Source organism: Kitasatospora sp. NPDC059673 (assembly GCF_042734215.1).
Classification (GTDB): domain Bacteria; phylum Actinomycetota; class Actinomycetes; order Streptomycetales; family Streptomycetaceae; genus Kitasatospora.
Window position 1 is genome coordinate 112937 of record NZ_JBHWEN010000014.1, and the last position, 91866, is coordinate 204802.

The 91866-nt window shown below is 72.0% G+C and carries 94 protein-coding genes, 1 tRNA gene and 1 pseudogene (1 of these 96 running past the window's edge); 62 read left to right on the forward strand and 34 right to left on the reverse strand.

Annotated elements, in window-relative coordinates; genetic code table 11:
- The 6 genes from ACFV18_RS18305 to ACFV18_RS18330 form a co-directional block, all read left to right on the forward strand.
- On the forward strand, positions 1 to 919 hold the 3' portion of the coding sequence (locus ACFV18_RS18305) for an acetoin utilization protein AcuC (protein WP_380484325.1). Its footprint begins 266 nt before the window's first position; 919 of the gene's 1185 nt are visible here — the last part of the coding sequence; its start codon lies off the left edge, out of view; it ends in the stop codon at positions 917 to 919.
- Positions 916 to 1755: a phosphatase gene (locus ACFV18_RS18310; protein WP_380484327.1), complete on the forward strand. Its 840-nt coding sequence runs from the start codon at positions 916 to 918 to the stop codon at positions 1753 to 1755. The genes ACFV18_RS18305 and ACFV18_RS18310 overlap by 4 nt, the downstream gene beginning before the upstream one ends.
- Positions 1756 to 1872: 117 nt before the next feature.
- The gene (locus ACFV18_RS18315; protein WP_035863710.1) at positions 1873 to 2076 is read left to right on the forward strand and encodes a helix-turn-helix domain-containing protein; all 204 of its coding nucleotides are present in this window, start codon (positions 1873 to 1875) and stop codon (positions 2074 to 2076) included.
- A gap of 123 nt (positions 2077 to 2199) precedes the next feature.
- The gene (locus tag ACFV18_RS18320) at positions 2200 to 2298 is read left to right on the forward strand and encodes a 30S ribosomal protein bS22 (protein WP_003948845.1); all 99 of its coding nucleotides are present in this window, start codon (positions 2200 to 2202) and stop codon (positions 2296 to 2298) included.
- Between the two features lie 210 nt (positions 2299 to 2508).
- Positions 2509 to 3564 (forward strand): NAD-dependent epimerase/dehydratase family protein, encoded by a 1056-nt coding sequence (locus tag ACFV18_RS18325; RefSeq protein WP_380484329.1) that lies wholly within the window; start codon positions 2509 to 2511, stop codon positions 3562 to 3564.
- Entirely contained in the window at positions 3561 to 4565 is a 1005-nt protein-coding gene (locus ACFV18_RS18330; RefSeq protein ID WP_380484331.1) for a lysophospholipid acyltransferase family protein, read from the forward strand. The genes ACFV18_RS18325 and ACFV18_RS18330 overlap by 4 nt, the downstream gene beginning before the upstream one ends.
- Before the next feature lie 57 nt (positions 4566 to 4622).
- Here ACFV18_RS18330 and ACFV18_RS18335 read toward each other — a convergent pair whose 3' ends face one another.
- From ACFV18_RS18335 to ACFV18_RS18345, 3 genes are all read right to left on the reverse strand, one after another.
- Positions 4623 to 5780: a DUF5667 domain-containing protein gene (locus ACFV18_RS18335; protein ID WP_380484332.1), complete on the reverse strand. Its 1158-nt coding sequence runs from the start codon at positions 5778 to 5780 to the stop codon at positions 4623 to 4625.
- A 362-nt stretch (positions 5781 to 6142) separates the two neighbouring features.
- Positions 6143 to 6991, reverse strand: coding sequence for an ECF subfamily RNA polymerase sigma factor, BldN family (locus tag ACFV18_RS18340; RefSeq protein ID WP_380484334.1), 849 nt, complete (start codon positions 6989 to 6991; stop codon positions 6143 to 6145).
- A 465-nt stretch (positions 6992 to 7456) separates the two neighbouring features.
- Entirely contained in the window at positions 7457 to 8395 is a 939-nt protein-coding gene (locus tag ACFV18_RS18345) for an HAD family hydrolase (protein WP_380484336.1), read from the reverse strand.
- Between the two features lie 99 nt (positions 8396 to 8494).
- On the opposite strand from ACFV18_RS18345, the gene ACFV18_RS18350 reads away from it, so the two are divergent.
- From ACFV18_RS18350 to hemB, 7 genes are all read left to right on the forward strand, one after another.
- Complete coding sequence (locus ACFV18_RS18350) at positions 8495 to 8773, forward strand: glutaredoxin family protein (protein WP_380484338.1); 279 nt, start codon at positions 8495 to 8497, stop codon at positions 8771 to 8773.
- Positions 8774 to 8919: 146 nt separating this feature from the next.
- Complete coding sequence (locus ACFV18_RS18355) at positions 8920 to 9597, forward strand: exonuclease domain-containing protein (protein ID WP_380484340.1); 678 nt, start codon at positions 8920 to 8922, stop codon at positions 9595 to 9597.
- A 101-nt stretch (positions 9598 to 9698) separates the two neighbouring features.
- Positions 9699 to 10571 carry a redox-sensing transcriptional repressor Rex gene (locus ACFV18_RS18360; protein ID WP_380484341.1) on the forward strand — a complete coding sequence of 291 codons (873 nt, stop codon included), beginning with the start codon at positions 9699 to 9701 and terminating at the stop codon, positions 10569 to 10571.
- 31 nt (positions 10572 to 10602) lie between these two features.
- Positions 10603 to 11988, forward strand: coding sequence for a glutamyl-tRNA reductase (locus ACFV18_RS18365; protein ID WP_380484343.1), 1386 nt, complete (start codon positions 10603 to 10605; stop codon positions 11986 to 11988).
- Positions 11989 to 12029: 41 nt separating this feature from the next.
- Positions 12030 to 13004, forward strand: a complete 975-nt coding sequence (gene hemC, locus ACFV18_RS18370; RefSeq protein ID WP_380484345.1) for a hydroxymethylbilane synthase — start codon at positions 12030 to 12032, stop codon at positions 13002 to 13004.
- A complete protein-coding gene (locus ACFV18_RS18375) occupies positions 13001 to 14620 on the forward strand; it encodes a uroporphyrinogen-III synthase (protein ID WP_380484347.1) in 1620 nt (539 codons plus the stop codon). The genes hemC and ACFV18_RS18375 overlap by 4 nt, the downstream gene beginning before the upstream one ends.
- Positions 14621 to 14688: 68 nt before the next feature.
- Positions 14689 to 15669 (forward strand): porphobilinogen synthase, encoded by a 981-nt coding sequence (gene hemB / locus ACFV18_RS18380; RefSeq protein ID WP_380484348.1) that lies wholly within the window; start codon positions 14689 to 14691, stop codon positions 15667 to 15669.
- Positions 15670 to 15822: 153 nt separating this feature from the next.
- On the opposite strand, the gene ACFV18_RS18385 is transcribed toward hemB, so the two are convergent.
- From ACFV18_RS18385 to ACFV18_RS18395, 3 genes are all read right to left on the reverse strand, one after another.
- Positions 15823 to 16080 (reverse strand): hypothetical protein, encoded by a 258-nt coding sequence (locus ACFV18_RS18385; protein WP_380484349.1) that lies wholly within the window; start codon positions 16078 to 16080, stop codon positions 15823 to 15825.
- Positions 16081 to 16275: 195 nt separating this feature from the next.
- Positions 16276 to 16623 (reverse strand): rodlet layer protein, encoded by a 348-nt coding sequence (locus tag ACFV18_RS18390; RefSeq protein ID WP_380484351.1) that lies wholly within the window; start codon positions 16621 to 16623, stop codon positions 16276 to 16278.
- 148 nt (positions 16624 to 16771) lie between these two features.
- Positions 16772 to 17116 (reverse strand): rodlet layer protein, encoded by a 345-nt coding sequence (locus ACFV18_RS18395; protein ID WP_380484352.1) that lies wholly within the window; start codon positions 17114 to 17116, stop codon positions 16772 to 16774.
- A gap of 255 nt (positions 17117 to 17371) precedes the next feature.
- Here ACFV18_RS18395 and ACFV18_RS18400 point away from each other — a divergent pair, with 255 nt between their 5' ends.
- Positions 17372 to 18127, forward strand: a complete 756-nt coding sequence (locus ACFV18_RS18400; protein ID WP_380484354.1) for a hypothetical protein — start codon at positions 17372 to 17374, stop codon at positions 18125 to 18127.
- Positions 18128 to 18202: 75 nt separating this feature from the next.
- Here the strand turns inward: ACFV18_RS18400 and ACFV18_RS18405 are convergent, their stop codons facing one another.
- The 3 genes from ACFV18_RS18405 to ACFV18_RS18415 form a co-directional block, all read right to left on the reverse strand.
- A complete protein-coding gene (locus tag ACFV18_RS18405) occupies positions 18203 to 18586 on the reverse strand; it encodes a hypothetical protein (protein ID WP_380484356.1) in 384 nt (127 codons plus the stop codon).
- A 225-nt stretch (positions 18587 to 18811) separates the two neighbouring features.
- Positions 18812 to 19174, reverse strand: coding sequence for a chaplin (locus ACFV18_RS18410; protein WP_380484357.1), 363 nt, complete (start codon positions 19172 to 19174; stop codon positions 18812 to 18814).
- A 68-nt stretch (positions 19175 to 19242) separates the two neighbouring features.
- The gene (locus tag ACFV18_RS18415) at positions 19243 to 19488 is read right to left on the reverse strand and encodes a chaplin (RefSeq protein WP_380484359.1); all 246 of its coding nucleotides are present in this window, start codon (positions 19486 to 19488) and stop codon (positions 19243 to 19245) included.
- A gap of 409 nt (positions 19489 to 19897) precedes the next feature.
- Between ACFV18_RS18415 and ACFV18_RS18420 the strand changes: the two genes are divergently transcribed.
- Both ACFV18_RS18420 and ACFV18_RS18425 read left to right on the forward strand, forming a co-directional pair.
- Entirely contained in the window at positions 19898 to 20137 is a 240-nt protein-coding gene (locus tag ACFV18_RS18420; protein WP_380484361.1) for a chaplin, read from the forward strand.
- 261 nt (positions 20138 to 20398) lie between these two features.
- Positions 20399 to 22048, forward strand: coding sequence for an RICIN domain-containing protein (locus ACFV18_RS18425; protein WP_380484362.1), 1650 nt, complete (start codon positions 20399 to 20401; stop codon positions 22046 to 22048).
- 80 nt (positions 22049 to 22128) lie between these two features.
- Here ACFV18_RS18425 and ACFV18_RS18430 read toward each other — a convergent pair whose 3' ends face one another.
- Complete coding sequence (locus ACFV18_RS18430) at positions 22129 to 22707, reverse strand: DUF4291 domain-containing protein (protein ID WP_380484364.1); 579 nt, start codon at positions 22705 to 22707, stop codon at positions 22129 to 22131.
- 237 nt (positions 22708 to 22944) lie between these two features.
- On the opposite strand from ACFV18_RS18430, the gene ACFV18_RS18435 reads away from it, so the two are divergent.
- Both ACFV18_RS18435 and ACFV18_RS18440 read left to right on the forward strand, forming a co-directional pair.
- Positions 22945 to 23700, forward strand: a complete 756-nt coding sequence (locus tag ACFV18_RS18435) for a sugar isomerase domain-containing protein (RefSeq protein ID WP_380484366.1) — start codon at positions 22945 to 22947, stop codon at positions 23698 to 23700.
- Positions 23700 to 24668 (forward strand): N-acetylglucosamine kinase, encoded by a 969-nt coding sequence (locus ACFV18_RS18440; RefSeq protein WP_380484368.1) that lies wholly within the window; start codon positions 23700 to 23702, stop codon positions 24666 to 24668. Before ACFV18_RS18435 ends, ACFV18_RS18440 begins: the two co-directional genes overlap by 1 nt.
- A gap of 13 nt (positions 24669 to 24681) precedes the next feature.
- Here ACFV18_RS18440 and ACFV18_RS18445 read toward each other — a convergent pair whose 3' ends face one another.
- Positions 24682 to 25209, reverse strand: coding sequence for an ATP-binding protein (locus tag ACFV18_RS18445; RefSeq protein WP_380484370.1), 528 nt, complete (start codon positions 25207 to 25209; stop codon positions 24682 to 24684).
- A 189-nt stretch (positions 25210 to 25398) separates the two neighbouring features.
- Here ACFV18_RS18445 and ACFV18_RS18450 point away from each other — a divergent pair, with 189 nt between their 5' ends.
- Positions 25399 to 26157 carry a GntR family transcriptional regulator gene (locus ACFV18_RS18450; protein WP_380484372.1) on the forward strand — a complete coding sequence of 253 codons (759 nt, stop codon included), beginning with the start codon at positions 25399 to 25401 and terminating at the stop codon, positions 26155 to 26157.
- Between the two features lie 251 nt (positions 26158 to 26408).
- Here the strand turns inward: ACFV18_RS18450 and ACFV18_RS18455 are convergent, their stop codons facing one another.
- From ACFV18_RS18455 to ACFV18_RS18465, 3 genes and pseudogenes are all read right to left on the reverse strand, one after another.
- A complete protein-coding gene (locus ACFV18_RS18455) occupies positions 26409 to 26936 on the reverse strand; it encodes a YbhB/YbcL family Raf kinase inhibitor-like protein (protein ID WP_380484496.1) in 528 nt (175 codons plus the stop codon).
- Positions 26937 to 27163: 227 nt separating this feature from the next.
- On the reverse strand, positions 27164 to 27781 hold the full coding sequence (locus ACFV18_RS18460) for an NAD(P)-dependent oxidoreductase (RefSeq protein ID WP_380484374.1): 618 nt from the start codon (positions 27779 to 27781) through the stop codon (positions 27164 to 27166).
- Positions 27782 to 27881: 100 nt separating this feature from the next.
- Positions 27882 to 28025: pseudogene (locus tag ACFV18_RS18465) on the reverse strand (hypothetical protein); the annotation flags it as partial.
- 5 nt (positions 28026 to 28030) lie between these two features.
- Between ACFV18_RS18465 and ACFV18_RS18470 the strand changes: the two are divergent.
- On the forward strand, positions 28031 to 28930 hold the full coding sequence (locus tag ACFV18_RS18470) for a LysR family transcriptional regulator (protein WP_380484376.1): 900 nt from the start codon (positions 28031 to 28033) through the stop codon (positions 28928 to 28930).
- Between the two features lie 315 nt (positions 28931 to 29245).
- Here the strand turns inward: ACFV18_RS18470 and ACFV18_RS18475 are convergent, their stop codons facing one another.
- Positions 29246 to 29734: a hypothetical protein gene (locus ACFV18_RS18475; RefSeq protein WP_380484377.1), complete on the reverse strand. Its 489-nt coding sequence runs from the start codon at positions 29732 to 29734 to the stop codon at positions 29246 to 29248.
- A 367-nt stretch (positions 29735 to 30101) separates the two neighbouring features.
- On the opposite strand from ACFV18_RS18475, the gene hemL reads away from it, so the two are divergent.
- From hemL to ACFV18_RS18510, 7 genes are all read left to right on the forward strand, one after another.
- Positions 30102 to 31442 (forward strand): glutamate-1-semialdehyde 2,1-aminomutase, encoded by a 1341-nt coding sequence (gene hemL, locus ACFV18_RS18480; RefSeq protein ID WP_380484379.1) that lies wholly within the window; start codon positions 30102 to 30104, stop codon positions 31440 to 31442.
- Between the two features lie 29 nt (positions 31443 to 31471).
- Entirely contained in the window at positions 31472 to 32122 is a 651-nt protein-coding gene (locus ACFV18_RS18485) for a histidine phosphatase family protein (protein WP_380484498.1), read from the forward strand.
- A gap of 152 nt (positions 32123 to 32274) precedes the next feature.
- On the forward strand, positions 32275 to 32871 hold the full coding sequence (locus ACFV18_RS18490; protein WP_380484381.1) for a TlpA family protein disulfide reductase: 597 nt from the start codon (positions 32275 to 32277) through the stop codon (positions 32869 to 32871).
- On the forward strand, positions 32868 to 33647 hold the full coding sequence (locus ACFV18_RS18495) for a cytochrome c biogenesis CcdA family protein (protein WP_380484383.1): 780 nt from the start codon (positions 32868 to 32870) through the stop codon (positions 33645 to 33647). The genes ACFV18_RS18490 and ACFV18_RS18495 overlap by 4 nt, the downstream gene beginning before the upstream one ends.
- Positions 33648 to 33650: 3 nt before the next feature.
- Positions 33651 to 35429, forward strand: a complete 1779-nt coding sequence (locus tag ACFV18_RS18500; RefSeq protein WP_380484385.1) for a cytochrome c biogenesis protein ResB — start codon at positions 33651 to 33653, stop codon at positions 35427 to 35429.
- A gap of 3 nt (positions 35430 to 35432) precedes the next feature.
- On the forward strand, positions 35433 to 36554 hold the full coding sequence (ccsB, locus tag ACFV18_RS18505) for a c-type cytochrome biogenesis protein CcsB (protein WP_380484387.1): 1122 nt from the start codon (positions 35433 to 35435) through the stop codon (positions 36552 to 36554).
- Positions 36555 to 36628: 74 nt separating this feature from the next.
- The gene (locus ACFV18_RS18510) at positions 36629 to 37033 is read left to right on the forward strand and encodes a hypothetical protein (protein WP_380484389.1); all 405 of its coding nucleotides are present in this window, start codon (positions 36629 to 36631) and stop codon (positions 37031 to 37033) included.
- Positions 37034 to 37090: 57 nt separating this feature from the next.
- Here ACFV18_RS18510 and ACFV18_RS18515 read toward each other — a convergent pair whose 3' ends face one another.
- The 3 genes from ACFV18_RS18515 to ACFV18_RS18525 form a co-directional block, all read right to left on the reverse strand.
- The gene (locus ACFV18_RS18515; RefSeq protein ID WP_380484391.1) at positions 37091 to 37294 is read right to left on the reverse strand and encodes an acyl-CoA carboxylase epsilon subunit; all 204 of its coding nucleotides are present in this window, start codon (positions 37292 to 37294) and stop codon (positions 37091 to 37093) included.
- 59 nt (positions 37295 to 37353) lie between these two features.
- Positions 37354 to 38946 (reverse strand): acyl-CoA carboxylase subunit beta, encoded by a 1593-nt coding sequence (locus tag ACFV18_RS18520; protein WP_380484500.1) that lies wholly within the window; start codon positions 38944 to 38946, stop codon positions 37354 to 37356.
- Between the two features lie 350 nt (positions 38947 to 39296).
- Complete coding sequence (locus ACFV18_RS18525) at positions 39297 to 39704, reverse strand: PLD nuclease N-terminal domain-containing protein (protein ID WP_380484393.1); 408 nt, start codon at positions 39702 to 39704, stop codon at positions 39297 to 39299.
- A gap of 74 nt (positions 39705 to 39778) precedes the next feature.
- Between ACFV18_RS18525 and ACFV18_RS18530 the strand changes: the two genes are divergently transcribed.
- From ACFV18_RS18530 to ACFV18_RS18540, 3 genes are all read left to right on the forward strand, one after another.
- Positions 39779 to 41236 carry a menaquinone biosynthesis decarboxylase gene (locus ACFV18_RS18530; protein ID WP_380484395.1) on the forward strand — a complete coding sequence of 486 codons (1458 nt, stop codon included), beginning with the start codon at positions 39779 to 39781 and terminating at the stop codon, positions 41234 to 41236.
- Positions 41233 to 42132 (forward strand): menaquinone biosynthesis prenyltransferase MqnP, encoded by a 900-nt coding sequence (gene mqnP, locus ACFV18_RS18535; protein ID WP_380484397.1) that lies wholly within the window; start codon positions 41233 to 41235, stop codon positions 42130 to 42132. The genes ACFV18_RS18530 and mqnP overlap by 4 nt, the downstream gene beginning before the upstream one ends.
- A 91-nt stretch (positions 42133 to 42223) precedes the next feature.
- Positions 42224 to 42601: a VOC family protein gene (locus ACFV18_RS18540; RefSeq protein WP_380484399.1), complete on the forward strand. Its 378-nt coding sequence runs from the start codon at positions 42224 to 42226 to the stop codon at positions 42599 to 42601.
- A 205-nt stretch (positions 42602 to 42806) separates the two neighbouring features.
- On the opposite strand, the gene ACFV18_RS18545 is transcribed toward ACFV18_RS18540, so the two are convergent.
- On the reverse strand, positions 42807 to 43547 hold the full coding sequence (locus ACFV18_RS18545) for a cyclase family protein (RefSeq protein ID WP_380484400.1): 741 nt from the start codon (positions 43545 to 43547) through the stop codon (positions 42807 to 42809).
- 123 nt (positions 43548 to 43670) lie between these two features.
- Here ACFV18_RS18545 and ACFV18_RS18550 point away from each other — a divergent pair, with 123 nt between their 5' ends.
- The 6 genes from ACFV18_RS18550 to ACFV18_RS18575 all read left to right on the forward strand — a co-directional run bounded on the left by ACFV18_RS18550 (position 43671) and on the right by ACFV18_RS18575 (position 49298).
- Entirely contained in the window at positions 43671 to 44348 is a 678-nt protein-coding gene (locus ACFV18_RS18550; RefSeq protein WP_380484402.1) for a UbiX family flavin prenyltransferase, read from the forward strand.
- A gap of 118 nt (positions 44349 to 44466) precedes the next feature.
- On the forward strand, positions 44467 to 44928 hold the full coding sequence (locus ACFV18_RS18555; RefSeq protein ID WP_030462120.1) for an Lrp/AsnC family transcriptional regulator: 462 nt from the start codon (positions 44467 to 44469) through the stop codon (positions 44926 to 44928).
- A 43-nt stretch (positions 44929 to 44971) separates the two neighbouring features.
- The gene (locus ACFV18_RS18560; protein WP_380484404.1) at positions 44972 to 45937 is read left to right on the forward strand and encodes a threonine/serine dehydratase; all 966 of its coding nucleotides are present in this window, start codon (positions 44972 to 44974) and stop codon (positions 45935 to 45937) included.
- 51 nt (positions 45938 to 45988) lie between these two features.
- The gene (gene mqnE, locus ACFV18_RS18565) at positions 45989 to 47152 is read left to right on the forward strand and encodes an aminofutalosine synthase MqnE (RefSeq protein ID WP_380484405.1); all 1164 of its coding nucleotides are present in this window, start codon (positions 45989 to 45991) and stop codon (positions 47150 to 47152) included.
- A gap of 197 nt (positions 47153 to 47349) precedes the next feature.
- Positions 47350 to 48258 (forward strand): L,D-transpeptidase family protein, encoded by a 909-nt coding sequence (locus ACFV18_RS18570; protein WP_380484407.1) that lies wholly within the window; start codon positions 47350 to 47352, stop codon positions 48256 to 48258.
- 95 nt (positions 48259 to 48353) lie between these two features.
- Positions 48354 to 49298, forward strand: coding sequence for a beta-ketoacyl-ACP synthase III (locus ACFV18_RS18575; RefSeq protein WP_380484409.1), 945 nt, complete (start codon positions 48354 to 48356; stop codon positions 49296 to 49298).
- A gap of 192 nt (positions 49299 to 49490) precedes the next feature.
- On the opposite strand, the gene ACFV18_RS18580 is transcribed toward ACFV18_RS18575, so the two are convergent.
- Positions 49491 to 50132, reverse strand: coding sequence for a TetR family transcriptional regulator (locus ACFV18_RS18580; protein ID WP_100587127.1), 642 nt, complete (start codon positions 50130 to 50132; stop codon positions 49491 to 49493).
- 307 nt (positions 50133 to 50439) lie between these two features.
- Between ACFV18_RS18580 and ACFV18_RS18585 the strand changes: the two genes are divergently transcribed.
- Positions 50440 to 52734 carry a PQQ-binding-like beta-propeller repeat protein gene (locus ACFV18_RS18585; protein WP_380484411.1) on the forward strand — a complete coding sequence of 765 codons (2295 nt, stop codon included), beginning with the start codon at positions 50440 to 50442 and terminating at the stop codon, positions 52732 to 52734.
- 110 nt (positions 52735 to 52844) lie between these two features.
- Positions 52845 to 54440, forward strand: a complete 1596-nt coding sequence (locus tag ACFV18_RS18590) for a hypothetical protein (protein ID WP_380484413.1) — start codon at positions 52845 to 52847, stop codon at positions 54438 to 54440.
- A gap of 35 nt (positions 54441 to 54475) precedes the next feature.
- Here the strand turns inward: ACFV18_RS18590 and galE are convergent, their stop codons facing one another.
- Positions 54476 to 55450 carry a UDP-glucose 4-epimerase GalE gene (gene galE / locus ACFV18_RS18595; protein WP_380484415.1) on the reverse strand — a complete coding sequence of 325 codons (975 nt, stop codon included), beginning with the start codon at positions 55448 to 55450 and terminating at the stop codon, positions 54476 to 54478.
- 113 nt (positions 55451 to 55563) lie between these two features.
- Here galE and ACFV18_RS18600 point away from each other — a divergent pair, with 113 nt between their 5' ends.
- On the forward strand, positions 55564 to 56679 hold the full coding sequence (locus tag ACFV18_RS18600; RefSeq protein ID WP_380484417.1) for a S1C family serine protease: 1116 nt from the start codon (positions 55564 to 55566) through the stop codon (positions 56677 to 56679).
- A 95-nt stretch (positions 56680 to 56774) separates the two neighbouring features.
- Here the strand turns inward: ACFV18_RS18600 and ACFV18_RS18605 are convergent, their stop codons facing one another.
- Positions 56775 to 57926 carry a sensor histidine kinase gene (locus ACFV18_RS18605; protein WP_380484419.1) on the reverse strand — a complete coding sequence of 384 codons (1152 nt, stop codon included), beginning with the start codon at positions 57924 to 57926 and terminating at the stop codon, positions 56775 to 56777.
- A 275-nt stretch (positions 57927 to 58201) separates the two neighbouring features.
- On the opposite strand from ACFV18_RS18605, the gene ACFV18_RS18610 reads away from it, so the two are divergent.
- The 16 genes from ACFV18_RS18610 to ACFV18_RS18685 all read left to right on the forward strand — a co-directional run bounded on the left by ACFV18_RS18610 (position 58202) and on the right by ACFV18_RS18685 (position 73960).
- Positions 58202 to 58609, forward strand: coding sequence for an NADH-quinone oxidoreductase subunit A (locus ACFV18_RS18610; RefSeq protein WP_380484421.1), 408 nt, complete (start codon positions 58202 to 58204; stop codon positions 58607 to 58609).
- Positions 58600 to 59274, forward strand: a complete 675-nt coding sequence (locus tag ACFV18_RS18615; protein ID WP_380484423.1) for an NADH-quinone oxidoreductase subunit B — start codon at positions 58600 to 58602, stop codon at positions 59272 to 59274. Before ACFV18_RS18610 ends, ACFV18_RS18615 begins: the two co-directional genes overlap by 10 nt.
- Positions 59271 to 60884 carry an NADH-quinone oxidoreductase subunit C gene (locus ACFV18_RS18620; protein ID WP_380484425.1) on the forward strand — a complete coding sequence of 538 codons (1614 nt, stop codon included), beginning with the start codon at positions 59271 to 59273 and terminating at the stop codon, positions 60882 to 60884. The genes ACFV18_RS18615 and ACFV18_RS18620 overlap by 4 nt, the downstream gene beginning before the upstream one ends.
- Positions 60881 to 61840 (forward strand): NADH-quinone oxidoreductase subunit NuoH, encoded by a 960-nt coding sequence (gene nuoH / locus ACFV18_RS18625; RefSeq protein WP_380484427.1) that lies wholly within the window; start codon positions 60881 to 60883, stop codon positions 61838 to 61840. Before ACFV18_RS18620 ends, nuoH begins: the two co-directional genes overlap by 4 nt.
- Positions 61840 to 62391 (forward strand): NuoI/complex I 23 kDa subunit family protein, encoded by a 552-nt coding sequence (locus tag ACFV18_RS18630; protein WP_380484430.1) that lies wholly within the window; start codon positions 61840 to 61842, stop codon positions 62389 to 62391. The genes nuoH and ACFV18_RS18630 overlap by 1 nt, the downstream gene beginning before the upstream one ends.
- Positions 62388 to 63005, forward strand: a complete 618-nt coding sequence (locus ACFV18_RS18635) for an NADH-quinone oxidoreductase subunit J (RefSeq protein WP_380484432.1) — start codon at positions 62388 to 62390, stop codon at positions 63003 to 63005. The genes ACFV18_RS18630 and ACFV18_RS18635 overlap by 4 nt, the downstream gene beginning before the upstream one ends.
- Before the next feature lie 2 nt (positions 63006 to 63007).
- Positions 63008 to 63400 (forward strand): NADH-quinone oxidoreductase subunit NuoK, encoded by a 393-nt coding sequence (gene nuoK / locus ACFV18_RS18640; RefSeq protein ID WP_380484434.1) that lies wholly within the window; start codon positions 63008 to 63010, stop codon positions 63398 to 63400.
- The gene (locus tag ACFV18_RS18645; protein WP_380484436.1) at positions 63397 to 65361 is read left to right on the forward strand and encodes an NADH-quinone oxidoreductase subunit L; all 1965 of its coding nucleotides are present in this window, start codon (positions 63397 to 63399) and stop codon (positions 65359 to 65361) included. Before nuoK ends, ACFV18_RS18645 begins: the two co-directional genes overlap by 4 nt.
- Before the next feature lie 43 nt (positions 65362 to 65404).
- On the forward strand, positions 65405 to 66931 hold the full coding sequence (locus ACFV18_RS18650; RefSeq protein ID WP_380484438.1) for a NuoM family protein: 1527 nt from the start codon (positions 65405 to 65407) through the stop codon (positions 66929 to 66931).
- Positions 66932 to 66963: 32 nt separating this feature from the next.
- On the forward strand, positions 66964 to 68463 hold the full coding sequence (locus ACFV18_RS18655) for an NADH-quinone oxidoreductase subunit N (RefSeq protein WP_380484502.1): 1500 nt from the start codon (positions 66964 to 66966) through the stop codon (positions 68461 to 68463).
- Positions 68464 to 68568: 105 nt separating this feature from the next.
- Entirely contained in the window at positions 68569 to 69426 is an 858-nt protein-coding gene (gene htpX / locus ACFV18_RS18660) for a zinc metalloprotease HtpX (RefSeq protein ID WP_380484441.1), read from the forward strand.
- A 159-nt stretch (positions 69427 to 69585) separates the two neighbouring features.
- Positions 69586 to 71301, forward strand: coding sequence for a cytochrome c oxidase subunit I (gene ctaD, locus ACFV18_RS18665; RefSeq protein ID WP_380484504.1), 1716 nt, complete (start codon positions 69586 to 69588; stop codon positions 71299 to 71301).
- Between the two features lie 105 nt (positions 71302 to 71406).
- A complete protein-coding gene (locus ACFV18_RS18670; RefSeq protein WP_380484442.1) occupies positions 71407 to 71823 on the forward strand; it encodes an SHOCT domain-containing protein in 417 nt (138 codons plus the stop codon).
- A gap of 364 nt (positions 71824 to 72187) precedes the next feature.
- Entirely contained in the window at positions 72188 to 72376 is a 189-nt protein-coding gene (locus tag ACFV18_RS18675; RefSeq protein ID WP_380484444.1) for a hypothetical protein, read from the forward strand.
- Between the two features lie 136 nt (positions 72377 to 72512).
- Complete coding sequence (locus ACFV18_RS18680; RefSeq protein WP_380484446.1) at positions 72513 to 72971, forward strand: hypothetical protein; 459 nt, start codon at positions 72513 to 72515, stop codon at positions 72969 to 72971.
- Positions 72972 to 73135: 164 nt separating this feature from the next.
- The gene (locus ACFV18_RS18685; RefSeq protein ID WP_380484448.1) at positions 73136 to 73960 is read left to right on the forward strand and encodes an SAM-dependent methyltransferase; all 825 of its coding nucleotides are present in this window, start codon (positions 73136 to 73138) and stop codon (positions 73958 to 73960) included.
- 10 nt (positions 73961 to 73970) lie between these two features.
- Here ACFV18_RS18685 and ACFV18_RS18690 read toward each other — a convergent pair whose 3' ends face one another.
- Both ACFV18_RS18690 and ACFV18_RS18695 read right to left on the reverse strand, forming a co-directional pair.
- On the reverse strand, positions 73971 to 74939 hold the full coding sequence (locus tag ACFV18_RS18690) for a helix-turn-helix domain-containing protein (RefSeq protein ID WP_380484450.1): 969 nt from the start codon (positions 74937 to 74939) through the stop codon (positions 73971 to 73973).
- A 112-nt stretch (positions 74940 to 75051) separates the two neighbouring features.
- Positions 75052 to 75291, reverse strand: a complete 240-nt coding sequence (locus ACFV18_RS18695) for a DUF397 domain-containing protein (protein ID WP_380484452.1) — start codon at positions 75289 to 75291, stop codon at positions 75052 to 75054.
- A gap of 356 nt (positions 75292 to 75647) precedes the next feature.
- Between ACFV18_RS18695 and ACFV18_RS18700 the strand changes: the two genes are divergently transcribed.
- Positions 75648 to 76049 carry a YccF domain-containing protein gene (locus tag ACFV18_RS18700; RefSeq protein ID WP_380484453.1) on the forward strand — a complete coding sequence of 134 codons (402 nt, stop codon included), beginning with the start codon at positions 75648 to 75650 and terminating at the stop codon, positions 76047 to 76049.
- A gap of 110 nt (positions 76050 to 76159) precedes the next feature.
- The gene (locus ACFV18_RS18705; RefSeq protein WP_380484455.1) at positions 76160 to 76930 is read left to right on the forward strand and encodes a phosphotransferase enzyme family protein; all 771 of its coding nucleotides are present in this window, start codon (positions 76160 to 76162) and stop codon (positions 76928 to 76930) included.
- Here ACFV18_RS18705 and mug read toward each other — a convergent pair.
- On the reverse strand, positions 76916 to 77488 hold the full coding sequence (gene mug, locus ACFV18_RS18710) for a G/U mismatch-specific DNA glycosylase (protein WP_380484457.1): 573 nt from the start codon (positions 77486 to 77488) through the stop codon (positions 76916 to 76918). The two genes, ACFV18_RS18705 and mug, sit on opposite strands and share 15 nt — an antisense overlap.
- Positions 77489 to 77615: 127 nt before the next feature.
- Here mug and ACFV18_RS18715 point away from each other — a divergent pair, with 127 nt between their 5' ends.
- The 3 genes from ACFV18_RS18715 (at position 77616) to ACFV18_RS18725 (ending at position 81435) form a co-directional block, all read left to right on the forward strand.
- Complete coding sequence (locus ACFV18_RS18715; RefSeq protein ID WP_380484459.1) at positions 77616 to 78071, forward strand: hypothetical protein; 456 nt, start codon at positions 77616 to 77618, stop codon at positions 78069 to 78071.
- A gap of 167 nt (positions 78072 to 78238) precedes the next feature.
- Entirely contained in the window at positions 78239 to 78601 is a 363-nt protein-coding gene (locus tag ACFV18_RS18720; protein ID WP_380484460.1) for a winged helix-turn-helix domain-containing protein, read from the forward strand.
- Complete coding sequence (locus ACFV18_RS18725; RefSeq protein ID WP_380484505.1) at positions 78499 to 81435, forward strand: ATP-binding protein; 2937 nt, start codon at positions 78499 to 78501, stop codon at positions 81433 to 81435. Before ACFV18_RS18720 ends, ACFV18_RS18725 begins: the two co-directional genes overlap by 103 nt.
- 133 nt (positions 81436 to 81568) lie before the next feature.
- Here ACFV18_RS18725 and ACFV18_RS18730 read toward each other — a convergent pair whose 3' ends face one another.
- The 6 genes from ACFV18_RS18730 to ACFV18_RS18755 form a co-directional block, all read right to left on the reverse strand.
- The gene (locus tag ACFV18_RS18730) at positions 81569 to 83074 is read right to left on the reverse strand and encodes an alpha/beta hydrolase (RefSeq protein WP_380484462.1); all 1506 of its coding nucleotides are present in this window, start codon (positions 83072 to 83074) and stop codon (positions 81569 to 81571) included.
- Positions 83075 to 83254: 180 nt separating this feature from the next.
- Positions 83255 to 83629: a hypothetical protein gene (locus ACFV18_RS18735; RefSeq protein WP_380484463.1), complete on the reverse strand. Its 375-nt coding sequence runs from the start codon at positions 83627 to 83629 to the stop codon at positions 83255 to 83257.
- Between the two features lie 514 nt (positions 83630 to 84143).
- A complete protein-coding gene (locus ACFV18_RS18740; RefSeq protein ID WP_380484465.1) occupies positions 84144 to 85220 on the reverse strand; it encodes a hypothetical protein in 1077 nt (358 codons plus the stop codon).
- Positions 85221 to 85517: 297 nt separating this feature from the next.
- A complete protein-coding gene (locus tag ACFV18_RS18745; protein ID WP_380484467.1) occupies positions 85518 to 86492 on the reverse strand; it encodes a DUF4238 domain-containing protein in 975 nt (324 codons plus the stop codon).
- A 244-nt stretch (positions 86493 to 86736) separates the two neighbouring features.
- On the reverse strand, positions 86737 to 87360 hold the full coding sequence (locus ACFV18_RS18750) for an NUDIX domain-containing protein (protein ID WP_380484469.1): 624 nt from the start codon (positions 87358 to 87360) through the stop codon (positions 86737 to 86739).
- Positions 87361 to 87430: 70 nt separating this feature from the next.
- The gene (locus ACFV18_RS18755) at positions 87431 to 87613 is read right to left on the reverse strand and encodes a hypothetical protein (RefSeq protein ID WP_380484471.1); all 183 of its coding nucleotides are present in this window, start codon (positions 87611 to 87613) and stop codon (positions 87431 to 87433) included.
- 106 nt (positions 87614 to 87719) lie between these two features.
- On the opposite strand from ACFV18_RS18755, the gene ACFV18_RS18760 reads away from it, so the two are divergent.
- Complete coding sequence (locus ACFV18_RS18760; RefSeq protein WP_380484472.1) at positions 87720 to 88052, forward strand: tyrosine-type recombinase/integrase; 333 nt, start codon at positions 87720 to 87722, stop codon at positions 88050 to 88052.
- Between the two features lie 88 nt (positions 88053 to 88140).
- Here ACFV18_RS18760 and ACFV18_RS18765 read toward each other — a convergent pair whose 3' ends face one another.
- The 3 genes from ACFV18_RS18765 to ACFV18_RS18775 form a co-directional block, all read right to left on the reverse strand.
- Positions 88141 to 88842, reverse strand: coding sequence for a hypothetical protein (locus ACFV18_RS18765; RefSeq protein ID WP_380484474.1), 702 nt, complete (start codon positions 88840 to 88842; stop codon positions 88141 to 88143).
- Positions 88843 to 88957: 115 nt separating this feature from the next.
- Positions 88958 to 90541 carry a hypothetical protein gene (locus ACFV18_RS18770; protein WP_380484476.1) on the reverse strand — a complete coding sequence of 528 codons (1584 nt, stop codon included), beginning with the start codon at positions 90539 to 90541 and terminating at the stop codon, positions 88958 to 88960.
- 372 nt (positions 90542 to 90913) lie between these two features.
- On the reverse strand, positions 90914 to 91402 hold the full coding sequence (locus tag ACFV18_RS18775) for a YajQ family cyclic di-GMP-binding protein (protein WP_380484478.1): 489 nt from the start codon (positions 91400 to 91402) through the stop codon (positions 90914 to 90916).
- Positions 91403 to 91617: 215 nt separating this feature from the next.
- Here ACFV18_RS18775 and ACFV18_RS18780 point away from each other — a divergent pair.
- Positions 91618 to 91698 (forward strand) — tRNA-Tyr (locus tag ACFV18_RS18780).
- Positions 91699 to 91866 lie beyond the last annotated feature (168 nt).

A 91866-nucleotide genomic window follows, 5' to 3' on the forward strand; every position in this document is an offset into this window, starting at 1 on the left:
TCTCGGCACCGACGACAACTGGTCGTTCCCCGCGCTGCACACCGCCTCGGCGCTGATCGCCGGCCAGTCGGTGGCCGCCGCCGAGGCGGTGTGGCGCGGACAGACCCCGCACGCCGTCAACTTCGCGGGCGGACTGCACCACGCGATGCCCGGCCAGGCGTCCGGCTTCTGCATCTACAACGACCCCGCCCTGGCCATCGCCCGCCTGCTGGAGCTGGGCGCGGCGCGGGTCGCCTACGTCGACGTGGACGTCCACCACGGCGACGGCGTCCAGCAGGCGTTCTGGAACGACCCCCGGGTGCTCACCGTCTCCGTGCACGAGAGCCCCAGCACCCTGTTCCCGCAGACCGGCTGGGCCACCGAGACCGGCGGCCCGGACGCCGAGGGCACCGCCGCCAACCTGGCGCTGCCCGCCGGCACCGGCGACGCCGGGTGGCTGCGCGCCTTCCACGCCGTCGTCCCCGACCTGCTGGCGTCGTTCCGCCCGCAGGTGATCGTCAGCCAGCACGGCGCGGACACCCACATCGAGGACCCGCTCGCCCATCTGGCCGTCACCGTCGATGCCCAGCGCCTGATGGCCGAGTCGGTGCACCGCCTGGCCCACCAGTACGCCGACGGCCGCTGGGTGGCCACCGGCGGCGGCGGGTACGCGGTGGTCGACGTGGTGCCCCGCACCTGGACCCACCTGGTGGCCACCGCCGCCGGGCACCCCGTCGACCCGGCCACCGAAACCCCCGAGGAGTGGCGCGCCGAGGTCTACCGGCTGACCCGCCGCCCCGCCCCGCTGCGGATGACCGACGGCGCCACCCCGCACTGGTCGGACTTCCACGACGGCGGCTACGACCCCGCCGACCGCCTCGACCAGGCCGTCCTGGCCACCCGCCGTGCCGTCCTCCCGCACCACGGACTGATCCCGTGACCGCCCGCGACAAACTCCGCGCCCACCTGCTGAAGCACCGGCTGGCCGGCCCGGACGTGCCCACGTCCCGGCAGAACAACCTCCGCCACTACCGGCTCTTCGCCCAGGGCGACCCCAAGGCGCTGATGGGCCTCGCACCGGAGCCCCGCCGCGACCAGGACGCGGTGCTGCGGCTGATGGCCGAACGCGTCGGCGTGCACCCCGACCCCCGGTACACCGAGGGCCCCGACACCATCGACCCCGAACTCACCATCGCCGCCCTCGACCGCCTGGCCGCGCTGCTGCGCCGCACCGCCGACCGCCGCGGCAGCGTGCTGGCCGGCACCGGGCACCCGACCAAGCTGGCCGGGTTCCACGGGGCGCTCGTCACGGCGCTCGAAGCGGCGGGCTGCCCCGTGCACACCCCTGCGCGGGGCGCGCGCTTCCGTGAGCCCACCCCGGACGGTAACCGCCCCCGTTACCTCGACGTGGTCGACCGGGTGCTGGTGACGCGCGCCCTGGACGACCCCGAACGCCCGGGCCGCCCCGGCCCCGGCGAGCCGGCCCACACGCACTCCCCGCTGCCCGTCCGCCTCGCCCTGACCGCCCTCGCCGACGCCGGGCACCGCCCGCCCGGCCTGGTCCTGGGCGACCACGGCTGGCTCTGCGGCGCCGGCCGCCTCGGCATCCCGGCGGGCGGGGTCGCCGACTGCAACGACGTCGCCCCGTTCGCCGCCGAGGCGGACGGCCTGGTCGCCGTGGTCGTCCCGCTGGAGGACGGTTCGGACCCGTCCTGCTACAGAGCGCTGAGTGACTACGTACTGCAACGAGCGGATCTCGCACCGTACAACAGTTGACGGCCACCCTCTTCCCACCCGTACCACCCATAACTACTCTGGGGATACACGTGTGCCGGTGGAGTCACCGGAGGGGAAGCCGGTGCCTTGCACACGGGTAAGGGTCGGGTGAGGGTCATGAGCGAGCGTCCCCTGCAGGATGTGGTCTTCCTGACCGTCGCCGAGGTCGCCTCGGTGATGCGGGTCTCGAAGATGACGGTCTACCGCCTCGTGCACAGCGGCGAACTTCCGGCCATCAGGGTCGGACGCTCGTTCCGGGTGCCCGAGCAGAAGGTGCACGAGTACCTCCAGGAGTCCTACGTGCGGCTGCAGAGCGCGTAGTCCGCAATAGCCGACGGACTCCGATTACGGCAAACGCGAGGTGGACGGTAGGCTAGGCCCTCCGTCAGTCGTATGGACTCCCGTTCCTCACGGGCGCGGGTCCGAGTGAGCGAGGAATGTTCCGTGGGCTCTGTCATCAAGAAGCGTCGCAAGCGTATGGCCAAGAAGAAGCACCGCAAGCTTCTGAAGCGCACTCGCGTGCAGCGTCGCAACAAGAAGTAGCACCGTTCGGCGCCATCCCCGTTCACACGGGGGTCAGCCCAGGACTCGCGCTCAGCGACGCAGGAAGAACTGGCGCCTTCGGTGCGCCACTGCCCGTCCCCGGATGATTTCCGGCGGCGGGCAGTGGCGTTTCCGCTCCCGCCTCCGCGGCGCGGTACGGTGCAGCTCAGGGGGAAGGCAGCACTGGCAGCCATGGGAGGTCGCGGCAACGTGGGCAAGGTCGTGCTCGTCACCGGCGTGTCGCACCGGCTCGGTGCGCGTTTCGCCGGGCAGATCGTCGAACAGCCGGGTGTGGACCGGGTGGTGGGGGTGGACGCCGGCCCGCCGCCGGCCGCGCTGCCGTTCGGCGTGGAGTACGCGCAGGTCGATCTGCGCCGGCCGGCGATCGCCCGGGTGATCGCCGAGCACGAGGTCGACACCGTGGTGCACCTGCACGTCACCGCCCTCGGCCACGGCGGCCGGGCGCTGGTGAAGGAGACCAACGTCATCGGCACCATGCAGCTGCTCGGCGCCTGCCAGAAGGCCCCCGGCGTGCGCCGCCTGGTGGTGAAGTCCACCACCGCCGTCTACGGCTCCGCGCCGCGCGACCCGGCGGTGTTCGGCGAGCGGATGCAGCCCAAGGCGCTGCCGCCCGGCGGCTTCGCCCGGGACGCCGCCGAAGTGGAGGGCTACGTACGGGGGTTCGCCCGCCGCCGCCCCGACGTCGCGGTCACGGTGCTGCGGTTCGCCAACATCCTCGGCCCGCACGGCGACACCCCGCTGACCGCGTACTTCCGGCTGCCGGTGCTGCCGACCGCGCTCGGCCACGACCCGCGCCTGCAGTTCGTCCACGAGGACGACGCGCTGGAGGTGCTGCGGATGGCCGCGCTGGACGCGCCGACCGGCACCTACAACGTGGCGGGCGACGGCGTGCTGCTGCTCTCCCAGTGCGCCCGCCGGCTCGGCCGGCCCACGGTGCCGCTGCTGCGGCCCGCGCTCGGCCTGGTCGCCCAGCTGGCCCGGCAGCTGACCGCCCCCGCGGACCGCGCGTTCTCCCCGGAGCAGCTCCAACTGCTCACCCACGGACGGGTGGTGGACACCGCGCTGCTGCGCGACACGTTCGGGTACACGCCCCGCTGGACCACTCCCGAGGCGTTCGCCGACTTCGCCGCGCACGTGGTGCCCGGCCCGTTGCCGTCGGCCCGGCTGACCGCCGTCACCGACCGGCTCACCGATCTGCTCACCGACCACCGTTCCAGCCAGCCCGAGGAGTTGAGGCCGCGATGACAGCCGCCCGGGAGCCCGCCGACCCGGCGGCCAAGGTCATCCCGATCGAGTCCGCGCCGAGCTGGTCCGGCCCCGGGCCGCGCCCGGCGCTCGCCGACCGGCTGGCCGACAGCGTCGGCGCCGCGCTCTCCGGCCGGCTCGGCGCGACCGCGACCCAGCTGTTCGGCAAGGGCTGGGAGCAGCGTGCCGCCGGCGGGCTCGGCTTCCTGCGCCGCCGGCTGACGGGCGATTACGAGGTCGACGACTTCGGCTTCGACCGGGAGCTGACCGAGGAGGTGTTCCTGGCGCTGCTGCGGCCGCTGGCGGAGAAGTACTTCCGGATCGAGGTCCGCGGCACCGAGCACATCCCGGCCGAGGGCGGCGTGCTGATCGTCGCCAACCACTCCGGCACCATTCCGCTGGACGCGCTGATGACCCAGGTCGCGGTGCACGACCACGCCGACCGGCACTTGCGGATGCTGGCCGCCGACCTGGTGTTCGTGCTGCCCGTGGTCAACGAACTGGCCCGCAAGGCGGGGCACACGCTGGCCTGCAACGAGGACGCGCAGACCTTGCTGGAACGCGGCGAGGTGGTCGGGGTCTGGCCGGAGGGCTTCAAGGGCATCGGCAAGCCGTTCGCCGACCGGTACAAGCTCCAGCGGTTCGGCCGCGGCGGCTTCGTGGCGTCCGCGCTGCGGGCCGGGGTGCCGATCGTGCCGTGTTCGATCGTCGGGGCGGAGGAGACCTACCCGATGATCGGCAACTTCAAGACGCTGGCCCGGCTGCTCGGCCTGCCGTACCTGCCGATCACGCCGACCTTCCCGTGGCTGGGCCCGCTCGGGGCGATCCCGCTGCCGACCAAGTGGACCATCCAGTTCGGCGAGCCGATCCCGACGGACAGTTACCCGAAGGACGCCGCCGACGACCCGATGCTGGTGTTCAACCTGACCGACCAGGTACGGGAGACCATTCAGCACACGCTGTACAAGCTGCTGGTGCAGCGCCGCTCGGTCTTCGGCTGACGCTCGGCCGGGGCCGTTCGCCCCGCGCCCCCGGTGCGGGGCGCGGGGCGAACGGGCTCAGTTGAGGGTCAGCCCGGGCAGCAGCCCCGGGAGGAGCGGCGGGAGGTTGAGTCCCTGGTTGCCGCCCGCGGGCGCGGACGGGGAGGCCGACGGGGCCGGGGCGCCGCCGTGGGTCGGTGTGGCGGTCGGCGAGGGAGTGGAGCCGGTGAGGCCACCCAGCAGGCTGCCCAGACCGGGCGCGGCGGACGGGCTGGCCGACGGGGTGGTGGCCCGGGCGGACGACCCGGCGGCCGGGCCCTGCCCGGTACCGCCGCCGGTGCTCTCGGTGTTGCTGCCGGGCTGCTGCTGACCGGCCCCGCTGCCGGAACCCGCGCCGGTTCCGCTGCCGTCGCTGCCCTGGCCGGAAGGCTGTACCAGCCGCAGGGGCGCGACGTCCTCGCTTATGTCGCTGAACAGGCGGTCCACCTTGTCGGCCTGGCCGGCCAGGCCGGACGGCAGCCGGGACTGCAGCGCCGACCAGCGCTCGTCCTGCCCGGCGAAGCCGGCGAGTTGACGCATCGGGGCGAGCGAGCCGTTGGAGCGGTAGACCGCGCGCAGCAGGTCGCGGCCGCGCAGCGCCTCGGCGTGCATGTCGTCGAGGGCGCGGCGGACCTGGTCGACCGTGGCGGGGCTGAGCGTGCTGCCGGGGTCGGTGCGGCCGATCAGCGACTGCGCCTCGTCGAGCCGGGTGGAGGCCTGCTGGAGGAGCAGGGCGCCGCGCTCGGAGTCGTTGTCGGCCCAGTCGAGGCGCAGCCCTTCGAGGCCGCGCTTCATGCCGTACAGGGCGTCCCCGGGCAGGGCGTTGGTGGAGGCCGCGGCGACCCCGCCGAGGGAGCCGACGGCGACGCCCGCGACCAGTCCGCCGATGGCCAGGCGGCGGCCCCAACGGGTGCGGCGGGTGCGCCTGCCGCGCTGGACGGGGAGGACCGCCGTGGGGGCACCGTCGGCCCACTGCTGCTCGAACGCGGCCATCAGCCGGGCGCGTTGGACCGTCCGCGTCTCGGCGGCGAGCCCGGGGGCGGGGAGCGCGCCGAGCGCGTCGGCCATGGTGAGCAGCTCGGTCATGGCGGCGGAGCCGGCCCGGTGCGCGCCGCTGCTCCGGTGGTCACTCTGGTGGGCCTCCAGCGCCTCGGCGAAGGACTTCGCCCGCCGGTGCTCCAGCACGTTTGCCGTCACGGGCCACACCTCCCTTCGTCGTTTTCGACACCGTGGCCCGTCGGTTGGTTGTCCCGACAGGCCGAAACCACACCATCGGGTGACAGCTCGAAATCCCACTTGACTGCGGGCCCGGTGGCGGGATGCACGCTGGCCAACGAGCGGTGTCGGGAGTCGGTTACGCACGACCCCCTGGCGTATTAAGCAGAGCAGATGACCGTCCCATCACCCGGACGGGCAAGCGCCTGCGCGGGGTTGACGGCGCGTCATCGGCCGGGCGCGCTGCCAATGGGCGCGCCGGGCGCGCCTGTTCGCGCGGGGATCTGCCGGGCGAGGGTCTGCCGGGCGAGGGTCTGTCGGGTGTCGCGTCCACGGCCCGCGGATCACCGGGCGTCCGGCGGCAGCAGGCGGGCCAGCGTGCGCACCGCCCGGTACTGCAGCGTCTTGATGGCGCCCTCGTTCTTGCCCATGATCCGGGCCGTCTCGGCGACCGAGAGCCCTTGCAGGAAGCGCAGCGTGACGCACTCCTGCTGCTGCGGGTTGAGCCGCCGCACCGCGTCGAGCAGGGCGGCGTTGGAGAGTGACTCCAGCACCGACTCCTCGGGGCTGCGCTCGCACTCGTTGGAGTCGAGCATCTCGCCGGTGGTGACCTCCAGCCGGAACCGGCTGGACTTGAAGTGGTCGGCCACCAGGTTGCGGGCGATGGTGACCAGCCAGGCCCCGAAGTCGCGGCCCTGCCAGGTGAAGGTGCCGATCCGGCGCAGCGCGCGCAGGAAGGTCTCGCTGGTGAGGTCCTCGGCGGTGGCCCGGCTGCCGACCCGGTAGTAGATGTACCGGTAGACGGTGTCGGCGTAGTGGTCGTAGAGCTGCCCGAAGGCCTCGCTCTCGCCGTTCTGGGCGCGTTCGACCAGATCGACGACGGGGTTGTGCTCGGTGTCGTAGCCGGGGCCGGCGGGTGCGGTGCGGGCCCGGCCGCGGGTGCCGGGGGAGGGGACGGTCCGGCTGCGCGGGGCGGCGGCGGGGCTGCCGGCGGCGGTGGAGCGCAGGAGCGGCGCGGCGAACGCGGCGGGGGCGGGTGCGGTGAACGTGGGGCCGGCCACCGCGGGCTGGGGGACCAGCAGCTCGAACTCGCGGATCGCGGCCCACAGTCGCTCCAGGCGCACACCGCGGCGCAGGCCGACGGTCGACGGGCGGGAGGTGGCTGGCGCGTCGTTCCGGACGGGTGGGTACACGGGACTCCCAGAGGCAGAACTGTGGACGGATCACCTCCGCCTGTGCGGAGAGGCACGCCGCATTGACCACCCGTCACGGGGACGTTCGGGGTGGCGTGCATCCAGGAGAGAATAACGCTTTGTGCAATGACAGCTACACCCCGTGGTCGAAGTGGTCGAAGGAAGTCCACTTCTCACGCAAATTCGGCTGCTGATGACCGGAGTTGACGTCATTTCTCCGGCTCATTGCGACCGGTTGTGCGCACCTGGTGACCGACTGGTGATGGAAGGCCGGGGTTTCCCCGGTCGGGGCGGTCCCAACCCATGACTTTGGCCGACTGCCGAACGATCAGTTCCGGTCATGGCTCAAGGGCCTGCTCGGGGCCGTCGGGGCGGGGGCGCGGGGCAGGTCAGGACCACCCGCAAGGGGGCGTGTCAGCGGCGGCGGATTGACGCCCGGTCAATGGCGGGGCGGGTGATACCGGATCAGGTCCGCTGCCGGCGGCGCATCGCCACCGCGGCGGCGGCCGCCCCGGCCGCCACGCCGAGCGCGGCCGCCGCGGGGATGCCGATCCGGGCGGCCTTGCGCCCGGTGCGGAAGTCCCGCACCCGCCAGCCCATCGCCCGGGCGTGCCGGCGCAGCGCCGCGTCCGGGTTGATCACGTACGGGTGGCCGACCAGGCTGAGCATCGGGATGTCGTTGGCGGAGTCGCTGAACGCGGCGCAGCGGGCCAGGTCGAGGTGTTCGCGGCGGGCCAGGGCCTGGACCGCGGCGGCCTTGGCGGGGCCGTGCAGCATGCCGCCGACCAGCCGTCCGGTGTACTCGCCGTCGCGGGTCTCGGCGACGGTGCCGAGGGCGCCGGTCATGCCGAGCCGGCGGGCGATCAGCCGGGCGACCTCCTGCGGGGCGGCGGTGACCAGCCAGGCCCGCTGTCCGGCGTCCAGGTGCATCTGGACCAGGGCGCGGGTGCCGGGCCAGACCTTCTCGGCCAGGACGGGCTCGAAGATCTCCTCGCAGATCCGTTCCAGGTCGGCGGTGCGCTTGCCCGCGACCAGGCTGAGCGCGCTGTCCCGGGCGTCGGCGATGTGGTCGGCGTTCTCGGCGCCGCGCAGCCGGAACGAGGCCTGCTGCCAGGCGAACCGGGCCAGGTCGCGGCGGGTGAAGAAGCGCCGCCGGTACAGGCCGACGCCGAGGTAGAAGATCGCGGCGCCGCGCAGGATGGTGTTGTCGCAGTCGAAGAACGCGGCGGCCCGGACGTCGCCGGGCACCGGGGTGTGGTCGCCCTCGGGGGCCTTGGGGCGGCCGGGCTCCGTGCCGTCGGGAGCGAGCTGTTCCTGGGCGGCGTCGGCCGCGGCCTCGCCCGCCAGGACGGTCCGTTCGTCGGTGGAACGCCTCGACCGGGTGAGCCTTCGCAGCGCTGCCATGCGACGAGCATAGTCAGCCGGGGCGCCCGACCCCGTGACCGAGGAGTGCCGCACCGGTGAACGAGGGGCATCCGGGGCGCCGCCGTGAGCGCCTGCACAATGAGTGGCGTGAGCCTGCTGCGACGTGCGAAGAAGAACCCGGCCGACACCACGGTGACGCTGATCGGCAAGCCCGGCTGCCATCTGTGCGAGGACGCCCGGGCGGTGATCCTCAAGGTGGTCGGCGAGCTCGGCGTCGGTTTCGAGGAGAAGGACATCCTGCAGGACGCGGCGCTGTACGAGCAGTACGCCGAGCAGATCCCGGTGACGCTGATCGACGGCCGGCAGCACGACTTCTGGCGGGTGGACGAGACGCGGCTGCGCAAGGCGCTGGCCTGACCGCCGGGCCGGTGTGACCCTCCTCGCACCCGCCTGTCCCGCCTTGCCTTCGCAGGCGTTCGGCGGTCTCGGCCCTGGGATTTCCACCGGCTTCCGGCTTACCATCGAATGGTTGTCCGCCGGGGGCTGTGCAAGAGGAGGGCGCGATGAACGGCTATGCCGTCGTCGACGTCGAGGCCACCGGTCGTAGCCCCTGGCGCCACCGGGTGGTCGAGGTCGCCGTGGTGCAGCTGGACGCCGCCCTGCGCACCGAGCGCGTGTTCGCCACGCTGCTCGATCCGGCCGGGCCGGTGGGGCCGACGCACGTGCACCGGATAGCGCAGGAGGACGTGGTCGGCGCGCCCCGGTTCCGGCAGATCGCGCCGTGGCTGCTGGAGCTGCTGGCCGGCCGGGTGCTGGTCGGACACCACGTGACCTGCGACCGGGCGTTCCTGGAGCGGGAGTTCGCGCGGATCGGCGTGGTGCTGCCGGTGCTGCCGGCGGTGTGCACGATGCGCCTGGCCCGCCGGGTGCTGCCGCAGGCGGGTGGTTTCGGACTGTCCGCGTGCGTGGAGGCGGCCGGGCTCGGCTGGTTCCCGGCGCACACCGCGCTCGGCGACGCCCGGGCCACCGTCGAGCTGCTGCGGCACTGCCTGCGGATCGGCTGCCCGGCGGAGGAGCTCGTTCCGGCCGTCGCGACGGTGCCGTGGCCGCGGCTGGCGGCGGCCCGTTCGGCGCGTTCCCCGGGGTCGGTCCGACTGCTGCGCCGGTGGGCTCCGCTGGGCCCGTGGCCGGCCGGAGTGGAGGGGGCGCGTCCGTTGGTCGGCGCGGCGGGTTACGAGTGATGCGTGTCACTGTTCGGGGACAAATCGGACACCATCTTTGTGCACACGTTCACAAACGCATAGCCTGGCGGTCCAAGCCCAGCTTCACCCACAGGAGCAACGTGGCAATCGGCCGACCCTCACCCAGCAGTTCGCAGACGCCCGACCCGGGCGCCGCGCGCCGGACCTCGCGTGCGCGAGGCATTCCGGAGGCGACGGTGGCCCGTCTCCCGCTCTACCTGCGGGCGCTGACCGCGCTGTCCGAGCGTTCCGTGCCGACCGTCTCCTCCGAGGAGCTGGCCGCCGCGGCCGGCGTGAACTCCGCCAAGCTCCGCAAGGACTTCTCCTACCTCGGGTCCTACGGCACCCGTGGCGTCGGCTACGACGTCGAGTACCTCGTCTACCAGATCTCCCGCGAGCTCGGCCTCACCCAGGACTGGCCGGTCGTCATCGTCGGCATCGGCAACCTCGGCCACGCGCTCGCCAACTACGGCGGCTTCGCTTCCCGCGGCTTCCGGGTGGCCGCCCTGCTGGACGCCGACCCCAACGTGGTCGGCAGCACCGCCGCCGGCCTGCCGGTACGGCACATGGACGAACTGGAGGACATCGTCGTCTCCCAGCACGTCTCCATCGGTGTGATCACCACCCCGCCCGGCGCCGCCCAGCTGGTCTGCGACCGCCTGGTCGAGGCCGGCGTCACCAGCATCCTGAACTTCGCGCCCACCGTGCTGACCGTCCCGGACGGCGTGGACGTACGCAAGGTCGACCTGTCGATCGAGCTGCAGATCCTCGCCTTCCACGAGCAGCGCAAGGCCGGCGACGAGCCCGCCGCCGGCGACTCGGTGCTCGACCGCGCCCCCGGGCCGGTCCGCGCCGCCGCCGCCAAGCTGCGCCGCGCCGCCGGCGGCGGCAAGGGCGAGCAGGCGAAGAACACCCCGGCCGCCAAGGGCGCCAAGGGCCCCGAGGACGACCTGTCCGCGGTGATGCCGGCGTGAGCACCAACATCCGTCACGACGAGGTGGGGGCATGAGTCTTCTGGTAGTCGGTCTGAGTCACCGGACCGCACCGGTCGGCGTACTGGAGCGCGCCGCGCTCACCGGCGAGAGCCCGACCCGGCTGCTGCACGACGCCGCCGCCTCGGCGACCGTCGCCGAAGCGGCCCTGGTCAACACCTGCAACCGGATCGAGCTGTACGCCGACGTGGACAAGTTCCACGCCGGCGTCGCCGAGCTGTCCCAGCTGCTCGCCGGGCACAGCGGCGTCGACCTCGACGAGCTCACCCCGCACCTGTACGTGCACTACGAGGACCGCGCCGTCCACCACCTGTTCTCGGTGGCCTGCGGCCTGGACTCGATGGTCGTCGGCGAGGGCCAGATCCTCGGCCAGCTGCGCGACGCCCTCGCCAAGGCCCAGGACGAGCACACCGCCGGCCGCGGCCTGAACGAGCTGTTCCAGCAGGCCCTGCGGGTCGGCAAGCGGGCGCACAGCGAGACCGGCATCGACAAGGCCGGCCAGTCGCTGGTCACCTTCGGCCTGGAGCAGGTCGCGCTCGGCGCCGGCCCGATCACCGGCAAGCGCGCCCTGGTGGTCGGCGCCGGCTCGATGAGCTCCCTGGCCGCCGCCACCCTGGTCCGGGTCGGCATCACCGACCTGCAGATCGCCAACCGCACCCCGGCCCGCGCCGAACGACTGGTGGAGATCCTCGGCAGCGCCGCCCGCACCCTGGACTTCGACAAGGTCCCGCAGGCCCTCGCCGACGTGGACCTGGTGATCTCCTGCACCGGCGCGGCCGGCACCGTCATCGACGCCGCCGAGGTGACCGCCGCCCTCGCCGCCCGCAGCGCCGAGCAGCCGCTCGCCTTCCTCGACCTCGCCATGCCCCGCGACGTCGACCACACCGTGCACCAGCTCGACGGCGCCCTGCTGGTCGACCTGGAGAGCCTCTCCCACGCGCACGCCGCCACCCCCGGTGCGGGCGACGTGGACGCCGTCTCCACCATCGTCAGCGACGAGGTCACCGCCTTCGGCCAGGCGCAGCGCGCCGCCCGGATCGCCCCCACCGTGGTCGCCCTGCGCGCCATGGCCTCCGAGGTGGTCCGCAGCGAACTCGCCCGGCTCACCTCCCGGCTGCCCGACCTGGACGAGCGCTCCAGCGCGGAGATCTCGCAGGCCGTGCGCCGGGTGGTCGACAAACTGCTGCACGCCCCGACCGTCAAGGTCAAGCAGCTCGCCGCCGAACCCGGCGGGGCCTCCTACGCGGAAGCCCTGCGCGAACTGTTCGACTTGGACCCCGCCGCAGTGCACGCTGTCTCCGGCACCCCGACCGGCGACCGGGCCGGGTCCTCGATCCCGGCCGGCGGTGTCCCCGCCGCCCAGGCCGCCGTCGCCCCGCCCGCCGGAGCACCCAGATGAACACCCCGTCAGCCCCCCAGCACGACCAGGACGATCACCTCATGAATGGTCCAGAGACAGTGACGCCGCTGCGCCTCGGTACCCGCCGCAGCGCCCTCGCCATGGCCCAGTCGGGCATGGTCGCCGAGGAGGTGGCCAAGATCACCGGCCGCCGGGTGGAGCTGGTCGAGATCACCACCTACGGGGACGTCTCCCGGGAGTCGCTGGCGCAGATCGGCGGCACCGGTGTGTTCGTCTCCGCGCTGCGCGACGCCCTGCTGGAGGGCCGCATCGACCTGGCCGTCCACTCGCTCAAGGACCTGCCGACCGCCGCCCCCACCGGGCTGCTGCTGGCCGCCGTCCCCGAGCGCGAGGACGTCCGGGACGCCCTGGTCGCCCGCGACGGCCTCGGTCTGGCCGAGCTGGTCGGCAAGGCCGACGGCCGCACCGTCCGGATCGGCACCGGCTCCCCGCGCCGGATGGCCCAGCTCAACGCCTGGGCCCGGGCGCACGACGCGGACCTGGAGACCGTCGCGATCCGCGGCAACGTCGACACCCGCATCAACTACGTCACCTCCGGCGAACTCGACGCCGTGGTGCTGGCCACCGCCGGCCTGAACCGGCTCGGCCGCTCCGGTGAGATCACCGAGCACCTCGACACCGCGCTGATGCTGCCCGCCCCCGGGCAGGGCGCGCTCGCCGTCGAGTGCGTCGACCCGACCCTGGCCGCCGTGCTGTCCCGGCTCGACCACATCCCCACCCGGGCCGCCGTGGTCGCCGAGCGCGCCCTGCTGGCCACCCTGGAGGCCGGCTGCTCCGCGCCGGTCGCCGCGCTGGCCACCTGGGCCGGCACCGAACTGCGCCTGGACGGCGCGGTCGGCACCACCGATGGCGCCGAACTGCTCAAGATGTCCGCCAACGGCCCGCTCGTCCTCGACGAAGCCGCCGAGGAGCAGGCCGCGGCCCTGGGCCGCGCCCTGGCCACCCGGCTGCTCGACGCCGGAGCGGCCAACCTGATGGGGGAGCGCGCCCGATGACCGCCGCCGGATTCCACCCGCCCGCAGGGCGCTGCACCTTCCTCGGCGCCGGCCCCGGCGACCCCGGGCTGCTCACCCTGCGCGCCGTCGACGTGCTCAGCACCGCCGACGTGCTGATCGCCGACCCGCTGACCGCCGCCGCGGTGCGCACCCACTGCCCCAGCGGCGTCCAGGTGCTCGACCCGGCCGACGCCGGCAAGGAGCTGAGCGACCTGGCCGCCGACGCCGTCCGGGCCGGCCGCCACCTGGTCCGCACCGTCGACGGCGACCCCGGCCTGGACGGCTGCGCCGCCCAGGAGATGCTGCGCTGCGCCAAGGCCGGCGTCCCGTTCGAGGTCGTCCCCGGCGTCGCCCAGTCGGTGGGCGTGCCCGCCTACGCGGGTGTGCCGCTCCGCGGCTCCCAGGGCGCGGACGTCCGGTTCGTGGACGGCGAGGCGCTGCTCGGCGGCCAGCTGGTCGACCTCGGCGCGCCCGAGACCACCCTGGTGGTGCGCACCACCCTGGGCCAGCTGCCCGCGACCGCCAACGCCTTGGTGGCGCACGGCCGCAAGCCCGACGCGGCGCTGTCGGCCACGCTGTCCGGCACGACCACCCGGCAGCGCACCTTCACCTCCACGCTGGCCGCCATCGCCGCCGACCTGAAGGCCGCCCGGGTGCTGCCCTCGCCGGTCTCCGCCCCGGTGGACCCGGCGACCTCGGTGATAGCCGTGGTGGGCGAGCAGGTCGCCCACCGCGCCTCGCACTCCTGGTTCGAGACCAAGCCGCTGTTCGGCTGGAACGTGCTGGTGCCGCGCACCAAGGAGCAGGCCCACGGCCTGTCCGAGCAGCTGCGCTCGTACGGCGCGGTGCCGCAGGAGGTGCCGACCATCGCGGTCGAGCCGCCGCGCACCCCGCAGCAGATGGAACGCGCGATCAAGGGCCTGGTCACCGGCCGCTACGAGTGGATCGCCTTCACCTCGGTGAACGCCGTCAAGGCCGTCCGGGAGAAGTTCGAGGAGTACGGGCTCGACGCCCGCGCGTTCGCCGGCATCAAGGTCGCGGCGGTCGGCGAGACCACCGCGCAGGCGCTGGTCGACTTCGGCGTGAAGCCGGATCTGGTGCCGTCCGGCGAGCAGTCCGCCGCCGGTCTGCTGGAGGACTGGCCGCCGTACGACCCGGTGTTCGACCCGATCGACCGGGTGCTGCTGCCGCGCGCCGACATCGCCACCGAGACCCTGGTGGCGGGCCTGGTCGAGCTCGGCTGGGAGGTCGACGACGTGACGGCGTACCGCACGGTGCGCGCCTCGCCGCCGCCGGCCGAGACCCGCGAGGCGATCAAGGGCGGCGGCTTCGACGCGGTGCTGTTCACCTCGTCCTCGACCGTCCGCAACCTGGTCGGCATCGCCGGCAAGCCGCACAACGTGACCGTCATCGCCTGCATCGGCCCGGCCACCGCCAAGACGGCGGAGGAACACGGCCTGCGGGTCGACGTGATGGCCCCGGCCCCGTCCGCGTCCGCGCTCGCCCAGGCGCTGGCCGACTTCGGGGCCAACCGCCGGGACGCCGCCACCGCGGCGGGCGAGCCGGTCTACCGGCCGAGCGAACGCCGCCCCGGTTCGCGCCGCAAGGCGCGCTGACCCTCCGTCAGGGGGAGGCCACCGAGCCTCCCCCTGACGGCTTTTCCGTGACTCAGGGAGCCTTCGAAGTGTCCGCCGAATTCCCGTCCGTCCGCCCGCGCCGCCTGCGCTCCACCCCCGCGATGCGCCGCCTGGTCGCCGAGACCCGGCTCCACCCGGCCGAGCTGATCCTGCCCGCGTTCGTCCGCGAGGGCATCACCGAGCCGAAGCCGATCACCTCGATGCCCGGCGTCGTCCAGCACACCCGCGACACCCTGCGCCGGGCCGCCGTCGAGGCCGCCGAGGCCGGGCTGGGCGGCATCATGCTGTTCGGCGTCCCCGAGGTGCAGGACGCGGTCGGCTCCGAGGGCACCAACCCCGACGGCATCCTGCAGGTCGCCATCCGCGACGTGGTCTCCGAGGTCGGCGACGCCCTGGTGGTGATGTCCGACCTGTGCCTGGACGAGTACACCGACCACGGCCACTGCGGCGTGCTCGCCGAGGACGGCTCGGTCGACAACGACGCCACCCTGGAGCGCTACGCCGAGATGGCCGTGGTGCAGGCCGAGGCGGGCGTTCACCTGGTCGGCCCGTCCGGGATGATGGACGGTCAGGTCGGCTTCATCCGCCGCGCCCTGGACGACGCCGGCTACCAGGACACCGGCATCCTCGCCTACACCGCGAAGTACGCCTCTGCCTTCTTCGGCCCGTTCCGGGAGGCCGTCGGCTCCTCGCTCAACGGCGACCGCAAGACCTACCAGCAGGACCCGGCCAACGCCCGCGAGTCGCTGCGCGAGCTGGAACAGGACCTCGCCGAGGGCGCGGACATGGTGATGGTCAAGCCCGCGATGGCCTACCTGGACATCCTGCGCCAGATCGCCGACGCCTCCCCGGTGCCGGTCTCCGCCTACCAGGTCTCCGGCGAGTACTCGATGGTCGAGGCCGCCGCCGCCAACGGCTGGATCGACCGCGAGCGCACCATTCTGGAGACCCTCACCTCGATCCGCCGGGCCGGCGCCGAGCAGATCCTCACCTACTGGGCCACCGAGGCCGCCCGCCTGCTGCGCTAGGGGTGCACGAAGAGGGGCGCGGGGAACTGCGCGAAGCGGAAGGCACTCAACCGCAAGATCGCGACGCAGGCCAATGACTGGCACGTGATCGCGACCTTGCGGATGTGCGCTGGTTGCTCGCGCAGGTCACCGCGCCCGCAGGCTTTCGTGGGGTCAGCCGATGGCGGCGATGCCGCCACCGCCGCCGCCGACCGCCTCGTCGGTGGCCCAGCCGCCGCCACCGCCCATGGTGAAGATGTGGTCGGTCGCGGCGAAGCCGCCCTCGTGGCCCGCGATGAAGGGCTCGTGGGCGGTGATCACGCCCTCCTCACCGCCACCGGCGACGACGTGCGCACAGGCGGGGGAGGCGATGCCGGCCAGGGCGAGTGCGGCGACGGTGGTGATGACGGCCTTGCCCAGCTTGCTCTTCATGGAGAGTTCCTCTCTGCGTCGGGTGGTGTCCCTACGTCAACACGGGGGTGCGGCTGGCGGGCCGCTGCACGCGCCCGCCGGTGCTCCGATCACCCGATCGCGCCGCGAACGAACGGGTGGGGTAAGGCCGGAGACACGAAACCGCCGGGCCCGGGGCTGGCCCCGGACCCGGCGGTCGGCTGTGACCGGGGAAGATCAGCCGATCAGGTGGCTGACGCCACCGTCGCCGCTGCCCACGGTGTTCTGGCCCACGACGCAGGTCTGGGTCGGGTGGTTGTCCAGAACGTCGGCCTTGATCGGGACGGCGATGCCGATCAGGGCGGCGACGGCGACGTTGTCGATCTCGGGCAGGCAGATGTTCGGGTTGTCCAGCACGTGGTTGTTCGGGCTGTGGTTGCCTTCGGTGCCGGTGTGGTTGGTGCCGCCGTTGCCCTGGAGCGAGGTGGCGGAGCCGTCCGCGTCGCCGATGGCCATCGCGGGGGCGGCGGACATGGCGAGACCGGCGGCGACGACGCCGACGGCGGCGAGAGCCTTCTTGATCATGGGGTCATTCCTTTTCGGATCTGATGGAGTGGAGCAGCACCCCTGACGCGTGGCTCGCGCCGGGGCCACCGCCCGGCCGGGGGAACGGACCGGGCGGGTCGTGGGGCGCGGAGCTGGCGGCTCCGCGCCGGAGGGCGGTGACGGGGCGTCAGCCGACCAGGTGGGAGACGCCGCCGTCGCCGCTTCCGACGGTGCCCTGGCCGACCACACAGGTCTGCTTGGGCTGGTTGTTGAGCGCGTCGACCTCGACCGGGATGGCCACGCCCAGCACTGCCACGCCGATGTTGTGGATCTCCGGCAGGCAGATGTTCGGGTTGTCGGCGAAGTGGAAGTTCGGGCTGTGGTTGCCCCAGGTGCCGCTGGAGTTGGTGCCGCCATTGCCCTGGATGGTGGCGGCCGAACCGTCCGCGTCGCCGATCGCGACGGCAGGGGTGGACACCGCGGCCAGCGCGGCGGCGGCCAGGCCGACGGTGGCCAAAGACTTCTTGAGCATGGTCGAGATACCTCTCTGAAATACCGTTCGAGGGGTGCTGCCCCGTCGTCGTCGGGATCAAAGAATGGCGAACAGGAAAGTTACGGGGGCGGAGAAAATTCGTCGAGGATCACCGGTTTCTCCGCGCGCCAGTCGGATTATTAGGCCGTTCCGGTTAACTGCCGCTATCCGTGGGGGAGGTGGCTCGTTCGCCAGGGTGCGCGCGACGCACCCGAAGTACTTCACGGTTGCTGGCGGCATAAGAAGTCATACGGAATGACCGACGTACCGAATTACCGGATACCCGAACGGACGGCGAACACCATGAAGCTCTCGAAGCGGGCCACGGGCGCCCTGCTGCTGGCGGTCGGCGCCGGCGTGGCGGCGGCGCAGGGCGTGGCCCAGGCGGCGGCGAAGACCCCGACCGAGGTGGCCGCGCTGGAGGACGGACTGGCCACCAGGGAGGTGCCGTTCAGCATTCCGCTCAGCACGCCGAACTCGCCGCTGCCGCTGCTCGCGGACGGCGGCGAGATCCACGGCGGCATCCCGAGCTCGCCGCTGCTGCCGCCGAGCGGGACGGGCCAGAGCCCGACCGAGCCGATCCCGGACCAGGTGCTGCCGGCCCTCAACGGCACCAAGCTGGGCCCGTCGCTGGGCGCCCGGCTGCCGCTGCCCGAGGTGGACAAGGGCGCCACGCTCGGCACCCTGGACCTGGACGCGCCGCCCGCGCCGCTGAACCTGGGCGGCCCGGCGGTGGGCCTGGGCCGGCCGGTCACCTTCGTGCAGGGCGAGAGCGGCCGGCTGACCGATGCCGCATTGAGCCTGGACAAGGTGGACCCGCACGTGGTGACCGCCCCCGTGCAGGCTGTACCGGGCGCCAAGGCCTCGCTCGGCGGCGAGCAGGACCAGATCTCGGTCACCGACTCGGTGAAGACGCTGGCCGCCACCACCACCGCCATCAGCGGCGAGATGCTCGACCAGGCCAACCCGGTGCGGACCCTCACCGGCGCGCTGGACCGGACGCAGGCCTGACGCGGCGACACCACACAGTCGTACGGCCCGGTTGCTCCTTGCGGAGGCCGGGCCGTACGACTGTCCGGGTGGGCGTCAGAGCGGCAGTGCGTTGAGCAGCGGGCCGGCCAGCGGGAGGTCCTTGGCCCCGCCGCCGGCGGACAGCGGCTTGGTGAGCGTGCCGGTGCCGATCGGGCCGAGACCGTTGTCGGGGACCACGGCGACGCCGTTGTTGAACACGTCCGCGCCGGAGTTGGCCCACGGGTCGAGCCGCAGGTCCTTGGCCGGGGCGATTGCGTAGCCGAGCGCGGAGGTGGTGCCGCCGAGGGCCTGCTGGGCGTCGGTGGGCTGCAGATGGGTGGCGGGCAGCGGGAGCCCGGCCAGCTGTTCGGTCTCGGCGTGCGCGGTCTGGGCGGTGACGGCGCCGAGCAGCAGCGCGGTGCCGAGCGCGGCCAGCGCTCCGGTGGTCTTCCGGGACATCGGCCATTCCTTCGGGGGAGGGGACTTCGGGAGGACAGGTACGTCGGGTTAACGAGTCTTCGGGGTGCTGGGTACTTCGACGTGCCGGGTACTTCGGGGTGACGCGCACCTCGGTGCGACGCGTACTTCGGGGTGACGCGCACTTCGAGGCGATGGGGACGAGCACTGCCCCCCGGCCGGTGGCCGAGGGGCAGTCTGCACGGGTCAGCGATCGGCCGGGTCCGGTCAGTCGCAGTCCTCGTCCGCCTGCTCGTGGTGGTGGTGCTCGTGCTCGTGCTCGTGCTCGGCCGGCGGCTGCGCGTGCTCGTGCTCGACCGGCTCCGCGGCCTCCTCGCGCTCGACACCCCCGTCGGCGTTGATGCAGGTGTTGCCGAAGGCCGGGTTCAGCAGGCCGACGACGTTGATCGAGTTGCCGCACAGGTTGATCGGGACGTGGACCGGGACCTGGATCAGGTTGCCGGAGAGCACGCCGGGGGAGTTGGCGGCGACGCCCTCGGCCTCGGCGGAGGCGTTGGCCAGGCCGGCCGAGCCGAGGACCAGGCCGGCGGCGGCGACGGTCAGGACCGCGGCCTTCTTGATGTTGCGCATGAGGGTTGATCTCCTAGATCGCAGCAGGGAGTTGGTGTGCCGTGTGGCGCGGTACGGCGTCGGGCGGTTCAGCCGGCGTTGACGCAGGTGTTGCCGAAGGCCGGGTTCAGCACGCCGATGAGGACGTCGATGGTGTTGCCGCAGACGTTGACCGGGACGTGGACCGGGACCTGGATCAGGTTGCCGGAGAGCACGCCGGGGGAGTTGGCGGCGACGCCCTCGGCCTCGGCGGAGGCGTTGGCCAGGCCGGCCGAGCCGAGGACCAGGCCGGCGGCGGCGACGGTCAGGACCGCGGCCTTCTTGATGTTGCGCATGGTTCTTTTCTTCCTCACGTTCTGCCCGACTGTGGATGGTCGGGTGTCGGGCGATTCGCATCATCGCCCGCTGTTTTCCGGATGCGCCGTGAATGTCACTCACGCGGCTCAAGACCCGCGTGTCGCCCGTGGCTTGGGCGGTGCGCTCCACTTCGGGGGTGCGCCGGCGACTGCTCGCTCAGCAGCGTTTCGCCAGGAAGAACGAACCAGTGCGGCGGGGGAAACGGGCGAGTTCGCCGAACGTCCGGGCCGTTCACCCGAATGCTGCGGTTACGCCGGACGGGTGATTGTCCGAAGAGCATCGCAACTGATCCGGAGTGGCTTCGTTGGCTGAGTGCACGTCCCGTGTGCTTCCTTCCGGTAGCCCCGGCGCGGCAATTGGAAGATCTGATTTATCGAGGAGACTCAAATGAGCATCAAGAAGGCTGCCGCGGTCGGCGCCGCTGTCGTGGGCATCGTCGCCGCCGGTGCGGGCTCCGCCCTGGCGAGCAGCGAGGCCGAGGGTGTCGCCGCCGGTTCCCCCGGCGTGATCTCGGGCAACGAGATCCAGGTCCCGGTGCACGTGCCGATCAACCTGTGCGGCAACACGATCGACATCATCGCGCTGCTGAACCCGGCGTTCGGCAACACCTGCGTCAACGGCGGCTGACGGCTGCGGCTGGTCGGTCGAGCCGCCGCCCACACCCTCCTGCGGGGGTGTGGGCGGCGGCTCATCTGCGTTGGCGGGGGGTCGGCCTGACGGGCCGTCGCAGCCGCTGTGGCCGCATCGCTCCGCGAGTCTTGTTGTGTTACCTGTCAGTACCTAGCATGTGAGCCTGCCTCATGTTCGCCGGGCTCCGGCCCGGTTCCCCCATGCTCCGCGCCGCCCGGCGCCCGTCGGGCGTACCCCCACCCCCGCAAGGAGTCATGAGTGTCCAGGACACCTATGGTCCGCCGCAGGTCCCCCGCCCTGCTCGCCACCGCCGCGCTGCTGGCCGCCCTCGGCCTCGGCTCCGGCCTCGGCGGCGCGGCCACCGCCCAGGCCGCCTCGCCCAGCGCGGGCAAGCCCGCCGCGATCGTCGCCCTCGGCGACAGCGCGATCTCCGGCGAGGGCGCCGGCACCGACACCAACGACGACTACGTCCCCGGCACCGACAGCCCCACCAACTACTGCCACCGCTCCACCAAGTCCGAGATCTTCGTGACCCAGCTCCCCGGCGTCACCCCGATCGACCTGGCCTGCTCCGGTGCGCAGACCGGTGACCTGGTCAGCGACCCCGAGCTGGCGAAGATCACCGGACCGGGCAGCGGCGACTTCGGCGAGGCCAAGCAGGACGTCCAACTGGCCGCCACCGCGGCCAACTACGACGTGAAGATGGTCGTCGTCACGATCGGCGCGAACGACGACTTCGAGTTCGCCGGCATCATGATGTCCTGCCTGGCCCAGTACTTCCCGATCCCGCAGTCCCAGGGCTGCCGGGACACCATCGGCAGCGCCGAGATCACCCGGCGCGCCGCCGGGGTCAAGCCCAAGGTGACGGCCGCGCTGACCAACATCCGCAACACCATGCGCAAGGCCGGCTACTCCGACGACTCCTACCAGCTCGTCTACCAGTCGTACTTCAACCCGATCACCCCCGACATCCGGCGCAACGACTACGTCGGCAAGGTCGCGGACGGCTGCCCGGCCTTCCCCGAGGACCTGGCCTGGGGCCACAACTGGGTCGTCCCCACCCTGAGCGACGCACTGCGTGAGGCCGCCGCCGGCGTGCCGGGCGTGCGCTACCTCGACCAGCGGCGGGTGGCCTTCGGGCACGAGGTCTGCGCGGAGTGGACCAGCTCGCCGTACGAGTACACCAACGGCGACGTGATCGACCTGTCGGAGAGCACCCGCAACGGCTGCGACAGCCCGATCTCCATCCCGGGCCTGTGCATGAACAACGTCCGCCAGTCGTACCACCTGCGGGTGGCCGGCTACGCCGCCGAGGCGGCCTGCCTGCGGCAGTTCTACCAGCAGGCCGGGCTCGGGCAGGCGTTCTGCTCGCTCAACCAGCAGAACACCACCTCGATCACCGCGCTCACCCCCGGCAAGCCGTTCCCGGACACCGCCGAGGACGGCGCCTGGTACCAGCTCACCAACCAGGCCAACGGCAAGGTGCTCGACCTGTCCGGCGGCGGCACCTACGGTGACTCCACCAACGGCCGCGTCGCGATCACCTATCCGGCCACCGGCGGGCTGAACCAGTCCTTCGTGTTCGAGGCCAAGGCCGGCGGCTCCTTCGAACTCGACTTCAGCGGCAACCGCAACATGTGCCTGGACGCCTCCGGCGCCTCCACCGCCCCTGGCACCCAGCTCCAGCAGTGGGGCTGCAACGGCGGCGGCAACCAGCACTGGATCCTCCAGCCGGTCGGCGACGGCACTTACAAGCTGGCCGACTCCCAGGACCCGACCAAGCTGGCCACCGCCTCCGCCAAGACCGATGCCCAGGGCAACCCGCTGGTCCAGCTGGCCGCCGACAACGGCTCCGCCGCGCAGCACTGGCAGCTGACCAAGCTCGGCATCGTCTACCTGCACGGCTGAGACCTGCACGGCTGAGACCAGCACGGCTGAGACCAGCACGGCTGATCGACGCGGGCTGACGGGCGCGCAGTGGCTCTCCGTCAGCCCGCACCCAGCCGGGCGGCCGCACCCGGTGGCATCGGGTACGGCCGCTCCGGCGGCAGCAGCGCGGCGTCCCTGGTGGCGTGCAACTCGCGGGCCAGCGGCGTCAGATCCTCGATCCGCACCAGCCACTCCCCGGCGTAACGGCGCACCAGCTCCCCGCTCAGCCCCAGTTGCAGCGAGCGGTAGGGCAGCGGTCGCAGCCGCAGATCCCGCTCCGGGTCCCACTGCACGCGGGCCGGGCTGCGTCGCAACGCCCGCTGCCACTCCGCCTTCGAGGCGTGCAGGCCCGGCTTGTAGCCGCTCAGCACCGCCGCCTCCAGCGCGGCGTCGAACCCCTGACGGGTGATCACCACGCCGAGGATCCGTTCCTGCCCCGCGCTCCGCGCCCAGTCGCTGCGGTACATCAGCCAGCGGAACGACGGCTTGATCCACGTCATCCGCTCCCGCGAGAACGCCTCCGGCCACCGCCCGTCGGCCACCGCGGGGTCGGCGATCTCGGGCCGGAACGCCTGGTAGACCGTCACCGTTTTCGCGTCGTAACGGGCCCTGACCTGCCTCTTCGGCACCTCGTCCATCCGCCCATCCTGTCCCGGCCGGGGTGCCCCGCGCCCGCGATTTTCGCCTGTCCCGGGCCGGGGGGAGTGACGATCGGCGCCATGGACCTGCTCGCCCAGTCCGTTCGAGTGTGCTGGGTCCGAACCCCCTGGTGGTGGACGGCTGATTCCCCGACTGGTCTAGTCCTGTCGTTGACAGCGGTGGCGGACCGGCCCGACCATGTGAGCCGTCCCACAGTGCTCTGCCTGGAGGTTCCCGTGCCCAGCCCCTCTGCGGCCGATTTCGTTGCCGCCGCCCATGCCGCCATCGACAAGGTCAGCAGCTCGCAGACCGAGGAGGTCGCGAAGGCCGCCGAGCTGATCGCGGACGCGCTGGCCGCGGACGGCATCGTGCAGGCGTTCGGCACCGGGCACTCCGAGGCGTTCGCGATGGAGATCGCCGGGCGGGCCGGCGGGCTGGTGCCCAGCAACCGGATCGCGCTGCGCGACGTGGTGCTGTTCGGCGGGCGGCCGGTGGAGATCCTGTCCGGCTCGGAGCTGGAGCGCGGCACCGAATCCGCGGCGATGCTCTGGGAGTTGACCGACCCGCACCCGGCGGACCTGTTCATCCTCGCGTCCAACTCCGGCGTCAACGGCTGCGTGGTCGAACTCGCCCGGCTGGCCAAGGAGAACGGCCACCCGCTGATCGTCGTCACCTCCGCCGAGCACACCGCGGGTGTTCAGCCCAAGCACCCGTCCGGCCTGCGGCTGCGCGACTACGCGGACGTGGTGCTGGACAACGGTGCGCCGTTCGGTGACGCCGTCCTGCCGATGGCGGGTGGCGGCCGGGCCTGTGGCATCTCCTCGATCACCGCCGCGCTGCTCGGTCAGCAGATCATCGCCGAGGTGATCCGCCGGATCGAGGAGAGCGGCGGCGTCCCGCCCGTCTACCTGTCGGCGAACATCCCCGGCGGCGACGAGCACAACAACAAGCTGGAAGCGCTGTACGCCGGCCGCATCCGCCGCACCGCGTGATGAGCGCGCCGTTGGTGCTCGGCCTCGACGTGGGCGGCACCAGCACCCGGGCGCTGGTCGCCACCCTGGACGGGCGGATCCTCGGTACCGCGCACGGTGCCGGGGGCAACCCCGTCGCGCACGGTGCGGAGGCCGCCGTCCGGGAGATCGGCGGGGCCGTCCGGGCCGCGCTGGCCGGGCTCGACCCGGCCCGGGTGGCGGCGGGCGTGATCGGCCTCGCGGGCGGCTCGCTCGCCCCGCCGGAGCTGCTGGCACTGTGGCCCGCCACCGGACTGACCGTCACCCCGCGCCTGGTCGGCGACGCCGAGCTCGCCCACGCGGCCGGGACCGCCGCCGCCGACGGCACCCTGCTGCTCAGCGGCACGGGCGCGATCGCCGCCGAGATCCGCGACCACGCGCTGCGCCGCACCGCCGACGGCCACGGCTGGCTGCTCGGCGACCGGGGCTCCGGCTTCTGGCTGGGCCGCGAGGCCGTCTCCGCCGCGCTCACCGCCGTGGACCGGGCGCTGCCGTTCGACGGGCCGTCACTCCAACTGCCGGGCCTGGCCGGTGCGATCGCCGACGCCCTGGTCGGGCCGGGCGGCCTGGGCCGCGAGCCGCGCTCCGCGCTGATCGCCGCCGCCCATGCCGAGGCCCCGGCCCGGCTGGCCCGGTTCGCCCCGATCGTCCTCGACCGCGCGGCGGCCGGTGACCCGGTGGCCCTCGCCCTGGTCGAACGCGCCGCCGACCATCTGATCGACACCCTCGCCCTGGTGCGCGAACCCGACTCGCCACTGCCGCTGGTGCTGGCCGGCGGCCTGCTCGCCTCCGCGACGCCGCTGGCCGCGCAGCTGCGCCCCCGGCTGGCCGCGCGCTGGCCCGACGCGGAGGTCTTCACCGCCCGCAACGGTGCCGGTGCCGCCGCCTGGCTCGCCGCCCGGACCCTGGGGCACGGAACGGAGGAGCTCCACCGCCGTCTCACCGCGTGAGCCGGCGCCGAGGTCAGTGGCAGGTCATGGCGCCGGGGCCGACCCGGTCGGCCGGGGCCTTCCGGGGGACGCTCTCCTCGGGGCCCCGGTGTTCCTTCGCGCTCCGGTTCCGGGCCGGCCACCACGGGCGGTCGGCCCGTTCGGTCGGGAGGGCGATCTCGGCCCACACCCATTTCCCCGCGCGCTTGCGGATCACTCCGTGGGCGAGGGCGAGTTCGGCGATGAGCAGGATGCCGCGGCCGGACTCGGAGTCCCGGTCGGGGCGGCCGGCCACCGGGACGGTGGGGGAAGTGTCGTAGACCTCGATGACGGCCCGGTGGTGCAGCGGGTCGGCGTGCACGCCGACGGTGACGACCGGGCCGGTCGCGTGGCGGACGGCGTTGCCGAGCAGTTCGGAGGTGACCAGATCGACGGTCAGCCGGGTGTCCTCGTCCAGGGGCGTGCCGCCCCAGGCGGTGATGAGCGCGCGGACCCGGCGGCGTCCGGCGGCGACGGTGGCGGGCTCGCGGGGCAGTGAGAACCATCGACGGTGCACGGACATGGCGGGCTCCTCACGCGGTTTCGTTCGATGAACGCTGGTGGAACGCCCACGAACGGGAGACTCGGCAGCCGATATGAGGGTATGTCAGAATGCAGCATCTCTAGACAAGCTGAAATCTCTAGAGATGTCAATGCATCGGGGGGCGCACCGTGCGTAGGATGTCTAGAGAAGGGAAGGAAGCCCGCCGCCATGACCAGTCACCCCCGCGCCACCCAGCCCAAGTACCAGCGGATCGCCGAGGACCTCAAGCGCGACATCGACTCAGGCCGCTACCGACCGGGTGACCGGCTGCCGGGCGAGAACGATCTGATGGTGACGTACGGCGTGGCCCGGATGACGGCCCGCCAGGCGCTCGGCGTGCTGCAGACCGAGGGGATCGCGGAGGCCCGCAAGGGGGTGGGGGTCTTCGTCCGGGAGTTCCGGCCGATAAGGCGCCGTGGCATCCAGCGGCTCTCCGACCGGAACTGGGGCGACGGCTTCTCGGTCTGGTCCACCGACATAGCGGCCCGCGAACTGACGGTGGACCAGCTGACCGTCACCGAACGCGAGGTGCCGGAGCAGATCGCCGCCGTCCTCGGCCTGAAGCCGGGCGAGTCGGCCTGCGTGCGCAGCCGCCGCTTCGTTCTGGACGGCAAGCCGGTGCTGCTCTCCGAGTCCTACCTGCCGGCCGCGCTGGTGGCGGGCAGCCGGATCACCGACCCGGACACCGGCCCCGGCGGCACCTACGCCCGGCTCGCCGAACTCGGCCACAAGCCGGTGCACTTCCAGGAGCAGATCCGCTCCCGGATGCCGGCCGGCAGCGAGGCCGAGCGGCTCGCCCTCGCCCCCGGCACGCCGGTCTTCCTGGTGAACCGCACCGCCTTCGCCGAGGACGGCCAGGTGGTGGAGTTCAACGAGATGGTGCTCGACTCGGCCTCGTACATCCTCGAATACGACTTCGACGCCTGACCGTCCACAGCCGGCGGGCGCGCTTGTCCACAGGCCTGTGGACAAGGCCGCCATCCGCGACTCCGGCGGAAGTCGATCCCGGGCAAGCGCGACGAGGGGCTGTCGAGCAGCCGTGACGTCGGGCGCGCCAGTGTGTGGACGGGCGTACGGCGGTGCGGGTGCCGGGGTTCAGCGGCAGGCCCGCCCCGATCGCCGCCGCGACCCTCGGCGTGGTGCCCGGCGCTCGGGCGGGCCGGGCGCGCCGTCCGAGGTCAGCTCTCGTATTCGGCGATCACGGTGGCCCGGGCCAGCGCGTGGAAGCCGAGGGTGCCGCTGATCGCCGCCGCCGAGGTGTCCGCGTCCAGGCCGATCGAGTCGACGCCCAGCGCGTGCACGGTGAAGACGTACCGGTGCGGGCCGTGTCCGGGCGGCGGGGCCGCCCCGCCGAAGTCCCGGGTGCCGTAGTCGTTGCGGCCGTGCACCGCACCCGCCGGCAGGCCGGGGAACTCGCCGCTGCCCGCGCCGGAAGCCAACTCGGTGACGTCCACCGGGAGGTCGAACAGCAGCCAGTGCCACCAGCCGGAGCCGGTCGGCGCGTCCGGGTCGAAGCAGGTCACCGCGAAGCTCTTGGTCTCCGCCGGGAACCCGGACCAGCTGAGCTGCGGGGAGCGGTTCCCGCCCTGGTGGACCTGCTCCTCGCCGAGCCGGCCCCCGTCCGTCACCTCCTCGCTGACCAGCGTGAACGTCGGGACGGGGCGCAGGAAGGTGTGCGGCAGCGGCGGCCGGTCGGGTGCGGTCATGGGTGTCTCCCCGTGGTGGTGCGTCGATGGATGCCCCGCGACCTTAGTGGGCCGACGTCCGTTCGCCAAGATCCCTTCTGCGGGCGGCGGCCGATCGCCCATCGGGCCGGCAGGTTCGAAACTCGCTTGCACCGCAACGGGATTGGCGCCGGATCGTCGCCCTCGGTGCCGGTGGCCGTGTCGGCCGTGCTGGCGGGACGCGCCCGGGCGGGCCGCCTCGACCGAGGTCAGGCGGGCCGGGGGCGGTGGGTGGTGGCGATGGCGGAGAGGTCGTGTTCGGCGAGGGCGGGGTCGGCGAGGAGGGCGGTGCGGGCGGCTTCGAAGAGCGGGCCGCCACTGGCCAGGGTCAGATCCTTCGCGGCGAGGCGGATCGGGAAGTCGGCCTCGGTGCTCCCGGCTCGGGCCATGACGCCGGACAGCGGGCCGGCGGACAGTGCGCGTCGGGCCAACTCCTCGGGTACGCCCGGCTGTTCGGCGACAGAAAGCGCCTCGCCCACGACGGCCACCGAGGTGACGACCGCGCCGATCACCACCAGCTTGAGTGCTGAACCCGCGCCGGGGCCGCCGCAGCGGAGCATCCGCCCGAAGCGTTCCAGGACCGGCTGGGCCCGGTCCAGGTCCGCGTCCTCGCCGCTCGCGTACACCACCAGGTCGCCGGTCGCGGCGGGGCCGACGCTGCCCAGCACGGGCGCGTCCACCATCCCGACACCGTCCGGAAGTTGGGCGCGGAGCCCGGCCACCGCCTGCGGGCCGATCGAGGACATCTCGATCCACAGGGTGCCGGGTTCCAGCGCCGGGAGGAACTGCTCCGCGACCTCGGCCACCGCCGTCGGGTCGGACAGCATGGTGACGACCACCCCGGCGCCGCGGACAGGCCTCCGTCGGGGTCGCGGCCTCGGTGAGGCCCCCGGCCCGACCCGGCGTGCGGTTCCACACCGTCAACTCGCCTGCCGCGCCCGCGAGTCGGCGGGCCATCGGGAGGCCCATCCGGCCGAGTCCGAGAAAGGCTGTGCGCTCCGTGATCTCCATGGCCGCAACGCCAGGGACGGCTCGGACAGGCGAGAAGCGAATGTCTCGCATGGTAGCCATGCCCCATGGACATGGCTTGGCTCGAAGTCTTCCGCACCGCCGCCCGGCTCGGCTCGTTCACGGCGGCGGGGGAGCAGCTGGGGTTCACCCAGTCCGCGATATCCCGCCAAATCTCCACGCTGGAGGCCGAGTTCGGCGTCCCGCTGTTCGACCGACTGGCCCGAGGGGTGCGGCTCACCGAGCACGGGCAGGCCCTGCTGCCGCACGCCGAGGCGATGCTCGGCCGACTGGACGGTACCCGCCGCGAGCTCGCCGCGCTGACCCAACTCGCCGCCGGACACCTGCGGTTGGGCGCGTTCGACAGCGCCAACGCGGCGCTCGTCCCGGCCGCGCTGGCCGCGTTCCGGGCCGCCCACCCGGGCATCGCGCTGACCCTCACCGAGGGGCTGTCCGTCCAGCTGCTGGAGCTGCTCGCGGAGGGCGCGATCGATCTCGCGGTGGTCGCCGCGTACCCGCAACACCCGTACGACGCCGAGCAGTTCGAGCTGCACCGGATCGCCGACGACCCGGTGCTGGTGGCCCTGCCGCGCGGGCACCGGCTGGCCCGGCGCCGCCGCCTGCGGCTGGCCGACCTCGCCGAGGAGCCGTGGATCGCCGCCGGCCGCCGCATCGAGACCACCCTGCTCGCCGCCTGCGCCCGCAGCGGCTTCCAGCCCCGGGTCGAGTACGAGGTGGCCGGTTGGACGGCGAAACTCGGCCTGGTGGCAGCCGGGTTGGGCATCACCCTGATCCCGTCCCTGGCCGCCCGCGCGGCCCGCCCGGACCTCGTCCTGGTCCCGCTGCATCCGGACGACACCCCGGTCCGCCACGTCCACGCCGCCACCCGCCGAGGCCGCCGGCCCGCACCCGCGGTCACGGCCTTCCTGCCACACCTGCGCGCGGCCACGACCACCCCGCCGGGGTGAGGTCCGACCGGGGCGGCCCGTTCTCCACCCACGGGCCGGGTGCTCTCCGCACGGGGCACCCACAGCAGCGGCTGAACGGACCGGACGTACACGGCCGCACCGTCCTCCCACGGGAAGCGGCCCGCCCGGTCCGGCCGGAACAGCTGCGCCACCGGCCACGGCGGCCGCTGCTGGAAGTCGATGAGATCCGCTTCGCCCGGCAGCGCGACGGCGGCTGGGCGGTGTGCGAGATCAGCAACCTGTCCACCGGCCACTGGCCGAGCGAAGCGCCCCACCAGTGCGTGCCGTCGTGCCGGCCGCCGACCTGGCGAGCTGTCAGGGCCAGACCAGGCAGTACAGCTGGTGCCCCGCCTCGTGCAGGCGGGAGGCGAAGTCCTGCCACTCGTGCAGCATCTGGTAGATGACGAAGGCGTCCCGCGGGCCGCGGCGGTCGGGGACGGTGGACCAGATGAAGGCGGCGGCGCCGAGCTCGGGTTCGTCGGCCTTGCGGAGCGGTTCGACGACGGTGTGCGGGAGTTGGACCACCGCGTAGTCGGGGTGCAGCACCACCAGTTCGAGCGGCGGGACGTGGTGCAGCGGGACGCCCTGAATGCCCGTGAGGACCATCGCGCTCATCGTCTCGGGCTTGATCTTGGTGGAGAGGTGGCCGTTGCCGGAGCCGCTGGTCTCCATCAGGTCGCCGAGCCGGCCGAGGGCGCCGAGCTCGCCGGCGTCGAGGCCGAGGCCGCCGGGGCCGAGGGCGGTGGGGACTCTGGCGGCGGTGGCGCGGTCCGGTGCGCCGAAGTACTTGTAGGTGACCCCCACTCTGCCCTCGCCCCTCCTTCCCCTGCCCGCTTCCGTACCCCCGCCGGTCTCGTCCGGCCTGCGGGTGCGCTCCGCGGCCTCGTCGAAACCGTCCTGCCTCTCGGACACTCGGACCATCCTCACCGGAACTCGCCGGAATCGACAGACCCCCGCATGTCCGACTTTCCCTCCGGACATGCCCCTTACCCGTCTGCTGGCGCGCTACACGAGCGCGCGCTACTCGACCTTACCTTCGCCACAGGCAGTGAGGGGAGCAGCACACGGATCATCGTTCCAGATGATCGGGCCCGACATGCAGAACGCAAAGACACGATTTGAGACCATGTTCGGGTAAGAGAGGCTCCAGGCCACCCCGCGGACCCAACGGATGAGCGAGCAGATGAGCTACCCGTACGAAGCACCCCAGTCCCAGTCGCTGTTCGAGCGCGCCTTGGCGGTCACCCCCGGCGGCGTCAACTCGCCGGTGCGGGCCTTCCGCGCGGTCGGCGGCACGCCCCGGTTCATGGTGTCGGGCAGCGGCCCGTACCTGACCGACGCCGATGGCCGCGAGTACGTGGACCTGGTGTGTTCCTGGGGCCCGATGCTGCTGGGCCACTCGCACCCGGCGGTGATCGAGGCGGTGCAGCAGGCGGTCTCCCGCGGCACCTCGTTCGGCACGCCCGGTCAGGGCGAGGTCGAGCTCGGCGAGGAGATCGTCGCCCGGATCGCCCCGGTCGAGCAGGTCCGCCTGGTGTCCAGCGGCACCGAGGCGACCATGTCGGCGATCCGGCTGGCCCGCGGCTTCACGGGCCGTGCCAAGGTGGTCAAGTTCGCGGGCTGCTACCACGGTCACGTGGACGCGCTGCTGGCCGCCGCCGGTTCCGGCGTCGCCACCTTCGGCCTGCCGGACACCCCGGGCGTCACCGGCGCGCAGGCCGGCGACACCATCGTGCTGCCGTACAACGACCTGGAGGCGGTGCGGGCCGCGTTCGCCGCGCACCCCGGCGAGATCGCCTGCGTGATCACCGAGGCCTCGCCCGGCAACATGGGCGTCGTGCCGCCGCTGCCCGGCTTCAACGGGGGCCTGGCCGAACTGTGCCGGGAGAACGGCGCGTTGTTCATCTCCGACGAGGTGATGACCGGCTTCCGCGTCTCCAAGGCCGGCTGGTACGGGCTGGAGGCCGCCCGCGAGGGCTGGGCGCCGGACCTGATGACCTTCGGCAAGGTGATGGGCGGCGGCTTCCCGGCCGCGGCGTTCGGCGGCCGCGCCGACGTGATGGCGCACCTCGCCCCGGCCGGCCCGGTCTACCAGGCGGGCACCCTGTCCGGTAACCCGATCGCCACCGCCGCCGGCCTGGCCCAGTTGCGGAACTGCACCGACGAGGTCTACGTCACCGTCGACAAGGTCGCCGCCGAGGTGTCCGGCCTGGTCGCCGAGGCGCTGACGAAGGAGGGCGTGGCGCACCGCCTGCAGACCGCGGGCAACATGTTCTCGGTCTTCTTCACCGACCAGCAGGTCACCAACTACGACGAGGCCCGCCGCCAGCAGGCGTTCCGCTTCAACGGTTTCTTCCACTCGATGCTGAGTCAGGGCGTCTACCTGCCGCCGTCGGCGTTCGAGTCCTGGTTCGTCTCGGCCGCGCACGACGCCCGCGCGATCGAGCGGATCGCCGCCGCCCTGCCCGCCGCCGCCCGTGCCGCCGCCGAGGCCACCGAGGAGTCGAAGTGAGTGACAAGGACATCACCGTCGTCCATGTGATGCGGCACGGCGAGGTGCACAACCCGGAGGGCGTGCTGTACGGCCGGCTGCCGGGCTATCACCTCTCCGAGCTGGGGCGGCAGATGGCCGAGCGGGTGGCCGACCACCTGAAGGACCGTGACATCACCCACGTGGTGGCCTCCCCGCTGGAGCGCGCCCAGGAGACCGCCGAGCCGATCGCCAAGGCGCACGGCCTGACCGTCGCGGCCGACCCGCGGCTGATCGAGGCGGAGAACATCTTCGAGGGCAAGACCTTCGGCGTCGGTGACGGCTCGTTGCGCAACCCGGGGTACTGGAAGTACCTGACCAACCCGTTCAAGCCGTCCTGGGGCGAGCCGTACATCGACCAGGTGGTGCGGATGATGGGCGCGATCGCCGGTGCCCGGGACGCCGCCCGCGGGCACGAGGCGGTGTGCGTCAGCCACCAGCTGCCGATCTGGATCCTGCGCTCGTTCGCCGAGCGCCGCCGGCTGTGGCACGACCCGCGCCGCCGGCAGTGCTCGCTGGCCTCGTTGACCAGCTTCACCTACGAGGGTGACCGGATCGTCTCGATCGGCTACCGCGAGCCGGCCCGCGATCTGCTGCCGGCCCACCTGGTGGGCAAGGGCAAGAAGGGCGACAAGCCGGTCGGGAAGAGCTTCGGGGCGTAGCTCACACCGGTGGTACGCAGGTAAGCCTGGCCTGCCTGAAAAATGCCCGAATTAAGACGATCATAAGTGAAGTCTTCGCAGGTCAGCGGGGGTCCGGCCAGCAACGCCGGACCCCCCTAAAACGGGCCGAAGAGCCATGCGAAACTTTTCACATGTCTTGGACGTCCAGCCGCCGCACCCGCTTCACCGCCGCCCTCGGCGCGGCCACCGCACTGGCCCTCGCCGGGTGTTCCAGCTCCGGCTCCGGCGGGGACGGCTCGGTGGGCTTCATCACCGGCAAGGGCGGCATCGACACCGCCGCCGCCGGCCACCGGGTGGACGCCCCGGACATCACCGGCACCGGGCTGGACGGCACCGGCACGCTCAAGCTCTCCGACTACCGCGGCAAGGTGGTCGTCCTCAACATCTGGGGCTCCTGGTGCAGCCCCTGCCGGGCCGAGGCCAAGGGCCTGCAGCAGAGCTCCGAGAAGTACGGCGACCAGGTGCAGTTCCTCGGCATCAACACCCGGGACACCGACCCCGCCAACGCGATCGCGTTCGAGAAGAACTTCGGGGTGACCTACCCGAGCATCTACGACCCGGACGGCACCCAGATCCTCAAGTTCCCCAAGGGCAGCCTCAACCCGCAGTCCATCCCGACCACCATCGTGATCGACAAGGACGGCAAGCTGGCCGCCCGCGCCATGCGCGCGATGTCCACCGAGGACCTCGACAAGATGATCGAGCCGGTCCTCGCGGAGTCCAAGTGAGCGCCGCCCTGGCGGCTGCCGGGGTCGGCTACAACGAGACCGTGGGCAGCGGCGCCCTGCTGCTCGCCCTGCCGATCGCGCTGGCCGCCGGCCTGCTCTCGTTCTTCTCACCGTGCGTGCTGCCACTGGTGCCCGGCTACCTCAGCTACGTCACCGGCTTCTCCGCCGCCGACCTCTCCGACGCCCGCGGCGCCCGCCGCGGGCGGATGCTGGCCGGCTCGCTGCTGTTCGTGCTCGGCTTCGCGGTGGTGTTCGTCTCCACCGGCCTGCTGTTCGGCTCCTTCGGCCAGACGCTGCAGGAGCACAAGCGGGTCATCTCGATCGTGATGGGCTCGCTCACGGTGCTGATGGGCCTGGCCTTCATGGGCCTGCTGCCCGGCTTCACCATGCGCGAGCTGCGCTCGCACCGCCGTCCCGCGGTCGGCCTGGCCGGCGCCCCGCTGCTCGGCGTGGTGTTCGGCCTGGGCTGGACGCCGTGCATCGGCCCGACCATGGGGGCCATCCAGTCGCTGGCGTTCAACCAGGCCAGCGCCGGGCGCGGCGCGCTGTTGATGGCCGTTTACTGCCTCGGCCTCGGCGTACCGTTCGTCCTGGCCGCGCTGGCCTTCCGCAAGGCGCTGGGTGCCTTCGGCTGGGTCAAGCGGCACTACCAGTGGGTGATGCGGATCGGCGGCGGCATGCTCGTCGCCGTCGGCCTGGCCCTGGTGACGGGGGCGTGGGACGCGCTGGTCAACCAGCTCCAGTACCTCACCCAGAACTTCTCGATCGGAATCTGACCCGTGAGCGACACCAAGACCAGCCCCCAGCCGGCCGATGCCGCGGACCCGGACGCCGCCGACATCGACGTCGAGCGCCTCAGCACCGCGCCCGAGGACAGTGACGCCCCGGTCGGGATGGGCATCCTCGGCTGGGGGCGCTGGTTCTGGCGGCAGCTCACCTCGATGCGGGTCGCCCTGCTGCTGCTGTTCCTGCTGTCGCTGGCGGCCATCCCCGGCTCGCTGGTCCCGCAGGAGGGCCCCGACACGATGAAGCTCGTGGCGTGGAAGGAGGCCCACAAGGGCATCACGCCGCTGTTCGAGAAGCTCCAGGTCTTCCACGTCTACAGCTCGGTCTGGTTCTCGGCGATCTACATCCTGCTGTTCGTCTCGCTGGCCGGCTGCATCGTCCCGCGTACCTGGCAGTTCATCGGCGTGCTGCGCGCGCAGCCCCCGGCGGCCCCGCGCAACCTGACCCGGATGCCGGTCTACGCGGCCTGGCACAGCGACGCCGACCCGGACGCCGTGCACGCCGCCGCCCACGCGCTGCTGAAGAAGCGCGGCTTCCGGGCGGTCGTCGGCAACGGCTCGGTCGCCGCCGAGAAGGGCTACCTGCGCGAGGTCGGCAACCTGCTGTTCCACTTCTCACTGTTCGCGCTGCTGATCGGCGTCGCCTGGGCCGGCGTGGCCTCCGGCTCCGCCAGCAAGCTGGTGCTGGAGGGCCAGGGCTACTCCAACACCACCACCCAGATCGACGACTTCTACGGCTCGCGCTTCTACGGCGTCAACGACCTGGACAAGTTCGGCTTCAAGCTGGACGGCTTCACCGCCCGCTACCAGGAGAGCGGCCCGCAGACCGGTACGGCCCGGCAGTTCACCGCGAACGTCCGCTACTGGACCGGCGACGACGCGACCAAGCTGAAGAAGTCCACCATCGAGGTCAACCACCCGCTGGAGATCGGCGGCTCCAAGGTCTACCTGATCGGCCACGGCTACGCCCCGGTGGTGACGGTCAGGAACGCCAAGAAGGAGATCGTCTACCGCGGCCCGACGCCGTTCCTGCCGATCGACGCCAACATGACCTCGCGGGGCGTGGTCAAGGTCAACGACTACGGCACCGACGCCGACGGCAACAAGACTCAGCTGGCCTTCCAGGGCTTCTTCCTGCCCACCGCGCCGGAGAACTTCAACGTGACCGGCCCGCGGTCGATGTTCCCGGCCGCCGCCGACCCGATGCTGGTGATCAACGCCTACGCCGGCGACCTGCGCACCGACAGCGGCCTGCCGCAGAACGTGTACCAGCTGGACGACAAGGCGATGACCCAGCTGAAGGTGGACGGCAACATCGCCAAGGTCCGTCTCAAGGTCGGCCAGGAATGGGAGCTGCCCGACAACTACGGGACCATCAGCTTCGACGGCTACCAGCAGTGGGCGACGTTCACCATCTCGCACCATCCCGGCAACTCCGTCGCGCTGGTCGGCGCGGTCGCCGCGATCCTCGGTCTGGTCGGCTCGCTGTTCGTCCAGCGCCGCCGGATCTGGGTCCGGGCCGTCACCGGCGCCGACGGCCGCACCCTCGTGGAGGTGGCGGGCCTGGGCCGCAGCGAGTCCGCCCGCACCGCCGAGGAGCTCGCCGAGCTCGCCGTCGAGCTGCAGGGCGACGCCCCGGCGGTCGAAGAGCCCTCCGACGACGACGCCGACGACGACGCCGACGACGACGCCGACGATGCTGACGACGACGCACCGACTGCGGCCGACTCCCCGGCCGCAGCCGCCCCCACCGCCCCGGAAACCAAGGAGTAGACGGTGCTGCTCGCGCAGGTCAACCACCAGTTGGCCGATATCTCCAACAACCTGGTCTATTCGGCGATGGCCGTCTACACCCTGGCCATGTTCGCTCAAATGTTCGAGTGGACCTTCGGCGCCAAGGGCGGCGTCGCCGTCCGCTCCCGGCAGCAGGCCACCCTCGGGGAGTCGGTCAGCGACTCCGCCGAGGCGGCCAAGGGCGTGCGCAAGGTCAGCGTCACGGTGGCCTCGCAGGGCGGCGGTACCGCCACCCTGACCCGGACCGCGCTGGCCGACGCCGGCGCCACCACGGTGACCAGCGGCCGCGGCGACGACACCCCGGCCGACGGCCTCGGCCCGGCCGGCAGCAGCGAGAAGGCCGACGTGGCCGGCCGGATCGCCGTCTCGCTGACCGTACTCGGCATGCTGCTGCACACCGGCGGCGTCATCACCCGCGGCCTGTCGGTGATGCGCTGGCCGTGGGGCAACATGTACGAGTTCTCCGTCGCCTTCGCGCTGATGATGGTCGGCTCGTACGTCGTGCTGCTGGCCACCAAGAAGAACGTGCGCTGGCTCGGCCTGCCCGTGGTGATCGCGGTCCTGCTGATCCTCGGCGTCGCCGTCAGCGTGCTGTACACCGAGTCCGAGCAGCTCGTCCCGGCGCTGCACTCCTACTGGCTGGGCATCCACGTCTCCACCGCGACGGTGTGCGGCGGTGCCTTCTTCGCGGCGTTCGTCGCGACCGGCACCTACCTGATCAAGGACCGCTACGAGCACCGGGTCGCGGCCGGCCTGACCGTCCGGGCGGCCAACTTCATGGACCGCCTGCCCGCGGCGGGCACCCTGGACAAGCTGTCCTACCGGATCAACGCCCTGGTCTTCCCGCTGTGGACGTTCACCATCATCGCGGGCGCGATCTGGGCCGAGGCGGCCTGGGGCAAGTACTGGGAGTGGGACCCGAAGGAGACCTGGTCGTTCATCACCTGGGTCGCCTACGCCGCCTACCTGCACGCCCGGGCCACCGCCGGCTGGCGCGGACGCAAGGCCGCCTACCTGGCCCTGCTCGCCTTCGCCTGCTGGCTGTTCAACTTCTACGGCGTCAACATCTTCGTCACCGGCAAGCACTCGTACGCCGGTATCTGACGCCCCGTCGCACTGGCGCCATCCACCCCCCGAACCACCCCAGAGATCCACAAAGCCGCGAGGAGGGCCGCACCATGGAGTGCGACGAGGTCATCATGACCGTCCGAATCACCGCAGCGGAACGCACGCTGCTGCGACGGCTCGCCCAGGGCCACCACAGCGACGTCTCCGAGGTCGTCGCCGACGGCCTGCTGGACGTCCTGCCCACGCTGCACTGCCCGGCGGACGCCCACCGGCTGCTCGCCGCGCTCGCCACCCCGGCGCCCTGCGCGCTCACGGTGTGGCTGCCGACCGAGCTCGCCGATCTGCTCACCATCGCCACCGCGCGGATCGCCCACTCCACCGGCGTCCGCCTCGGCTCGTCCTGCATCATGCTCGGGGCCGCGGTGCGGCTCTGGCTGGCCCAGGACCCGCAGCGGCTGGCGGCCAACCTCACCACCATGCACGCCGGGCGCCCCGCGGCGCTGGCAGCGGCGTAGCAGCAGCACAAACGCGAGGGGCTCCGGAGGCAGTGCCTCCGGAGCCCCTCGCGTTTCTCACGCGGCCTGCTGCCAGCTGACCGGGGAGAAGTACGCCGGGCGGCGCTCGATCCGGGACCAGGTGGCGATCGGCTCGACGACGTGGGTGGCGGCGGCGGCCGCCGAGGCCTGCGCGGCGCGGGCGGCCAGCACGGCGGTCAGGGCGGCGAGCTCCTCGGCGGACAGCGAGCCCCGGACGATACGGACGAGAGGTTCGTTCATGGTTCCTGTTTCTCCCCCAGGCTGGCGGCTGAACGGTGGCGGCGGGCGCGTCGCACCGGTTACATCGGCGGGTTGCCGTGCTTGCGGCTCGGCAGGTCGGCGTGCTTGGTGCGGAGCATGGCCAGCGAGGAGGCCAGCACGGCCCGGGTCTCGGCGGGGTCGATGACGTCGTCGACGAGGCCGCGTTCGGCCGCGTAGTACGGGTGCATCAGCTCGCTCTTGTACTCCTTGATCTTCTGCGCGCGCATCGCATCGGGGTCGTCGGCCCCGTTGATGTCACGGCGGAAGATCACGTTGGCCGCGCCCTCGGCGCCCATCACGGCGATCTCGTTGGTCGGCCAGGCGAAGGACAGGTCCGCGCCGATCGAGCGGGAGTCCATCACGATGTACGCGCCGCCGTAGGCCTTGCGCAGGATCAGCTGGATCCGCGGCACGGTGGCGTTGCAGTACGCGTACAGCAGCTTCGCGCCGTGCCGGATGATGCCGTCGTGCTCCTGGTCCACGCCGGGCAGGAAGCCGGGCACGTCCAGCATGGTCACCAGCGGGATGTTGAACGCGTCGCACATCTGCACGAAGCGCGCGGACTTCTCGGAGGCGTTGATGTCCAGCACGCCGGCCAGCGACTGCGGCTGGTTGGCGATGATGCCGACCACGTGGCCGTCCACCCGGGCCAGCGCGCAGATCACGTTGGTCGCCCAGCGCTCGTGGACCTCCAGGTACTCGCCGTGGTCGACGATCTCCTCGATCACCTTGCGCATGTCGTACGGGCGGTTGCCGTCGGCCGGGACGAGGTCCAGCAACGACTCGTTGCGGCGCTCCACCGGGTCGTCGTTGGCGACGGCGGGCGGCATCTCGCGATTGTTCTGCGGCAGCAGCGAGAGCAGGTAGCGGACCTCTTCGATGCAGGACTGCTCGTCGTCGTAGACGAAGTGCGAGACACCGGAGACCGAGGAGTGGACGTCGGCGCCGCCGAGGCCGTTCTGGCTGATCTTCTCGCCGGTGACGGCCTGGACGACATCCGGGCCGGTGATGAACATCTGCGAGGTCTCGCGGACCATGAACACGAAGTCGGTCAGCGCGGGGGAGTACGCGGCGCCACCGGCGCACGGGCCGAGCATCACGGAGATCTGCGGGATCACGCCGGAGGCGCGGGTGTTGCGCTGGAAGATGCCGCCGTAGCCGGCCAGCGCGGTGACACCCTCCTGGATGCGGGCGCCGGCGCCGTCGTTCAGCGAGACCAGCGGGGCACCGGCCGCGATGGCCATGTCCATGATCTTGTGGATCTTCTGCGCGTGGGCCTCGCCCAGCGCGCCGCCGAAGATCCGGAAGTCGTGGGCGTAGGTGAAGACGGTGCGGCCGTGGACGGTGCCCCAGCCGACGATCACGCCGTCGGTGTGCGGCTTCTTCGCCTCCAGGCCGAAACCCTGCGCCCGGTGCCGGCGCAGCGGCTCGACCTCGCGGAAGGAGCCCTCGTCCAGCAGCAGCTCGATCCGCTCGCGGGCGGTCAGCTTGCCCTTGGCGTGCTGCGCCTCGGTGGCCTTCTCGCTCGGGCCCCGGCGGACCTGCTCGCGCAGCTCGTGAAGTTCGGTGACCCGGCTACGGGCGTCGGCCGGAGCCTCGCCGCCGACCGGCGCGTCGTGCAGGACCGTCATCTCGAACCTCTCCAGGGTCACGTGAGCCAGCGAACACCTCTTCTGCTACGACAGTACGAGCCAGTGCGCCCGCGTTTCGGCGTCGGTTCCGTACAAGGTCGGGGGCCGATCGCTGTAGAGGGCGCACAGAAGGGGGTGCGCGGGCCTACCGCCGGGTCACTCCGGGAGGGTGCTCGGGGCTGTCTCCACCGGTGTCTCCGGAACCGGTGAATTGGCAGGTCAGCGGCAAGATGGAGGGCATACGAAGGCCGCCGGAACGAGGCCCCCCGAAAGGGGCGCGCGAAGGTCGGCGGCCGGGTGGAGCGGAACTGGAGAACGTCTGGATCGTAGGGATCCGCCAAAAGACGGGATCAGCTCCTGGAGCTGTCACCGTCCTCGGGACGTTCGCCCTTTCGGCGGAGTTCCTCCTCGCGGCGGCGCAGGTCCGCCTCCCACTGTTCGAGCATCTGCTCGTGCTGCTGGTTGCCGTGCTTCAGCGAGGCCAGGAACTCCGGGTCGTCGTCCGGCGCGAGCGGCCGCTCGTACTCCCGGAACCCGGCGGTCGGGCCGGACGCCCACGGCACCCGGCGGCGGGCGGCGCGGTCCTTGCCGGCCACCAGCCAGGCGATCGAGCCGACCAGCGGGAACAGCAGCACGATGATCACCCACACCACCTTCGGCAGGTGGCGTATCTCGTCCTCCGGGGTGGTCAGGCAGTCGATGAACGCCCACACCCACAGGGCCAGCAGTGCCACCGTGGGGACGACTCGCAGAAGCACGCGCAGAACTCCGAACTACGTTCGAACAGGACCCTTGGCGGGCCCAGGTTAGCCCGTACCGGATACTGACAGGTATGGCATACGACGATCTCCGTTCCTTCCTCCGGGCCCTGGAACGCGACGGTGACCTGAAGCGGATCAAGGTGGAGGTCGACCCCCATCTGGAGGTCGGCGAGATCGTCGACCGGGTGCAGAAGGCCAAGGGCCCCGCGCTGCTCTTCGAGAACGTCAAGGGCTCGGCGATGCCGCTGGCCATGAACGTCTTCGGCACCGAGCGCCGGCTCTCCAAGGCCCTCGGCCTGAAGTCCCCCGACGACATCGCCGAGAAGATCGGCGGCCTGCTCAAGCCCGAACTTCCGCACAGCTTCACCGGCTTCCGCGAGGCCTTCGGCAAGCTCGCCTCGATGGCGCACGTCCCGCCGAAGAACGTGAAGTCCGCCGACGCGCCCGTGCACGAGGTCGTCCTCACCGGCGAGGACGTGGACCTGGAGCGGTTGCCGGCGCTGTTCACCTGGCCGCTGGACGGCGGCTCCTTCTTCAACCTCGGCCTGACCCACACCAAGGACCCGGACTCGGGCATCCGCAACCTCGGCCTGTACCGGCTGCAGCGGCACGACAAGCGCACCATCGGCATGCACTGGCAGATCCACAAGGACAGCCGCAACCACGCCGCGGTCGCCGCCAAGCGTGGCGAGAAGCTGCCCGTCGCGATCGCCTTCGGCTGCCCGCCCGCCGTCACCTACGCCGCCACCGCCCCGCTGCCCGGCGACATCGACGAGTACCTGTTCGCCGGCTTCGTCGCGGGCGAGCGGGTCCGGATGGTCGACTGCAAGACCGTCCCGCTGCAGGTTCCGGCGGACGCCGAGGTGGTGCTCGAAGGCTGGCTGGAGCCCGGGGAGATGCTGCCCGAGGGCCCGTTCGGCGACCACACCGGCTTCTACACGCCGCAGGAGCCGTTCCCGGCGCTCACCATCGACTGCGTCACCATGCGCCGCCGCCCGATCCTGCAGTCCATCGTGGTCGGCCGCCCGCCGACCGAGGACGGGCCGCTCGGTAAGTTCACCGAACGCTTCTTCCTGCCGCTGCTCAAGGTGATCATCCCGGACATCGTCGACTACGACCTGCCCGAGGCCGGCGGCTTCCACAACTGCGTGATCGTCTCGATCGACAAGAAGTACCCGAAGCACGCGCAGAAGGTCATGCACGCCATCTGGGGCGCCCACATGATGTCGCTGACCAAGCTGATCATCGTGGTGGACGCCGACTGCGACGTCCACGACTACCAGGAAGTCGCCTGGCGGGCCCTCGGCAACGTCGACTACAGCCGCGACCTGTCCGTCGTCGAAGGCCCCGTCGACCACCTCGACCACGCCTCCTACCAGCAGTTCTGGGGCGGCAAGGCCGGCATCGACGCCACCCGCAAGCTCCCCGAGGAGGGCTACACCCGCGACGGCGGCTGGCCCGAGATGGTCGCCTCCGACCCGGCGACCGCCGCCCGGGTCACCCGTCGCTGGAAGGAATACGGCCTGTGAGTACGGCCGCTTTTGAAGCTCCGCGGAGCAGGACCCGGGCCTTCCTGCGCCTAGTGATGATCGAGCACTCGGTCTTCGCCCTGCCGTTCGCCTACATCGCCGCCCTCACCGCGATGTTCCTCGCCGACAAGTCCGTGCACTGGGGCCAGCTGCTGCTGGTCACCATCTGCATGGTCGGCCTGCGCACCTTCGCGATGGCCGCCAACCGGATCATCGACCGCGAGATCGACGCCCGGAACCCGCGCACCGCGAACCGCGAACTCGTCACCGGCGCGGTCTCGGTGCGCACCGCGTACATCGGCTCCGCCATCGCCCTGGTGGTCTTCCTCGGCTCCGCCGCGCTGCTCAACACGCTGTGCCTGGTGCTGGCCCCGGTCGCGGTGATCCCGATGGTGGTCTACCCGTACGGCAAGCGGTTCACCGACTTCCCGCAGGCCATCCTCGGCATCGCCCAGGCGATGGGCCCGGTCGGCGCCTGGCTCGCCGTCACCGGCAGCTGGTCCTGGGACGCGGTCGTCCTCGGCCTCGCGGTCGGCATCTGGATCGGCGGCTTCGACCTCATCTACGCCTGCCAGGACGTCGCCGCCGACCGCGGCATGGGCGTCCGCTCCGTCCCCGCGCGGTTCGGCATCCCCGCGGCGATCAACGGCGCCCGGGTCTGCCACGTCCTCACCACCGCGCTGCTGGTCTGGTACGCCGTCCTCACCGACGCCGGCGCCTTCTTCTGGTGCGGCCTCGCGGTCGTCGCCGGTGCCTTCGTCTACGAGCACACCATCGTCAAGCCGCACGACCTCTCCCGCCTCAACCGGGCGTTCTTCTCCACCAACGGCTTCGTGGGCATCTCGCTGTTCGCCTTCGCCCTGATCGACCTGGTCGCCCGGGGCCTCACGGTGTGACGGGCACGCACCCCTGCTTTCGCCCGCCGCCCGGCACGGGGATGCGCCATGCTGGAGCGAGGGGCCCGACGAGATCCGGACGGGGATCACGATGATCGGCACACTGCAGTGCGTGGTGCTGGACTGCCACTACCCGGCGGGCCTGGCCCACTTCTACGCCGCGCTGCTCGGCGGCGAGGTCGACCGGCCCGATCCCCGCTGGACGCTCGACGAGGAGTGGTCCACCGTCCACCTGCCGAACGGCCAGGTGCTCGGGTTCCAGCGGGTCGAGGACTACCGCCCGCCGATCTGGCCCGACCCGGGCCACCCGCAGCAGCTCCACCTGGACATCGAGGTCGAGGACGTCTCCGCCGTCGAGCAGCGGGTGGTGGAGCTCGGCGCCGAGGTCAAGGACCGGGAGGCGGGCTGGACGGTGTTCGTCGACCCGGCCGGGCACCCGTTCTGCCTGATCCCCCGCCGGGCCGGCTGACCGATCGGAGCAGCGTCCGCGCGTCCCCGACCCGCAGCCGGCCGGGCCGGGCGACGGACGCCGGCGCGCCGAGTTCGCAGTCCCGCTCGTGCGCGACGGTCTTCAGGAGCTCCGGCGCGTGCGGCAGCCCGGGCTGCGGCGCCCCGGCCATCACGCACCGGCCTGCCAGGATGGTCTGGACCAAGTCGCCGACGGCGCAGGCCCGTCAGCCGATTCGCGCCACCGCCCGCACCGGCGCCCCGTCCGCCGCCGTCAGCCGCAACGGGAACAGCGACACCTCCACCGGCACCCCCGCCGCCTGCGCCTCCAGCAGCGGCGACAGGTCCGTCAGGTTCTCCGCGATCACCCCGCCGCCCTCCGGACCCAGCAGCACCCGGTGCGCCGCCAAGGTCGGCAGCTCCGGCGCCGGATCGTGCTCGTCCACCAACTCGGCCAGCAGACTGGCCACTTCGGGATCGGACGGCCCCGGATCCGGCGTCGGATCCACCGACAGCGCATCCACCCCGACGGTGCGCACGCCCGCCGCGACGATCGCCGCCGCGGCCTCCTCGGACAGGTACGGATGCGCGAAGTACCGGTCCGTCCCCCAGTACTTCGGCCACCCCGTCGCCAACAGCAGCACCGTGCCCGGCCCCGAGACCGCGAGCGCCGCCGCCAGGTGCTCCGCCGTCACCTCCCCGCGAGCCGGCAACCCGCGCAGATCCACCACCACCGCGGGCCCGGTGAACAGCTCCAACGGCAACCCGTCCAGCGTCGGCCACCGCACATCCAGGTGATACGGCGCATCCACATGCGTCCCCGTCTGCGACCCCAGATGCACCGCCAGCACATTCACCCCCTCCACCTCGGCCGTCAACGCCGCCCGCAACTCCACCCCGGGATCCCCCGGATACACCGGCATCCCGGACACCACCGGATGCGTCAGATCCACCAACACGGCTGCCATGGAGACCATTCTGACTTGGGCGAGTGCGCCCGGGGGCGCGGGGAGCTGCGCGCAGCGGAAGGCACCCCACCGCAAGATCGCGACGCAGGGCAGTGACTTGCACGCGGACGCGACAATGGCGGTATGAGCACTCCCCGCGAGCCCTGGGTCCTCGGCGTCTCCGGCGCCAGTGGCACCCCCTACGCCGCGTCCGTGATCCGCGCGCTGCTGGACGCCGGCGAGTCCGTCGACCTGATCGTGAGCCGGGCCGCCCGGCTGACCATCCTGGACGAGACCGGCATCTCGTTCCGGGACGCCCACTGGAAGGCCGATCTCGCGCAGTGGCTGGGCCGGGACGAGAAGGAGCTGGACGACGTCCGGTACTGGCCCGCAGGGGACTTCGCGGCGGGCCCGTCCTCCGGCTCGTACCCGGCGAAGGGAATGCTGGTCGTCCCGGCCACCACCGGTGCCGCGGCCGGCATCGCGCTGGGCCTGTCCAAGGACCTGCTCCAGCGCACCGCCTCGGTGACGCTCAAGGAGCGCCGCCCGCTGGTGCTCTGCCTGCGCGAGACCCCGCTCACCGGTTCCACCCTGCGGCACCTGGTGGCCCTCGACGCGCAGGGCGCGGTCGTGCTGCCGGCCTCGCCGGGGTTCTACGCGGGGGGTTCGACCGCCCAGGAACTGGTGGATTTCGTGGCCGGCCGGGTGCTGGACGCGGTGGGCGTGGCGCACTCGTTGTACCGGCGCTGGACGGGCAGTCTCGGCGAAGCGGGCAGCACCCCCGGAAGCGACCCGGAAACCCGGTCGCGCCGGGGCGAGTGAGCGGCCGCGCTACGGGAGAGTATGTTCTCTGGGATACCCCGGTCGATCGGCGCTCGGCGCCTTGGAATCCAGAAAATGATCTGTGGTTCTGGAGTGGTTCGGAAGGACGCGGCAGGTAATGGACTCTGTGGACAGGCAGCTCATTCAGGCACTCCGTGAGAACGGCCGTGCCTCGTACGCCGAGCTGGGCCGTCTGGTGGGCCTCTCCGGGCCGAGCGTGACGGACCGGATCAACCGCCTTGAGCAGGCGGGTGTGATCACCGGGTACCGGGCGACGGTCAACCCGGCCACCCTGGGCTACGGCGTGACGGCGCTGATCGGTCTTCAACTGACCGACGCCGCCGACCACGATGACGTCTCGCACCGGCTGAAGGACCTCCCGGAGGTGGAGGACTGCTGGTTCATCGCGGGCGACGACTCGTACATGCTGAAGGTCCGGGTGCCGGACGTGGAGGGCCTGGAGTCGGTGGTCAAGCGGCTCTCCGGCACCAAGGGGGTGGCGCGCACCCGGACCACGGTGGTGCTCTCCACCAAGTGGGAGAACAGGGTCAGCGAACTGCCGCTGCACCTCGCCGAATAGGGTCGTCACCGCACACCCCGTCAACTCCCGAGGATGGCCCCGGATGTCCCTGGTCGACCTGGAAGACCTGCGCGCCGCTCAACGCCGGATCGCCGGTGCGGCGGTCCGCACCCCGCTGCTTGCCTGCCCGTGGGCGGAGCAGCCGGACGGGCGCCGGCTGTGGCTGAAGCCCGAGAGCCTCCAGCCGACCGGGGCGTTCAAGGTCCGCGGGGCGTTCAACCGGCTGGCGGCGCTGACCGAGGAGGAACGCTCCCGGGGCGTGGTGGCGCAGTCCAGCGGCAACCACGCCCAGGCGGTGGCGTACGCGGCGCAGCGGCTCGGCATCAAGGCGGTCATCGTGATGCCGGACACCTCGCCCGCCGTGAAGATCGAGAACACCCGTTCGTTCGGCGCCGAGGTGCTGGTCGTCCCGGCCGAGCAGCGTGACACGCTCCCGCCGAAGCTGGTCGCCGAGCACGACTACGTGTGGGTGCCGCCGTACGACGACCCGTACATCGTGGCGGGCCAGGGCACCGTCGGCCTGGAGATCGCCGAGGACGCCCCGGACGACCTGGACACCGTGCTGGTGCCGATCTCCGGAGGCGGTCTGATCTCCGGGACGGCCGCAGCGCTGAAGCTGGCCTGCCCGGGCGTCCGGGTGATCGGGGTGGAGCCGGAGCTCGCGGCGGACGCGCAGGAGAGCCTGCGCAAGGGCATCCGCACCGCCTGGCCGATGGCCGACACCTACCGCACGCTCGCCGACGGCCTGCGCACCCCGAGTGTGGGCGTCCTTCCGTTCGAGCACCTCACCGCGTACGTGGACGACATCGTCACCGTCTCCGAGCAGGAGATCCGGGACACCGTCGCACTGCTGGCCCGCCGCGGCCGCCTGGTCGCCGAGCCGTCCGGCGCGGTCGCCCCCGCCGCGTACTTCCACCGCGCCGAGGAACTCGGCGGGCGGGTGTTCGCGGCGGTCGTCAGCGGCGGCAACCTGGACCCCGCCCTGCTGGCCGAACTGCTGGCGGCCTAGGCGTAGTCTCGACTGGCAACGAATCGAAGGACCGAGGAGGCGGAGCGCCGCATGGACGCAGGGCTCAAGCGCGAGCTGGAGGCGAAGGTCTACGCCGGTGAGCGGCTGACCCGCGAGGACGGGATCGCGCTCTACGAGAGCGACGACCTGGCCTGGCTGGGCGGCCTGGCCCACCACGTGCGGACGCAGAAGAACGGCGACGTCGTCCACTTCAACGTCAACCGCCACCTCAACATGACCAACGTGTGCAGCGCCTCCTGCGCGTACTGCTCGTTCCAGCGCAAGCCGGGCGAGAAGGACGCGTACACGATGCGCATCGAGGAGGCCGTCCGGCTCGCCAAGGCGATGGAGTCGGAGTCCCTCACCGAGCTGCACATCGTCAACGGCCTGCACCCGACCCTGCCGTGGCGCTACTACCCGCGCTCGCTGAAGGAGTTGAAGGCCGCGCTGCCGAACGTCTCGCTGAAGGCGTTCACCGCGACCGAGATCCACTGGTTCGAGCGGATCAGCGGCCTGACGGCCAGTGAGATCCTGGACGAGCTGATCGACGCCGGCCTGGAGTCGCTGACCGGCGGCGGCGCGGAGATCTTCGACTGGGAGGTCCGGCAGCACATCGTCGACCACGACACCCACTGGGAGGACTGGTCGCGCATTCACCGCCTGGCGCACGAAAAGGGCCTCAAGACCCCGGCCACCATGCTGTACGGCCACATCGAGGAGCCCCGCCACCGGGTCGACCACGTGCTGCGGCTGCGTGAACTGCAGGACGAGACCGGCGGTTTCCAGGTCTTCATCCCGCTCCGCTACCAGCACGACTTCCACGACTCCAAGGACGGCAAGGTCCGCAACCGTCTGATGGACCGCACCGAGATGGCCACCGGCGCCGAGGCGCTGAAGACCTTCGCGGTGTCCCGTCTGCTGTTCGACAACGTCCCGCACGTCAAGGTCTTCTGGGTGATGCACGGTGTCACCACCGCGCAACTGGCGCTCAGCCACGGCGCGGACGACATGGACGGCTCGGTGGTCGAGTACAAGATCACCCACGACGCGGACAACTTCGGCACCCCGAACAAGCTGGGCCGCGACGACCTGCTCCAGCTGATCCGGGACGCCGGATTCCGCCCGGTCGAGCGCAACACCCGCTACGAGGTCATCCGCGAGTACGACGGGCCGGACCCGCTGCGCCGGGAGACCCCGCAGGCGATGCGCCTCTGACCACCGCTCTGCCACGCGCCCGGTGGGCCGGTCTCCGGCCACCGGGCGCCGCCGTTCCACCGGGGGCGCGCGGGGTGGCCGCGCACTACCCGGAGTGCCTCCGACCACCGGAGAAGCATCCCCGGGCGCGTATGCTCACAGGCTCATCACACGGCCCGGGTTCCACCGCGTCCCCCGGGTCTGGGAGGATCGTCGGCATGTCCGGTTCCCATCGCGCCGCCTCGCACCGCCGCTCGGCCCCCGCGCCGGCCTCCCGGGGCGAGGATGAGCAGCCCCAGGGCCGAGCCGAGGGCCGCCGCCGGCGCAAGCCGAAGCCGCGCCGCGCCGCCAAGCTCACCGTCGGCACCGCGACCCTGCTGGCGCTGACGGCCGGCTGGTTCACCGTCGGCCCGGGCCGGACCTTCCAGGGCGACACCGCCAGCGCGGCCCCGGACCGCGAGCCCGAGGTCTCCCCGATGAAGGGCGCCGACGCCCACACCGAGGCCCCGGCCGCCGATCGCTCCTCCCGCGAGCGGATCACCGCCATACCGGGACTCGGCGCCGACTGGATGGCCAAGATCCCCGCGGAGACCCGTCAGGTGCTGGTCGCCAGCGGCCAGGGCAAGGACTCCTCCGACAACACCGTCACGCTGTGGACCCGCGGCGAGGACGGCGGCTGGCAGGCCGGCCAGTCCTGGCCCGCCCACAACGCCCTCAAGGGCTGGACCACCAACCACCGCTCCGGCGACCTGCGCAGCCCGATCGGCCTGTTCTCGCTCACCGACGCCGGCGGCCGCAAGGCCGACCCCGGCTCCAAGCTGCCGTACGACGAGAACGCGAAGTTCGTGATGCCCGGCCGTGGCTTCAACAACGAACCGCTGGCCGGCTCCTTCGACTACGTGGTCGCGATCAACTACAACCGGGTGGCCGGCGCCTCCCCGCTCGACGGCCGCTTCCCGGAGGGCGCGGCCAAGGGCGGCGGCATCTGGCTGCACCTCGACCACGGCGGCCCCACCCACGGCTGCATCTCGCTGACCGAGGACCACATGGTCGACCTGATCAAGGCCCTCGACCCGGCCATGCACCCGATGATCGCCATGGGCGACGCCGACTCGCTGGCGGCCTGAGGCGTTCCGGTTGTGAGGGCCCTACAGCATCCGGCCCTCGATCCTGTGTCAGGGCGTTACCGCCCGACTGACCGGTAACCCGGTTGAGTGGCAGTATGACCGCCTCCCGCATCGTGGCGCTGGGCCACTACCAGCCGCCGAAGATCCTCACCAACGACGATCTCTCGGCGATGGTCGACACCGACGACCAGTGGATCCGGAGCCGGGTCGGCATCCGCGCCCGGCACATCGCCGAGGACGAGACCCTGGTCGACCTTGCCGCGGGCGCCGCCCAGAAGGCGCTGGCCCGCGCGGGAGTGACCCCCGACCAGATCGACCTGGTCGCCGTCGCCACCTGCACCGCCATCGAACGCAGCCCCAACACCGCCGCCGCGGTCGCCGCCCGGCTCGGCATCCCCACCCCCGCCGCCTACGACCTGAACACCGTCTGCTCGGGCTTCTCGTACGCCCTGGCCACCGCCGACCACGCGCTCCGGGCCGGCGCGGCCACCCGCGCGCTGGTGATCGGCGCCGAGCGGATGTCCGACATCGTGGACTGGACCGACCGCACCACCTGCGTGATCTTCGCGGACGGCGCGGGCGCGGCCGTCCTGGAGGCCGTCCCCGACGAGCGGGCCGGCATCGGCCCGGTGGTGTGGGGCTCCGAGCCGGAGAAGGGCGAGGCGGTGGTGATCAGCGGCTGGCAGCCGATCATCAGCCAGCAGGGCCAGAGCGTCTTCCGCTGGGCCACCACCCAGGTCGCCCCGCTGGCCCGCCGGGCCTGCGAGAAGGCCGGCCTGGACCCGTCCGAGCTGCGCGGCTTCGTCGCCCACCAGGCCAACCTGCGGATCATCGACGCGATCGCCGGAAAGCTCGGCCTGGCCGAGGACGCGGTGGTCGCCCGTGATGTGGTCGAATCCGGCAACACCTCCGCCGCCTCGATCCCGCTCGCCCTGTCCAAGCTGGTCGAGCGCGGCGAACTGCACAGCGGCGACCCGGTGCTGCTGTTCGGCTTCGGCGGCGGCCTGGCCTACGCCGGCCAGGTGGTGCGCTGCCCCTGACCAAGGCGGCGGCACCCACGGCACACGGCGCAGGGGCGGCCGGGAGACCTTCCTCCCGACCGCCCCTGCGCTTCGTTGTCTGGTGCGGATGACACCCCGCGGTACGTCGGCGAACCTCCCCCGAGGACACGGCCGCGTCCGACGCACCCCGGACAGGAACCGGGGCCGGGCGTCACTGGACTGGACTGAGTGTTACTTCGGCGGCTTCTTTCCGGTGACTCCGAGGTACACCTGGAGCGCCAGGCTGGGCTTGAGGTCCTTGACCTTCACGCCCCACGAGGTGAACGCCTTCGAGTGCTCCGCGGACGCGGCCAGCAACGTCACCAGGGCGCCGGCGATCGCCGACCCGTCGACCGTCTTGTCGGTCTTGCCCTGGGTGTTGCGAACCGCTTCGGCAAGCGGAGCCGCCACCGAGTTGAGGACCTTCATACGGATCTTGAAGAACCGCTTGTCCCCTTCTGCGGCACCGAGTGTGATCACTCGGAGAATGGCGTCATTCTTGCGCCAGAAGGCGAGGAATCCGTCCACCAGTTCTTCGGAAGTGGTGAAGCCGGTCTTTCCCGCCCAGGACTTTCCATCGACGAGCTCTTTGAGCCCGCCGCTGTCCTCGGCCATTTCCTCGGCGATCTCAAGGACTGCGCCCTCGACATCCGGGAAGTACTGGTAGAAGGTCGCGGGGGAGGTACCCGCCATACGGGCGACGTCGATGACCTTGACGTCACGGTACGGCGACGTGCTGAGCATCTCGCGGAGGCAGTCGAGCAGCTTCTGCCGCGTCTCCTGTCCGCGCCGCCCGGCGACGCGACCGTCGACGGTGCGAACTTGTCCTGTCATGCCGTCAGCTTACCGTGGCACGATCTTGGCGCGATTCGGTAGTGCGACTATTAGTCCGCTCGTGGGGAGAATCAACGACTTTTCAGCGTGTGTTGTTGCCCCCCCGTGCACTGATGACCTCACAGCGTGACGACAAGTCAGCTTCGAAGGGTTCGGTGGAGGCCGCGGGCCCGCTCGGCGGCCCCCGGGCCGCCCTACCAGACCGGGGGACACGGGCGGGGGAGATTGGCTCCAGGACGGCGGGCATTGGAGAATCGGGGGCGCGCCACCGCCGGGGGGCGTTGGCTGAAGGGGAGGTGGCTGCGGAGTGGACCAGCTGACGGCGCACGATCCGAGGCGGATCGGGCCCTTCGAGGTGCTGGCCCGGCTCGGCGCGGGCGGGATGGGTCTGGTGTACCTGGCCCGGTCGGCCTCGGGTCGCCGGGTGGCCATCAAGACCGTCCGCAGCGAACTGGCCGAGGACAACCTGTTCCGGGTCCGTTTCGCCCGCGAGATCGCCGCCGCCAAAACGGTCGGCGGCTTCTACACCGCCGCCGTGGTGGACGCCGACGCCGACGCCGCGGTCCCGTGGCTGGCCACCGCGTACGTGCCCGCGCCCTCGCTGGAGGACCTGGTCACCGACTGCGGGCCGCTGCCCGCCGACGCGGTGCGCTGGCTGACCGCCGGCATCGCCGAGGCGCTGCAGTCCATCCACGCCGCCGGGCTGGTGCACCGCGACCTCAAGCCGTCCAACGTGCTGGTGGTCGAGGACGGGCCGCGGGTGATCGACTTCGGGATCGCCGCCGGGGTCTCCAGCACCCGGCTCACCATGACCAACGTCGCGGTCGGCACCCCCGCCTACATGTCGCCCGAGCAGGCCCGCGACAGCCGCAGCGTCACCGGCGCCAGCGACGTGTTCTCGCTCGGCTCGCTGGTGGTCTTCTGCGCCACCGGGCACCCGCCGTACCGGGGCACCAACCCCGTCGAGACGGTGTTCCAGCTGCTGCGCGACCAGCCCGACCTGTCCGGACTGCCGGCCGAACTGGTCGACCTGGTGCGGGCCTGCATGCGGCCCGCGCCCGAGCACCGGCCGACGCCCGCCCAGATCCAGGCCGAGCTGGCCCCGCACCTGTTCTCCCGGGCGGACGCCTCCGGCGAGGCCGGGGACTGGCTGCCGCCCGCCGCGCTCGACCTGATCGAGGCCAAGCGCAGCAGCCGCCGCCCCGTCAGCCAGCCGCCCCAGCCGCAGCCCCAGCCGGTCGTGGTGCCGCCGCAGCCGGTCGCCCCGCCGTCCGTGCACGTCGCGCCGGTCGCGGCGCCCTCCGAGGCCGAGGTGGCCACCGAGCGGATGCGCCCGCACCAGCGGCCGGTGCCCGCCGCGCCCGGCGGCGACGGCGAGGTCCGGCTGGCCGGCGCGCACGTGCCGATAGGCCCCGGGCCCCGGGTGGAGCCCGTCGCGCCGTCCGCCGCCCCGGTCGGCACCGACTGGGTGCGCCGCACCCCGGCGCCGGCCGCCCCGCCGCAGCCGCCCGCCGCCCGCTGGCGGCCCTGGCGGTTCCGGATGTCCAACGACGTGTGGGGCACCCCCGTGGTCGCCGACGGAACGCTGTTCGTCTCCAGCTTCGAGGTGCACGCCCTGGACATCCGCTCCGGCGAGCGCCGCTGGAAGACCCGCGACGTCGCCTGGGCGCTGGCCGTGGACGGCGGCCGGGTGCACGCCGCCGACGGGCCGCACCTGTACACCGTGGACTCCGCCGACGGCACCGAGCGCTGGCGCAGCTCCCTGGACGGCTGGGTGTATTCGCTGGACGCCGCCGACGGCGTACTGTGCTGCGGCATCCGCGGCGGCGGCGTGCAGCTGCGCTCGGCCGCCAGCGGCGCCGAACTGTGGCGCGCCGACGACGCCCAGCAGGAGTACGAGAACCCGCAGTCCGGCCCGGCGCTGATCGCCGGCGCCGCCTACTACCAGGGCGCCGGCCGGCTGCACTGCGTGGATCCGCGCGGCAGCGGCGTGCGCTGGGCGTTCCCGGTCAGCGGCAAGGTGCCGGCCCGGCCGGTGGAGCGCTCCGGCGTGCTGTACCTGACCTCCGGTCAGCGGGTGCACGCGCTGGACGCCGCCACCGGCGCCGAGCGCTGGCGGTTCGACGCGCCGGTGGTGCTGTTCACCCCGCCCGCGGTGGACGACCGGGCGGTGTACGTCGCCGACTACCTCGGCACCCTGTACGCGCTGGACGCCGCCACCGGCCACGGCCTGTGGCGGGCCGGCACCGCCTCCCGGCAGGGCGCCGAGCCCGCCGTGGTCGCCGACGGCACGGTGCTGCTGGGCTCCGGCGACACGCTGTTCGCCTTCGACAGCGCCACCGGCCGGGAACGCTGGCGCTACGCCGCCCGCGCCGACCTGGTCGGCTCCCCGGCGGTCGCCGACGGTCTGGTCCACCTGGGCAGCCGCGACCACTCGCTGCACACCCTGGAACTCGCCACCGGCCGATTGCGCTGGGAACTCGGCACCAAGGGCGAACTGACCGGCTCCCCGGTCGCCGTTGACGGCCGGGTTTTCGTGGGCTCCAAGGACCGTTGCGTATACGCCCTGGACTCCTTCTACGGCACCGCCGTCCCGCACTGACGCCGGTAGGTGACTCTCTTCCCCGAAGGGGGCGACCGCGGGTCAAGCCTTGGCATACCCTCCCCCAAATGGTCACCGCATTCGGTGATCGACAAAGGGAGGGAACCCGCATGTCCATCTCCTTCGACCGGCGCCGCTCCGCCGTCGCCGCAGCCGCTCTCGGCGTAGTGCTCGCCGCCACCGGGGTCGTCGCCCCCGCGGCGGGCGCCGCCGAGCACGCGGCCGCACCGACCGGCCTGCGCAGCATGCCCAGCACCGACTGCGCCGGCGGCACCGTGCTCGGCCTCACCGACCTCACGCTGTTCGCCGAGGCCTCCGCCTCCGGGAAGGTGGAGTTCCAACTGCTGCGCTCCGGCACCGAGGCGCCCGTCGACGACGTCACCCTGTCCGCCACCCCCGGCACCGCCGCCGTTCGTCTGCTGTCCCGTGACGTCCTGACGGCCGCGGCGGGCGGCGCGATCACCGACTTCGGCTGGAAGGCCCGCGCCCAGGGCGGCCAGGTGCCGGGCGAGTGGTCCACCACCTGCCACTTCCGCTACGACCCGACCGCGCCCACCGCCGCTCCGGCGCTGTCGGTCCCCGGCGGGCTGGTGATCGGCACGCCCGCGCAGATCACCGTCACCGCCGGGCCCGGGCAGCCGCCCGCCGCCTACTCGTACCAGGTCGGCTCCGACGCGCGGAGGACCGTCACGGCCGACGCCTCCGGCAACGCCGTCCTGACCGTCACGCCCACCGGCGCGTACAGCACCCTGACCGTCACCCCGCTGTCCCCGGGCGGCAACCCGGGTCCGGCGGCCACGGCCGGGCTGTCGGCGGCGGAGCCCGTGCGGGTCGCCGGTGACATCGACGGCGACGGGCGGCCCGACCTGCTGCTGGTCGGCGGACAGCTCGGCCTCGGCGACGGCCTGTGGCTCGCCAAGGGCCAGGGCGGCGGCGCGCTCGCCCCCGCCGTCCAGGTCGGCGCGGCCGGCACCGGGCGGAACGCGCCGGGCAGCGCCGCCGACTGGAACGGCGTGCTGGCGGTGGGCGGCCGGTTCAACGGCAGCACGGCGGACGGCGTGCTGGCCTACCTGCCGAGCGTGGGCGTCGGCACCGCGCTGCCCTACGCGGCCGGCGGGTTCGACCCGTCCAAGTCGGTCAACATCGGGCAGCACGTCTTCGACGACGGCACCGTGCGGGTCGAGCGGGTCGCCGACGCCGGTGAGCTGTACCAGGCCGCGAACGGGTACCCGACCGGCTTCCGCACCACGGACAATCTGCTGGTGCTGGCCGGCGGCAAGCTGTTCGTCGTGGGCAGCGCCGGCATCCCCGGCGGCTACGGGAGTCTGGGGTCGGCCGTCGAGCTGAGCGGCGTCAACCCGGCCGGCACCGGGGACTGGCACGGCTGGACCATCACCACCGCGGTGGTCGGCGCGGAGCGCCTGCCCGGCCTGTTCGCCCGCAACGATGCGGACGGCTCGCTCTACTACTACGCCGCTTCGACGCTGACCGGTCCGTTCCTCGGCGACCCGATCGGCGCCCCGGTGCTGGTCGCCGCGAGTGGCTGGGACGCCGCGGGCAAGCCGGTGCTGCAGGGCACCGACCTGGACGGCGACGGCCTCGCCGACCTGTGGGCGGTGGACCCGCAGGGCAACGCCACCGGCTACCGCTTCGACGGCACCACGCTGACCGCGCTGGCCACCTCGCCGGTCCACCCGGCGAGCTGACGCGCCCTTGGCCCCGGGCCGGTGCGGTCCGGGGCCTACGGGTGGCGGTGCTGCCAGCCGGCCCAGGCGGAGGCGATCATGGCGCGGACGTCGTGGCGGGCGGTCCAGCCGAGTTCGCGGTGGATCAGCTCGGCGGAGGCCACCACCCGGGCCGGGTCGCCGGGGCGGCGGGCGGTCACCTCGGGGGCGGTGTCGAGGCCGGTGACCTCGGCGATCCCGGCGAGCATCTCGCGGACGGAGACGCCGTGCCCGGTGCCGATGTTGAGGGTCAGCCGGACCTGCTCGCCGGGCGCGGTGGCGCTCAGCCGGCGGACGGCGGCGACGTGCGCGGAGGCGACGTCCGAGACGTGGATGTAGTCGCGGACGCAGGTGCCGTCGGGGGTCGGGTAGTCGTCCCCGAAGATCAGCGGGGGCAGCCCGGCGGTGAGGCGCTGGAGGGCCAGCGGCACCAGGTTGGCCGCGCCCGGGTCGGACAGCTCGGGGAGGGCGGCGCCCGCCACGTTGAAGTAGCGCAGCGACACCGCGGACAGCCCGTACGCGTCGGCGCAGGCGTTCAGCAGCCACTCGCCGGCCAGCTTGGTCTCGCCGTACGGGTTCATCGGCGCGCACGGCGTGGACTCGGTGACCAGCTCGACGTCCGGCATGCCGTAGACGGCGGCGGAGGAGGACAGCACCACCCGCCGCACGCCCGCGTCGACCGCGGCGGCCAGCACGATCCGCAGGCCCTCCACGTTCTCGTGGTAGTAGCGCAGCGGCTGGGCGACGGACTCGCCGACCTGCTTGCGGGCGGCCAGGTGCAGCACGCCTTGTACACGGTGCTCGGTGAGGACGCGGTCCAGCAGCGGGCGGTCCAGCGTGGAGCCCGTCACCAGGGGGACGCCGGGGGGCAGGTGGGAGGCCGCGCCGGTGCTCAGGTCGTCCAGGACGACCACGGACTCGCCGGCCGCGACCAGCTCCCGGACGACATGACCGCCGATGTAGCCGGCCCCGCCCGTGATCAACCAGGTCATGGGCCGATCCTAGACGGCCGCCTTCCGGGTGGGGGCGGGTGTGTCTGGGCGGCCATTCGGACATTTCGCTGAAATGCTGACAAAGTCCTGTCCCGTGACCGGAGGTGGCAGCCGTGCGCCCGAAGAAGGAACCGACCCGCCCGCTTCCGGCCGGCCCCCGGCCCACCGGGCCCAGGCGGTGGCTCGGCTCGGCGGCGGTGCTGGCCTCGGCGGCGTTGCTGGTCACCGGCTGCTCCAGCGCCCACAAGGGCTCCGGGTCCAGCACGGCGGCCGGCGCCACCACGAGCGCGCCCGCCCCGTCCACCAGCAACCAGACGGAGCAGGACTACCAGCAGGTGATCAACCAGGTGCTGCCCTCGGTGGTGCAGATCACCGCGGGCGACAGCCTCGGCTCCGGGATCGTCTTCGACGACAAGGGCGACATCGTCACCAACGCGCACGTGATCGGCACCGCGCAGACCTTCACCGTGACGCTGGCCAACAGCAGCAAGCCGCTGAACGCCACCCTGGTGGGCAGCTACCCGCAGTCCGACCTCGCGGTGATCAAGCTGAGCAGCCCGCCCAGCGGCCTCAAGCCCGCCACCTTCGCGGACAGCGCGAAGGTGGCGGTCGGCCAGATCACGCTGGCCATGGGCAGCCCGCTGGGTCTCTCCAGCAGCGTCACCCAGGGCATCGTCTCGGCGGTCGGACGGACCGTCAGCGAGCCGTCGAGCTCCGGCTCGCCCGGCGCCACCATCGGCAACATGGTGCAGACCTCGTCCGCGATCAACCCCGGCAACAGCGGCGGCGCGCTCGTCAACCTCTCCAGCCAGGTGATCGGGATCAACACGCTGACCGCGGTGGACCCGGAGCTGGGCAACGCGGCGGCGCCCGGCATCGGCTTCGCCATCCCCGCCGTCACCGTGACCAGCATCGCCAGTCAGCTGATCGCCAGCGGCACCGTCACCAACTCCGGGCGGGCCGCGCTCGGGGTGACCGTCCGCCCCTTCTTCAACGCGAACTTCCAGCCCGCCGGGGCGGTGATCGTCTCGGTGACCTCCGGCGGACCGGCCGACTCCGCGGGGCTGCAGGCAGGCGACGTGATCACGAAGATCAATGACACCGCGATCCCCACCCCCGCCGCGCTGACCAGCGCACTGGCCTCGCTCTCCCCGGGCGACAAGGTCACGGTCGGCTACCAGCGCGACGGGCAGAACCAGACCGCGGAGGTCACCCTCGGGACGCTCTAGGGCCGCCCGCTCGGGCCCGGGGTGCCGCACCGCGCAAGGGAGGCGGCACCCCGGGCCCGTCCACGCCCGGGCCCGTCCACGCCCGGACCGGACTGTCAGCCCCGGCCGGCCCGGGTGCGCCAGGGGAGCTCGACCGTCACCGAGGTCGGGCCGCCGACCGGGCTGGCCACCACGAACACGCCGTCCACCGACTCGGCGCGCTCGGCCAGGCCGGCCAGGCCGCCGCCGGGCCGTATCTCGGCGCCGCCCTTGCCGTCGTCCTGCACCGTCAGCATCAGCCGGCCTTCCTGACGCCAGAGGTCCACCGTGGCGGAGCGGGCGCCGGAGTGCTTGGAAGCGTTGGTGAGCAGCTCGCTGACGGTGAAGTAGGCGATGCCCTCGACCGCCGAATCGGGGCGCTCCCCGCCCAGCTCGACGTGGACCTTGACGCCGCCCGGCAGCGTGCAACGGGCCGCGACCGAGGACAGCGCGGCATCCAGCCCGCGGTCGGTCAGCACCGCCGGGTGGATGCCCCGGGCCAGATCGCGCAGCTCCTGCAGCGCCAGCTTCACCTCGCCGTGCGCCGCGTCGACCATCTTCTGCGCGGCCACCGGATCCTCCGACAGCTTCTCCTTGGCCAGGCCGAGATCCATCGCCAGCGCCACCAGCCGGGCCTGCGCGCCGTCGTGCAGATCCCGCTCGATGCGGCGCAGATCGGCGGCGGCGTGGTCGACCACCGCGCCCCGGTCGTCCTCCAGCTCGCGGACCCGCTCCTCCAGCGCTCCCGGCGACAGCAGGCTCTCCACCAGCAGCCGGGAGACCCACGCCAGCCCCCGCATCGCCCACGGCATCACCGGCCAGCCGACGGTCAACAGCACCACCGTCAGCGTGAAGCTGAGGATGCCCCAGGGCAGCATCAGCAGGCAGTACAGCGCGCAGCGCCAGCTCAGCCCGTCCGCGAGCGAGGCCATGACCCAGCCGGCCGTACCGGGGCGGGTGGGCACCAGCGGCCCCGGCTCGGCGACCCGGCTGCCCAGCGAGGCCCGGGCCCGGATCCGGCCCAGCCGGCCGAACAGGCGGCAGCACGTCAGCCCGAAGGCCAGCAGCGGCAGCCCGACGACCGTCACCGCCATGCCGACCCCCGTCCACAACAGCGTCACCATCACCGTGAAGGCGGCAACGCCGACCGGGAGGTTCAGCAGCTCGTGCTGGACCTCTTGCCACAGCTGCGGCCCGTACAACGACGGGCGCTTCGCCTTGTCCTCCATGTCGGCGCCCTCTCCCTGGTGTTCGCCGGTCTTTGACGATCACCAGCATCCCGGTTGCGGACAGCGGGTCGCCATGGTGCTGCACTCCGTCTTCGCCCGGGGGTTATCCCCACCCCCCGTGCTGAACCCCGCTCCCGACGGGCCGGCAAGTGGAATTCCACCGGGCGTCCACCGGACGTCTTGCAGAACGGGCAGATGGGGGAGTAGACGAGCGGTGCACATAGACTCCCGCGATAGCGATGGCTATGGACGGGCAAAGAAGAAGGGCGTAATCCATGGAGTGGCAGCCGCTCGCTGCCGACCCCGCCGCCGGCAGCGGTTACTTCGACGCCTACGCGGCGATCGGCCTGCTGGCGGTCATCGGCGTCCTCTTCGTCACGGTGGCCTTCACCGCCAACCGCCTGCTGCGACCAGTGGTCGACACCCCGGAGAAACTGCTCGCCTACGAGTGCGGCGTCGATCCGGTCGGCGAGGGCTGGGCGCACACCCAGATCCGCTACTACGTCTACGCCTTCCTGTACGTGATCTTCGCAGTCGACGCGATCTACCTGTTCCCGTGGGCCACGGTGTTCGCCGCCGCCGGCTTCGGGGCGGTCACGCTGGTGGAGATGTTCGTCTTCATCGGCTTCCTCGCGGTCGGACTGCTCTACGCCTGGAAGAAGGGCGTTCTGGAATGGACGTGACGCACACGCACGGGACGCCCGCCGACGGGCCGGTCCCGCTCGGCATCCCCGACCCGGCCAACCCCGGCGCCGCCGTCGAGCAGCGCCGCCTCGGCCCGCTCGCCCGGCTCGCCCCGGACCCGGTCAAGGTGGTGCTCAACTGGGGCCGCCGCTACAGCCTCTGGTGCTTCAACTTCGGACTCGCCTGCTGCGCCATCGAGTTCATCGCCGCGTCCATGGCCAAGCACGACTTCATCCGAATGGGTGTCATCCCGTTCGCGCCGGGCCCCCGGCAGGCCGACCTGATGATCGTCTCGGGCACCGTCACCGACAAGATGGCCCCCGCCGTCAAGCGCCTGTACGAGCAGATGCCCGAGCCGAAGTACGTCATCTCCTTCGGCGCCTGCGCCAACTCCGGCGGCCCCTACTGGGACTCCTACTCCGTCACCAAGGGCGTCGACCAGATCATCCCGGTCGACGTCTACGTGCCCGGCTGCCCGCCCCGGCCCGAGGCGCTGCTCCAGGGCATCCTCAAGCTCCAGGAGAAGATCGCCGCCGAGGACGTCCCGCAGCGCTACGCCGCACCCGCCGCCGCGCTGCGCCGCCCGCTCAAGGCTGCGCCCGCAGCGCCCGCTGGGGCCGCCGCGCCCACTGGGCCGGCCACGACGGGGGAGGGGCAGCAGTGACCGAGACCCCTGACGTCCCTGCCGCGCCGACCCCCGCCGAGCGGGCCGCCGCCGCGATCGGACCGTGGGCGACCGCCGCCGAGGCGTACGACCTGCTCACCGTCACCGTCCCCGCCGAGCACTGGATCGAGGCGCTCACCGCCGCCCGCGACGTCCTCGGCCTGGCGTTCCTGGACTGGCTGAGCGCCGTCGACGAACTCGCCGAGGGCTTCGCGGTCTGCGCCCACCTGGCCGCCGTCGGCGAGCCCGGCCGGGTGCGCCGGCTGCTGCTGCGCACCCGGGTGCCGCGCGACAAGGCTGCGCTGCCGACCGCGGTCGGGGTCTACGCCGGCGCCGCCTGGCACGAGCGGGAGACCCGGGAGATGTTCGGCATCGAGTTCCCCGGCCACCCCTACCCGGCCACCCTGCTGCTGCCGGACGGCTTCGAGGGCCACCCGCTGCGCAAGGACTTCGTGCTGGCCGCCCGCGTCGCCAAGGACTGGCCCGGCGCCAAGGAGCCCGGCGAGTCCGACCACGGCGGCGGCCCGGCCCGACGCAAGATGCTGCCGCCCGGCGTCCCCGACCCGAACGAGTGGGGCCCGCTCAAGGGCACCCTGCCCCCGGTCGCCGAACGCCCCGCCCGCGCGGCCCGCGCCGGAGCCGGAGCGGGCGTGGACCGGCCCCGCCGCACCCGCAGCGTGGGGGAAGGTTCCGCGAGCCAGGCCCCGACGGCCCCGGACGCGCCCGCCACGGACGCGCCGCCGGTGCGTGCCGACCGTCCGCGTCGCAGCCGCAGTGTGGGCGAGGGTTCGGTCAGCCAGACCGCCACGCCGGACGCCCCGGCCCCGGGCACTCCCGCCACCGACGTACCGCCGGTGCGCGCCGACCGTCCGCGTCGCAGCCGCAGCGTCGGCGAGGGCTCGGTCAGCCAGACCGCGCCCGAGACACCGCCGACTCCCGAGACCCCGCGCCGCACCGCCCGGACCCAGTCGTCCGACGCCCCGTGGCACGCGCCCGTCCCGGCTCACGACGAGCCCACGAAGCCTGCGTCCGCGAAGCCCGGTTCCGCGGAGGCGCAGCCCGAGGTCGCGAAGCCCGAGCCCGTGCAGGCCGAGCCTGCGGCGGCCGCAGCGAAGTCTGAGGCTGGGCAGGTCGGGCCCGCGAAGTCGGGGGCTGCGAAGCCCGAGCCTGCCGAGCCCGCGCAGGCCGAGCCCGCGAAGCCCCGGCCTGCGGAGGCGCGGCCTGAGATTGCGACGTCTGAGCCTGCGGAGGCGGAGGTCGCGCAGCCTGAGGATGCGACGTCTGAGCCCGCGCAGCCCGAGCCTGCGAAGCGCGAGTCCGCGCAGGCCGAGCCTGCGAAGGCCAGGGCTGGGCAGGTCGAGCCGGGGCACGCCGAGTCCGTGCAGGGCGAACCCGTGAAGCCCGAGCCCCCAGAGGCGAAGCCCAGGCAGTCCGAGCCCGCGCAGCCCGAGCCCGCGCAGCCCGAGCCCACGGCGGCCGAGCCCGGGCAGGCCGAGCCCGCGGTGGCCGAGCCCGGGCAGGCCGAGGCCGTGAAGCCCGAGTCTGAACAGGCCGAACAGCCCCAGCAACCCGAGCAGTCCGACGACAAGCAGAACGGAGACGGCGCGTGAACCTTCTCGACACGCTGCTGCGCTGCGTCGGCACGCTGGTGGCGTTTCTGGTGCTGCCGCTGGTGGTTGGGCAGGCTGAGCACAAGGTGATGGCGCACATGCAGGGCCGGCTCGGTCCGATGTACGCGGGTGGGTTTCACGGGTGGGCGCAGCTGGTTGCCGACGGTGTGAAGTTCGCGCAGAAGGAGGACGTCGTTCCGGCCGGGGCCGATCGGCGGATCTTCCGGTTGGCGCCGGCGGTCGCGTTGCTGCCGTATCTGCTGGTGCTGCTGGTGATTCCGGTCGGGCCGAACGGGCTGGTCGGGCAGGCGGTGGACGCGGGCATCTTCTTCGTGCTGGCGGTCATGGGTATTGGCGTGCTGGGTTCGCTGATGGGTGGCTGGGCGTCGGCGAACAAGTTCTCCTTGCTGGGCGCGCTGCGTACGGCCGCGCAGCTGATGTCGTACGAGTTGCCGATGCTGCTCGCGGCGGCGTCGGTGGCGATGGCGGCGGGCACCGTCTCGCTGCCGGGGATCGTGGACGCCTTCCACTGGTGGTGGGTGCCGTGGCAGCTGATCGGCGCGTTCGTGTTCTTCACGGCGGGCCTGGCGGAGCTTCAGCGTCCGCCGTTCGACATGCCGGTGGCCGACTCGGAGATCATCTTCGGCGCGTACACCGAGTACACCGGTCTGCGTTTCGCGCTGTTCCTGCTCGCCGAGTACGCGGGCATCGTGGTGCTCTGCGGACTGACCACGGTGCTGTTCCTGGGCGGTTGGCACGGCCCGTTCTCCGACGGCCTGGGCTGGCTGTGGACGCTGGCGAAGACCTTCGCGCTGGCGTTCGTGGTGCTCTGGCTGCGGGTCACCTACCCGCGGCTGCGCGAGGACCAGCTGATGCGCTTCGCGTGGACGGTGCTGATCCCGCTGGCCCTGGCCCAGCTCGCCCTCACCGGCATCGTCAAGGTGGCGATCTCCTGATGAAGTTCCCCGGCTCCGGCCTGGCCAAGGGCCTGGCCGTCACCATGCGCACGATGACGCGCAGGACCGTCACCGCGCAGTACCCCGAGGTGCAGCCCGAACTGCCGCCGCGCTCGCGCGGCGTGATCGCGCTGCTGGAGGAGAACTGCACGGTCTGCATGCTGTGCGCCCGCGAGTGTCCGGACTGGTGCATCTACATCGACTCCCACAAGGAGACGCTGCCCGCCGCCGACCCGAACGCCCGCGCCCGCACCCGCAATGTGCTGGACCGCTTCGCCATCGACTTCTCGCTCTGCATGTACTGCGGGATCTGCGTCGAGGTGTGCCCGTTCGACGCGCTGTTCTGGTCGCCGGAGTTCGAGTACGCGGAGACCGACATCCGTGAGCTCACCCATGAGCGCGACCGGCTGCGCGAGTGGATGTGGACCGTCCCGCCGCCGCCCGCGCACGACGCCGCGGCGGAGGAGCCCAAGGAGATCGCCATGGCCCGCAAGGCCGCCGACAAGCTGGCCGCGGCCGCTGCCGCCGCCGAGGAGGGGGAGCAGAGTTGAGCACCCTGCTGGCCGCGGCGGGCTCGCTGGAGCCCGCCGCGCGCTCGTACCTCTCGCCGACCGGGCAGGAGATCGTCTTCCTGCTGGTCGGTGTGCTGGTGCTCGGCGCGGCCGTCGTTTCGGTGACCACCCGGCAGCTGGTGCATGCCGCGCTGTGGCTGGTGGTCGCGCTGGGCGGGCTGGCGGTCGAGTTCCTGCTGCTGACGGCCGAGTTCGTGGCCTGGGTGCAGGTGCTGGTGTACCTGGGCTCGGTGGTCGTGCTGGTGCTGTTCGGCCTGATGCTGACCCGCGCCCCGATCGGCCGCTCCCCGGACGCCGACTCCGGCAACCGCCCGGCGGCGCTGGCCGTCGGCGTGGCCTCCGCCGCGACCCTGGTGACGCTGGTGGTGGACGCGTTCCGCTCGTCCTGGATCGACCTGTCCGGCCCGGCCGGTACTACCCGGCTCACCGGCGAGTTCCTGTTCTCGCACTGGGTGCTGCCGTTCGAGGCGCTGTCGGTGCTGCTGCTGGCCGCCCTGGTCGGCGCGATCGTGCTGTCCCGCGCCAAGGGCGACCGGACGAAGCCCCGGCCCGGCAACCTGCGCACCGCCCTGACGAAGACGAAGGAGCGCTGAGCGTGCACCTCGCCTACCCCGCCGTCCTCGCCGTGCTGCTGTTCAGCGTCGGCGTGTACGGCGTGCTCGCCCGGCGCAACGTCGTCCTGGTGCTGATGTCGGTCGAGCTGATGCTCAACGCCGTCAACCTCAACCTGGTCGCCTTCGACGTCTGGCTGCGCGACACCCTGCACGCCGGACAGGCGCTCACCCTGTTCACCATCACCCTCGCCGCCGCCGAGATCGGCCTCGGCCTGGCCATCGTGCTGCTGGTGTACCGCACCCGCGGCACCGCCGCCGTCGACCGGGTCACCGCGCTCGGCGACCGCCACGAGGCCGACGCCCAGGCCGACGCCCAGGCCGACGCCCAGGCCGACGAACCGGCCGACGCCGCGAAGGAGCAGGCCGCCGCATGAACCTCGCGCTGCCGATCCTCGTCCCCGTCCTGCCCGCGCTCGGCGCCGCCGCCGGCCTGGCCACCGGACGCCGTCACCCCGCCCTGGCCCGCCCGCTCGCGGTGCTGCCGGTCGCGGTGTCCGCCGTGCTCGCCCTGGTGGTGGCCCTCCAGCTGGGCACCGGCGCCACCCTGGACGCCGCCACCCGGCTCGCCCCCACCGGCGGCCCGGAGATCTCGCTGGCCCTGCACCTGGACGGCTTCAGCTCGCTGATCTCGGTGCTGGTCGGCCTGGTCGCCACCTGCGTGCAGATCTACTCCACCGCCTACCTGAAGGACGACCCGCGCTACCCGTCCTACGCGGCGCTGGTCTCGCTGTTCACCGCCGCGATGTTCCTGGTCGTCTACTCGGGCGACCTGATCGTGCTGCTGGTCGGCTGGGAAGTGATGGGCATCTGCTCGTACTTCCTGATCGGCCACCACTGGGAGACCGCCGACGCCCGGGCCGCCTCGCTGAAGGCCTTCCTGGTCACCAAGCTCGGCGACGTGCCGTTCCTGTTCGGCCTGTTCCTGCTCGGTGCGGACGCCGGGAGCTTCCGGATCGGCGAGGTGCTGAAGGCCGCCGGCGGCGGAGAACTGCACCACCCCACGCTGATCGCGCTGCTGCTGCTCGCCGGCGTGGCCGGCAAGAGCGCCCAGTTCCCGCTGCACACCTGGCTCCCGGACGCGATGGCCGGCCCGACGCCGGTGTCCGCGCTGATCCACGCCGCCACCATGGTCGCGGCCGGCGTCTACCTGGTGGCCCGGCTGCTGCCGGTGTTCCTGCAGTCCTCCGCCGCACTGGTGGTGCTGGCCGTGATGGCCGCCGTCACCATGGTCGGCTCCGCGCTGTGCGCGCTCGCCCAGGACGACCTGAAGCGCGTGCTCGCCTACTCGACGGTCGGCCAGCTCGGCTACATGACCGGCGCGCTGGCCTCCGGCGACCGGCAGGCCGCGGTGTTCCACCTGGTCTCGCACGGCGTGTTCAAGGCGCTGCTGTTCCTGGGCGCCGGCGTGGTCATCCACGCCGCGCACACCAACTCGCTCAGCGCGATGGCCCGGATGGACGGCCTGCGCCACCGCATCCCCGACGCCTGGTGGACCATGGGCATCGGCCTGGCCGCCCTGGTCGGCCTGCCGCCGCTGGCCGGCTTCTTCTCCAAGGAGTCGGTGCTCACCGCCGCCGAGCACGCCGCCCACGGCGAGGCCCTCACCGGCAGCCTCGGCCCGGCGTCCGCCGTGCCGACCGCCGTCGGCTGGACGGTGCTGGTGGCCGGCCTGCTCACCGCACTGCTCACCGCCGCCTACGCCGCCCGGCTGTGGCTGGCCGTCTTCTACGGCCGCTCCACGGACGGCACCGACCTCACCCCCCAGCCCGGCGCCCCGTACTCCCCGGAGCTCGACGAGGCCGACCCGGCACACGCCGAACCGGCCGCGATGCGCCTGATCCTGTGGGTCCTGGCGGTGCCCGCGCTGGCCTTCGGCGTGAGCGGGCTGCGCTCCGACTGGCTGCCCTCGCTGCTCGACGGCGAGTCGCTGCGTCCGTCCCCCGCCACCGCCGTGCTCGGCACCGGCATCGCCCTCGCGGGCCTGCTGATCGGCTACGCCGCCTGGCGCACCGTCACCGCCCGCACCGCCGCCGGACAGCCCGCCGGCGACCCCGGACGGCTGCTGCTCGGCCCGCTGTACCGGTCCGCCCAGCACGGCTTCGGCGTCGACCGGCTGTACAGCACCTTGTTCGTCCGGCCCACCGAGGCCGCCGCCAAGCTGGTCCGGTTCCTGGACCGGGCCGTGGTGGAGACCTACGTCCGCGGCGCGGGCGCCGCGCCCGGCTGGCTCGGCCGCGCCGTGCGCTTCGCCCAGACCGGCAACGCCCAGGGCTACCTGAACGCGCTGCTCGCCGGGGCCGTCCTGCTCGCCGTCCTGGTGGCGGTGGGATCGTGACGCACCCCCAGTTCCCCGTTCCGGCACGCCCTAGGAGCCACCGATGAACGCGGTCCTCATCGCCCTCCTGGTGCTGCCGCTGCTCGGCGCCGCCCTGATGCTCGCCCCGATCGGCGACCAGCGGGCACTGCGCCTGGGCACCACCTTCACCGGCGCCACGCTGCTGCTGGCGATCGCCCTCGCCGCCGGATTCGACCACGGCGCGCCGAGCCGGATGCAGGCCGTCACCGACGTGGCCTGGATCCCCGCGCTGGACGTGCGCCTGCACCTCGGCGTGGACGGCATCTCGCTGCCGCTGCTGGTGCTCACCGCGCTGCTCACCTTCCTGTGCGCGGTGTACTCGGTGAAGAAGCTCCCCGCGGGCCCCGGCGGCCGCGCCTTCACCGGGCTGCTGCTCCTGCTGGAGACCGGCATGCTGGCCACCTTCGCGGTGCTCGACCTGGTGCTGTTCTTCCTGGCGTTCGAGATCGTGCTGATCCCGATGTACTTCCTGATCTCCCGCTGGGGCAGCGGGCAGAAGGTCGCCGCGGCCAACCGGTTCATCCTGTACACCCTGCTCGGCTCCGCCGTGATGCTGCTCGGCTTCCTGCTGATCGGCGTCAAGGCCGGCACCTTCGACATGGTGAAGCTCGCCGACGCGCACGGCGCCGGCCTGTCCCACACCACCCAGCTGATCGCCGCGCTGGCGATCCTGGTCGGCCTGGCCGTGAAGGCCCCCGCCTGGCCGCTGCACTCCTGGCTGCCCGACGCGCACACCGCCGCGCCGACCGCAGGCTCGGTACTGCTCGCGGGCGTGCTGCTGAAGATGGGCACCTACGGCCTGGTCCGGGTACTGCTGCCGATCGTCCCGGACGGCACCGCCACCTACGCCCCGTACCTGGGCGCGTTCGCCGCCGTCGGCATCGTCTACGGCTCGCTGGCCTGCCTGGCGCTGGCCCGGACGGGCGCCAAGGGCGACCTGAAGCGGCTGATCGCGTACTCCTCGGTCGGCCACATGGGCTTCGTGCTGCTCGGCATCGCCTCGCTCACCCCGACCGGCCTGAACGGCGCGCTGTTCGCCAACATCGCGCACGGCCTGATCACCGGCCTGCTGTTCTTCGTGGTCGGCGCCGTCAAGGACCGCTACGGCACCGCCGACCTGGACACCCTCGCCGGTGCCACCGGCGCCGCGCTGTACGGCCGCGCCCCCCGGATCGGCGCGCTGCTGGCGTTCGCCGCCGTCGCCAGCCTCGGCCTGCCCGGCCTGGCCGGCTTCTGGGGCGAACTGCTCGCCATGTACGGCGCGTTCGACCCGGCCGCCGGCTTGTCGCGGCCCGCCTTCGTCACCTACATGGTGCTGGCCGGCCTCGGCACCCTGCTGACCGCCGCCTACCTGCTGGTCGTGGTCCGGCGGGTCTGCATGGGCGACCCGAAGCAGCCCGCCCCGGTCGCCGACCTGCCCGACCTGCAGGGCTACGAGGCCGCCAGCTGGACGCCGCTCGCCGCGCTCACCCTGGTGGCGGGCCTGTGGCCGGCGCTGCTGCTCGGCCTCTCCGACCCGGCCGTCAAGCACCTCCTCGGGAGCGGCTGATGACCATCACTCACGACCTGGGGCAGCCCGTCATGACTCCGCTCGCCGTCGCCGACCCGGGCGGCCTGATCCAGTCCGTCGACTGGGTGGCCGTCGCCCCGCCGCTGATCGCCGCGCTCGCCGCCCTCGCCGTACTGGTCGCCGACCTGTTCCTGCCCGTGGCCCGCAAGCGCCTGCTCGGGTGGCTGAGCGCCGCCGGGCTGCTCGCCGCGCTGGCCGCCCTGCTGCCGCTGGTGCTCGGCGACACCCGCTCCACCTTCTGCTTCACGAGCGGCGGCTGCTCCTACACCGCCGACCACTTCGCGCTCGCCTTCCAGCTGCTCGTCCTCGGCGGCGCGCTGCTCACCGTGCTGCTCTCCCTGCACACCGTCGAGGACGAGAAGCTGCCCGGCGGCGAGTACTGGTTCCTGCTGCTCTCCTCCGCCTGCGGCGCCGCCCTGCTGCCCGCCGCCCGCGACCTCGCCACCTTGGTGATCGCCCTGGAGGTCGCCACCCTGCCCGCGTTCGCCCTGGTCGCGCTGCGCCGGGACGGCCGGGGCGCGGAGAGCGCGCTCAAGTTCTTCCTCTCCTCCGTCACCGCGACCGCCGTGATGCTGCTCGGCGTCAGCTTCGTCTACGCCGCCGCCGGAACGATCCAGCTCCAGGGCATCGCCGACGGCCTGGCGCACGCCCCCGCCCAGCTGAAGCCGCTGGCCGAGGCCGGCGCGGTGCTCACCCTGGTCGGCTTCGCGTTCAAGACCGCCGCCGTCCCCTTCCACTTCTGGGTCCCCGACACGTACGTCGGCGCGCCGCTCCCGGTGGCGGGCTACCTGTCGGTGGTCGGCAAGGCCGCGGGCCTCTCCGGCCTGGCGCTGGTCACCACGCTCGCCTTCCGCCCGTACGGCCACACCTGGGGCCTGGTGCTGGCGGTGCTGGCCGCGCTGACCATGACGGTCGGCAACGCGGCGGCGCTGCGCCAGCGCGCCGACACCCCGTACGGTGCGGTGCGGCTGCTCGCCTGGTCCTCGGTCGGCCAGGCCGGCTACCTCCTGGTGCCGCTGGCCGCCGCCGGGTACGCGGACTCCGCCGAGCCGCTGGGCGCGACGGTGGCGTACGCGCTGATCTACGGCCTGGTGAACCTGGGCGCGTTCGGCGTGGTCGCGCTGGTCGGCGGCTCGGGCCGGCTGGAGTCGTTCCGCGGACTGGCCTCGCGCAACCGCTGGGCGGCGTTCGCGCTGGCGTTCTTCCTGCTCTGCCTGGCCGGTCTGCCGCCGGGCGTGGTCGGCCTGTTCGGCAAGGTCGTGGTGTTCCGGGCGGCCGTGGACGCGGGCCTGGGCTGGCTGGCCGTGGTGATGGCGGTGAACGTCGTGATCGCGCTCGCCTACTACCTGAAGTGGACCGCCCTGCTGTTCGCCCCGTCCACCGAGCAGCTCGCACCGCGCCGCGTCCCGGCCTCGCTGGCCACCGCGCTCGGCCTCGCGGCGAGCGGCGCCGTGGTGCTGTCGGTGGCCCCGCAACTGGTGCTTCAGGTGGTGTCGGGCAGCCTGTTCTGACCTGTGGTCGAATGCCGAAGGGAACGATCGGGCCAGCTCGGCGCGTTGATCCCGGCAGAAGGAAGCTGCTCCACCGGCTTCCCCGGCACCACAGGAGGGCCCGCAGTGCACCGCCACCACAATGGATTGCGGACGGCCGTTCTGCTCGGCGGCCTGTCCGCGCTGATCCTGGTGATCGGCAGTTTCTTCGGCCGCACCGGCTTGCTGGTGGCGCTGCTGATCGCGCTCGGCACCAACGCCTACGCGTACTGGAACAGCGACAAGCTGGCGCTGCGCGCGATGCGGGCCCGGCCGGTCAGTGAGATCGAGGCCCCGCAGCTCTACCGGATCGTCCGTGAACTCTCCACCGCCGCCCGGCAGCCGATGCCCCGGCTGTACATCTCGCCCACGCCCGCGCCGAATGCTTTCGCCACCGGCCGCAACCCGCGCAACGCGGCGGTCTGCTGCACCGACGGCATCCTCCAGCTGCTGGACGAGCGCGAGCTGCGCGGAGTGCTCGGCCACGAGCTCAGCCACGTCTACAACCGGGACATCCTGATCTCCTCGGTGGCCGGCGCGCTGGCCTCGGTGGTGATGTTCCTGGTGAACTTCGCCTGGCTGATCCCGTTCGGCCGCTCCGAGGACGACGAGGGCCCGGGCCTGTTCGGCATGCTGCTGATCATGATCCTGGGGCCGGTCGCGGCGAGCCTGATCCAACTGGCCGTCAGCCGCTCCCGCGAGTACCAGGCGGACGCCGACGGAGCCCGGATCACCGGCGACCCGCTGGCCCTGGCCAGCGCGCTGCGCAAGCTGGAGATCGGCACCCAGCGCCTCCCGCTGCCGCCCGAGCCGCAGCTGCAGACCGCCAGCCACATGATGATCGCCAACCCGTTCCGGCCCGGCGAGGTCGGCGCCAAGCTGTTCTCCACCCACCCGCCGATGGGCGAGCGGATCGCCCGCCTGGAGCGGATGGCGGGCCGCTGACCACTCGGGCTCCCTCGGCCACCACCGGCTGACTCCCTCGGCCACCACCGGCTGACTCCTTCGGGCGACGGCCCGGCGAGCGTCCGTCCGGGTGCCTGGCCCCGCTGGTAGTGCTGGACGCACTGCCAGACCCGAGGCCGGAGGTGCGGTGCGGTGACGATGCTGCCGAGCGATGCCGAACTGGGCGTGACCGGCCCGCCCGTCCGGCGGGAACCGCGCCGCCGCTTCGGCCGGGCCACCCGTCCGCACCGGGGCCGCCGGCTGGTGATGTGGCTGACCACCACCGACCACAAGCAGATCGGCACCCTCTACCTCGTCACCTCCTTCGCGTTCTTCCTGGTCGGCGGGGTGATGGCGCTGCTGATGCGGGCCGAGCTGGCCCGGCCGGGGACGCAGCTCCTCTCCAACGAGCAGTACAACCAGCTGTTCACCATCCACGGCACGATCATGCTGCTGATGTTCGCCACCCCACTGTTCGCGGGCTTCGCGAACTGGTTCATGCCCCTGCAGGTCGGCGCCCCCGACGTCGCCTTTCCCCGGCTGAACGCCTTCGCGTACTGGCTGTACCTGTTCGGCTCGCTGATCGTGATGGCCGGGTTCGTCACCCCGCAGGGGGCGGCGGACTTCGGCTGGTTCGCCTACTCGCCGCTGAACGACGCGATGCACTCGCCGTCGGTCGGCGCCGACCTGTGGATCATGGGCCTGGCGTTCTCCGGCTTCGGCACCATTCTCGGCTCGGTCAACTTCGTCGCCACCATCATCTGCCTGCGGGCACCGGGGATGACCATGTTCCGGATGCCGATCCTGGTCTGGAACGTGCTGCTGACCGCCGTGCTGGTCCTGATGTCCTTTCCGGTGCTGGCCGCCGCGCTGCTCTGCCTGGAGGCGGACCGCAAGTTCGGCGCGCACGTCTTCGACCCAGCGAACGGCGGGGCGATCCTCTGGCAGCACCTGTTCTGGTTCTTCGGCCACCCCGAGGTGTACATCATCGCGCTGCCGTTCTTCGGCATCGTCTCGGAGATCATCCCGGTGTTCAGCCGCAAGCCGATGTTCGGCTACTCCGGTCTGATCGCCGCCACCATCGCGATCGCCGGCCTGTCGATCACCGTCTGGGCGCACCACATGTTCGTGACGGGGCAGGTGCTGCTGCCGTTCTTCTCCTTCATGACGCTGCTGATCGCCGTCCCGACCGGGGTGAAGTTCTTCAACTGGATCGGCACCATGTGGCGCGGCTCGCTGTCCTTCGAGACGCCGATGCTCTGGTCGGTCGGCTTCCTGGTGACCTTCCTGTTCGGCGGCCTGACGGGCGTGCTGCTGGCCTCGCCGCCGGTCGACTTCCACGTCTCGGACTCGTACTTCGTGGTGGCGCACTTCCACTACGTGGTGTTCGGCACGGTGGCGTTCGCGATGTTCGCGGGCTTCTACTTCTGGTGGCCGAAGATGACCGGCCGGATGCTCGACGAACGGCTCGGGAAGATCCACTTCTGGACGCTGTTCGTCGGCTTCCACACCACCTTCCTGGTCCAGCACTGGCTCGGCGCCGAGGGCATGCCCCGCCGCTACGCCGACTACCTGGCCTCGGACGGCTTCACCACGCTGAACACCGTCTCCACCATCGGCTCGTTCCTGCTCGGCCTGTCCACCCTGCCGTTCCTCTACAACGTCTGGCGGACCGCCGGGCACGCCCCGCGGGTGGTCGGGGACGACCCGTGGGGTTACGGCCGCTCGCTGGAGTGGGCGACCTCCTGCCCGCCGCCCCGCCACAACTTCGTCACCCTGCCGCGGGTCCGCTCCGAATCCCCGGCCTTCGACCTGCACCACCCCGAGATCGCCGAGTTCGACCGGCTGCAGAACAACCCGGACCGAGTCCTCTGACGCTCGACGTGCGGTGCCCGATTCGCGGTGATACGAATCGTTTCGTCCCTGTGCTGCACGAGGCGCGGGGACGTTCCGGCTGACTGTGCGCGGGATCGGAGCGTCATGGACTATCCGCTGCTCAACATCTTCTGGACGATGCTGGAGCTGTTCCTCTGGATCCTCTGGTTCTTCCTGCTGTTCAAGATCATCGGCGATATCTTCCGCAGCCAGGACATGGGCGGCGGCGCCAAGGCCGGCTGGACGGTGCTGGTGATCCTGCTGCCCTTCCTCGGCGTCCTGATCTACCTGATCGTCCGCGGCGGCTCCATGCACGAACGCGACCTCGCCCAGGCCCAACAGGCCGACGCCGCCTTCCAGGACTACATCCGCCGCGCCGCCGGCACCGCCCCCGCCGCCGGCCCGGCCGAGGGTGGCCCGAAGAGCCATGTGGACGACCTCCACAGGCTGGCCGAGCTCAAGAACAGCGGCGCGATCACCGACGAGGAGTACCAGCGGGCCAAGGACAAACTGCTCGCCTGACACTCCGGACCATGCCTGGAGGCCCGTCCCCTCGGGGCGGGCCTGATGGTTGTGCGGGGGCAGGCCGGTCCGGTCATCGGTGATCGAAGTCGAGTGCGCTACGACCGATCCCGATCGGTTGCCGTTCGACACTCAACCGGGGGATTTCGCAGCTCAGTTGGCGACGAATCGGCCGCTCGCGGCCGGTAGATTCTGCTGCACGGCCACCCCCGGAGCGGGGCTGCCCCGCCCGGTGCGGCAACACCGGACGAGGCGGTGCGGGCCGATCAGAGGAGGTAGCACACCTGTGAATGACCGACCCTCCCGGGAACGCACAAGGCTTCCCGAAGTGGTGCTCCACGCTAGCAGGGCCGACGGCCCGGGCGTGGGATTGCGCAGAGTTCGCGCCGTCCGCGGTGCGGCCCGGCTGCGGGCACTGCTGGTGGTCCCGCTGCTGGTCTGGGCGGTGACCGCCGCCGGTCCGATCGAGTGGGAGCGCACCGTGCTGGTGCTCGGCCTGCTGAGGCTCTGCCGGGACGCCCACGTCGAGTGGTGCTGGGCCGACCGGCACTGACCCTGCCGCGACCGCCCGGGCCGCCCAGGCCGCCCGGGCGGGCGCCACGGCTCGTTCCACCCACCGCACTTCACCCCATCCCGCTTCACCCTGCCGCGCCCACGCCCGACTCGGGCCGACGCCGAAGGAGCCATGGGTGTCCCGTTCGCGCAAGCCCGCGATAGCCGACTCCGGTTACGCCGCGTTCGTCCAACTCCACTGCCGCAGTTATCAGGCGTACGCCCGGGCGCGGCTCGGGGACGGTGCGTTGGCCGGCCGGGTGGTCGAACAGGTGCTGCGGTGCGCCGAGTTGAGCTGGACGCAGGCGCTGAACGACGACCCGGCGGCGTTCACCTGGCGGGTGCTGTGCGACAGCGTCACGCTCGCCAGCCGTCAGGCCTGCGACCTCCGGCTGGACCGGCTGCACCGGGCGCTGCCGGACCGGGCCGCCGACGCCGCGCTGCTGCACGAGCGGCTCGGCATGGCGCCGCGCGCCGCGGCCGAGCTGATGGGCCTCAACGAGCCGCAGCTGCATGTCCAGTTGATGGCGGCCAGGCGGCTGCTGGCCGGTGGCGAGGCGCCGTTCAACGGCGGGACGGAGGGGGCCGAGGCCTGATTCGGGCGCATGGCGCGCGGCCCCGTAGCGGACCGGCGGGGAGCATTCGCCATGGTTCGCCATACTCGCAAGGGGTTTCACTCTTGCGAGTTGTTTCGCGTGCCCGCACGCGGCTCAGAACATGACGTGGCATCAGAATCGTGGTGGCGGAGCGGAGTTCGAGCATGGGGGCCGGTGGCGTGACCGAGGGCGTAGCAGCGTTTCCGCCGTTCGACCCGGACAGACCCAGCGCGGCACGGATGCACGACTGGCTGCTCGGCGGCCGGAACAACTACGACTCCGACCGGCTCGCGGGCGAGGAGTTGCTGCGGATCGCGCCGAGCGCCCGCGAACTGGCCCAGAGCAACCGGGCGTTCCTGGTCCGGGCGGTCCGGCACATCGCCACCCGGTACGGCATCCGGCAGTTCCTCGACCACGGCTCGGGCCTGCCGACCCGGACGAACGTGCACCAGGTCGCCCAGGCCGTGCACCAGGACTGCAAGGTCGTCTACATCGACAACGACCCGATGGTGCTTGCCTACGGGCGCGCCCTGCTGGACGAGAACCCGAATGTGACGATCCTGCCCGCCGACCTGGTGGAGACCGAGAGGATCCGGGCGGGCGTGCACGGCCGCATCGACTTCTCGCAGCCGATTGCCGCGCTGTTCGTCTCCGTGCTGCACTGCCTCCCGGACGGCAAGGACCCGCGCGCGGTGATCGAGCGAACGGTGCGTCAACTGGCCAAGGGCAGCGTGGTGGTGGCCTGCCAGCTGGTCAGTCGGAGCGGCCGGATCCGCCGACAGGCGACCGACCTGATGGCGGAGCGGACCGGGGGCTACTGGGGGCGGGTGCGGACGGAGGAGGAGGTCCGTCGCTTCTTCGACATCGACCGGTTGAACGTCCAGGAGCCCGGCCTGCTCGACGTCGCGGACTGGAAGCCCGATGTGCCGTCTGTCCGCCAGGCCACCGAGGAGTGGTTCGAGTTCGGTGGGCTGGCCGTCGTGGAGTGAGCGCGGCGAGCTACAGGTGTGAGCGGTGCACCCTCAGCGCCTCGACGATCAGCCGACGGCTGTCGTCCCGGCCCGGTGCCTGGCGCACGGCCTCGTCGGTCACGAACCGGAAGTCCTTGAAATCGTCGGAGGAGGTCTCGCCGTCCAGCGGGCCCCGGTAGTAGTCGCCCCGCCCGGCGTACTCGTTGTAGATCACCGACGGCACCGCGAAGAGCTGCCCTTCGAAGTCCAGCCTGGTCACCGAGGACACCTGCAGGGCCAGCTGCAGATCCATCGGGATGATGCGCACGCCGATCCGCGGCGTCTCGACGAAGGCGAGCAGCCGCTCCAGCTGCTCCACCATCAGGCCGCGCGAGCCGATCACCTGGCGCAGCACGTTCTCCCGGATGAAGAACACCGAGCGCGGTGGCTCCGTGGCGAAGAACCGGCGGGCCCGCTCGGCGCGCAGCTTGACCACCTGCTGCGCCAGATGCCGCTGGCTGGGCAGCAAGGTCCCCTCGGTGACCGCCGTGCGGTAGGCATCGGTCTGCAGCAGGCCCGGGACGAATCCGGTCTCCACCGAGTACAGGTGGCTGGCCCGGCTCTCCAACTCGCTCAGCCGCACCATCGCCTCCGGCACCGCGTCCCGGTAGGCGGTCCGGAACGAGGACGCCCAGCCGGGCACGGAAGCATCCCGGGCCAGGCGCATCAGCTGGTCGAACTCCGGCCCGGCCGGCACCCCCAGCTCCTTGAGGATCAGCGCGATCCCTTCCGGCTTGTCGATCCGGGTCGCGCCCGCCTCGATCCGGGAGTAGAGCGTGGGGGAGTAGCGGGTCTTCTTCGCCAGCGACTTCTGGCTCCGGGCGCCCCGGAGCGTCTTCAGCCACGCGCCGAGCAGCAGGGCCGGCAGCGGCCAGGACTCGCCCTCGCCCGCCGTGGGCTGCGGGCGCCGAAACGGAATGACGTTCCCGTGGTACCCATCACGTCCGGCTGTGGACATGAATCCCCCCTTGCGGCAATTAATCCATCCTTTTACGTGAAGGAGAATATACCGACGCAAGAGGGGTACGGCTACAGGTCCCCGAAATGGGGAATGTCGTCAGCTCATGTGATTAGACGGCCATGTGATCGAATTCGCCGTTACGTGCCCCGTCGAGGTAGGCCGCGATCTCCTGCACGCTGAAGATCAGCGCCGGACCCGACGGGTCCAGGCTGTGCCGGACGGCGACCCGGCCGTCGTCCATCTTGCGCATCTCCACGCACTGGCCGACGTTCGAGCTGCGCCGGGCCTTCACCCAGGGCGTCTTCGCCTCGATCAGGTCTGCCGCCATGCCGTTGGTGTACTCGCTCATACCAAGCACCTCCTGTTGATGAGTTCGCCGACGGAGCCCCTTCGGCTGGCCGAGGGGCTCCGCTGAGCGGCCTGCGCAATCCCGCGCGAAATTGCGCGGCTTGGGCGAGACGAAATGATTCACGCCGGGTGGCGCGGCGCGCCATTCCCTGATGGGGTGAATTGTGGCGGGATCTGAACACTTGTTATCAGAGCCTGATCGAATCAACTGTGCAATGGCGGGGCGATCGATCGAGCTGGAACCGGAACGGGAAACGGCGGGTGCCGGCCGCCGACGGCCGGCCGGATCGTCACACCCGTGCCACAACGGCGCCGCACCGGCTCCCCAGCGGGGCCCGACCGTGGGACGCTGGAGGCATGAAGGTGGTCAACTTCCTGCTCAACGTCATCTGGCTGCTGTTCTGTGGCCTGTGGATGGCGATCGGGTACGCCCTCGCCGGGATCATCTGCTTCGTCCTGATCGTCACGATCCCGTTCGGCATCGCAGCCTTCCGGCTGGCCGGCTTCATGCTGTGGCCGTTCGGCCGGACCACCGTGGTGCGGGCCGATGCCGGGGCGCCGTCCTGCGTGGGGAACGTGATCTGGCTGGTGTTCGCCGGATGGTGGCTGGCGCTCGGTCACATCGTCACCTCGATCCCGCTGTTCCTGTCGATCATCGGCATCCCGTTCGGCTGGGCGAACCTCAAGATGGTGCCGATCTCGCTCACCCCGCTCGGCCGCGAGGTGATCCGGACCGAGGACGGCTTCGGCGCCCGCTGACCGTGCTGACCGCGCCGACCGCGCCGACCGGAAAGCGGTTGGCAGCCGGTCCGGGGCCGGGGTAGAACCGTCCGGTCGCGGAAGGCTGTGGAGACGGGAGGAACGGGCGGGTGGCGGACAGCGAGATCCTGGCCGGCGGCGTCAACCAGGTGGAGCGGGTCGGTGAGCGGGTGTTGCGGCCGACCGAGTCGTGGTCGCCGGCCGTGCACGGGCTGCTGGGGCACCTGCGGGCGAGCGGGTTCACCGCGGCGCCCCGGTTCCACGGGCTGACGGCGGACGGGCGGGAGATCCTCGACTTCCTGCCCGGCGAGGTCTCCGACTACCCGGCCACGCCCGCCGCCGCCTCCCGCACCGCGCTGCTCACCGCGGCCCGGGTGCTGCGCGCCTACCACGACGCCACCGCCGGATACTCGGCCGACGGCTGGATGCTGCCCGCCCGCGAGCCCGCCGAGGTGATCTGCCACGGCGACTACGCCCCGCACAACTGCGTGCTGGACGGCGAACGGGTGGTCGGCGTCATCGACTTCGACACCGCGCATCCCGGCCCCCGGCTGTGGGACGTCGCGTACGCGGTCTATCGCTGGGCCCCCACCACCGCGCCCGGGAACGCCGACGGCTTCGGCACGCCGGACGAACAGGCCGCCCGCGTACGGGAGTTCTGCGAGGCGTACGGGCTGGACGCGGTCGGCCGGGCCGGGCTGGTGGACGCCGTCGCGGCCCGGCTGCACGCGCTGGTCGACCACATGCGGGCCGAGGCCGCCGCCGGCAGCGCCGCGTTCGCCTCGCACCTGGCCGACGGGCACCACCTGATGTACCTGTCGGACGCCGCGTACGTGGTGCGCGAGCGCGCCCGATTCGAGCGGGCGCTACATGGCGCTTGACCCCTCCAGGTGTTCGCGCAGGGTGCGGAACTCGGCGGCGATCCCGTCCAGCGTGTAGTGCGCGTTCAGTCCGCTCGGGTTCGGCAGCAGCCAGACCTCGGTGTCGCCGATGGTCTCCGGCTGCCGGCCGACCGCCGCCTTCGGGCGGCCGAACGCGGCCCGGTACGCGCCGATGCCGAGCACCGCCAGCGCGCGCGGCCGCAGGCGGAGCACCCGTTCGACCAGCGCCTCGCCGCCCGCCCGGTACTCCTCGGCGGTCAGTTCGGCGGCCTTCGCGGTGGTCCGGGCCACGACGTTGGTGATGCCCAGCCCGAGCGCGAGCAGCTCGTCCTGCTCCTCGGGCCCCAACTGCCGAGGGGTGAAGCCGGACCGGTGCAGGGCCGGCCAGAAGCGGTTGCCGGGGCGGGCGAAGTGGTGGCCGGTGGCGCCCGACCACAGGCCCGGGTTGATGCCGCAGAACAGCACCCGCAGGTCCGGCGCGGACACATCGGGGATGGTGGTGTCCTGGGCGGCGGCGAGCTGCTCGGCGGTCGGGCGGGGCGGGGGAGTGCGAGTCACCCGGACCACTCTGCCGCAGCTCGTCGGTGGGCGAGGGTACTTGATCCGTTCATGTCCGGTTTATTGGATGGATAGCCAGTTCGATTGTTTTCCAGACCTGATGACTTTTCGGGCGGAGAATGGCGAGGTGCCATACGAACTGAACGCCCTGATCGCCACCGATGAGCTGATCACCGTCGTGGCGGCCGAGCTCCCGATCGCGCGGGTCGCCCGCCTGCCCCACGGGCTGGCGGTCATCCCGATGACGGACGAACTCCACCATGCGCTCCAGCAGCCGTCCAACGCGCCCGACTACGACTTCAAGCGATTCCCGTCCGGATTCGCGCGGCGGATCGCCGGCTGGTCCAAGGCCGCGCCGATCGCCTACACAGAGATCGACGCCGAACACCCCACCGGCCGGCGCGCCGCCCTCTGGTACGACGGCCACATCACCCTCGGCCCGCTCACCTCCGCCGACGGCGCCCCGCTCGCCCGGATCCTCCACGGCCTCGGCGCGCCCGCCACCGCGCTGCCCGAACTCACCGACGCCCTCGACGCCCTCTGCCGCACCGCGCCCGAGAGCCCCGCCCCGCCCGGGAACTGACCCGGCATCCGGCCCCGCCCCGCCGTGAAGTGCCCGGCCGGGCGGCACCGCCCCGCCGTGACGCGCCGGGCCGGACGGCACCGCCCCGCCGTGCGGCGCCCGGCCGGACGCCGCGAGAATGATCACCGGCAATCGGGCGGACGGGGGCGGGCAAGGTGCGGATCAACGTGCTGGGACCGCTCCACGTGGTGCGCGACGACGGGCCGGCCCCCGGACTCGGCGGAACCCGGCTGCGGCTGCTGCTGATCCGGCTGTCCCTCGACCCCGGGCGGGTGGTCACCCGTGAACGCCTGGTCGACGACCTCTGGGGCGACACCCCGCCCGCCGAACCGGCCGGCGCCGTGCAGTCGCTGGTCTCCCGGCTGCGCCGCACCCTCGGCACGGACCGCACCGCCATCGGCTCGCACCCGCCGGATACCTGCTCGACCTGCCCCGCGGCCACGTCGACGCCTGGGACTTCGAACAGCGCGCCGCCACCGGCCGGGCCGCCCTCGCCGCAGGCGAACCCGCCCGCGCCGCCGATGAGCTGAGCCGCGCCCTGGAACTCTGGCGCGGCGCACCGTTCGCCGACGCCGAAGCCGCCGGATTCACCGCCGCCCCGGCCGCCCGGCTCACCGAACTGCGGCTCGCCGCCACCGAGGACCGCGCCGACGCCCTGCTCACCCTCGGCCGGGCCGACACCCTGCCCCGGCTGGTCGCCGAACTCACCGCACAGCGCGTCGCCCACCCGCTGCGTGAGCGGACCGCCGCACGCCTGATCCGCGCCCTGCACGCCAACGGCCAGGGCGCCGACGCCCTTGACGTGTTCGACCGCACCCGACAGGCGCTGGCCGAAGAACTCGGCACCGACCCGTCCAGCGAACTGCGCGACGCCCACCTGCACGTCCTGGCCGGCACCCGGCCGCCCGCCCCGCGCCCCGCCCCGGTGGGCCGCAGCGTGCTGCCCGGACCGCTCACCGCGCTGATCGGCCGCGACGCCGACCTGGCGGCCGTCCGGGACCGGCTGCGCCACTCCCGCCTGCTGACCCTCACCGGACCGGGCGGCGTCGGCAAGACCCGCCTCGCCCTGGCCGCCGCCACCGGCGCCCCCGCCGGAACGGACGTCCGGCTCGCCGAACTCGCCGGCGCCGAAGGCCCCGACGGGCCCGCCCGGGCCGTACTGGCCGCGTTGCGCCCCGCCGACGCCGGGGTGCTCACCGGCGGCCTCCCCCCCGGCGACCCGCTGGAGCGGATCGTCCGCGCCGTGGACGGCCGCGACGTCCTGCTCGTCCTCGACAACTGCGAACGCCTGATCGCGGACGCCGCCCGGCTCGCCCACCGCCTGCTCGCGGCCGCTCCCCGGCTCACCGTGCTCGCCACCAGCCGCGAACCCCTCGGCGTACCCGGCGAGACACTCTGGCCGGTGCCGCCGCTCGCCGTCCCCGAACCCGGCAGCACCCTGCGGCAGGCCCTCGCCCACCCCGCCGTCGCCCTCTTCGCCGAACGGGCCGCCGCGGCCCGCCCCGGATTCGCCCTCGACCGGGACACCGTCGCACCGGTGGTCCGGATCTGCCGGGAACTCGACGGCCTCCCGCTGGCCCTCGAACTTGCCGCCGCCCGGCTCCGCGCCCTCACCCCCGACCGGATCGCGGCCCGCCTGCACGACCGCCTCCGCCTGCTCGACCGCGGCCCGCGCACCGCCCCCGACCGGCACCGCACCCTGCGCGCCGTCATCGACTGGAGCTGGGACCTGCTCGACCCCGACGAACGCGTCCTGCTGCGCCGGCTCTCGGTCTTCGCCGCCGGCGCCGTCCTCCGTGACGCCCACACCGTCTGCGCCGCGCACTGGCCCGCCGGACCGGACCCCGACCCCACCGCCGTCGAGGACCTGCTGACCGCGCTCGCCGACAAGTCCCTGCTGGTGAGCACCACTTCGGAGACCGGGCCGGCGCGCTACCGCCTGCTGGAAACCGTCCGCGCCTACGCCGCCGAACGGCTCGCCGAGGCCGGCGAACACGACCGCACCGCCGACGCCCACCTGCGCTGCTTCCTCGACCTCGCCGAACACGCCGAACCCCTGCTGCGGACCGACCGCCAACTCGACCGACTGGCCCGGCTCGACGCCGAACAGGACAACCTCGACGCCGCACTCCGCCACGCCGTCACCGCCGGTCCGTCCGACCACGCCCTCCGACTGGCGGCCGCCCGCGCCTGGCCCTGGCTGATGCGCGGCCGCGCCCACGAAGCCGGCGAACGCACCGCGGCCGTGCTCGCCGCCCACGGCACCACCCCGCCGCCCGGCCTGGAACAGCAGCACGCCCGGTGCGTGATCCTCGCCCAACTCGCCGCCCCGCCACGCGAACCCGCCGCCCCGCTGACGCCCGAGGCGTTCGGCGCCGCCCTCGCCACCGCCCGGCACGCCGACCACCCCGTCACCCTCGCCGCCGCCCTGCTGCTCGCCGCCGCCGGCCCGCCGGACACGATCGCCGCAACCGCGCGGGAGTACTGCCGGCACCCCGACGCGTGGACCCGGTCCGCCGCCCAACTGGTGCTCGGACGCATCGAGTTGAGCGCCGGACGGATCGATCCCGCCGAGCGCTGCCTGCGCACCGCCGGGGACGGCTTCCGCACCCTCGGCGACCGCTGGGGCCACGCCATGGCCCTGGTCACGCTGGCCGCGCTGCTGGCCGTCACCGGTGCGGCCGAGGAAGCACTCGGCGCACTCGACGAGGCCGCACTCCTGGACGCCGCGACCGGCGGCCCCGGCGAAGCACCACTGACCCTGTTGCTGGCAGGCCGCCTCCGCACCCGCAACGGCGACCCGGCCGCCGCCCGGGCCGACCTCGAACGCGCCCGCACCGCCGCCGAACACGCCCGCGACCCGCACCTGGAAGCCGCCGCCGACTACGCACTCGGCGAACTCGCCCGCCGCACCGGCCACTTGACCACCGCCCTGGCCACCCAGCGGGCCACCCTGCAACGGCTCGAACAACTCCCCGCGACCGGCCCCACCCACCTCCACCTGCGTGCCCTCCTGCACACCAGCCTGGCCCGCACCCACCACCGCCTCGCCGACCCGGCCACCGCCGCCACCCTGCACCGCCGCGCACTCGAACCGGCCGCCACCAGCCAGGACCGCCCCGTCCGCGCCGACGTCCTGGAAGGCTGGGCCGAACACCACCTCGCCCTCGCCGACCCCACCCGCGCCACCACCACCCTCGCGGCCGCCTACGCGCTCCGCGGCGGCCACGACGCCGGCGACCCCGAACTCCGCACCGTCCTGGACGGCTGCGCCGCCGCCCTCGGGGACACCGCCTTCCGAGCCGCCTGGAACCACGGGCTGAACCTCACCGACCCGGAGGCAGCCGCGCTGGACGGCAGCTGACGGCGGACCGAGGACGGCCGGCGCGGGGCGAACGCCGCCGCACCGGCGGTTGGTCGCTGCCCGCCCACGGCCGCCCCAGCCTGCGCCCAGGTGCCGGCGCGACGGTTCGTCGTGCACCCCGTCCGACGGGCACTCAGCCCTGTTCGAACGGCCGCCGGTTCGGTGCGCACACCGTTCCCGCCGCCGGCAGGGTGCCGTCCACCAGGTAGCGGGCCTCGTACCGGGCCGCGCAGTCGCTCGGGTTGGCCAGCACGGTGTGGCCGAAGCCGTCCACCGTCAGCAGGACGGCCCGGGCGAGCGAACGGGCCATGGCGCGCGAACCCTGGTACGGCATCGCCGGGTCGCCGGTGTTCGCCACCACCAGGACCGGCCGGGCCGTCCGGCGGTCCCACGGGCCGTCGTACCGGTCACGGTCCTGGGCCGGCCAGCCGGTGCAGCGCTCGTCCGTCCAGGCGAACCACGGGCCGACCGCACCCGACCGGGCCCGGGCCAGTGCCGCCGTTTCCGCCGGGTCGGCGGTGGCCGACGGGCCGGCGCTGTCCGCGCACACCACCGCCAGTGCCTGGTCCGGCGACGGGTGGACGGCGGGCGGCAGCGGTCCGGCGGGTGCGTCGGTCGCTGCCCACAGTGTCTGCAGCAGCGTGCCGAGTTGCGTCCAGCCGGTGCCGGGAAGGCCGGGGACGGGTGTCGCGGCGTACAGCGAGAGGATCGTCGCCTCCACCGCCGCACCTTCGGTGAACGTGGTACCGCCGAGCGCCACCGGCCGGGCGCGCAGCCGCGCCAGCAGTTCGTCGTAGCGGGCCCGGGTGGCGGCGGCCGTCCCGGCGGAGAACGCGCACCCGGCGGGGCCGGCCTGGCCGCAGCCGTCGAGGAAGGCGTTCAGTACCCGGCCGGCGGCGACATCGCTGCGATTGCGCAGCAGCGGGCCCATGGTGGCGGCCTCCCCGGCGCGTCCGGTGGACCAGGCCACCGGGTCCGGGCCACTGTCCAGCACCATGGCGCGCACCCGGCCGGGGAACAGGTTGGCGTACGTCGCACCCAGGTAACTGCCGTACGAGGTGCCCAGGTAGTTGAGGTCCCGGTCGCCCACGGCGCGGCGGAGCAGGTCCAGGTCCCGCGCCGTGTTCGCGGTCGGCAGGTGCGACACCAGCGGCCGGGACGCGCACTGCCGGCCCAGCCGCCGGTACGCGTCCACCCAGGCCCGCTGCTGCTCCGGGCCCACCGGGTGGCCGACGGCGGTGCCGGCCAGCAGGGCCTGCTCGTCCGCCGGGTCGTCGAAGCACTGGACGGGCGCGCTGTTGCCGCTGCCGCGCGGGTCGAAGCTGACGATGTCGAAGCGCTCCCGCACTTCCTCCGGGAACCGGTCGAGCATCAGCGGCAGCGCCACCGTGCCTTGCACGGCAGGTCCGCCCGGGTTGTAGAACAGCGACCCGATCCGGTGCGCCGGATCGCCCGCCGGATGCCGGATGACGGCCAGGTCGATCCCGGCCCCGCGCGGATCCCGGTAGTCGACCGGCACCCTGGCGGTCGCGCACTCGAAGCCCTCCGCGCACGCCGTCCACGCCAGCCGCGGCACCGTCTCCGTCATCGTCTCCGCCACCGCCTCGGCCGGAGTCATCGTCCCCAGCAGCGCGGCCACAGCGGCCCCCGCCCCCAACCGCCACGCAACACGCCCACGACGAGCCATCCGAACGTCCTCCCTCCACAGGCCGACCGGTCGCCCGCGCCCCTCGGTCGCAGCGTCCCGCCCGGCACCCCGGACGCTCCCGCACCCCGCTGCCGGACCGCTGGCATTCCGCTGGCACGACGCCCGGTCGCGTCAGACCGCGGCGATCCGGTCCGCGAGCTCCCGGTAGCCGACCGGCTCGCCGCACAGCCGCTGCACGGCGGCCAGGCCCGCACTGGCGTGGCCGCCCTCCGCCACGTTCGCGCGGGAGGTCACGTAGAAGCTCCACTGGGCGACGTCCAACGGGTCGTACTCGGCGTGGCTGCGCGCGGTGTGCAGGGCGAACACGTAGACGTCGGCGTTGTACGTCGGCTCCCCGGCGGTGCCGCCCTCGGGGGTCCAGACCCGCCCGCAGAGCCGGGAGAACTGGATCCGCGACAGCTCCCGCTGCCCCCAGCCTGCAGATACGCGCTGGTCTTGACCTCGATCCGGAGCCCGCCCGGCGCCAGCACGTCGAAGCTCTCCCACTCCGCATTGCGCGCCGTCGCCCCGACCGCACGGTGCACCAGGAACTCCGCCAGCAGCCCCCGCGTGGTGTTGGTCCGCAGGTCGGGCATCGCGTACCGCCAGAAATCCAGCACCGAACCGGCATCGGCCCCCCGAAAGACCTCACCCCCACCGAGCGGCGCCAGCACCGCCGGAGTCAGCCACCCCCCAGGCCCCACCGACTCGTGCGTCATCTCCCCACCCTCCCACGGCAGTCGGCCCGGAAACGCCGGGAGGGCGCACCGTTCCCGATGCGCCCTCCCGTGCCGGAGTGCCGGCCGTACCGCCGTTGCGTCAGCGGTAGTTGACGAACTGCACGGGTGCTGCTCTGACCTGCGCGTTTGCGGCGATCACGGCGCTGACCTGGGAAAACTCTTGTATGGAGTTTTCACTGGTCAGCGCCGTTTTCCGCTCGCATGTGCCCCGGTGTGCCCTCGTTTCGCACGGTTCGGCAGCGCTATTCGCCAACCTGCCCCCCACGCCCGGGGTGGCGAGCTCAAGCGCAATCGGAGGTGCGGGCAGGGCCAGACGCTCTTTCGTGCGCCCCAGATGCCGCGGCGCGGAGCCCTGCCGTGGGAGCCACCCAGTCGCTCTGACCCTGGGCTTGCACGATCAGGTCGCTCAGGGCAGTGGCAGCGTCCAGCAGAGCCTCTGCGCGCAGCCGGGACACGTGAATGCGCTGCCCCTCCTTCTGGGCGCTGGACGGGACTCGGGCAAGGTACTTCTGGTCGACGATGCCGCCGTTGTGAACGAGGACGTGGCGAGCGGCCATGGCTTCGACAAGTCGGTCCCAGTTGTCGCCAATCGCTGCTGGCACGTCGATACCCAACTGGTCGCGGTAGAGCGCGGCTGCGTCATCTAGGCGTTGGAAGACATTGCCGCTCTTCTTCGCCTGCTTGAGCACCTGATCGGCATCGGCCACCCGGGCGGTGAAGACCTCCTTGAGGAGCGTCTCCAAGGCGGCGCATGTGTCCTTGACGGTGCTCTCGTAGATCGCCGTCAACGCCCCAGAAGCCTCCATCGCCGCGCGGGCTTCGGCCCCGAGGTCGTCCTGCAGGTGTTGGAGCGTACGGCGCTGGACATCCACGATCTCGCTGAACTGCTCAGCCGGAGCGAGCTTGCCGCATTCGGGGCAGAACAGCGCGATGCCGAAGACTGCCACGGTCTCCCCGCAACGGGAGCAATTCATTGTGCGCCGGGTCTTCTCCTGCTCGAACGTGTAGATGGGGCCCGTCGTCGGTGCTGGACCTGGCTTGAAGGTCAGGTATCGGGAACGGCGTGCTGTGTTTCCGAAGACCTTGCTCACCTCGTCGAAGGCGTGCTGAATCGCCGCTGCTTCGGCGGCCTCGGTTATGCGCCTTCGCGTGTCCGGGCTCAGAAAGGCGCTGCTGCCCTCTCGGTGCCCGCAATAGGGGCAGAAGCAGTTGGTCTCTTCTGCTCCCCCGAATCGAACTGCGATGGCGAACCGATGTTCGCTCTCCTGTGGGCAGACCAGCATCAGCAGGCCGTTCTCGTCCGTTGGCATGGTGACTCCGAAGCTGAAGTTGTCACCATCGCTGCCTTGGTAGCTCACACCTTGAGGGAGTCGATCTCGCCAGTCCATCCTTCGGGACCTCCCGTGCGCCGGGTCACCTGCTGCCGTGCAGCGAGCATCGCAGACGGCACCGACAAAATGCCACAGGTCTTGGCTGTATCCGTCAGAAGTTTGGCCGCTCTGCTCGCGTACCCTACGCCTGTGGTGCTTGGTCTGCTCTGCTGGTCTTTACGTGCCCCTGGGCGGCGCGGATGTTTTTCGATAGCCGCCGGGTTCTGCCGGGCGCCGGTTAGAGGTGATCTCCTGCACATCGTTCGGGGATGAGGACGTCGGTGATCAGGAGGTGCCCCCGGATGAAGCTGAAGTTGACGGCCAGCCGTTGGGCATAAGGAATTCACGAGGATCGCCTGAGATGCTCATGGTGTTCTCGGCGGGGGTGGGCATGTCGAGCCTATCGAGGGGAGCGTCCTTCGGATGGTGAAAGACGGCGCGGTGTGCGTTGAAGACCACCATCTGGTTGATGTGATTGGCGAGGAGGGCATTTGGAGAGACGTTATAGTCGTCGCCGGTGGAGCTGTTGTTGATTACTAGCGCTACCCTGCGGTCTAGTGGAATCACCAGGGCTTCAGCGGTGGCCAGACCCACTCCGTCGTAGGGTGAGCTGTTGGGGTGGCGCATAAGGACCACGGGATCGTCTGCGGTTATCAGTGATTTCTGCTCGAATCTAATCAAGCCCCATGGCCTGCTGAAAAAATGAGCTGCGGCGCGCGGCATCAGGTCGCCGATAAGGCGCAGGTGCTTATTCGGATGCTCGGATACTCTGTAGGAGTCGAAGTCCGTCATCTCGGCCCAGTGCTCGTTCACCTCCTCATCGGTCACCTTGCGGCCGTGAGCCTGCTCCAGTACCTTGCGGACCTGCGGCTTCCCGCCAACTGCAACCTGCAGCTTGAAAATGTGGTCGGCGATCTCGTTGCCCTGTTGCCGGATGCGTGGAACCCGAACGTGTTGGGCGGCGGCCCACAATGCAATGGCCTGGCGATTCTCATCCGTGGGAGGCCATTGCCCGTCGTCGACTACGGCGCGGAATGCGGAGGCCGCTGCGCCTTCGATCTGCCCGAGTGCATCCTCAATGGCATCGGTGAAGACGCCTTCATCAGTCTCAAGCAGGTAGAAGTTCTTGACTACAGAGGCGTCTTTGACGGAGACGGTGCTTCTCTCGTTGCCGGGCAAGGGGACGCGGATGATCTGACCGCGCTTGTCGGCGAACCGCGCAAGGTAGAACTTCGGCACGGTGTGGTGCCGTCGCTTCATAGGTGGCTTCTGGGGTGATCTTCCCACGCCTGCGACCATAGATCTTGATCGCTGCTCGTAGCGCGGGGTTTTTGTGGTTGGAACCAATTCGTGACGCCGGGCGGCCAAATTTGCGCTGTGCATGCCGAGGGCTGGGTGGCCAGGCACGCGCTGCCAAGGGCAAGGCGTGCGGGCGTGAACGGCCTTGATCGCATTCGCTAGTTGGCTGCAGCGACTACACCGTGCGGCCTGTCAGATTGCGGACCTATGGGCGAGTTGCTCCGTGCTCCAGGTAGACGGTCTCGGACTTCGTCCTGGCGGCGCAGGCGGCGTGGACGCGGCGGGCGAGGCGTGGGATGAGGAGTTCGTCGAGCTGGGCGGTGGTGTGGAAGGCGTACTCGCCGATCTCCACCTGGTTGACGGTGATGTGTGTGAGCTCGCCGACCGAGAGGATGCCTCCGTCGAAGACGAAGAGGAGCTTGTCGCCCTCGGTGGGGTGAGGCGCCCAGTCGGCGACGAGTAAGCGGCCGATCGGCGGGGTGATGCCGAGCTCCTCCTCGACCTCGCGGGCCGCGCCCTCGCTCGGGGTCTCTCCAGCGTGCAAGTAGCCGCCGGGAATCTCCCAGCCGGGCTTGTAGGTCGGCTTGGCGAGGAGGATGCGGTCGTCCTCGTCGAAGAAGAGTACCCCGGCGGTGGTGCGGGGCTGGGTAGCGGTCAGTTCGGACGCCAGTCGCGGATCACCGTTGGGAGTAGGCGAGTTGAGGAGCGCTTCTAGGTCGCCGTCGGGGCTGTCGGTGTGTCCGGGGTCGGGCTGGTGGATCGTCAGAGGGGACTCCTGGGGGTGCGTGGGGACGGAGGGCGGGACCGGACGGGGCCTGGTCTGGATCACAGAGAGGGGATCCGGGTGCCTCGCGGGACGGCGCCGAGCGAGGCACCCGGGGTGAGCGGAAGTGCCGGGATCAGATGCTGGCGGCGGGACCGTCGTCGTCCGGTTCGTCCGGACGGACCATCTTCATGACCGCGGTGAGGCGTTCGTCGGACAACGTGAGGCCCTGGGCGCGTACCGCGTTGCGGACGACGGACCGGCTCAGCCTCCCGGTGTCCGTCCACGCCCGGACGGCGATGCCGGCCAGATCCTCCAACGGCGCGCCCGCCGGCCGGCCGACGGCCCGAGGCTCCGGGGGCTGTCCGGCAATTCTGCTCGGCCCCTGGCCTGCGGCTTCTTGGGTGTCGGTGTGGGAGACCCTCGTGCGGGTTGCCGACGAGGCCCTGCGGAAGCAGTACGAGGGCGCGCTCAAGAGCTGGGAACGCCGTGGCCGGCCGACCGACGCGGAGCCGACGCTTCGTCAGGTGCCGGACGACGCCACGATGCACGACCTCCGGCACTTCTACGCCTCGGTGCTGATCAAGCACCGGGAGAGCGTCAAGACGGTGCAGAGGCGGCTCGGGCATGCCAAGCCGTCGATCACGCTCAACACCTACACGCACCTGTGGCCGGACGAGGAGGACTCAACGAGGGCGGCGACCGAGGCTGTCTTCAGCGCGATGCCCTCGAAGCGTCCGTCCCGTTCGGCCACGTAGCGCTCGGGTGCGCGGATGCTGTGCAGCGACCGGGGGCTGTGGTCCGCGCACTCGGCTGACCGCAGGCCCGGGCGCGCACCACCTCGTCCTACTGCCCGTTGTATCGGACGACGACGCCGTTCAGTTCCTTCGCGACCTGGTCGGCGAGCCCGTAGTCGCAGAGGCTGATCGACCAGTTCGCGGCCGTGGCCAGGGCGGCAGGTGCCCCGCGGAAGGCGACCGCGGTGCGAAGCGCCTTGTCCCGGTCGGTGTCGCTGCCGTAGAGCTGCAGGGTCGCACAGTTCGGAGTATGGCCGACCTTGCTTCCGGTTCGGCAGGTCAGCGAGCCGGCGGCTCCGGGTGCCCGCTCCTCGCAGCCGACGGCGGCGTCGAGGGCTGCGGCGAGCTGGTCGATGCTGTCGTAGCGGGGGGAGGTCGGGATCGACGGCAGCGGGTAGTCGGGGACTGTCAGCTCGTCGCCGGGTAGTACGACGCCGCCTAGGGCCTGGGCGATCTGCGGCGCGTAGGCGGGGTTGACGACGTTGATACGCCAGTTCCCGGCGGCGACGAAGGTCTGGTGGAACGCCGTGCGTCCTGCTGCGATCGCGTCCCCGATGTCGTCACGGGTGAAGCGGCCTGGGTCATAGACCTCGACGACGTACTCGAAGCTGTTGCTGTTTACGGTCGCTGTGCAGTCGATCTTCGATCCCCCGTTCAACGTGTTGCGCAGTGTGACGCGGCACGGGACGCCTGCCTTGTCGAGAGCATCCACGACGGCATCCGCATTCGCGAACTGAGGTGCGGTCGGCACGTTCGAGGGCATAGGGACGCGTGGCGGCGGCCCGCCGCTTCCACAGGAGGCCAGGGAAGCGGCGGACAGCAGCACGAGCAGCGGTCGGGTGAGGTGGGGTCGGCGCATCGGGCGCTCAACCTGCTGGCGGCACAGGGGCCGGACCGGGGCTCGGCGTCGGCACGCCGGGTGCTGGCGCGGGGGAGGCACCCGGTGACGGCAGAACCGGCGGGCGGGGTTGGTCCGGGGGCAGTGGCGCGGTGCCGCGCTCGCCGGTGCTCACTCCCGGACCGGCGTAGATGGGGTTCACGTTGACGTTCTGATCGTTGGGAGTCTGGGCTGCAAGCTCATCCAGGGCTTTGCGTCGCTCCGCCTCGGGCAGGTTGTTCCATGCGTCCGCGTCGCGCAGCGATTGCTGCAAACTGTCCCAGCTGTCCGAGCGGTCCTTGATGGCCGCGCCGCGGTGTGAACCGTCATCGCCGTACTGGGCGTTGGAGTCGCGCACCTGCGGCGTGTCAGCCGCGTACAGCAGGAACAGCTGCTTGTCGGTGCTGGCTCCGTGAGGGTTCTTCTGGAGCTGCTGCAGGTAGTAGGCGCTCAGCCGGACGTCCTCGCTCGGGTTCTCCTCGATGTACTTCGCGAGCTGGGAGTTGCTGAGTCCGGAGAGACCTGGAAATGCATTCGGGTTGTCCCTGATCACGCTCCGGGCGGTCGCGAGCTTGACGTGGGTGATGCCGAGCGACTTGTCCGGCTTGAGACTCTCCTCCGCGGACCAGTTGGCCACGCGCCCCGCGGTGGTCAGTGGTCCGTCCAGACCGGGTTCCTGGTTCTGGTACCACTGCTGCTCCTGCCACATGATGGCGAGCAGCAGGTTCGCGCTGATGCCGGTCTCGGCGGATGCCCGACGGGCCGCCTCGATCATCTCGGGTGGGACGTTGATCCGGTGTGGTCCGTTTTGGGTGCTCTGCAGCCGCATGGCGATCGCGAGGGCGCTGTTGCCGTCGCGATCGAGTGCTTCCTGGACTGTCTTGGAGCTCTCGACGGGGGCCAGTTGGGTCAGCGTTCGAAGCTCGTCGGCGGCTGCATTGTCCGCAGCGCTTGCGTCGCGCAGTGCCGCCGTGATCAGAGCCTGTGCCTGGTCGATCTGCTCGCCGAGGGCTGCGGCTCCGGCCGGACTGGTGATCACGGGGTCGGTGTAGACGGTGCCGTCCTGATTGACCTTCAGCTGGTGACCGTGCGCGAAGTCGAGCGCACCGTGCAGGGCTCGCTGGGCGTTCGACATCGCGGTGGCGAGCCGGTCGTAGACCTTGGCGAGATCGCGCATGGAGAGGGCCGCGGCCTCGTAGGCATCTGCATGCCGTGCGAAGCGGGTTCGGGCAGAGTCCCCAGCCGGGCTTAGCCATGCGCTGCCGAGAGTGCGGGCGACCTCTTCACGTGCGACTGCAGCAACGTTCTCGCAGTGCCTTGCCGTGGTCAGCGCGTCGTCGCAGGCCTTCTGCCAGAGTTGGGGCTGGGCTCGATCCAGATCGTCGAGTGTCAGCATCAGGCACCCCGCAGCCACTGGGCGTCGCGCCGATGCCTTGAGCGCTTCGGCCGCTGCTTCGACCTCGTCCGCTTCTTTGTGCAGACGGCCCCTCCAGGCAGTGACGCACTGGGAGTTGGCACCGGCCGCCTGCCATCCGAGATGTGCGCCGCCGGCTGTCTCCGCGTCGTCGAGCATGAATCCCCGGCGACTGTCCGAGCTGGCCTCGTGCATGGAGACAGCTACACGTCGGACGCTGTCCGGATCGACGTCGATGTTGGCTCGCAAGTCATCCCCCCATGGTGACTCATTGTCCAGCGATCTTGACGCTCCGTAGGGCGAGGCTGATTCGTCGATGGTTCCCGAGCATGGAGATCTCTGGCCTGAGAGCCGCGCGCCTTGGCGCTCGACCTACCAGGCGGTGGCCCTCGGTCGGCGTCGCCAGGGCTGGCGCTCGCCAGAGCGCGGAGGGCACACCGAGTGGCGCTGATTGACGCTGTCGTCAGCACGTGCCCTCGATGTGCCCTCCCGGGCCGAAAAGCTAGCGTTTCCGCAGGTCGGCGGAGTTTTCTAGCGGTAGTTGACGAACTGCAGCGCGAAGTCCAGGTCCTTGCCCTTCAGCAGGGCCTGCACCGACTGCAGGTCGTCGCGCGACTTCGAGCTGACCCGCAGCTCGTCGCCCTGGACCTGGGCCTTGACGCCCTTGGGGCCCTCGTCGCGGATGATCTTCGCCACCTTCTTGGCATCCTCGGTGGTGATGCCCTCCTTGATGTTGGCGAAGATCTTGTACTCCTTGCCGGACAGGTGCGGCTCCGCGGCGTCCAGCGCCTTCAGCGACAGTCCGCGCTTCACGAACTTGGTCTGCAGCACGTCCAGGATCGCCCGGACCCGCTCCTCGCCGTTGGCCTTCATCTCGATCTTCTCGCCGGACCGGCTGATCTCGGCGCCCACGTTCTTGAAGTCGAAGCGGGTGGCGATCTCGCGGGAGGTCTGGTTGATCGCGTTGTCGACCTCCTGCCACTCGACCTTCGAGACGATGTCGAAACTGGAGTCGGCCATGGGTGTTGGTCTCCTTGAACTACTGGCTGCACGGTCTGCGCCACCCGCCACCGGCGGGCGACGCCCCAGCCTATCCAGCCCCCCGCGCGCCCGCCCGCAACAGCTCGCCTCCCGACCTTGATCATCATGTGACGAAACGAGTGGCAGACCACCCCCCAACATCGGGTATCGTTTACGACGTCGAACGGGGCAGCGCCCCGCGAGACACCATCCCTGGCGGGTTGCCCGAGCGGCCAAAGGGAGCAGACTGTAAATCTGTCGCGCAAGCTACGCAGGTTCGAACCCTGCACCCGCCACTGGATAGTGAAACAGCCCCCGAGCTGCGGAAACGCAGACCGGGGGCTGTTTCGTTGCCCGGATCGGGAGGGCCTAGCTGTATTGACCCGCAGGGTTGTTGACGCGGGTGATCGGTGGTTGTCCTCCGAGTGCGGTGTGGCAGCGATGGTAGTTGTAGGTGTGGAGGA

Excerpts from the sequence above, each read along its gene's own strand:
- ACFV18_RS18315 (WP_035863710.1), top strand. The coding sequence starts at position 1,873 with ATGAGCGAGCGTCCCCTGCAGGATGTGGTCTTCCTGACCGTCGCCGAG.
- ACFV18_RS18330 (WP_380484331.1), top strand. The coding sequence starts at position 3,561 with ATGACAGCCGCCCGGGAGCCCGCCGACCCGGCGGCCAAGGTCATCCCG.
- ACFV18_RS18345 (WP_380484336.1), bottom strand. The coding sequence starts at position 8,395 with ATGGCAGCGCTGCGAAGGCTCACCCGGTCGAGGCGTTCCACCGACGAA.
- ACFV18_RS18350 (WP_380484338.1), top strand. The coding sequence starts at position 8,495 with ATGAGTGGCGTGAGCCTGCTGCGACGTGCGAAGAAGAACCCGGCCGAC.
- ACFV18_RS18355 (WP_380484340.1), top strand. The coding sequence starts at position 8,920 with ATGAACGGCTATGCCGTCGTCGACGTCGAGGCCACCGGTCGTAGCCCC.
- ACFV18_RS18365 (WP_380484343.1), top strand. The coding sequence starts at position 10,603 with ATGAGTCTTCTGGTAGTCGGTCTGAGTCACCGGACCGCACCGGTCGGC.
- hemC (WP_380484345.1), top strand. The coding sequence starts at position 12,030 with ATGAATGGTCCAGAGACAGTGACGCCGCTGCGCCTCGGTACCCGCCGC.
- ACFV18_RS18375 (WP_380484347.1), top strand. The coding sequence starts at position 13,001 with ATGACCGCCGCCGGATTCCACCCGCCCGCAGGGCGCTGCACCTTCCTC.
- ACFV18_RS18385 (WP_380484349.1), bottom strand. The coding sequence starts at position 16,080 with ATGAAGAGCAAGCTGGGCAAGGCCGTCATCACCACCGTCGCCGCACTC.
- ACFV18_RS18390 (WP_380484351.1), bottom strand. The coding sequence starts at position 16,623 with ATGATCAAGAAGGCTCTCGCCGCCGTCGGCGTCGTCGCCGCCGGTCTC.
- ACFV18_RS18395 (WP_380484352.1), bottom strand. The coding sequence starts at position 17,116 with ATGCTCAAGAAGTCTTTGGCCACCGTCGGCCTGGCCGCCGCCGCGCTG.
- ACFV18_RS18400 (WP_380484354.1), top strand. The coding sequence starts at position 17,372 with ATGACCGACGTACCGAATTACCGGATACCCGAACGGACGGCGAACACC.
- ACFV18_RS18405 (WP_380484356.1), bottom strand. The coding sequence starts at position 18,586 with ATGTCCCGGAAGACCACCGGAGCGCTGGCCGCGCTCGGCACCGCGCTG.
- ACFV18_RS18410 (WP_380484357.1), bottom strand. The coding sequence starts at position 19,174 with ATGCGCAACATCAAGAAGGCCGCGGTCCTGACCGTCGCCGCCGCCGGC.
- ACFV18_RS18415 (WP_380484359.1), bottom strand. The coding sequence starts at position 19,488 with ATGCGCAACATCAAGAAGGCCGCGGTCCTGACCGTCGCCGCCGCCGGC.
- ACFV18_RS18420 (WP_380484361.1), top strand. The coding sequence starts at position 19,898 with ATGAGCATCAAGAAGGCTGCCGCGGTCGGCGCCGCTGTCGTGGGCATC.
- ACFV18_RS18430 (WP_380484364.1), bottom strand. The coding sequence starts at position 22,707 with ATGGACGAGGTGCCGAAGAGGCAGGTCAGGGCCCGTTACGACGCGAAA.
- ACFV18_RS18440 (WP_380484368.1), top strand. The coding sequence starts at position 23,700 with ATGAGCGCGCCGTTGGTGCTCGGCCTCGACGTGGGCGGCACCAGCACC.
- ACFV18_RS18445 (WP_380484370.1), bottom strand. The coding sequence starts at position 25,209 with ATGTCCGTGCACCGTCGATGGTTCTCACTGCCCCGCGAGCCCGCCACC.
- ACFV18_RS18450 (WP_380484372.1), top strand. The coding sequence starts at position 25,399 with ATGACCAGTCACCCCCGCGCCACCCAGCCCAAGTACCAGCGGATCGCC.
- ACFV18_RS18455 (WP_380484496.1), bottom strand. The coding sequence starts at position 26,936 with ATGACCGCACCCGACCGGCCGCCGCTGCCGCACACCTTCCTGCGCCCC.
- ACFV18_RS18460 (WP_380484374.1), bottom strand. The coding sequence starts at position 27,781 with ATGCTGTCCGACCCGACGGCGGTGGCCGAGGTCGCGGAGCAGTTCCTC.
- ACFV18_RS18470 (WP_380484376.1), top strand. The coding sequence starts at position 28,031 with ATGGACATGGCTTGGCTCGAAGTCTTCCGCACCGCCGCCCGGCTCGGC.
- hemL (WP_380484379.1), top strand. The coding sequence starts at position 30,102 with ATGAGCGAGCAGATGAGCTACCCGTACGAAGCACCCCAGTCCCAGTCG.
- ACFV18_RS18485 (WP_380484498.1), top strand. The coding sequence starts at position 31,472 with ATGCGGCACGGCGAGGTGCACAACCCGGAGGGCGTGCTGTACGGCCGG.
- ACFV18_RS18490 (WP_380484381.1), top strand. The coding sequence starts at position 32,275 with ATGTCTTGGACGTCCAGCCGCCGCACCCGCTTCACCGCCGCCCTCGGC.
- ACFV18_RS18510 (WP_380484389.1), top strand. The coding sequence starts at position 36,629 with ATGGAGTGCGACGAGGTCATCATGACCGTCCGAATCACCGCAGCGGAA.
- ACFV18_RS18515 (WP_380484391.1), bottom strand. The coding sequence starts at position 37,294 with ATGAACGAACCTCTCGTCCGTATCGTCCGGGGCTCGCTGTCCGCCGAG.
- ACFV18_RS18520 (WP_380484500.1), bottom strand. The coding sequence starts at position 38,946 with ATGACGGTCCTGCACGACGCGCCGGTCGGCGGCGAGGCTCCGGCCGAC.
- ACFV18_RS18530 (WP_380484395.1), top strand. The coding sequence starts at position 39,779 with ATGGCATACGACGATCTCCGTTCCTTCCTCCGGGCCCTGGAACGCGAC.
- ACFV18_RS18540 (WP_380484399.1), top strand. The coding sequence starts at position 42,224 with ATGATCGGCACACTGCAGTGCGTGGTGCTGGACTGCCACTACCCGGCG.
- ACFV18_RS18545 (WP_380484400.1), bottom strand. The coding sequence starts at position 43,547 with ATGGCAGCCGTGTTGGTGGATCTGACGCATCCGGTGGTGTCCGGGATG.
- ACFV18_RS18550 (WP_380484402.1), top strand. The coding sequence starts at position 43,671 with ATGAGCACTCCCCGCGAGCCCTGGGTCCTCGGCGTCTCCGGCGCCAGT.
- ACFV18_RS18555 (WP_030462120.1), top strand. The coding sequence starts at position 44,467 with ATGGACTCTGTGGACAGGCAGCTCATTCAGGCACTCCGTGAGAACGGC.
- ACFV18_RS18560 (WP_380484404.1), top strand. The coding sequence starts at position 44,972 with ATGTCCCTGGTCGACCTGGAAGACCTGCGCGCCGCTCAACGCCGGATC.
- mqnE (WP_380484405.1), top strand. The coding sequence starts at position 45,989 with ATGGACGCAGGGCTCAAGCGCGAGCTGGAGGCGAAGGTCTACGCCGGT.
- ACFV18_RS18570 (WP_380484407.1), top strand. The coding sequence starts at position 47,350 with ATGTCCGGTTCCCATCGCGCCGCCTCGCACCGCCGCTCGGCCCCCGCG.
- ACFV18_RS18575 (WP_380484409.1), top strand. The coding sequence starts at position 48,354 with ATGACCGCCTCCCGCATCGTGGCGCTGGGCCACTACCAGCCGCCGAAG.
- ACFV18_RS18580 (WP_100587127.1), bottom strand. The coding sequence starts at position 50,132 with ATGACAGGACAAGTTCGCACCGTCGACGGTCGCGTCGCCGGGCGGCGC.
- ACFV18_RS18590 (WP_380484413.1), top strand. The coding sequence starts at position 52,845 with ATGTCCATCTCCTTCGACCGGCGCCGCTCCGCCGTCGCCGCAGCCGCT.
- galE (WP_380484415.1), bottom strand. The coding sequence starts at position 55,450 with ATGACCTGGTTGATCACGGGCGGGGCCGGCTACATCGGCGGTCATGTC.
- ACFV18_RS18605 (WP_380484419.1), bottom strand. The coding sequence starts at position 57,926 with ATGGAGGACAAGGCGAAGCGCCCGTCGTTGTACGGGCCGCAGCTGTGG.
- ACFV18_RS18610 (WP_380484421.1), top strand. The coding sequence starts at position 58,202 with ATGGAGTGGCAGCCGCTCGCTGCCGACCCCGCCGCCGGCAGCGGTTAC.
- ACFV18_RS18615 (WP_380484423.1), top strand. The coding sequence starts at position 58,600 with ATGGACGTGACGCACACGCACGGGACGCCCGCCGACGGGCCGGTCCCG.
- ACFV18_RS18630 (WP_380484430.1), top strand. The coding sequence starts at position 61,840 with ATGAAGTTCCCCGGCTCCGGCCTGGCCAAGGGCCTGGCCGTCACCATG.
- ACFV18_RS18645 (WP_380484436.1), top strand. The coding sequence starts at position 63,397 with ATGAACCTCGCGCTGCCGATCCTCGTCCCCGTCCTGCCCGCGCTCGGC.
- ACFV18_RS18650 (WP_380484438.1), top strand. The coding sequence starts at position 65,405 with ATGAACGCGGTCCTCATCGCCCTCCTGGTGCTGCCGCTGCTCGGCGCC.
- ACFV18_RS18655 (WP_380484502.1), top strand. The coding sequence starts at position 66,964 with ATGACTCCGCTCGCCGTCGCCGACCCGGGCGGCCTGATCCAGTCCGTC.
- ctaD (WP_380484504.1), top strand. The coding sequence starts at position 69,586 with ATGCTGCCGAGCGATGCCGAACTGGGCGTGACCGGCCCGCCCGTCCGG.
- ACFV18_RS18670 (WP_380484442.1), top strand. The coding sequence starts at position 71,407 with ATGGACTATCCGCTGCTCAACATCTTCTGGACGATGCTGGAGCTGTTC.
- ACFV18_RS18685 (WP_380484448.1), top strand. The coding sequence starts at position 73,136 with ATGGGGGCCGGTGGCGTGACCGAGGGCGTAGCAGCGTTTCCGCCGTTC.
- ACFV18_RS18690 (WP_380484450.1), bottom strand. The coding sequence starts at position 74,939 with ATGTCCACAGCCGGACGTGATGGGTACCACGGGAACGTCATTCCGTTT.
- ACFV18_RS18695 (WP_380484452.1), bottom strand. The coding sequence starts at position 75,291 with ATGAGCGAGTACACCAACGGCATGGCGGCAGACCTGATCGAGGCGAAG.
- ACFV18_RS18700 (WP_380484453.1), top strand. The coding sequence starts at position 75,648 with ATGAAGGTGGTCAACTTCCTGCTCAACGTCATCTGGCTGCTGTTCTGT.
- ACFV18_RS18745 (WP_380484467.1), bottom strand. The coding sequence starts at position 86,492 with ATGAAGCGACGGCACCACACCGTGCCGAAGTTCTACCTTGCGCGGTTC.
- ACFV18_RS18770 (WP_380484476.1), bottom strand. The coding sequence starts at position 90,541 with ATGCTCGACGACGCGGAGACAGCCGGCGGCGCACATCTCGGATGGCAG.
- ACFV18_RS18775 (WP_380484478.1), bottom strand. The coding sequence starts at position 91,402 with ATGGCCGACTCCAGTTTCGACATCGTCTCGAAGGTCGAGTGGCAGGAG.